The following is a 115,343-nucleotide window of genomic DNA, read 5'->3' as shown; positions in this document are numbered from 1 at the left end:
TCCGGATAGGAGAACGTCGTAAATACTCGTTCGACTTATGCACTGAGCCGACTAATCAGGGCGCATTCCGGCTGCTGAATACTGTAACCAGAGCGGCCAATGACATATTCCGGTTGTTTGCCTGGCTTGAAGAGACGCATGAAGATATATACCCTGAACTGCTTCGGCAATGTTTCGCCCGCACGGTGTATGAGGGTGAAGTCCGTCGTATTAAACAACTAGGCAGACGGTATGAACTATGTGAGACCAACTACGGGGACCTTCTGACGAATGGATTTGGTTTTTTTGAGATTGAGGCAGACCGCAGTCAACTTACCGACCCCGAAGAGGTTACCCTTCAGTACCTCTCTATCAGTAGCAGCCCTGAAGCCATCATTCGCAAACTATGTCGTAACCATTTGGTATTTGGCTTATCGGCAACGGCCCACCTTCGGCGCGTACTACGCAATTTCGATTGGGAAGGCATGCGTCATCCTCTTCGGCCGGCAGAATCGTTTCAGCCACTCCCCCTGAGTACCGACGATATTACCTGCATTCAGACAGCCACCAGCGAAAAAGCAGCCGCACGTAATAATGCGATTCGCTGGGAGTTGGCGCAACCGCTGGACTCATCCTCGGCCCTGGGCCGCCAACTCAAAGCTATCATCCAGCGGAATCCAACGGCCTTTAGTAAGCAGGGAGCCAAACGGGAACAGCGCACCAAACGCGTTCAGCATTTCTTCGGAACGCTCGCCTGGATTGCCGGTCAACCTGCCACCGCATCTCCGCCTACGCACCTGCTGTTTTTCTCGTCGCTCAAACATATTCAGTTTCTGCTGGACACAGCCCGCGAAAACGAAGACAATTGGTTTTCGGCTACCCCCATCGGCCAATCAAAGCACAATGCTGCATTTCGTCTGGTTGATGTACACTACAGGGACGAACGTACTGGTAAAGAACTGGATTGCCATGTGGTGTTTTACGATGCCGATTTAGGCCAGACGCTTCGGCTCGACAACGAACTGGCCCGGCAGTACAACAGCCTTTTTTGGGATAATAAACCCGTGCTGGTTATAACCACCTACCCATCGGCCGGTAATGGCGTCAATTTACAGTACTTCGTACAGGAGGACGACTGGCAGGCAAACCGGCCGGAAGCCCGTCGCGACTTCACACACATCCACTTACTCGATAGCCCCTACTTTTACTTCGGCGGCACCCACCACACCGATGCCGCCGGCAACCCGCTCTCACTAGCGGAAGAACGGGCCGTTATCAAGCGAGATGTGTACGGGATTATGAAACTGCTGAATGCCAAATGTATTTCAGAGCCTCAGGCCAGGGCTCAGTTGAACAGCATTCGTACCATCAACACCTTTAACAATACCTATCTTACTTCTTCAGACGGCGTCATTAATCAGGTCAGTGTATTTGTACAGGCCCTCGGCCGCATAGAACGGGTGTGGCAACCGACAGCCGACCAGGTTATCCGGCTCGACGCCGGTGTGTATAATGCACTGGCCCGCTTTGCCGGCGAGGAGGAATTTGCCGATGATTACGAACAGTTTCTATCGCTGGCCTCCGGCAATATTGTTCGCCTGCTAACGGCCATTCAGAGCCAACTGCCCACCCAACGCCGGAACGTCACCAACCAGGTGCTGGACATCCGCCGGGCAAACGAGCAGGTCCGGGAGCGGATTCACGGGCTGGTGCGGGAGCTTAGCCAATACCGGCAAAACAGACAGCCTTCCGATGCCAGAAGGCGATGGGAGCAACTGCGGGAAGACGTACTACGGCATGACTTCCAAAGCAGGCTGCTGACGGAAATTGGCGGAGTATTTCGCACCAACTACGCCAATGAGGGACGATTGCTCATCAGTCAACGGCTGAAAATTGCGCCTTGGCAAACTGCTTCACCCGAGTTTAGCCCCTGGTCGCTCAACGCGATTTACGAACCAATTCACGCCCTGGAGTACCCAGCCCTGATGAATCATTTCCGTATCAGAGGGTACGAAATGGCCTTTCTGGACCAGGGTCAATACTTTCTGCCGTACGTCTATCAGGCTATCCTGACCGGAGCCATTGGTGAAGAGTTAATTCGGGCGTTGCTTACCCTCAACAAAATCGCTACGTCGGCCGACGAGATACCTGACGAGTTATTTGAGGTAGCCGATTTGAAAATAGTCAACCGACCAATATTGATTGATTGTAAAAATTACGGCCCGCAAACCCTGCGCCATTTTGCTCTGCCCGCCGATGACCCGCTCTACCATCCTAAACTAAACGAAGAGCGCTTCAAAACGAAGATGGTCGCCAAATGGCACACTATTAATGCCCACTATAAAGCTACGGCAGAAGAACCGTGCCGGCTAATTATTATGAACGTCAGGCACGATACCACCGGTGCGCTGCGCTTCTACGACTGCCAGTTCAAGCCCGTTAAAACCTGGGGAGAGGCATCGATTATCGTGCTGACCGGAGCCCTCTCCACCAACCTGCTAACCGAATCGTTTAACCGTTTAACCACTTTATTAAAATGACCCGCTCCAGGCTAAAGGAAAAGCACCTTAACGTAATTACGAACCAACTCTGGATTGAAAACCCCGCCAACTGGACCAAACTTACTGAACGCTACTCCCTCTGGCGGTATCGCCTGACGAAGCGGCAGGATGACTACCGCCGTTTCTCAAAAAGTGACTTCTTTGTGAGGTTTACCAACAATTACAAGGACCAGTTCGACCGCCCTTTCTATTACTTCACCCACGACCGGCCCACCAGCAGCCTGTATACCGTGCTGAAGCCGGGTGAACAACCAAAGCCCTGGCTGTTCACCTTCGATAAGGAAGAAGAGATACTATATGAGCCGGTTGCGTGGGATGAGCTACCATCCAAAATATGGATTAAGTTACTACTGGCGCTTTGTTTTCATGAGGCCAGTACCAATGAGCAGGAACGCCGGGTATGCCAAAGCAAATTTTTCGTCCGGGCCAAAGGAAATGAGGACTGGTTTACGGCGCTTGACCTAAAGCCGTCTGTTGAACAGATGGCAGACAGGAGTTTGTTGCGGTTCGATGTATCTGCCGGCTTCTTTGCGAAGGTAAAAGACAAGCCCAACGCCTGGGCACGGGACAACAAAACCTATTACGAACAACTGGACAGCGGGGAGTTGACCTACCTGCGTCAACTACGGCCATCGAAAATTGAGCCATTTCAGAAGCCTCTGTACAAATCCACAACAAAGGCTGGCGTGAAGCCGGGGGTAGCCTGGTATTCAAATGCGCAGTACGAAGAAACGCGCTCGTACATCATCCATCGGATTCAGCAACGCCTGACGGCTTTTCTGCAATCCTACGGCTTTATTGTCTCAACCGCTTTCGAAACTATGGTCCGGCAACAGGTCAGACCGGTCAACCTGCCGCTTTACCAGCTACCACCGGTTCAGGTGCTGGACAACCGGCTGAACAAAACAGTACCGCTCCAGCCGTATCTGGACTGGCTGACGACCTACGACTTTCCGACTTCGCAGGGTCCGAAACGCCTGAGCGTCGAAGCGATTGATAAAGAGACTGTCGACAAGTCACGCCCGCTACTGATTTTGCAGGATGTGCATAAAGATGCCTTTGCACGGGATAAGGGTACTGACGAGCCGGTCGGATTACTGGCCTGTAGCGGGTATACTGACCCCTATCCCGTGCTATACAGCACACTCGGCGACACGGTAAAGCAATCGCTGAACGTGAACATGAATGCCCTGGAGGGTCTGACTGTCGCGGAGCATTATTTAGACTACTCGTTTCCGCGTGCCCTGGCCCCTTACAAAAGCAACCAGTACAAGGCTCTGTCAAAAGAACATCGCCTGGAAGCCAAAAAACGACGTCAACTGGACTTGAAGCTGGAAGTCAGTATAAACGAGCTTTACCTGAAGTGGGTCATCAGCCGGCATAGCGCAGACTCATCCGTCACCGATAGCCTGCCGTTTTTACACCAGCTTGCCGGCAAATGGGGGTTTATGACCGACAATGTTCTTCTAACGCTTAACGACGGTAGCCTACAGTTCACGGACCTAAGCACACAGGAGGGTAAGCAGGTCCTGGCCGACCAATTCACCGACCTGGGTATGATACAGCAAGCTTTTCTGGAACGGCACCCCTACATTAAATCCGACAAACAGGAAGAGGCCCTTGAACGGGGCCAATTTGTGTTGATTGGCGATGCCGTCATCGAAATTGAACGTACCGAAGTAATGGCCATGCCCGATTACGAGGTGCTGCTTCCTATCAAAGAAAGCGGGTCTGTTGCCGGTTCACGCAGCCTGCCTGCCATCAGTGTGTATGCCGGCGGCATCTGGTTCAGCCCCGCGAGCGGGCGCTACGTCGTCAGCGGAGTAAACAGCACCGCCGGTAAGGAAGAACACGGCCATCACCTGTATCAACTGCACCTTTACTCAGAAGAGGCTCGGGCCTACCTAACGGCCATGCTCTCGCTGCTGTGCGTTACGTTCGTCCGGAAGAACCAGTATACGGTACTGCCTTTCCCGTTCGACCTTATCCGGCTGCATCGGGAGCTAAATCCAGCCTCTTCTTTGCCGGTATAGCCGATATTACCTTTACCAGCCGGTCACCAGTGCGCTGATAGCCCCTGGCGGCCGGCTGGCGTTTTTGCTAATGGGGTTTGGCTAAATTTTTGCAATTTTGGCCATTGTTCTGTGTCTCTGCCTTTACCTATGCCTTCACCGGTAACGCTGTATTCTGCTTCATTTACAACGGGTGCCCTATTGCGGGAGGAAACCCTGGCGGTACTTGCCTTATTGCAGCAGGTGCCGGTTGATGAAGTGGCCGCCGTGGCCAAAAAAGATGCCGGCTCCCTGAAAATCAACTCGGAAGTGGCCCGGCAAAAAATAGCCGCCGAAATTGTAAAACGATACAAAGCCGTCAGTCCGGCCGTGTGGGATTTCTTCCAGACGCTGACCGACGAACAACACCAGCAACTGGTACTGTTTTACGTCTGCCTGAAGACCTACCGGCTGATATACGACTTTATGTTTGCCGTGGTTGTGCCGCGCTGGCAGAGCCGGCTGCTACCGCTGAGCCGGAGCGATTTCGAGCGCTATCTGGATGAGCTTGCCCTGCAACACGCCCCTATTCAGCGGCTGACCGAGAAAACCCGGCGGAAGCTGGCCCAGATTGTCATGCTGATGATGAAGCAGGCGCAATTAATTCAGCACAATCAGCTATCAACCCCGGCTGCTCCTGCGTACATTTGGCGTTTTTTTCAGGAACTGGGCGACGACTGGATGCTGGATGCCGGATTGCTCACCCACGCCGACCGCCAACGCCTGGGCCTATGACTACCATGACGGATACGTTTGAAAAACTATACCAGAAGCTGACCGACGCCACCTTTCAGGACCCGGCTACGGGTAATCTGTTCTTTCCGGTGTATCTGTTTACCTACGACCCTACGCAGGAGTACGCCGTACGGACGCAGATTGATGCACTCGGCGACCGCCTTCTACGCCCGTACGGCCAAAATGAGGTGCTTATTGTCAATCTGTTTGAGCAGTTACTGGCGTATCTGCGAAGCGACCAGTACGGCGATGAAACCCTGCTGGACCTAATCCTTGACAAAGAGCGGGACGAAGGCTTTACCGGCGATGTCGAAGAACTGCTCCGGCAAAAGGCCGGCGAAAGTGCGTTCATTGCGTTTGTCGCCAACCACATCCGGACTTATCTGCAGCTCCCGGCCAAACTACCCCGTGTTTTTGTGCTGTTGCATGGTTTTGGTAGTCTTTACCCCCTGTTGCGGGTTAGCTCGTTTCTGAACAAATTTGAAAAATACGTGGATGGCTATAAACTCCTGGTTTTTTATCCGGGCTCGTATCGCCAGCAACAGTACGTGCTGTTTAACCAACTGCATGACGAACATTTATACCGCGCCGTTCACCTCAATGCTATGTTGTAATGCCAGATATTAAAGACCTTTTCCTCAAACCCGTTGACCGTCGGATTAACCCCGCCGTGGTCGTTGATAATTTAGATGAAGAAACTATCCAGACCGAAATTCGCGAGTATGTCTTCACCGACGGCCTCACTGAACAGCTATTTAAGCTACTGAACACGCTGGCCGGAAAAGCAGCCGTTAAGACCGGTATCTGGATAAACGGCTACTACGGTTCCGGAAAATCGCACTTTCTGAAGTTCATTAACTACTGCCTCAACGACCGCTATCAGGAAGAGGCTTTTGCGCATTTTATTGAACAAGGTATCCGGCCGTTGAGCAAGGGAAAACCGCTCACGGAAGCTACTCCGGCAAACGCACAGAACCTGCTGGCTAAACTGCGCGGCTCCGGCACGGAGGTCATCATGTTCAACGTGGAGGCCATCTCGCCCGATAATGTGCAGAACAAAGACAAGTTTCTGCATATGCTGCTGAAACAGTTGAACAAGCACCGGGGCTTCAACAGTACCAACATTCCGCTGGCACTTTATCTGGAAAAGCACCTGGCCCAAACCGGTACGTTCCAGACATTCAAAGATGCCGTTCTGGACAGGTACAAGAAAAGTTGGCCCGACAAAGCGGCCGATTTGTTTGCGCTGCACGGCCGGAAACTGGTAGAGCTGGCAGCTCAGTTTGACCCGGCGCTGGATGCGGAAACGCTCTTTCAGAAACTCAGACAACCCGACGCCATCACCATTGAGGATACGCTGATTCCGGAATTGCAGGAGTACCTTCGTACCAAACCGGCCAACTACCGGCTGGTGTTTCTGCTCGATGAGGTATCTCAGTATATCGGCTCAGACATTAACCTGCTGCTGAATCTGCAAACCATTGTAGAGGCCCTCGAAAAAAGCTGTAACCGGCAGGTGTGGCTAGCCTGTACGGCCCAGCAAACCCTGGAAGATGTGGCGGGCAGCGTACGGGCCGACACCGACGCTATCGGCAAAATTTTAGGCCGGTTTGAAACCCGCATTGCCCTGGACAGCAAGGATGCCGAACTCATTACCCAGCGACGGGTTCTCGAAAAGAATGATACCGGCAAAGCCGAACTGAAACAGCTTTACCAGCAGCATCACCACGCCATTCAGAACCAGTTTCACTTTGCGGGAGCATCGTCGTACCGGGGGTTTTCCAACGAAGACGAATTCATCCGGGTATATCCGTTTGTGCCGTACCAGTTCCACCTGATTATGAAGGTGTTTGAGTCTTTCAGTCAGATTGGTTACGTGATTAAAGAAGTGAAGGACAACGAACGGTCGGTTTTGGGTATCACCCACGCAACGGTGAAAACGCTGGCCGACCAGCCGGTGGGTGAGTTTGTTCCGTTTGATGCGTTCTTCAACGACCTGTTCGAGACCAACCTCATGCACTCGGCCCGGCAGAGCGTATACCGGGCCCGGTTAATTGTGCAGAACCCGAACAACCGCCTGCCCGATATCCCCTTTGCCGAGCGGGTCCTGAAAGCCCTGTTTATGCTGGCTAACCTCACCAGTACCGAGGCCCGGCACTTCCCGGCTACCCGCGATTACCTGGTAACGCTGCTCATGACCGGTCTGGACGATAACCGGCTCGACCTGGCCAACCGGGCGCAGCAGGTGATTGATGTGCTTATCCGGGAAAACATCATCTACCAGGATGAAAACGGGCAGTTCAAATTCTTCAAGGAAGAAGAAATAGAAGTAGCCAACCAGATAAAGTCGATTACGGTTCTGGAACTCGACCGGCTCGATGCCTGGCATAAGGTGTTTCTGAACGAACTGAACCTGAACCGCGAAACCCGCTATACCTTCGGCAAGAACAATTTCCGGCTCGGGTACGGGGTCGATAAGAAAGACTACGGCCAGGCTGGCGACGTGCTGATTCGCTTTTTTGTGCTGGAAGACGCCGACCCGGCCACCCTGGCGCTGAACCAGCCCGCTCACGAACTGGCCGTTTGCCTGAACGACTGGCTGAAAAACGACCGCGACTTTGCGGTCGACTTCCACCAATATGTGCAAACGCAAAAGTACCTGGGCCTGTACTACAACTCGGCCGCCGGGGCACAGGCCGATACACTCCGGGAGTTTGAAAAACGCAATCAGGCCCGGCAGGCATCGCTGCTGACCCGGCTTAAAGCCGGCTTTGCCCAAACGCCCATTCTGGCTGGTCAGCAGCGCCTGAATCCGGGCGACCTGACGGGCACCCAGCCCGACCAGCGGCTGAAGGCGGCAATTGAGCGCCTGTTTAAGGCGGTATATAAATACCAGACGGAAGTCGGTTCGTACGCGCATGCCAATGATGAGCTACGGGCCGCTGCTCGTACGCTGAACCAACTCAGCACAGATAATACGCTGACCGATGCCGAGCAGCGGGTAGACGACTGGATTAACCAGCGGGGCGGTAAGGCTACCGTGGCTGACATCGTTAAAGCCTTTGAGGAGAAACCCTTTGGCTGGAAAGACCTGGCCACGCTCCATGTGCTGCTGCACCTTTACCGCAAAAAGCGGAAAGAATTTGAGTACCACGGCAACCCCATGACCTCGCCCACCGATTTTGTTGAGAAGGCGCTGAAATCCACCGAGCGGGGAGTTATCCTGATACGCACCACCGAAGCCCTGGACCCCGGCCTGATTCAGGATGCCATCCGGGCGTACGGGCGTATTTTCAACCTGACGGTCAACCTGGCGCCCGATGCCAACGCGGTGCAGGCGGCCATTAAAGAAACCCTGCAGCAGGAAACTGACCGCTGGAGTACCCTGGCTACCCGACATGCTAAACTACCGTTTGCGCCCTCGCTGCAAACTCTGGCCGAAAAAATCCGGACACTCGCCGGCAAACGCAACCCGAAAGACCTGTTTGAGTTGCTGGTGCAACAGGCCGATACCCTGCGGCAGCAATGCGACGAAGCCAAGGAACTGGACGAATTCATAGAGGACCGGCTGGCGGAATACGCCGATATGCGGCAGTTTGTAGAACAGCAGGCGGGTAACTTTGCGGCCCTGGACGCAACCACCCGGCAGTCAGCCCAGGAGCTCCAGCAGGATTTAACCGACAACACCCGTCCTCAGGACACCTTTCCGGCTAACCGAAAGCGGTATCAGGCCTTAAAAAAAGCGCTCGGCGACCAGGTCACCAGCCTTCGGCAGCGGGTGCAGGATGCCTACGAAGCAGCGTTCGCCGAGTTGGAGCAGCAGAAAACCGACTATGGCGTAACCGACCCGCATATCCTGGCCGACCGCGACCAGACGCTCCGCGCCCTGGGTAAACTCGATAGCCTGACCGAACTCGAACTGAAACTGGCCCGCCTTGGCGATTTCAAAGCCGAGCAACTACAGAATTTGATTTCGCACGCGAACCAGCAGGCCACGCCGGGCAGTACCGTTCGGGAGCCGGTGACCTTTGAGTACGGCAAACAGGGACTGCCCAGTCAGATTAGCTCCGAAGCCGAAATGGAGACTTATCTGAAAAAACTGCGGGAGCTCTGGCTGGCGCAGCTAAAAGAAAACAAGGTGATTATTCTGAAATAGCGTAGTGTAAGCCGGTTTGCCTGTAGGCCTGAAGCTGGTTCATGGCAATATTTATGTGTCGTTCCTGGATGATGCGCTTTTTGCGGTCAGACCAGGACTGTATGCGCTCATAAACCTCAGGGACGGATAATGGGCCATGCTCGTTCAGAATATAATCGACGGATGCCAACACCTCTAGCGATAAGGCCGATTGAAAGCCATCAATAAGCCGGGTAAGATTTTGTAGCCGTTGCTGCTGCGCCGGGCTCAAATTATGTCTAATGTACTCAACAACCTCGTCCAACTTATCGTAGTTCAGTACGAGGGGCTCAAAGGCCTTTGCGCTCTTTTGCTCCAGACCCGTCAGGTAAGTACCATTAAGGTAGTACAGCACATGTTCTACCTGATTGGTATACGGGCCGTAATGGTGCGCAACAAATTTTAACTGAAGATTCTCACCCAGTCGCTGTAGAAAGTATGCCAGTTTATTGGCGACGAATAAGCTTGCGGCTTCGTCCATACGCTCATAGGAAAACATAGCGTACAACAGCATAGCCCTGGCCGGAGTCAGCTCCACTTTTTTACGAGTATTTTGCTGTTGTAAAACGGATTTAACGGCCTCGTTAGGCTCATAAATCTGAATATCGGCATTCAGGTCACCCAAATACTGCTCCATCATCGGACGGACCTTATCCCAGTCTAGGCCCCCGTTACCACACCCCAGCGGAGGAAGGGCTATGCTCGTAAGCTGCTCTTCCCGAATAAGGCGCGCCAGTTCCTGCAAGCCGGCTTCAATATAGGCATACGTCGATTTCCGCTTCCAGTCTGTTTTGGTAGGGAAGTTAATAATTACCTTTTCGCCGGTGGTTGTTTGCTCCCGTGTTACGAGCAGTTTGCCGGGTGCCAGTTCTTTATTGTCGCAGGCCTTCTTATAAATTCTGAAATTTGCCGGAAAGTGCTCTTTAAACTGTAACGCAATTCCTTTTCCCATTACCCCCACCGTATTAACAGTGTTGACAAGGGCCTGCGCATCAGCGTCCAGAAGATTACCTGTTACGTATCGAATCATTAGTAATAAAACGCTCCTTTAGTGTCGATATGTACCCGTATATTCAGGCCATACTGCCGTACTAAATCTTCTACAAAGTTAAACTTTTCTTGATTAAATACAACTATTGTATCTATCAACTCAGGGCTAACCTGCTCGTAAACAAGAAACTCCGCCTGTTTTCTTCGCTGACGATCATAGTCATTTTCTGTATTTTTCCAGTGTCTGCTTTTAACGACTTCCCAGTCAACTTTATCTAAATCGTCCAGCGACGTATAGAAACTCGTAAACTGATTTTTGGCGTGACCATCTGTAAAGACAAAACGTAAACCCGCCTTAAGTATACTATCTATTTTGATGCAGAGGTATATTATTTCACTTTGTGGCCGCTTTGTTATTCCCCGGTAACCGGTCTTAATATTCAGTAGCATGGGTGAAAGCTGGCCAAAGTAAAAGGGCACATAATCTCCCAGATTTCCATAACCGGGTAGTGGTATCGAAAAGTCATGCCGGTCAGCAGTTAGCTGACTGTCGCCGATGAAAACATAGTTGGGGTCGTGGGTCGCTGCGTTTCGTGTCAATATGCCCTGTTGCAATATACCTGGCAGATTCTGCTCAGGTATGATACGAAAAATCCAAACAGTTTTCGGAATTTGTCCGGGCATATAACTCACCATTACATCACCAACAGGCAATCTCGTTCAGTCCATACGGCGATGCAGTCAGTGCCGCGAAGATAAAACCGAATTTACAGATGAAGGCAGATTTGTTGACCTGACCATTATAATTTCCCGCCTGTCAGGGTAGTACACCAATAAGCCCAGTGTTAGTCCATTTTTTATTTGTTCCTTGAGCAATGATTATAGTTATTCGCGATTTTCAAGGAACAAAATATGGATACCCGCCGTCTGAAACCCTTTGCTCAACAAGCCCGCCGACTGCTGATGCAGGGCGTCGCCGAACGCCTGCGTTACTGGGGATTTGTGCCCGACAGCCGCCAGCCCATTGAAACGGTCGACAACATCGACGGAGGGTATCTGTTCCGGGGGCAGGTGTTTGACGAGGCCGATGTGCCACGGCGCTGGAAAGCCCTGGCCGAAACCGTCCGCAAACACGGCTTTGCGCACGTGCAGGAGGCCGTTGCCTATACCTGGTTTAACCGCCTGATGGCCCTGCGAATTCTGGCCCGCAACGGCTATCAGCCCGATGTGCTGGCCTTTACCCGGCCCGATACCCCTACGCCCGTGCTGCTCGATGAGGCCCGCCGGAGCCGGCCCCCGTACCTCGCCGAGCCGGCTTACCGCCACCTGCGGCCCCTGCTCACCGACTATACCCGCGAGGCCGAGGCCTTTGCCCGGCTGCTGACCGTGTACTGCGACCAGCACCGCGTGCTGCACCGGCTCTTTGACCAGATGGACGATGCGGCCGCCTTACTGCTCCCGGCCAACATCCTCAGCGACGGCGGTTTCCTGAGCTTCCTAAACAAGACCGACGCCATCGCTGACGACGATTACCGGCAGGTTGAACTCATTGGCTGGCTGTACCAGTTTTATATCTCCGAACGCAAAGACGAGGTATTTGCCGGTTTCAAGAAAGGCCAGAAAGCCGGCCCCGACGACATCCCGGCCGCCACCCAGATATTTACCCCCCGCTGGATTGTGTCCTACCTCGTTGAAAACACGCTCGGCCGCCTTTACCTCGACCAAAACCCCGATTCCCCCCTCGCCGACCAAATGAAGTATTTGGTGAAAGGAGGAGAGGACCATCACGTTTTCCCTGCTTTTGGAGAAGGGGTAGAAGCGCTGCGCCTAATTGACCCTGCCTGCGGTTCCGGCCATATCCTGGTAACGGCCTTTGACCTGCTCATGCTGATTTACGGCGAAGAGGGCTACACCAAACGGCAGGCCGCCGAACGCATCCTGCGCCACCACCTCACTGGCCTCGACCTCGACGAACGGGCCGCCCAACTGAGCCGCTTTGCGCTGCTGCTGAAAGCCGGCCAGTACCACCCCGGCATCTGGGACACCGACATTATTCCGGCCGTATGGGCTATGCCCGACCCGTGGATGCCCACCGATGCCGACCTGCTCGATTTCCTCGGCCCCGACGGCCGCGAGTATTTTGCCGAACTGCACAACGCCCTGCGGCTGATGCAGGACGCCCAGAACCTCGGCTCCGTCATGCGCCCCGACCTCTCAGCCGCCGGCCGCGCTTTTCTGAGCGAACGCACGCGCCAGTATGCCGGCCAGACTGCCAACCCGACTTCGCTCTTTAGCGCGGGCGAACGCCAGCGGCTGCTCCACTACCTGCACGTGCTGCTGACACTCACCGACCGGTATGCGGCCGTTGTGGCGAATCCGCCGTATCTGGGACAAGGCAATATGAATGACGAGTTAAAGCTGTACGTTAACCGACACTTTCCTCGCTCAAAAGCAGACTTATTTGCTGTATTTATGGAAATAAGTGAACGACTCTGCTTACATGGTGGGCGTTGGGGAATGATAAACCAACATTCGTGGATGTTTTTAAGCAGTTATGAAGTTCTACGGGAGCACGTTTTACAGAGCCAAGTAATTGAGAGTATGCTTCATTTGGGTATTGGAACTTTTGAAGAATTGAATAGTAAAGTAATTCAAAGTACTGCATTCACAATTTTTAATAATGCTCCTTCTGCAACTTCTTCAGGTACGTACTATAAATTAACAGAATTAAGTAATAATTCTGGAAAAGAAAAATCATTCCTATCTGGAACAAATAAATTCCTATCTGTAGAGCAGGCTTACTTTCCCAATATACCAAGCTCCCCAATTGCTTATTGGGTATCCACAAAAATGTTAAATACGTACGGTAAAGGCCCCCTTTTGAAATCTGTTAGCTCTCCTTGTAAGGGGATTGATACAGGTAAAAATGAATTATTTGTAAGATATTGGTATGAAGTAGACTCCAATTTTTGCTTATTTAAAAATTTCAATTGGGACAGAATAAACGGTTACAAGTGGTTCCCCTACAACAAAGGCGGTGAGAGAAGAAAATGGTTTGGAAATAGAGAGAATATTGTTAATTGGGAAAATAATGGAGAGTCAATTAAAGCTAGGCTAAGTCGAAAAACAGAGAAGCCATCATTACGGAATTTAGATAAAATATTTCATCCTTCATTTACTTGGACTACTGTTTCAACTGTTGACTTCTCGTGTAGGTACTCACCAGAAGGTGCCTTATTTGATAGTGGAGGAAGTTCAATTTTCTCAAACGAGCAAATATTTTATAGTATAGGTGCTTTCCTTAACTCGAAAGTTGCAGCTACATTTTTCAAGTTTTTATCACCAACGCTAAATTTTCAACCTGGTGATGTTGGTAACTTGCTCTGGTCTGATACTACAACTCTAAAAAATACAATAGTTCAAAAGGCCAAAAACTGCATCTCCATAGCCCGCACCGATTGGGACAGCCGCGAAACAAGTTGGGATTTTACCGAAAACCCGTTAATAGCGGTTTGGCGAAAGCTGGACGAAGGACAGTTGCCGGAAGCGTATGATAGCTGGGCCAATGAAGTTGCCCGGCAGTTTGTGCAGCTCCACCGCCACGAAGAAGAACTCAACCGCATCTTCATTGACCTCTACGGTCTACAGGACGAACTCACCCCCAATGTATCTCCCCGCGACATCACGCTCCTACCCGAAGAACTCGACAAAAACCGGCTTGATGCCACCGTTGCCAACGGCCAATGGGCCACCGATGCCGAAGCCGCCGTTCGGGCCAGTCTCAAACCCGATGCCGTAGTGCGTCAGCTCATCAGCTATGCCGTGGGCCTGCTCATGGGCCGCTACCGCCTGGACAAACCCGGTCTCCACATCGCCCACCCCAACCCCACCGCCGAAGAGTTAGCCAGCTACCCTGTTACCTGGAACACCAGCCATTCCCACGCAGACGTTTTCGCAGCTAACAGCCAAGCCACTGAAACGTCAACGGTAAGCATAACAACCACAGCAGCGCCAGGCATTGGAACACCAACCGCTGGGACGCCAGCCGCTCTTTCACCATATCACTCTTTCATCATTGACCCTGACGGCATCCTGCCGCTGCTCGGCGAAGAAGGCGGATTTGCCGATGATGCGGTGAGGGGCGTACGGCAGGTGCTCGAACTCATCTGGGGAGCCGATAACCTGACCCAAACCATGAGCTTTGTGGAAGACGCCCTCGGCCAGTCGCTGGACAAATACCTGACCACACAGTTCTGGGCCGACCATTGCCGCCGGTACCAGAAGCGGCCCATCTATTGGCTGTTCAGTTCCCCCAAAGGAGCGTTCCGGGCGCTGGTCTACCTGCACCGCATGAACGCCTATACCGTGGCTACGCTGCGCAATAAATACCTACTGCCCTTCATTGACCGGCTCAAGCGGCAAATCGATACTCTCGAAACCGCCCCCGACCGGCTGACCACCGCCGACCTGCGCCGGCTGGACACCCTGCGCCGGCAGTACGAAGAATGCCGCCAGTACGACCTGTTGCTAAAAGATGCCGCCGACCGCAGTTTCACCCCCGACCTCGACGCCGGTGTAACCCGCAACTACGCCGAGTTGGGGAATGTGTTGGCAGTGGTAAAATAAATTTTCCATGAGCGATTTACGCCAGAAAATAGAGCATCATTTCCGGCAGCGGCCTCACCACCGGGTGCTGTTTTTCTTTGACCCGCAGCGCAGCAGTACCGATGAGGTAACCGCCCTGCAAAGCGATGCCTTTGAGGTGCTGACGCTGGGACCGCTACGGCCCTACTTTGGCCTGAAAGTGGCGCTGGAAAGTCGGCCGGCCGCTGCCCCGCCCGTGCTGGTGTATTGCCCCGGCCTGGAAACACCGCGCACCGACGCCGACAAAGCCGCCTTTGCCCTGCTCGACCTGCTGGTCGCCAACGACGAACTCCGGCTCGATAAAGTAGCCGAGTTTATGGCCACCTATACCCTGCAAAGCCACCAGCGCGAACTGGTGGAACGCTACCGCGACGAACTGCTGCGCCGGGATACGCAATCGCTGCTGCAAAATGTCTTAAAGCCCGATGCCTTCGACGAAACGGCCGTTCAGCATGGGCTGGTGGCCCGTCTGATGGGTTTTAAGCAATGGCCCGATAACAATACGCTGCTGGCACGGCTCCTGACCGACCGACGGCACGCCGACGACCAGGAAAAATACCTCACCCGGCTCCGGCAACTGGGACTGGACGAGTACCTGCGCCGGCGGCTGGCCGATGTTTTTTTCGACGGTCCGCTGACCGAACCGATTACCGGCGGGCTGGTGCAGCAGCTTGTGCTGCGGCTCAAATACAACCTGATGGTACAGCCCCTGCCCACCGAAAACGAGCCCTACCCAACCCTGCGCGTACACCGCAGCGACGCCCTCAGCCGGATGCACATCCTGCAGGATAAAATGGGCACAGAGGCTTTGGAGACGCTGTTGACCGAGCTTGGAGACGCGGTACGGGAAGACAACCTGGTAACCCGCTACGGTACCGATGCCTCCTATGGATACTACACACCTCAGCTCCGCGAACGGGTGCTGCAACAGGTGCTGACCGATTACAGCTACCAGCCCGATAAGTCGCTGCAAACGCTGGATAAGCTGCTGGCTACCGTATCGGCTGGGCATACGCAACGGCTCCTGCTGCAAACCGTGCAGTTCGGCATTCAATTGCTGACCGGCATCGGCAACATACCCAGCTACCGGCTCGATACCCCCGAAGACTATATCCGCCAGTACGAACGCACGTTCAGCCGCATCGACACCCTTTACCGCTGGTTCGTACAAACCCGGCGCGACTGGTACGCCCAGGCCTCGTCCGACGCCGAAGGAGCCGATAACGTAGCCGAATGGCTCGAACCCTTTGAGAAACAGGGCCATGACCGCTACGACCGCTTTCTGCTCGAACTCAACCGCGAGTGGTTGGCCTGTCTGCGCGAACGCCGGTATGACCTGCGCAGCCTGAACGTACCCAAGCAGTATGAGTTTTACCGCCGGCACATCCGCGATGCCAACCAGAAGGTAGCCGTGATTATCGCCGATGGTCTGCGATACGAAATAGCCCGCGAACTGCTCGATGAGCTGAACCAGGATACCAAAACCCAGGCATCGCTGGGGCTGATGCTGACGGGCATTCCCTCGACCACCCGGCTGGGCATGGCCAACCTGCTGCCCCACAACGGCTTGCAATTCGACGGTCAGTACGTCAGCATCAGCGGCCAGCGCACCGAAGGGCTGGACGCTCGGGAGGCTATTCTCAAAGCCGCCAATCCCCGCAGCCGGGCCGTCGACTTCCGGCAGTTGGAGGGGATGCGCCGGGAAGACATCCGCGAGTTATTCCGGGAAGAAGTCGTGTACGTCTACCACAACCTCATTGACTACACCGGCGACAAGCGCGATTCGGAGGGTGACACCTTCAAGGCCGTCCGCGAAAGCCTGAACGACCTTAAACGGCTCATCAAGCAGCTTCACAGCCAGTACAATGTCGCCAAAGTGCTGCTCACCGCCGACCACGGCTTTGTGTACCAGCACCTCAGCCCCGACGAGCCCGCCCTGGAAAAGTCGCCCGATGTAGCAGCCCGGCAGGAACACAACCGCTACGTCATTGCCGACGATAGTAAGCCGCTGACGGTAGGCCATACCTTCCCGATGGCCAGTACAACGGCCCTGGCGGGTGTTACGGCGCAAGTGTACACGCCGGAGGGGGTAAACCGCTACCGCCGGCAGGGCAGCGGTATGCGGTACGTACACGGGGGCGGCAGTTTGCAGGAGGTACTCGTGCCGCTGCTCGAAACCAGCCGGAAACGCGGGGAAGGCATCGGTCAGAAAGTATCGGTTCGGCTGGTGCGCGACGATTTGGCTATCTTAGCCAACCAGGTTAAGGTACTGCTGTTGCAGGAGCAACGGGTCAGCGCCAACGAGCGTGCCAAAACCGTAGCCGTGGGTCTGTATGTCGGTAACGAGCTAGCCAGTAACCGGGTCGAACTGCTGTTTGACTCCGTGGCTGAAAACCCATCCGGCCGCATTCGGGAGTGTACCCTGCACCTGACGGGTAACCTGCCCCCGCAGCGGCAGTACACCCTGCGTATTACCGACGTTGCCGACGAGCTAAACCCGCTCCTTGAACGTCCGGTTCAAAACAAAACCATCATCGAGCGCGACTTTTAACGATGGACTATAGCAACAAAGTCAAGACATTTTTTGGCGGCAAAGTCGTCCGCAAAGACCTCACCGCGCAGGTGAAAGGTAGCGCCGTAGTGCCTACCTATGTGCTGGAATACCTGCTGGGCCAGTACTGTGCCTCCGACGATGACGCCACCGTTGCCGAAGGCATCGAGCGCATCCGCGACATTCTGAAATCCAATTTTGTCCACCGCAGCGATGCCGAGTACGTCAAATCGCTGGTGCGCGAACGGGGGCAGCACCGGATTATCGACAAAATCAGCGTCCTGCTCAACGACAAGCAGAACCAGTACGAAGCCGATTTTGCGAACCTCATGATTCGCGATGTTCCCATCGCCGACCGGATTGTCACGCAGCACAGAAAGCTGCTGAGCGGAGCCGGCGTCTGGTGCATCATCGACCTGACCTACGACCACGCCCGCGACGCCAAAGTGCGCTGGGGTATCGAGACGGTCAAGCCCATTCAGGTGTCAGGGATTGATTTGGAAGAGTACATCAATGCGCGAGCCTATTTCTCTACCGAAGAGTGGCTGGATTTGCTGATGCACAGCGTGGGCTACGAGCCGTCGCACTTCAGCCGCCGGGATAAGCTGATTCAACTGTCGCGGCTGATTCCGTTTGTCGAAAACAACTACAACTTTATCGAACTGGGGCCGAAAGGTACCGGCAAATCGCATGTATTCTCGGAGCTGTCCCCGCATGGGGTGCTGGTGTCAGGCGGAGACGTTTCCAAAGCGACCCTCTTTGTTAACAACAGCACCAAACAGTTAGGCCTGCTGGGATTCTGGGACGTAGTGGCCCTGGATGAATTTGAGCAGGAAAAGAACAGCCGGACCACTGACGCCGACCTTGTGAAGATTCTCCAGAACTACATGGCGAACCAGTCTTTCAACCGGGGCAACGAAACCATCATGGCCACGGCCTCGATGGCGTTTGTGGGCAATACCAAGCATACGGTGCCGTACATGCTCAAGAACAGCCACCTGTTTGAGTCCATTCCGCAGACGTATCTGAAAGGGGCCTTTCTGGACCGGATGCACCTGTACATACCAGGCTGGGAGGTACGCATTCTGAAAGAAAACGTATTCAGCCGGGGCCACGGCTTCATTGTCGACTACCTGGCCGAAATTCTCCGCGAACTCCGCCGGTTCGACTACTCCGAACTGCTCACCCCCTACGCCGACCTGGATGCCACCCTGACGCAGCGCGACAAACTGGCCATCCGCAAAACCTTTTCCGGTTTAGCCAAGCTACTCTACCCGCACCGGCAGTTCACGCCCGAAGAAGCCGAAGAGCTGATTGAGTTTGCCGTAGAAGGGCGTCGGCGGGTAAAAGAGCAACTCTACCGCATCGACGAAACCTTTGCCCAGCAACCGGCCCAGTTCCGGTACATCTTCAAACCAACGGGGCAGGAAAAAGACGTCGAGACCCTCGAAAAGCTAAACCTCAACGGGTCCACGCCCGAAGGCGGTGCGGGTGAGAGCGGTTCAGAATCGGGAGCTATCGCTGGGGCAGAGCCGGCGAAACCCACTTTGTTCATCGGCGACCGCGAATTTAAGGAAAACCAGACCGGCGTATCGTACCGGAAGCTGTTCGGCGATTACCTGCGGGGTGCCACCCAAATCACGCTGATTGACCCGTACATCCGCTCACATCACCAGTTCCGGCAACTGATGGAATTCTGCGTACTGCTGCACGAGCTAAAGCCGCTGGAGCAGGAAATTGAGCTGGAGGTGCAAACCTGGATAGATACCGACAAGGAGAAAGACCCGCAAAAAGAATTAGAGAAGACCCAGGCCATTTTTGACCAGATTACCGAGTCCGTCGCCGAGCTTGGCATCCGGTTAACTGTACAATTCGACGCATCCATCCACGACCGGTTCATTTACACCAGCAACGGCTGGAAGATAAGGCTCGGCATGGGCCTCGACATCTACCAAAAGCCCGACCTCTACGACGTCGCCAACGTCCTGCCCGAAAAGCGAAAATGCCGCAAGAAGTTTGAGATCAGTTACGGGCGGCTGTAGCAAAACAGACAAATAGGTTGCGCAAGGGGATATTTTCCCGCCGAAAAGGGGGAATATCCCCTTGTGTCCTGAGGTACAGCTATGTACCTTTAACCTGAATCTTCTATCTTATAACTATATGTCTATGAAAAAATACTACGTATGCGCTTTAGTATTGCTATTTATCCTTCCGGTTTTTGCCCAACGCACCTACAAAACCAAAGAATACCATCTTTCATTCAAAGAGAATGGGAGTCTGGAGGGAAATCAAAAAATGCCGACTGTACTAAAGAAGCTGGATAAACTTATTATTAACTTACCAAATCAAACACCATTAAACCCTTCTGACAAAATAAATAAATTTAAAGACGACCTTCTTTCATTCTACTTTGATCGGAAAAGTCCGTTCTATTGGTATATCACCTATAGTGACTTTCGCTCTTCAAGCGATATAGGTGAGCAGATGATTCAAAAGTATAATGTAATTAACAATATAGATGCAGAGTTCAACGGTATAAGTTATCCTTTAAACGAGTTTTGGCTACCACCAGCAACAACAGACGTAAAAATATCTTTAATAAAAAGGTTTGAGCAAAATAAAGTACTCTTAGAGCATATAAAAAACACCAGTAACCTTTATGATTCTTCTTGGGAAATTTACATCCCCTTTCTTGACACACTCCGGGAAAAGGTATTACCCTCCGCTTTAAGAATACATGACCTTCTCCAGCGGGAGAAGTTAGTAAGCAGCACGCCACAATTTAACCAGGAAATACTCCAAGAGCTAATAAGGGTAGATCCTTACCGAGAGCATATTCATAGCCTTTTTAAGCGGGTAGCCTTACCCAATATGAAATGGATGAATCAATGGTATTGGTATACAAAAGCAGTCCCTAAAATCAACCCTTTCTTTAGAGATCCTCAGAAGTTACTATTAAAAACAGAAGAGCTATTGGTGCTCGCTAAGGAACGCTTAAAACTATTTGATTCATACCTGACAAATAGTTTAAGTTCTGGTATACCAAATGGATTTAAATCTTTTAATGAAGTAAAAAAAGAGCACACAGCACTGATGAATGGGGTAGCTGAGTTGGAAAACCTAAAGAAAAACCTTCAGCTCGAAAAATCCTTGTATGATAAATGGCTTGCGACTCTAAAATTTACCAGTCAGCCACTAAATGAAAGTACCTTATACATATCTGACAAGGAAACTATTCGCTGGATGCACCATTATGATGGTGGGCAAAAATACAAATCACTAAATATCGACAATACCTTACCATCTCAAATTGCAGACCGTGACCAAATAATTGCACTTGTATACAATGTGCCTGACTCAGTAGTACTAGATTTGAACGCCAAAGACTCTACAATTATTCCAAGAACTAAACTTGCTGAAGCTTTAGATCCTTTTGAGAAAGCACTTTTACAAAGCCTAAACGGAGTTGATGCTATGACAACCTTATTTGGCAAATGGTTTCCTGTGTTAAATCCAGGTAGCATAACTTTTCCATCTGGTGGTATTCATTCACTCGCAGGGAGCATAGGAGTTTCAGCAGACAATTTAACTGAACTTGTTACCCTAGATCAGATAGCTTATAACAATTTAATTAAAGAATTTGAGGATACCTATTCAGAATTAAAATGGCTCATGGATCAGACGCCAATTCCAGCCCAAATTTTTCAGCTAAAAGGCGAAGAGAACAAGAAAATGCCGTTGCATACGGAAGTGCACAATGTAGAAGAAACATTACATAAAGAAGGCAACCGATCGGTTACCTATAAGCTTGCCGTAAAGGGTAAAACTGGTGCACCGGTTATTACACAAACGTATACCAAATATGCCCGTACCTACTTCTGGCCGGCATTGGGTGCCGTATACATCCCAAACTCCCGGGACGCATCGGTATTTGATGAAAAAACCGGTCAGTTCAGCACGAGTGCTAAAGTGGACAACTTTGAGGTGATCGCCGGTGTCAAGATTTACCCGTGGGGTACCAACATCAGCCGGGACATGAAAACTTTCAAAAACACGTACTGGAACAATCTACGGGGTAATCAGTTTGTAACGAGCCGCTTGTTTGGCTTTCTTGGGTTGGGGATGCGGCATAAATTCTTAAAGAACTACGTAGGTGGCCTTGGGTTTGATATTGTGCCAGGGTTTAGCGTACAGACGGGTGCTAATCTTCTCTTCCAAAAGCGGTATGAGCTGGAAAATGGAAAGGTGAAAAATGAATACGAGCGCCCCGTATACAACTGGTATATAGGCCTAAGTCTGGATCCAACTATTGTACCTCAAATTGTAAATATTTTTAGATAAGAAAGAGAATGAGAGCGACTATACTATTTCTATATATACTAATTCTGTTTAGTGCCTGCAAAACGGAACCAGGGTTCTTTTATAATCGCAATGAATTTAAAGGAAAGGTTCTGCTAAAAGACGATTACGCTGAGACAGTCTCTATGCCCGCTCCCGACGCTGTTATCTACCTGGCTATGAATGAAAAAGCTGAACCATACCTGTACAAAGCGGATACAACTGACAAAGATGGAAATTTTACCTTTTCATTCGCGCCAAGTAAAACTGAAACTGTATTTTTGATTGCTCGATATATAGATAAGAATGGACAAACGTACCAAAATAGCTATCAAATAGATGCCTTACCCAAGAATTCTGCAACCAATGAAATTGAGCTGATTTTAAGTCCTGTTTACAAGAAAAATGTTATTAAGGTAAAGATTATAGACAGAATCAACCAACGCGAGCCTGTTGCAAAAGCAGAAGTATTACTCTTTCTAAATGAAAATCATGCAAAGACTTACCGAGAATCGGAGCCGCAGGGTGTCATTCAACGCCGAACTACTAACGAGCGGGGAATTGCTTTCTTTTCTGATCTTGAACCGGGTACATATTATGTCCGCGCTAAACTACTCACAGCCGATGGCGTAGCCATTGCGGAAGAAAATTACTCTATCTCTACTCTCTCTGCCGCTATGAGTCCTAACGACATAACGCCTTTTGAACTTCAGGTCAGCTATCCGGCTATAAAGGCAACCTTTCTTTATCAGGACGGTAGTGGTAGTCTTGAACCACTTGCAAAGGTTCAAGCTTATCTATTTACCAGCAACGTTCAGGCAAGTTCTGTCATGTTAACTCCGCCGGCACCAAGTGGATATGTTGATCAGAAAGAAGTGGGTGCCAGCGGAGTAGTTTCTTTTACAGGTCTTACCGGTACCAATTACTATTTGGGCGCTGTAGTTACACTACCTGGCAATGTTACTGTAAACTATGTATCTCCAGTTGTCAGGCCTTCGGCCGATGTTCAACGTTTTAAAGTAAATTAAGCTATACGCTTTGTACACTCAAAGCCCACAGTAATGGTTCGACATTACTGTGGGCTTATTCTATTCGGGTAATATATGCTTTTTTACCGAACCCCCACTGCATCAAACGCATCAACAATAGCCCGGATTTTGACATTAGCCGACGCAGTTAGTTCATGCCGGAACAAAGTGCGGGCAACCAGGACAAGCGCCCGAAGACTGTCCGAGAATAGCGACGTACGGGACAAATACTGCGTTAGCGCTAAATAGAAAAGAGCACCCAGCGTGTCGGGGCTAAACAGAAAAGTGCCCTGTTGATTCCGGGCGGTCATAATCTGGAAGGCAGCAAAATTATGAATCCCACTATTCGTATGAACACCCCCATGATCTCTGGTGGTACGAAGGAAGTTATCCATATGCATCGGCTGATTGCGTGCAGCTGGATTCCGAAAATTGCGAATCGGTACTCCCGAACCGTCCACATCCTCACCCATTTCCCAGTTCCAGTTGGCGATATTAGGTTCGTCCCGGTTGGAAACGAGAATACCGAAAATATCAGAGTATGACTCATTGAGGGCACCGGTTTCAAAGGCATACTCCAATCGGGCTGTTTTATCGGTTACGCCGTGGAATATTTCATGGGCTACAACATCAAGTCCGGCAGCAAAGGATCTAAACCGCCCACCCAAAAGCCGTTGTCCGTATACCATTTGTTTCCTGAGCGGAATCCAGGCTGCATTCTGCCATTGCCGGCCATCGGGGCTCTGCCGTCTATCAATGCAATTGACACTCGATACCAACGGACTTCCTAAATTATCGAAACCGTTGCGTCTGAGAACCTGTTGCAGATAGCTGGCGACGACTACTGCATTAGCATGAGCACTAACGGCCGATGCATTCCAAATAGGTGGATTTAAAAAAATATTGCCGGGCAGGTTTCCTGAGAATATATCCTGAAAACCAAAATCAAACGTATGAACGTTGAACTGGCTGTCGAACAAGCGGAATTGCCCGCTCCCCGGAACATCTTCCATACAGAGTATGGGCCGTGCTAGACCTAGTTCATCAATGCCGGTATCCTGGAAAGCCGCCATACTGGGTGTTCGTGGTCTGATGGCCAGCGGTTCTCCTGTCTCTGCATCAATGAAATAGTCCATCAGAAGAGAAGCATGACCGTGTTCCTCATGATTTTGATGCTCCTCCTGTTTAAACTGCCAGACATCCTCCAAAAGATACACCAATCGCCATGTTTCCGACTTTTCATCAAAGTAGTAACACAGCCGAGGTACCGACTCAAACGGCTGATCGCCGTAACCTGCTAACTTCTGGACAATATCCACTGCTTGTGCCGGTGATAATTGGGCAACAGCCTGCACATCTGATGGTTGAGCCAGCGCGGAGTTAACCGCTACTAACTCATTCCGATTGTCAAGCTCCACCGTCACCAAAGAACCATAAACCGGTATTTTATTAAATGTTTGTCGGAACTTAACGGTTCGGGTATCCGTCAAAGGCTGCGTCTCTGTACTCAAAATCCGAAACTCCGAGGGTATACCCTTAACGTTGGGTGCCAAAAATTGAGGCAGCGACTGACTCGCTAAGGCTAACTGCAGGTGTTGACGAGCCGCCGTTTCCGGGTCCAGGTTCGCCAGGTCGGTGAAGCTTGGGGCAGCCATACCACGGACGTTTCCACGTTCTTCATTCAGTGTTCGGACTGCATCCTGATCAGATTGATTTTCTGAATGTAAGTCAAAGGTCTGAAGGCCGTTCCGGTTTGCCATAGTTTTTTAGAAAAGAGGGTTTATTTATAAATTTATCGGGCTCAATGTAATAGTCTGCCATTGGCAGACTATTACATTGAGCCCGATAAAATAAGAAGGTAAAGAAATAAATATCAACGGGTTATTTCCCGTACCTTTTAGGTATAAACCTCACAATCCTGAATTGTTACCAGACAAGCGCCATTGTCTCTTTGCTTATCCCCTAAATCATACTGTCAAACTCCGAGGTGAGTTGTTTATCCAGTTCGTAAAGGTCTTCTCGGAAGTTGAGCCGGCCTTCTTCGTCCTCAAAAGTGGTGAGGTAGAAGATGTATACGGGTATTTTCTTATCCAGCCGTACGACCTCGTGCCTGTTGTTGTTCATCTTCTCGGTTACCTGCTGCCGGGTAAACTGCGGAAACAGCCAGTCGGCCATCCAGGCGGGGTCCTCTACCCGAATACAGCCGTGGCTGAAAGCCCGCTCGCGCTCGTCGAACAGGTGGTCGGCGGGCGTATCGTGCAGGTAAATGGCATACTCATTGGGAAACATAAACTTTACTTTGCCCAGCGCATTCCAGGGCCCCGGCTTCTGGCGAATGCGGTAACTGCTCAGGTTGTTCCAGTTGACCCGGCTCCGACTGACCACCCTGGCATTGTTCCCCCAGCCATCCAGAATTTCGTAGTGATGACGACGCTGGTAGCCGGTGCTGGCTTTGATTTTTGGCCATAACTCTTTGGTAGCAATGCTGGTCGGTACGTTCCAGTACGGCGAAAACTCCGCGTACTCGATCATATCGCTGAAGATGGGGGTCGCATTCATCTCCTTACCCACCACTACTTTCATTTGCTTAATGGCCTTACCTCCCTCGTACACCCGTAGCCGGTACTCCGGTATGTTCACCAGCACGTAGGTATCGGGCATATCGCCGGAAGCAAACCAGCGAATTCGGTCCAGGTTCAGCATGATCTGCTTCAGCCGGGTTTCTACGGGTACGTTCATCACCGCCACCAGGTTGTCGGTAATAGCCGCTTCCACCGCCAGGCCGTTCCGGGCCTGATAGCGGTTCACCGCCTTAACCAGCAACGAATCGAACAGCGTGGGCTGCTGCCACTGATCCGGAGGAGTTGCCAGATCGCCCGTCAGGTAAAGCCGTTTCCGAATTGTCGCCAGCCGGGAATCGGCATCCCCTGGTTTTAGTTTATCCCCTTTTTCGATGGTGGGCCAGCCGCCTTCGTCCAGGATTTTCTGGTAGGTTTGCAGGTGTTGCCGCAGCTTATTGTACTGAGCAAAGCGCGGCCGGAAGTAATCCAGCGAAGCATCGATCCGGCCATTGACGGCCTTCTGAAGATGGGTGTAGAGGGTATCGGGAGCTTGTGGTTTTATATGCCACGACTTGCCGAACTTATCCGGGTTTACTTTACCGGTGGCAATCATATCGGCCAGTTTCAGATACGAGGCCGACAGCCACACGTCCAGCCGGGCCACCGACTCGGCGGAGGCCCGATCCGTCCGGGCCGTATCCAGCAAACTGCGTAATTCCTGAATCGGATAGGCCTCCGGATTAAGCCCTTCCCGGTCTAGATGTTGCAGCAGATTTAGCAATTCCTGGGCGGTATTGGTGTTCCAGGCCGGACTAAACTCCCGGTTGCTGTAAAAAGCGAAAAGATCCGGCGCTACCTTCTTCTCGTTAATTTTAGGAAAGTCCTTTTTAACGTCCGTCTCGCTAATCCAGGCTTTAATATACTGGCCGGCATCGTCCCCGCTCCCAGTTGCCACGGTACCGCTAAAATCAAATCGCTGGCCCCTTTCATTCCCGCAGGCCAGCAAACCGACCGTCATGAACAGGAGCCACTGTTTTTTTATAACTCGCATAGGTTCATCTGTTTCCATTGGCCAACCACCAATGACCGTTTATTTATGAACCACCGCACAGAGCCGAAGGTTTCCTAGTTTCGGTACCGCCGGTTCCAGATTCTACGGGGAAGCGGTTTTGAGAGCGTGAAGGTATACTGGCGGGGGGCATTGCTATCGGCTACCAATTCCCGGTATTTCTGGTGTTCCAGAATGGGCTCCAGCGCCGAAAGGAGAGCCCAGATCAGGCCGTTCAGGCCGTCTTTGTAGCCGCGCTGAAGGACGAACAAACGGAAGAATATGGCTAGGAAACAAACAACCTGACCGGGCAGGCTTACCTTTTTCCGGACCCGTATCCGTTCCTGAGCGCTGTAGGTGATGCGGGTGTTGAGTTGGTCCAGACACTCCCCTACCGTTGCGCTATTGTAGTGGAGCAATGGCGATTGCAGCGGCAGCAGCTTACCGCCGACGATGACTTCTTCGTTGACCAGCCAGGGCGTAATGCCGCCGTGCTGCCGGTTAAAGATTCGCAGCACCGGCTGCCGGTACTGACCGCCGTACCGGAGCGGCCGGCCCAAAAAAAACTGGTTACGCGGTACCGTAAAGCCCTGGTAGTGGTGGCGCCAGGTGCGAAAGCCCTGCTGCAGTTCATCGGCCAGCGCTCCGGAAACTTCCTCGTCGGCATCCAGCACCAGCACCCAGGGGTTGCGGGCGAGCCGTAAGGCGTGGTTTTTTTGCGGCCCAAACCCATCGAACCGGCGAAACGTGATACGGCAGCCATACTGGCGGGCAATCGTCAGCGTGGTATCCGTGCTGCCCGAATCGACCAGGATGATTTCGTCGACCCAGCCGTGTACCGAGGCCAGCGCACGGGCTAAGGTGCGGGCGGCATTCCGCGCGATGACAATGACGGACAGCGGAAGGACGGCGGGCTTGTTCATGAAGCAGGGTTTTCGCTAACGTAAAGACGACCCGGCCTCCATCATCCTGTTTATCAGGGGGAAACCACCGACGGGGAGAGTTCGTCCGGGTGCCGGGTTATGGTTTGTTTATAGCGCAGGCTATGGCCCACCGGGCTGCCGCGCAGAATAAAAAAAGCTAGTTGACCGTACATGGCGTCCCGGCTCAGCTTGCGAATATTCTTCAAAAAGAAGAACAGCCGCAGCAACTGCCGGGCCGGCCAGCCATGATATTTGCGGTAATAATGAAACAGTGAGATGTAATACTCCTTCTCGATGTTCAAATTCCGCCGGGTACTGCCTCCGCTGTAATGCATGTATCGGGCATCGGGTACCAGCACCGCCGAATAACCCTTCTGGGCTAGCCGTTTACACAAGTCTTCTTCCTCGCAGTACAGAAAATATACCGTATCCAGACCACCGACCTCCGCAAACGCCGACGCCCGCACAAACATGGCGCTGCCCGATACCACCGGCACCTGCACCGGCGCTTCATAAGCCGTTTTCAGCGGAGGGTATGCCGCTGGCCGAAACACCCGCATGATACCGTGACCCAGCAGCTTTACGCCTAGCGTCGGAAAATAGCTGAACGAGTGCTGCCGCTCCCCGGCTTCATTGTACATCTGGGGCACACAAACGCCCACGTTGGGGTGCTGCTCCATATACTCGTACAACCGGCTACCCACGTCGGTCAGCAGCAGGCAGTCGTTGTTCAGAAAAAAGTGATACGCCGAATTCGGACTGGCAGCCTGAACCCCCAGCATATTACCGCCGGCAAAGCCCAGGTTCAGCCGGCTGTGTATCAGCTTCACCACCGGATCACTGGCTAATGGCTGCAGCCGGGCAAAATCGTCCGGCTGCGAATTATTATCGACAATGATCAACTCGTAGTCCGATAGCCGGGTCTGCCCCCGGATGGAAGCTACGCACCGGAGCGTAAAGGCGCTGGAATTGTAGTTGATCAGAATAACGGACAGCTTCATACATCTGGATATGATGCACAAAGATACCCTTTGTTAGACATTGGACGTTAGACGTTAGATGTTAGACAGAGGTCCAACGTCTAATGTCCAACCTCTCCCTCCTTATCCGACTTTAAACTGCCGCAGCGTATAAGTAAACGTCATCATGAAATACCGCTGCAATACCAGCGAGCGGGTATCTTCTACATAGGTATCCGTCAGTGAGCGGTTGATGCTGGTGTTCTGCTTCAGCAAGTCGAAGCCGGTGATCTTGAGTTCACCCCGGTTGTCTTTCAGGAATTTCTTGCCGAAGGACGCATTCCAGAGCGTAAAGTTCTGGTTGAACCCACCCGTCAGCCCCTGATACTGCTGGTTACTCAGATCAGACTGGAGCAGAAAGCCTTTGCCGAACAGCCAGTTTACCCTGGCCGTAGCGACGCCGAAATAAAAATTATTGTCCAACTGCGGCTGTATGGTGTTTTTGATCTGGTTGTAGTTGAACGTGTACGAGAGCGTAAAGTCCAGTTTCTGGCTGATGTTGCTGCTCAGCACCGCCCCCTGCGAGAACAGCGAGCTGTTGGCGTAGTTGATGCGGTTGTTGATCAGACCGGGTGTTCGGCTGTAGTTGACGCCGAAGTTGGCGCTCAGGTTGCTCTTGATGAAACCAAGCGGCATACCGTACGTCACAAATGAGCGCATGTTCCACAGCCCGTCCAGGTTTACCGGCCGCGACAGTTGCACGCCCTGACCGATTAGTGTACCATTTGGCAGTCGGGCCGTGCCGTCGCTAATAAGGGTTGAGTTGCCGATGTAGTTGTTGGTCATGCTGGTGGCCACCAGCACAAACAGCGTACGCGACTGGGTGGGCTTGGTCAGCGAGTAACGGGCCGTAAAGTTGTGGCTATAGGCCTGTTTCAGGTCCGGATTACCGGCCGTCAGGAACAAGGGGTTGGAGTTGTCGATCACGTTCTGCAACTGCGTCACCGAGGGAGCCTGGGTATTGGTGCGGTAGAACAGGCGCAGGCGACTATCCTGGCTGAGCCGGTAGTCCAGCGTCATAAACGGCAGCACGTTGGTAAACGCGGCCCGTACATTGTTTACCCTTGGAAAGGTCTGTTCGCTGATAAGGTCGGCCCGCTGCACATTCACGTTAGCCGTAAAGCCGAGCTTAGGTGTCCGGTAGTTGTAGCCCGCACCAACCTGGTTGGTCACGTAATCGTTCAGAAAGTTGTTCGACAGCAGCGAATCCAGTTGGGTGTATTGCATCAGGATCGGGTTGTAGCGGTAGGTCTCGCGCTCCGATTCGCTGTTACGGTACGATACGTTATAATTCAGTTGTAACTGACTCACCTTCGTCAGCGGTTCATTATAGGAAACGTTGGCCGAAAGCTGATAGGTAGGTGCGATGCCCGTGGTCTGCTGCTGAATCCGGTCGATGCGGTTGTTTTGCGTGAAATACTGGTTCAGCGACAGCAGCGTACTGTAGCTATCGCGGTTCGACAGGTCGGTGCCTACATTGACCGACAGGGTGCGGCCCCGCTTGGCAAACCGGTGCCGGAACAGGATGTTGTTGGTGAAATTATAGCCGGTATTCCGGGCAAAATAATCATTGCTGGTCTGGTTCAGCCGCAGCGTATCCGACAGGTACGTCAGGCCAAATACATCGCTGTTGGAGCGGTTGCTCTGCCACCGCAGCCGGGGCGTAATCAGCAGCGAATTGTTCTGGTTGATGGTATACTCGATACGGGCATCAAACCGGTGATTGAAATTGCTACTGCTGGTATTGGACGTTTCGTCGTAAAACTGAGTCGTATTCTCGCCCAGGAAGTACTGCCGCAGCACCGACTGGGTGTTGCGGTTGTTGCTGTTGTTGAAGAAGTAGCTGCCCCGGAAGGTGACTTTCTTGCCCCAGTCGTCGGAGTAGTTGATACCGAAGGAATTGGTGCTGTTGATACCTTTCTGCTGGCCGACCAGGAAGTTATCGGCTCCGCCACCTCCTCCGCCGAAGTTACCTCCGCCACCACCACCACCGCCACCGGCACCACCGCGGCCGCCACCACCTCCGCCACCGGCACCACCGCGGCCACCACCGCCCCGGCCCCCGAAACCACCACCCCCTCCGCCACTACTGACGCCGAGAAGGTCCTGGCTGGCAAAGTTCTGCTGGTTGATGTTGTTGGACAGGCCCACGACGGATAGCCGCCGGGCACCTTTGAAAAAGTTGACGTTACCACCACCGGAGTATACATCATCGGTACCGTAGCCGCCGTATACCCGGCCAAAAGTGCCCTGCTGCCGGTCGCCCCGCGTGACGATATTGATGGTTTTCTGGGTATTGCCGTCGTTGAAACCGGTAAACTGCGACTGGTCGCTGAGCCGGTCGAATACCTCGATTTTATCGACGATTTCGGCCGGCAGGTTGCGCAGCGCGGCCGAGGGATCGTCACCGAAGAACGGTTTGCCGTCTACCAGTATCTGCTGCACATCTTCCCCCTGGGCCTTTATGGTTCCGTTCTCCACGGTTACGCCCGGCATTTTTTTGACGAGGTCTTCGGTGGTAGCGTCCTGATTGACCTTAAAGGCATTGGCGTTGAACTGGAGCGTATCGCCTTTCTGCTGGGCGGTCGCCTGGCGGCCTACTACCTTCACCTCCTGCAGGGTTTTGGCATCTTCCTGCATCACCACTGTGCCCAGGTTCTGGGTATCCTGCGATAGCCGCACCGGGCGGTTCACTTCCTGAAAGCCCAGGTAGGTAGCCCGCAGCCGGTAGCCACCGGGAGCGAGACCCGTCAGCATAAATACCCCATTGGTGTCGGTGATGGCGTATTTTTTCTGGGTGGTATCCTGCCGGGCCGACAGAATGACGGGCACCCCGATCAGCGGCTCCTGTTTCGCATCCATGATTTTACCGGTCAATTGAAGGCTCTGCGCGTGGGCGGGCAACGCCGTCTGGCAGAAACCCAGAACGAGCAGCCAGCCAGTAAGCCGCATAAACCGGCAATGACACATTCGGGATAGTTGGACCAGGGTATGGAAAGACATCAGTAGAAACGATAAAGTTGAATGAAAAGACGTTGAGTTGATGAAGTGCGTAGAATGGGGGATCGGTTTGTTGGTCCGGACATGGCCCCACCAGATCTGGTGGGGGTCATGCCGGTCTTTTTTCGGTCAATCAGGCTGCCTGTACGGCCTTACTTCTGATTACCGCGCTGACCACGGCCTTGCATGGCCATTTCTTCTTTGAAAGCGCCTTTGGCATCAAAAACGAGCCGCTTACGGGTTGTGTCCGCCATAATCATCACGTGATAATTCTTGTCGGCATCCTGCATGGCCCGCCGGACCTCAGCCTTTGGGTATTTTTCTTTTACGTAGTTTGTTACGGAAGTTGGTAGGGCCGATGCTTCTACGGGGGTCATATCCCGAAAGCGGCCCTGCTGCCCGCCACCACCACGCTGCTCCGTTTGCGGAGCCTGACTCTGCTGGGCATAGCCTTTATACGTGACCGCACCGACCAGCAAAAGGCTTAAAAAAATAACTGATTTCATGGGTATGTCGATTAGATACGTTTCCTTAGGTGTAAGTTGGCGGGGTAAACCTGCGGATGGAGCAGAAAAAAAATCAGTTTTGCCGGTGTTGGGTCGAATCGGCACCGGGCCGGTTGTAGCCCCCCTGGCCGGCACGTCCGCTAAACCACCGGGCCGGAAACCGCGCCAGCACTTCGGTCAGTCTGGCCCGCTGCTCAGGCGTACAAAGTGCCCGCACCTGCTGAAAATGCCGGAACGTCTTCACGTCGATCTGCGCCAGCTTTGTTTCCAGTTGCTCGGCCTGCTGCTGCAACTGGGCATCGGTCAGGGTAGTATCGTTCACCTGCTGAAAAAACCGTTTCCGGCTTTCGTGTATCTCTTCCAGCATGGGCCGGATGATTTTAAAATGCTCGTCCCGGAGTGCCCGGTACTGCTTCCGCTGCTCCTCGGAGAAATTCAGTTCCCGCGACAGAAACAGCCGCCGGTCGGTACGGCGCGTCTGTTGCCGGGGAGCCAGGTACATCCAGACCAGTAACGCCAGATTAAGCAAGGCCAGCCCCACAATAATACCTACCATCAGGCGGTATCGCTTCGTCTCATTCATCGGCATATAATCCCTGGCGGTTTAACTGATATTCGGAGACAAAGCCCTCATAGGTAAACTGGTCTGTCTCGGCCGGGCGGTCTTTCGCCCAGTCGCTGCTCAGCGCTACAGATACATTGAGCCCGATCAGCAGGCCCAGCGCCCCCAGCGCGTAGCCGGGCTTACGGAGCCACCACGGCAGCACCGCCGACGGCTCCTGCCAGGCCTGTAGCCGCGCGTGCAGGCGGGTGTAAAAAAACGGGCGTGGGCGGGCCGGTTCAATCGCTTTTAGCTGCTCAAACAGGCTTTCCCACTTTTCATGCTGGTCAGATGGATTCATGGCTTTTTCAATTCTGTATAATACGCATTCAGTTGTTTACGCAAATTCTGTTTGGCCCGGTGCAGCAGCGACTCCACCGCCGATACCGTGTTCTGCATGATCTCTGCTACCTCCTGGTAGCTGGCCTGGTTGAGGTAGTGAAGCGTAAAAGCTACTTTCTGGGTCGCCGGCAGTTTATCAATGGCCCCAAAAAGCAGTTTCATCTGCTCACTATTCTCCAGCGACACGCCCGGATGAATAAAGTCCGGTGGCTCGTGCAGTACCTCGTTATCAGCCCCAAACAGGCTCGTTATAAAGGCAAACCGCTTTTTGGCTTTCCGCCGGCGGTGGTGCTCCAGGGCTTTGGAGGTGGTAATCCGGTAGATCCAGGTCGACAGGCGCGACTCTCCCCGAAAGCGGTCGATGGTCTGGTATACCTCTATAAATACCTCCTGGGTAACGTCTTCGGCTTCTTCGGCCTGCTGCACGATCACCAATGCCATGTTGTATACCCTATCCTGAAAGGATTCGACAAGGGTACGAAAGGCCGGCTCGCTGCCCGCCTGTAATGCAGCTATTAAGTCCGATTCCTGCAACCAGGTTACTAGATTAAAATCATGTGGATATTTTACGTAGGTGCGTAGTTTGCAAAAAACCTGCGGGTGGGCAAAAAAAATGAAGTATGTACGGATAACCTGTACCCCCAACACGCTATAGATAGATAGCTGCGCCCGATCAGTTGCCTACCAATCAATAAGTGATTGGTAAAAGGTAGCGGCTCCGGCAAACAATTCAGGGGCTGGTCTGTTCCACCTTTAACTCAATCGCAACGTTATGTATTCTAAAATAAATACGCTACGCATTATCCTCATCGCTTTGTTTGCATTCAGCCTGTTTGTGGTTCACCGCCTGCTTTTTCAACCTAAAGGGCTTTTTCCGGATTATTTTACGGGCAGCAGCTCCGTTGTCTCAGCTGCCGCCATCAGCTTTTCCGCCGTTGCCGGCTTTTCGCTGGTTTGTCTGCTGATCCTGACGCCCCCGCAGACAAACGAAAACCAGAAACCGTAACGGCCTGCTAGCGGTTGGTTAGTTTACCCTGTATTCATTACCAGCCCCGGACGTTCGTGTCCCGGACGTTCGTGTCCCGGACGTTCGTGTCCCGGACGTTCGTGTCCCGGACGTTCGGGCGGCTATAGTTGCTGAACCGGAAACCCGTGTATGTTCTGATACGCCGACGGAGCCGGACATTTCCTGGGCTTTAACCAGCTTTTGCGCAGACCGACGTAAAAACCCAGTTGGTCGACGTATAAGCCGCCCCGGTCCAGGGCGGCTGCTACATTAACCTGCCAGCCGCTCCGGGTAACGGGTATCTGCAGCGCCAGGAAGGACGAAAGCTGCCAGGCTGGTCGGCTGAACGGAACATCGTAGATGCCCCAGTTTTCACTGGCCGACCCTTTCAGCAAAACGCTGTACCTCGACCGAATGAGGAGGTTCAGTGCGGCATGAAAAACCATAACACGGTTGTTGTTGGTAAATGCGTTCGGCGGCAGTTCAGGGCGGGTCGTGTACCAGGGTGTGATAAACGGCGTCCCAATGGTTTGGCCCAGATACGACCAGCCGTCGCGGTACTGTCCATGGTTAAAGTAGTTGTCGCGCCCCCGCAACCGGGCCGGCGAATCGCTGAAGACGGCTCCACCCTGACTTCGGGTATACAGGAATTCAGCCAGTACCTGCTGGAGTGAAATCACGCTCCGAAGCCGCCGGCGGTTGGTAAACCGGATGCCGTTGAGGCCATCGACAATATTGGTCAGGTAGAATAGCGAGCCATCTTCGTATATCGACTGGCGATAGACCAGCAGGGAGTACTCCCGCCCAGTGATTTCCATACCGACATCAACGGTGCCCAGGTGATTTCCCAGCCGGTTCCAGCGATCAAACGGGCTGTATCGGGTCGTATCTACCTCCAGGCGGGTACCCAGGCTTTTGGCCGTAACAACATCCCTGTAATCGCCCCAACCCGCAGGAAAACGCCCCCCCCGAATGTATCCGGTTGAGAGTACGTCTGTTTCGGTACCTCCCCACTGCACCTGATGATTGATGCCCCCAATGAGATGAATGGGCCACCTGGGCCGTCCAAACCGGACATATAAGGCTTTCTGATGGAGGTATGAACGCTGCACAAATCCGTTGTTGAACCAGCCGTGCGCCAAAAAGCCCTGCACAGCCAGCAACTGAGCCGTCATCGGTACCGGTACGTAATTGGGCAAGGTAACCTGGATTTTCGGAATGGGCAGTGCATTCCCAGACCAGGCATAAGGGCCTACACCCATGGTCGAGTCGGCCAGGCCAATGACCTCCCGGCGTCGGCCTCCCCAGATTTCAAACGGCCCCAGCCTTAATGTCAGATACGCTTCCGGCACAATAACCTGTTGCGTTTTACCCGCATTCAGCACGGCTTCAACGCCATAAGACAGGCCGAAAAATGGGGCTTTACGGGCTAACACCCGATCTGTATCGGCCAGCATCCGGTGGTACCGCTCGTCGTGCCGGAACCCCAGTCGCAATGCACCATACGGCATCACTACCGGTACCGTTCCGAATTGGTTCGCCCGCAGCCAGAACGGCGTCTGCTGGTTCGGTGCGTAATACCCTCCTGCCTCTCCGAAGATATGCGTTGGGCCAAAAGCTTTAGGGTCGAATTGACCCCAAACCAGTGTTGGAATCAGGAAAATCAATCCAAGAAATCGCATAAAATTACAGGCAGAGAAGGCGGGCCGGCAACTACCCCGACAGGGTTACCCGGCAAATGCTGCACTATCGTACAAAAAATATACCATACGTTATTTCTGCCAGCTACCCACCCACGAATACTGTCGATTCCTAACTGTATATGTGACTTTTATAATCTTTTCTTGAATAAAAGAAAGACCCCGGACTTTAAAACGTATATACCTCAACGTATATATTAGCAACAAACAGGGCCATTCCCTCAAAAACCGAACCAGCTGTCAACATTCCGGTACCGGTTTAGTTAATTGCTCAGGTTGGAAACCAACAATCTGCTTTGATCCTTGATACGAAACAACCACATATGATGCAATGGGGTAACGACGTATCGCTTTCGCATTGTGAAGACGAAGGAGCATATTGTCACCAGCCTGGTTTTGTTGCCAGGCTTTTTTACTCAAATTAGTCAAACTGATTCTCATGAAAATTACAGAACACTCAACGTCGGAAAACCCTCTCGCAACCGAAACACCCAATCAGACTACTCCTGCAAGTCCCCGTCTTACGTTGCCCAGATCGTTTGAAAAAAGTGTACGGCATCTTCTCTGTTTCTCTCACCTCCGCTGGAATTTTGTGTATCAGCGGCCGCAGCATCTGCTGAGCCGGGCCAGCAAGCAGTGGCATATCTGGTTTATTGAGGAACCCATCTGGGGCGATGAGTGGAAGGTAGAATTACGATCTGTTAATGAGCAGCTTACAATTGTTGTTCCGCATCTGAAACACGGGACGCCGGCTCAGGACGTGCTGGTTTATCAACGCCGGATGGTCGACCAGTTACTCGAAAGCGAGCGTATCACCGATTTTGTTGCATGGTATTATACGCCTATGGCCCTGGAATTCAGTGATCATCTGAGCCCTCAGTTGACCATATACGATTGCATGGATGAGCTGTCGGCGTTTCTGGGCGCTCCTCCGCAACTGATTGAGCAGGAGAAACGACTGATGCAGCAGGCCGAGATTGTCTTTACCGGTGGCTACAGCTTATACGAAGCCAAACAAAAGCGGCACCCAAAGGTGTTTGCCTTCCCCAGCAGTATCGATTACAACCATTTTTGCCAGGCCCGACGGCCACTGCCCGACCCGACCGACCAGCGGAACCTGTTAAATCCACGCATCGGTTTCTGCGGGGTTATCGATGAGCGTTTCGACTGTACGTTGTTCTCCGAGCTGGCGCAGCGCCGTCCCGACTGGCAGTTTGTGCTGCTGGGGCCCGTTGTCAAGGTAGATCCGGCCTGTTTGCCTAAAGGCAGCAATATTCATTATCTGGGCATGAAAACGTATCAGGAATTACCGGCCTACTTCAGTAACTGGGATGTGGCCATTCTGCCGTTTGCTCTTAATGAGTCGACGCGGTTTATCAGCCCGACGAAAACACCGGAATACCTGTCGGCCGGCTTGCCCGTGGTGTCTACGCGCATCCGCGATGTAGTCCGGACCTACGGTAGTGCCGGTTATGTGCAGATAGCAGATACAGCCCAGGCGTTTGAACAGGCCATTGACGCGGCTCTGCTCGGTCGCCATCCCTCTGATTGGGTAGCGATTGATACCTTCCTGACCGAAAATTCATGGGATAAGACCTGGAGCGATATGGCACGTATTATGCAGGGCCACCTCCAGTTGGTTACTGATCAATAAATACATTGCACCTGGCCGACAGACAAACGGCCGTCCGGCCAGACCGGTGTTACCGGCTGTATCTACCCTGCCTTACATACCGGGGTAGATACAGCCGGGCGGGCCGGCTGGGCTCATGTTCCACCATTCAGATGCTTACGTGAAGAAATCAACTATTTCTACCTACATAGCTCAGCCACTGGCCCTGTGGGGCGGTATCGAATGCACCGTCCATCGGGTTGGCGATCAGTACTTCGACCAGCTGCAGCGTACCGGGCACCACCACCGCTGCGATGATATTAAACGCCTGGCGGACCTGGGTCTGCAAACGATTCGCTATCCGCTGTTGTGGGAGCGGGCCGCTCCCCACCGCCCCGACCAGATTGACTGGCAGTGGGCCGATGAGCGAATGCAATGTCTGCGGGAACACCAGATTCGCCCTATTGTCGGACTGGTGCATCATGGCTGCGGCCCCCGCTATGCCACCTTCGAGCGAACGGCTTTTGAGCGCGAACTACCCCGCTACGCCCGCCAGGTCGCCGAACGCTTTCCCTGGATCGACGCGTACACCCCCATCAACGAACCCCTCACCACTGCCCGTTTTTCGGGCCTGTACGGGCACTGGTATCCGCACGGCCGGCACGATAAGGTGTTTGCCCAATTGCTGGTGCGGGAATGCCGGACTACAATACGGGTGATGCGGGAAGTCAGACTGGTAAATCCGGCTGCGCAACTGGTGCAGACCGACGATCTGGGTCAAACGCACAGTAGTTCCCGGCTGAGCTATCAGGCCGATTTTGAAAACGAACGTCGCTGGCTGACCTGGGATCTGCTTTGCGGTCGTGTGACTCCGCACCACCCCATGTGGGGCTACCTGCGCTACGCCGGTATCACGGAAGCCGATTTGTGGTATATGGTCGAAAACGCCTGTCCTCCGTCGATCATCGGCATTAATCATTACCTGACCAGTGAGCGGTACCTGGACCATAAACTGGCAACTTATCCGAAACACCTCTGGGGCGGTAACGGCCGGCACACATACGCAGACACAGAGGTAGTTCAGGCAGCTCCCGAGAAGCGGGTAGGATTGGAGGGACTGATCCGGCAGACATGGCAGCGCTACCAGATGCCGATTGTCATTACAGAAGCGCACCTGGGCAGTACAGTTGATGAGCAGTTGCGCTACCTGTGGGAGTTCTGGCAGGCCGCCGAACAGGCTAAAGCCGCCGGGGCCGATGTGCAGGCGGTTACCGTCTGGGCGATGCTGGGTTCCTACGACTGGCATTGCCTGCTTACCCGCTGCGAAAATTACTACGAAGCCGGCACTTTCGACGTCAGCAGCGGCCGGCCCCAACCAACGGAACTGGCCGCGCTCGTGCATCATCTGGCAACGGGCAAGCCCGCCCGGCATCTGATTCCACCCGGTCGTGGGTGGTGGCAAACCGCCAACGCAGATACGCCTATCAACGAACTGGTAGCCTAACCGCCGGGGCTTCACAACCCATGAGGCCCCGGCTGCCTTAGCTCTCTCCCTTTGGTACCACCATTACCACGTCCTCCTTATCAACCACAACCTGGCCCTCAGCCAGACCTTTGGGTTTGCGCACAAACTTTTTGGGTGTAACAATTACCGGGCACAGGCTGTCGGTCCGGCGTTTGGAGTACCAGGCGGCCAGTTCGGCCGCCCGCTCAATCACGGTTTTGGGGAAGGTTTTACCGGCCTGGTGTTTAATAATTACGTGCGAGCCGGACACATCGCGAGCGTGCAGCCATAGGTCATCTTTGTAGGCATAGCGCTGCGTCAGCAGATCGTTGTTCTTAGCGTTCCGGCCAATCAGTATTCGGAAGCCTTCGTGCTCAACTTCTTTAAACAACTGCGCCGGACCTTCCCCTACGGCATCCGACAGCAGATTATGCTGCTTAATGTATTTGCGTAATTCCTTCAGCGATTCAATTGATCCCAGAGCCGCCCGATGCGCCTGTATTTGTGTAATCTCCTCTTCGCGGGCGGTGAGTTGCCGCTGTAGATGTTCTTCTTCAATCTTTTCGTTCTTCGCTTTCCGATAGTAGCCTTCGGCATTTTTCTGGGGAGTCAGATCAGGCTTTAGCTTAATGGTGATGGGCCGATCGTGGTAGAAGTCGTGTAGCGTCACCGACTCAGGCGAACGGGCTCCCGGCGGTTCCGGTATCTGATGCAGATTGGCCATCAGAATATTGGCGATCTGTTCGTTCCGGCTGTTTTCGTCGCGGTTGATGAGTCGCTCCAGATTGGTATCGATATACGCCTGTGCCCGTTTCAGCCGCTTGTCGAACAGCCGTAGCACCTCACCCTTCTCCCGCTCAAAGGTATTCTGACCGTTATAGGCAATATAAAACCGGTTAGCCGCTTCCAGGGGCTCATCAAATTCCCGCCGGATCTCCCCCACCGGCAACAGCGACAGGGCCGGCCGGTGTTCAATCCGCGTCAGATAATACCTCGGCCGCTCCAACTGCGCCAGCACCTCCTGCAAAACTGCCCATTTTTCTCGCCCCTCAGCCTCTTTTTCGGCCTCTCCTATCTCCTTTCCCTCTTTATCCCCTATCCGCTCTGCCAAATACCCATTTACCACCTTCCCAAATGTCGGGAACAGCTTACGATAGTCGTAGCCGGCCCGCACAAAGGCTTCCCACGACTGATCGATAGGCCGGTCGAGGGCATCCAGCACGAGTTGGTTGTCGGTGACCAGTTTCTGGTTGAACAGTTCGATGACGGTATTGTCTGTAAAAGCCAGCAGGTTTGGGCGGTTACCGAAGAACTTGAACAGCAGCGTATACTTGTTGTCCAGCAGAATACCCAGGCAACGCTCGTTCAGGAAGGCCCGTACGCCCAGCACCGGTCGGTCATATAGGGTTTCAAACAAATCGACGCTGTTGGTACGGGCCCGCTGCACTACCTCCGGAAACAGCAGCCCGGAGAAATCCGGCCGCAGGGTTGCTTTGATGTAGAACGGCCGGTAATAGTTGATTTTCCCCCGTGCCTGCGCAAAGACCATCACCAGTTCATCGCGGTCCTGGCTGAAACACGCCATCAGTTTCAGGCCCGCTATCTGCGATTCCAGGGCCGGTGCCAGTTGCCGGAGAAAGTAATAGTTGGTGTGCATGGCGCAAAGGTATAACGAAATGAGCCATTACCCGAAAAGGCAGAATACCGGTAAACAATCGTACAAACCGGTCGGTTAATTCCCTACAACCAAAAATACCTAACGTTATGAGCAACAAACGCACAGACCAGCCCGGTTCGGTCGATAAACAGGCCAACCACGATCGCACCCGCAATACCCAGGCGCGTGATACAGCAAAAAACAAGCCTCATATGGAGCAGATTCGCTCCGATCAGGATAAGAGCGTGCAGGAGCCGGAAGAAAACCACGACCCAAACGCCAAAACCAAATCTGAACTGATGTTTGAGCGCGGAGGCCACGGCCGCTCCGGCCACGCCAGCACCCGCAACGGCAGCGAATCGGGGAGTTAAGAGTGAAGAATTAAAAGTTATGAGTTATGAATTGCTTGCGCCAGCTAACTCTTAACTCTTCACTCCTTCAAGATCCATGTCTTTGGTTGCCAGCTATCGTGAATGGTGGTGAGATCCAGAGTGGGGTCGATCAGCAGGCGGCTGGGACGGGCGTTGAGGGTTACGTATACTTCGGCCCGTACCTGCGGCTTGTGGAGGCCCTGCTTTTTGTAGTAATCGGCCAGGTAGTGGGCAAACTGGAGGATCAGGTCCGGTTGCATGGCCATTTGCTTTTCTTGATGGTCGTTCAGAAAGTCCCGGTTGTCGACTATGCCTTCCCGGCCCGTCCGGCTGTCTTTCACGTAAAACGTAGCCGTACCGGCTTTTTCCATCAGCATCACCCGCCAGCCAAAGCGGTAGCCTTCTTCGGTCCAGAACGAATCGCCCGGATATAAGAGGTAACGCCAGGGGAACAGAAGTTGAAAGGCCAGGAAAATGAACAGTAGAGAACCCAGCATGAAAGCAGGAACGGATGGAGTCCAGATACTCCGTGTCTGCGCAATATTCTGAGCCGGCGGATGATTCATTCGTAACGCCCGTTCATGCCACCGTGCCGAAAAGAAAATGGGTGTACTGGCAATCATGACCAGCGGAAAGACGCCGATCTGGAACAGAATGCCCGTCAGCACGTGAAAAACCACGACGGTGACATACGCCAGCGGGCGACTTCGGGGCCAGATCAGAAAGAAGATGATGAAGGTATCGTACAGCATTCCGGCCCAGCTAAACACATAGGGCATCCAGGGATGGGCAAACAGCGGCCCCAGCACCGGAATGGTGTCGTTGGCCGGTAGCCAGATTTTCAGCGGGAGGGCATTGATCAGCCAGTCGTAACGGATCTTGGCCAGGCCGGCGTAGATGTATACCAGCGTGAGTTGAAACTGAATGATAAAAATTGTCCAGCGCGGCACCTGCGTGCGGAGCAGCGCCGGACTCCTCCGCACATCAACCGACACCGCCCGGTTGGCCGGCAACCAGATGAGCAGGAAGCTGACGACACTGACAAAGTAGTAATGGTTGAGATAATAGGTAATGTCAATCAGTTCGCAATAGGTAAACGTCAGGAAGAACGTAAGGGCCGACAGCCGGTAAAATGCTCCCAGCATAATCCCCAGCGCCCCCACCAGCATCAGGCCGTGAACAAGGTACATACCTACCGGCAAGAGCGGCTCTACCCACGCAAACCCATAGTACTTGAAATGCAGCGCCGGCCGGACAAAATGCTCCTCAATCCAGCCCAAACCAATAAACCGCACCGTACTGATCACCATCATCGCCCCGAACAGGATGCGGAAGGTGATGAGGGGAGCGATGGAAGTCGAAAGCGTGAACGAGCGAATGAGTGAAAGCGTGAACGAGCGGTGACCTGTACCCAGACGCCGATCGGTAGTCAAATCATCACTTTCCCGAGTTATCACGCTTTCACTCATTCGCTCGTTCACGCTTTTTTACCCTAATCCCCATCACCACTCGCAAACGTGATCGCAATGCCCAGCAGGGAAGACATATCACTCTTGAAAAAGCGGGTCAGTTTCTGACATTCGTTCAGGACGTTTTCGACCGCAGCCGGATTCGTCCGGATCTGCTGGCTCAGTGGCACGGTCTCCGGCAGGGCGTTCAATGCCTTCCGGACATTGCCCAGTTGAGCTTCCGTAGACGCCACCAGCGCCTGTCCGCCTTCTACATTCTCCAGGTATTCCTTAAATCCCACACCGGCCTTTCCGTCGCGGGAGCGGCCATACCAGATGTTTTCAATAGCCGTCAGGTGATTCTTTATAAACAGAAGCGACTGACCGCTGTAGTACCCCTCGGCGCGGGCCGGTTCGGCAGCGGTTTGCCCCGGACGCTTACCCAGCGGCAGTGCAACTTTAAAATTCTTAATGCTTTCGTAACTCCGGATAAATTCGTTGTATAGCTCCGAGGTGGCACTGCCGGCATCCGTACCGTTGCGGCTCACAAAAGAATTTGTATAGGTGTTCCAGCCAGCCACCACCTCGTCTACCCGTCGTTTGATGTCGGCCGTAGCTGCCGTCAGAAAATTCCGGCGGTTGGCCAACTGGAAGCTGGTCAGTATTTGAGCATTACTGCCCTCCGAATTAAAGATCAGGTACTCCACTGCCGGCAGGCCACGGGCATCCCGGTTGAAATCGTTGAAATTGGCGTTGTTGGCGGCAATCGTCGCTTCAACTTTGCTGGTCGTTGTCGGAAACGTTCCAATTTCTTCAATCAACCCTTTCCGGATACCCTCCTCCCCGGCCGGTCCGAAGTTGTAGGCATTGGCATACTGCCAGGCGGTGTAGGCGTCTGTCCAGGTAGTCTGCACCGCCGTCAGGTTAGCAGCCGTGGGGGCTCCGGCAAAGATAGTTGCGGCCGTATTCAGGGCGTTCACCTTTGCCTGCAGGTCAGCATACGCCGGGCGGATCAGGTTGTCGGCATACTGCTGAAGCATCGCCTTTCGGTCGAAGTTCCGACCCGTATTTACGGTTTCCCCTGGCTGCGAACAGGCACTGATGCCGCCCGATAAAACGAGCAGCATCAGCCATTTCTTACGTTGTTGAGTCAGCAATTGGGTCATTAGCGGCCTTGTTCGTTGATCCAGTTCTTCTTAAAGTCTTCAATTTCCTGGGTGCTGAACCCGTAAATATCTTTCAGTTTAGCGATAGCCTGCGTCAGTTTCGGCAACTGATTCACCGGATCGGTCAGGAACAGATACGACGTAGGGGTACCGCTGGCCGGCACGTTCATCAGCGTCAGCAGTTCGTCAATCTGCGCGTCGGTAATTTTCTTATGCTGTAAAGGCAGGGTCCGCCAGCCGTGCAGGAAACTCACCGCTTCGTTGTAGGCGTGCAGCGCCGATCCTTTCTGCGCATCCGTCAGCGTCGTGCTGCTTAGTGTCGAGATTGTCGTGTGCAGGTAGTTGATGGCAGTAGCGGCCATGGCTTTCTCCCAATATTGCTTAATCTCGGCAAAAGCAGCATTACGGTCGGCCGTATAGCGGCTACCCCCTTTGAGAGCCGCCTGGTAGCGGATAAAGGCATCGCGCAGTTTGGTGTAAATACCCGTACCATCGTTTTTGTCGCGACGGGCAGCATAGAGGGCCAGCAGCCGATCAGGCGTTGGATATTTGGCATTGTTGCTGTTCGGGAAGGCCGGGCTGGCACCAAACAAGGCAACCAACTGGTCGGCCGTAGCAGGTGTTGGGTTCTCGGCCGTGGCTAGTTGAACCGCGTAATTATATAAGGTAGCGCCGTACATGGCGTTCTCAAAGGCTTCCACCAGTCCAAACCCATTTTCGTCGAAAACATGACCACCGTACAAGCCTCCGCTACCTGTGCGAACGTTCGGATCAAATGTATTGCCGCCGGCTTTGGCCATTTTGGCAATCCAGCCGTTTGTCCCTTCAATTTTGCCGACATAATACGGTGTAGTGATACTTTTGAGCGAGGGTGTTCCGGTAGTAAACAGGTTGATCAATGTCTGCGCATCAATCTTAGTACCGGCCGTTCGAGCCTTTTTTGTTTCATTGACCAGGTTCGTGTATTGCTGAGTTACCGCTGTAGCGGTAGTAACATTGGTAGCGTAAGCAGCACCGTCATATTGTTGGGGAATTACCAGCGGATCAACGGTCTCTGTCTCTTTGCAAGCAGTGAAAGACAGCATAGTGATTACAACGAAGGCGGAAATTATACGTTTGCGCATAACAGGTAAAGCATGAAAGGATACTTAATTGGGTTGACGGCACAAACCTATTGCTTGTTTAGATTTATTCCAAATAAAAAATAATCTATTTAGAAAATTTCTAAACTACGGTCGGGTATATCAAATTCTGTTGTAATTTTGTCTAAACTGATAAAAAGCTGTGAGTACTGCTGCAACCTGGAAAGAACTATACCGTAACGACAAAGGCGCCGTTTACCAATGTGATGTTACCAGCCGGCTGATCCTGGAGTTCTGGGACACTCATACGGCGTTTTCGGCCCGTGACTTCCTGCAGTTCAAGCGCCTGGTTGAGACCGTCGACCTGCGCAGGATGGCGTTACAAACCGACGATGCCTACGACATAGAAATCCTTACGCCCCCCCGCACTGAGCGCTGTTATGTGCTGACGCTCTGCGAAATTGTGCAGTTGCGCGATCTGCTGAACGGTGCCCGGCTGATGCTGGAACTCAACAGCTTACTGCGCGAACGGGGCTGCTGCCTGGCCTAACCGACTGATTCTGTTTGGTTTTAGAACATTTCTAAATTTCATAAATACAGCCGGCCCGGTAACCCAGGCCGGCTTTTTGGTGTTATATTGGCATCGGTAATGATCTGAAAACCGAATTTGGTATGAGAGATTTAGTAAGACTTCGTACATCGCTCAAGGATGGTATTGAGCAGATTTTGAACGAACAGATAAAAATGGAGATGGAGTCGTCGTCGAAGTATCTGGCCATGGCCGGCTGGTGCGACCGCAACGGCTTCGATTATAGTGCGGGATTCTTTTACAAGCAATCCGACGAAGAACGGCAGCACGCCCTTAAAATTTTTCACTACATCAGCGATCAGGGCGGCACGGCTCTATCGCCCGAAGTAGTACCGGTTCAGCAGGATTTCGACTCACTGCGGTCGGTATTTGAAGGTGCTCTCGATCAGGAGATCGCCGTCACCGACTCGATCAACCGCGTGATAACCGCCTGCCGCCGGGAAAATGATTTCGCGACCGAGCAGTTTATGAACTGGTATGTGAAGGAGCAGATGGAAGAAGAGTACATTGCCCGGCGCTGCCTCGACCTGTTCGACCAGATTCCGGCCGACCAGTTGTTCTACCTCGACAAGCAGTTGTCTCGGGTTACGTACGACGGTAACGTGTTTGAGTAATTCTATTACAGCCTTAAAAAAAGGTCCTCCGCTTTTGTGTGGAGGACCTTTTTTGGTAGTAGCGCACCCACTATTCCGCGGAAGGCTTACAAAAGCAAAAGCCACTCAGTTGTGAGTGGCTTCTGTTAATTTTTTTGCTGCTAATTAGCGAGCAGTAGTGTCAACAGCCATAGTGGTGTCAGCCGCCATAGTGGTGTCAGTTGACATCATAGAAGTCGTGTCAGTTGTTGTCGTAGTCTCAGTAGACTCAGACTTGTTTGACTGGCAGGCAGTAGCCAGAGCTATCATTGACAGAACGAAGAAAGCTGATTTTACGATGCTTTTCATGATCGGGGGTGATTAAAAGTTACGCTTGAAATTTGTTTCACCCTTAATACAATGTTCGAAAAAAGGTAACCCAAAAAATTTAACTTTTTTTGACATTATTTTCTGGAGCGCCCACCGCTCCCGGCACTCTTTATCTTTTTGATCCTGCCCCAGATTACAATTCCCTATCAGTCAGCAGCTTAATATCCCAAAAAAGCAAAGACTGTCCATACAGGATTACAATTAGTTTTTTATGCACCTCCATAAATATAACAATTCCAATATATTATTTAAATGTGGTGAATTGGCGTGACAGTTGCGCAACCTGATTAAAACTGGTACTGACTATACTAAAAAAAAGCCACTCGTTGGGAGTGGCTTTTTGAGTTTTATTGTTTCCGTAATCAACGGGTTGTGCTCTGCGTTCCGGTGGTACCTGTGCCCATGGTACCTGTGCCACCCATTTCATCCGTTGCCATAGTGGTGTCCGTTGACATGGTAGCGTCGCCTGCACCTGTTGTTTCGGTGCCGGCTCCTTCATTGTTGTTTTTGGACTGACAACCAGTTGCCAGGGCGATCATCGATAAGACGAAGAAGGCCGATTTTGCCAAGTTTTTCATAAGTTTGAGAAGTAATTAAAATAAAATTTAAAGTCAAAATTTCTCCCTTTATAACTAAATAAAGGGAAAGGTAACCCGAAGATTTTTAATTTTTTTTGGGTTACCATAAGGCCTGATTACGTATTAATACATGCTAGTATCAAATGAAACATTCCGGGCGCCTGCAACTTTCTGACGACGAACTGCTTGTCGGCGTTGCAACTGGTTCGGATGAGGCCTTGACGCAGTTATACCGCCGGTACTTCCCGATGGTGCTTCATCTGGTAATTAGTAACAGCGGCAATGAAGACGACGCCAAAGACATTTACCAGGAAGCCCTTGTGGTGGTGTATGAGAAGGTAACCACCGGTACCCTGGATCTTAACTGTCAGTTGAAAACATATTTGTATTCGGTGAGTCGTAGGCTCTGGCTTAAGCAGTTGGCACTGCGCAGCCGCGATAACCGGGGCCTGGTTGATACGGAATCGGCCGTTTCGGTCGATGACGATATGGCGGAGCATGAGGTTCGCGACCGTCAGTTTGATTTGATGGCTGATTCGCTGGAACGGCTGGGCGAGCCCTGCCGGACCCTGCTGGAAGACTTTTACATTCGTCATCTGTCGATGCAGGACATTACGGAAAAGTTTGGGTATACCAATTCCGATAATGCCAAGACTCAGAAATATAAATGCCTGATGCGTTTGAAAAAACTATTCTTTTCGGTGTATAAGGAGGAACCGTAACATGGAAGCAGAAGAAGATAAGCAAGTTGAAGATGCGATCCGGTTGTATGGCAACCGGATTGCCTTCCGTAAAAAACTTAATACGATTCATACCGGTCTGGATATGGAGGTTATCCGGGAAGAGTCTGTCCCGAAAACGCCAATCCGACTGATCTGGCACACCTACCGCACAACACTGGCTGTAGCGGCCTCAGTGGCGGTATTTACTACGTTTGTTACGCTGATGCTGTATAAGTCGTACCAGACCAGCCATAAGCAGGAGGAGCAGTACAGTATGCTGCGCCGGGACCTACAGGCGATCAAGCGTTCGCAGAGTGCCATTCTGAACGATCTTGACGGCCGACGCCGGGTATTACAGCAGAATCCGGGGCAGGTAGCCGGCACCGGCTTTTTGCTGACGTCGGACGGGTATATGGTCACTAACAAGCACATCATTAACGGCGCAGACTCGGTGTATGTCCAAAGCCGGAAGGGAGAGGTCTATAAAGCCAAAATAGTCTACACTGATCCGCTTTACGACCTGGCGGTCCTGCAACTTCGTGACGATACGGCGTTTCGGGCTATGCCATCTCTACCATACAGTTTTGAGGGCCATCCGGCCGATTTGGGCGAGCGCGTATTTACCCTGGGCTATCCCCGGGAAGAGATCGTATATGGTGAGGGCTATCTGAGTTCTGGAACCGGCTACCGGGGCGATTCGACAGCGTATCAGGTGGCCATCAGCGTGAATCCGGGCAACAGTGGCGGTCCGCTGCTCGACGAAAAAGGCAATGTCATCGGCATTATTGCCGGTAAGCAGGTAAGTTCCGACGGGGCTTCGTTTGCCATTAAGTCCAACTACCTGTACAAAGTTCTGGAGGCTATTCCCGGCGATTCGTTAAAAGGTGCCCCGGTATACCTGAACCGAAAAAATACGCTGGTAAAACTCTCCCGCAAGCAGCAGATCAAGAAAATGCAGGACTATGTATACATGGTTAAAGTGTTTAAACATACGCCATAGACAGCTTTAGGTAAACAAAAAAGGCAGCCGCGTGGCTGCCTTTTTTGTTTACCTAAAGCACAAGTCTGCCTTATAGATTAACAGCCCTTTTCTTAACCTTTAGGCCAATTTCCGGTTACATCTTTAAGAAAACACAATTTCTTACCAAAAGAAAAACGTTATGGACAACAAACTGCAGGGCAAGAAAGTGGCCATTCTGCTGACGGATGGCTTTGAGCAGATTGAGATGACCGAGCCTCGCAAGGCGTTAGAAGAACAGGGTATCCAAACGCATCTGATTGCGCCGAAGGATGACGAAGTAAAAGGCTGGGACGAAACCGACTGGGGTGATGTATTCCCGGTTGATGTTCCGTTGAACCAGGCCAATCCGGAAGACTATGATGCGCTGCTGCTGCCCGGTGGGGTAATGAACCCCGACCATCTGCGAATGGAGAAAAAAGCGGTGGCGTTTGTCAGGCACTTTTTTGAAGCCCGCAAACCGGTAGCGGCCATATGTCATGCTCCTACGATGCTGATCGAGGCCGATGTGGTGCGCGGCCGCAAACTGACCTCCTATCCTTCTATTCAGACCGACCTCCGAAATGCTGGAGCCAACTGGGTAGATCAGGAAGTAGTAACGGATCAGGGGTTGGTCACCAGCCGAAAGCCGGATGACATTCCGGCTTTCAACCGCAAAATGATCGAAGAAATTAAGGAGGGCATTCACGAACGGCAACACGCCTGATCAGAAGCCCTGAATACACTCAACCCCGGCCCAACAGGTCGGGGTTATTTGCTGACAACTACCGTTATGAGACACTTAATGATAATCCTTTCGCTGGTCATCCTGGCTGCCTGCGCCCGCACCAAACCCGCAGCAACTGTGTCGGGCGGCCCGGTCATCTCCACCGATACCGGAGCACCACCCGTTAATAGAGTTGTGTACGAGGGTTTACTCCCCTGTCCGAAATGCAAGGGTATTCAGACGGAGCTAACGTTAAACATCAATCCGAACAATTCCCGGCAGTTGTACCAGTTAAAGCAGGTCTACCTGGGCACCAGTAAAGGCGACCGGACCTATACCAAACAGGGTACCTATATTACCCTGCGCGGCACCGCCACTGATAACGACGCCATGGTGGTGCAGCTGGACCCGAACAAACCCAGAGAAATAAAAAATTACCTCCGCATCAACGACGATACGCTGCGGCTGCTCGACCGGCAGAAGCGGCTGGTAAGCACCTCAGAACCTGCCTGGCTGGTCAGAAAGCAGCCAGAATCGGGTAATTAGCTAAGCCTGACCATTTTTCCTTTTTAGCTGGGTGCGTAAATCTCATTCTTATTTACTACCTTCATTAACCTAAATGGGAAATTTCACTTAAAACCTTGTACGTCATGGTTAAGCTTACGGTCCTTTACCCACAGAATACCAATAGCCATTTTGATATGCGTTATTACCTGGACAAGCACATTCCAATGGTTAAAGAGCGGCTCGCCCCGCTGGGATTGGTTCGGGTTGAGGTAGAAGAAGGCATGGCTGGTGTAACCCCCGATTCACCAACCACCTACAGCATGATCGGACGACTGAACTTTAACAGCCTCGAAGAACTACATATTGCCCTGGAAGTGTACGGGGAAGAATTTATCCGGGACATGTCGAATTTCACAGATGTTCAGCCCCAGATGCAAATCAGCCAGGAGCTTATATCAACACCCTGTTAAAAATAAACCTACCCCGGCCCGGCGGCCGGGGCTTTTCTTAGCCAATCTGCGGCCATACTGCGTAGATAGCGTAGCCCAGCATCACCAGGCAGAGGATTACTTTCATCACAATACCAGCCAGGAAGCCGACAAAGGAGCCAAAAGCGGCTTTCAGTGCGTAATTTATGTTGGCTCCTCCCAGTAGCTCCCCAACCAGAGCGCCCAGAAACGCGCCCACAAAGACGCCAATCACCGGAATAAATAGAAAGCCGACCACTACGCCGATCATAGCCCCCCAGGTTCCGGCTTTGGTACCGCCAAACCGTTTAGTGCCCCAGATCGGCACATAATAATCCAGCACGGCAACCACGGCTGTAATCACCCCTAAACCAACCAGCACAGGCAGACTAAAATCAGCGTACCGGGAGAAGTGCAGGCAAAGCAAGCCAGCGTAGCTCAACGGTGGCCCCGGCAAAGGCAGCACCGCGCCGGCCAGTCCAATCAATAAGCCCGCAAAACCAAGTATCAGCAGGAGAATATCCATTGAATGTCCCGGCCAGCATCCTTGCTGGCCATGTTAGATTTTCAACAATTTGGCTGATTTAAAAGGCCAGCAAGGATGCTGGCCGGAACCTCAGCCTCCAATTGTCGACATAGACTCCGTCACTGGGCTGCGATGCTGCTCGGCTTCAAAGCCGTTTTTTGGCCGGTGGGCAAAGGCTTTCAGAAAAGCGGCTTTCAACTCGTCGTCGGTAGCTCCGGAGCGCAGCAAGGCCCGAATGTCCAATACACCACTATCGTACAGGCAGGTTTTCAGGGTCCCCTGAGCCGTCAGACGGATGCGGTTGCAGGTGCCGCAGAACGTCCGGCTAAAGGCGGCAATGATGCCTATGGTGCCGGCATGACCCGGTACCTGATAGGTGTAGGATGTTGAGTTGGCCGGGTCGGGTAGTTTGGCAATGTCGGGATACAGTGTACGCAGTTCGTCCAGAATACGCCGGTGGGTCCAGTTTAGGACCGGGTAGTGGCTTCCCTCCCCGTTAAAGGGCATTTCTTCGATAAACCGCACCTCAATCGGGTGCTCGCGGGTGAGTTCGGCCAGCAGCGGGATGTCTGCGATGTTTTTGCCTTCCATGACCACGGCATTCAGCTTCACCGGCACATTATGCGCCAGTAGGGCGTCGAGCGTATGCTGCACGGCAGGCAGTTCGTCCCGGCGGGTAATCTGCCGGAAGCGTTCCCGATCCATCGTATCCAGGCTTAGATTGACGGAGCCCACACCCAGCCGCACCAGATCCGGCACCTGCGGGGCCGTCAGTACGCCGTTGGTGGTGATGTGCCAGTCGGTGATGCCGTCGGTATGGGCTAGTTTCTCCAGAAATCCCATCAGGCCGTTCCGCACAAAAGGCTCACCACCGGTTATCCGTATCTTCGAGACACCAAGTTGCGCCAGCACACGTACCAGCCGCTCCATTTCCTCGTACGTCAGCAGCTGCGCTTTGGGCAGGTACTTTATTCCCTCCTCCGGCATGCAGTAAAAGCACCGCAGGTTGCAGCGGTCCGTTACGGCCAGCCTCAGGTAGGTTATAGGGCGGTTATGGTTATCGAAAATCATGCGAAGGCAGTGTATGTCAATGACCTTTGACTCAGTCCTAACACAAAAATAGCATATTTGGTCGCATTCCCTATGCTTTATTGTAGGCTTTCAGCACTGGCTCACGCAGCATTTGACCCGGCCCGAAGGTAACAAAGGCAATCAGTTCGGCCAGTTCATCGGGGCTCACCCAATTATGCGGGTCTGCATCCGGCATAGCCTCCCGGTTGGCAGGGGTATCGAGCGTGCTGGGTACAATAACCGTCGAAATGATATTTTTGTCGTTACCGGCGGCATTAATAATCTCTGAAAGTTTAATAATCAGCGATTTTGACAGCGAGTACGCTACCATATGCTGAGCTACTTCGGGTACCAGCGCCGGCCGGGCACCAATCAGCACAATACGCCCGCCCTGCTCCTGTCGGCTCATCTGCTCAAACACCGGCCGGACCATGTGGTAAGCCGTCTGGAAGTTAAGCCGGTACATTTGGTCGATGGCCGCAAAATCAGTTTCTGCCAGTGAGCCCATCGCAAAGCCCCCAACCAGCAGCACAGCAGCATCAATGGTACCATACTCACTCGTCACTTGCTGCACCAGTTTCTGGCAGCCGACCTCGTCGGTGAGGTCGAGTTCATGGGTAACCAGGTTTTCCTGAGAGGGCAGCGACGTTCCGGGTTGCAGGGTAGCCACAATGTGATGACCGTGGCTGAGCAGATTTTTCGTGACCGAACGGCCGAGCCCCCCGGCCCCACCAGTGAGTAAAACAGTTGACATAGGCGTTATCAGAGCAGATAAGTATAGGATGCAAAGAAACAATTCTATCCGGAAAAAGCGACCGGGTTTATAACCCGTTCGGGAGCCGTATAGATATTAAAGCGTCCTTCCCGCACAAAGCCCAGCAGCGTCATGCCGGCTTCTTTGGCCAGATCAACGGCCAGACTCGACGGGGCACCCACAGCCGCCAGCAGCGGAATGCCGGCCCGCCAGGCTTTCTGCACCAGCTCGAAACCGATGCGGCCGCTCACCAGTACGCCATATTGCTGCAAGGGCAACCAGCCCTGCCAGAACGAAGCGCCAATAAGCTTGTCGAGTGCGTTGTGCCGGCCAATATCTTCCCGGACCAGGTGAATGGAGCCAGTAGCGTCAAATAAGGCCGCGGCATGAAGTCCACCGGTATAGGTAAAGGTACGCTGACGTTGCCGCAGGGTATCCGGCAGGCTGTTCACAATACCCGCATCGAGCCGAAACTCGTCCGTCAGTTTTGCCGAACAAACAGCCTGCACAGCCTCAATGGATGTTTTGCCGCAGATCCCACAGCTCGATGCCGTATAGCTGTTGCGCTCCAGCGCCTGCCAATCGACTATTACCTCGGGCTGCAACTCCACCCTGATCACATTGCCGGTCTTGTCGGCGTCAGACACGCAGTGCCGAACCGATACCACATCGCCGGCCTGCTGAATAATATTTTCGGTGTACAAAAAGCCCAGCGCCAGTTCAGGGTCATGGCCGGGCGTGCGCATGGTTACGGCGAGGCTGCGCTGCCGGCGGTCATCGCGAGATCCGTAACCCAGGCGAATTTCCAGGGGTTCTTCCACCGCCAGCAGATCGGGCTGCTCCGTTGCAGCGTCGGCGGAGACTTTAACAATTATGACGGGGGAAACAGATGACATAAAAACGCTTTTCTGCTAAACGTCCCGACTATCGGAATGGTTGCGCAGAAAAGCGTTTGAGTGACTCTCTTAAGCGTAATTAGTCTTGCCGCACTTTGCTGGCACCTGACACCTGCGAGCGAACTACGGGTGTACCCCGGTAGCGTACATCGCTGGCACCGCTGGCTTTCACCGTCAGGTTCTTATCAACTCGCACGTAAGCGTTGCTGGCCCCGGACAAATCCAGGTCGGCTTCGTCAACCGGGAAGTCGTAGGCTTCTACCTTGCTGGCACCTGACAATTCACCGCGAATTACTCCGCCGTTGCCTTTCAGGAACAGGTCAGAAGCCCCCGACAGGTCGATGTTCAGCCGGCCGGCAGTTACCTCAACGGTTGATTTAGAAGCGCCCGACAACTTAACATCCAGTTCGCGGACATTGGTAAAGCCCGTTACCGTCGATTTGGAGGCTCCGGAGAAATCGACGCCCCGCAGTTCCGGCATGGTAATGTCGATATTCATGCTGTAACGACGTGAGCGCAGCGGATTCCGGTACTTGGCGTAGAGTGTACCATTACGGGTGTAGATGTCCAGGTCTTCGATATCGCGCTGGTTGCCTTTGGCTTCAATGGCGAAGGTGCTGCCCCTGGTAACGGTGATACGGAAGGCGCTGCCCATGTCGAGCCGGTCGAAACCGGTAAGCCCGTAAGTCTGCCGGGTCTCTTCGTAGGGGCCAATAAAGGTGTTTTCGCAGGCGGTTAAACCAGCCAGTAAAAGAGCAAAAATGGTGTGGATAAATTGACGTTTCATGGGTGTGAATACTGTAAATGTTTGAACTTCAGACACCCAAATTTCCGACAAACCTGCCCCAGGAAAAAATTGCTTTTGCTGAATCGGTTGTTTCTCGGGATGAACCTGCCTTTTCGGCGGACAAACCTCGTCGGATTTCCGGGTTTTGAGGCTAAGACATCCATCCAACCCTTCACCCCTACACCAGTTGAAAATTTTTTATTCCATCATCCAGATGCGGTCGGTTTCGGCCCCCTGCTCGGTCCACTCGACCAGCACCCGCTGCGACTCCAGGGTATTGACTCGCTGGCCGATATATCCCGGTTTAATGGGTAATTCCCGGTTGTAGCGCCGGTCAATCAACACCAGCAATTCTATTTTGCTGGGTCGTCCAAAAGCCGTCATAGCATCCAGCGCGGCCCGCACCATCCGGCCGGTGGAGATGACATCGTCAATCAGGATTACCTTTTTCTTCTCCAGCAGGAAAGGGACATGGGTAGTATTGGGCCTCAGGGGCGTATCGCGACGCCGGAAATCATCGCGGTAGAAGGTTGCATCCAGATATCCCAGCGGAATATCCTTGCCGAGGGTGCGGCCCAGTTCGCGCACGATCCGCTCGGCCAGGTAAATGCCACGCGGCTGCAGGCCGAGCACGACGGAATCGTCAAACTGCTGGTGGTTTTCGATTAACTCCTGGCAAAGCCGGCTAATGACAATTTCCAGCAGCGGACTGCTCAGGATTAGGCGTTTCTGATTCATGCCTTAAATATACGGAGACCGGCGGCAGTGGGCCGTGAGCAGCGGCAGATTTTTAGCGGGTGTCCGGCAACAAAGAACGGCTCAGCAGGACAGTATTCGTGGGCGGTCAGGGCGACAATGGTACAGGCATCAGCGGTTTTGGACTGGGCTTTGATTTTTGGTAATGTATTCTATCGTCGCTTTACTTAGTCGCTCCAGTGTTTCGATGTTCAGGTCGGATAATTTTTGGACATAAATACAGGCTTTACCCATTTTATACTTCCCCAATTCACTAAGCAGATTTTTATTGTCGTGGCCAAGTACTGATACATATAACGAAAACGCTGCTTTTCGCGGTGAAAACCCGATAAGTGGGGCGTCCCCTTCGTGTCCACTTGTATATTTATAATGATAACTGCCAAACCCAATAATTGCCGGTCCCCACATTCTGGGTTCAAAGCCTGACCATTGTGACATTAATTCTATCAGTTGATAACTGTCAGCCCTTTTTTGTTCATTGTCAACAAATGAGTTTACGAACGGGTGCATTTCAGAAATACCAACAAAAGGTACTCATTTTATCATTTAAGCCATACAAGACTCTACTTTCAACATAAATAGACACTATTCAGTCTCAAAAAACACTATGAACCCAGCGATTTTAAACGGATTGGGTTATAAATGAATGCATGCAAGAGTGTTGTTGGTAGTTTTGAAATGCACCCTTTACGAACTCCCTTATGTCAACCTCAGTTTCTAGTGTCTTATTTTTTGTTGCCATACTGATAAAAGGAGCTATCCAAAATTAATCAGCGCAATAATAAAAAAAGCCGGTGGCTTCCCAAAGGTTGCCACCGGCTGGTCTTTCGGGCGAGCTTAGCTGTTGGGTGTTACTACTCGGTCGGCTTTTTTAGTTCTGCGTTTAGCTTTCGCTTTCAGATCTTTAGCGTCGCTTTTTATTTCCTTTTTAATAGCCTTTTCGCGCTTCTTTTCCGCTTTTGCTATCTTCGTTTCAGGACTGGTAATACCCACAATCCCCTTATCTTCCTTAGCGTTCTTCAACTTTTTCTGAGCTTTGGCCACTTTCTTCTCGGCCTTCATCTCCTTTTTGGCTTCTTTAGCCTCCTGCACGGCCTGGGCAAACGCACCTCCTGACCACAATAGAGCGGCACTTACAGCGGCCGCGATCATTACCTTTTTCATTTTCATAACGTTTTAGTCTGCCTCTTCGGCAGGTTTTGTTTGAAGACAATAACATAGTAGCTCATAGGATTGTTTGCCGAAAGATGTTATGAGCGTTCAGAAGCTCAATTCTTTTCCCTGAAAAAGGCTAAAATTTTCCTGGGCACCGAGTTACGGCGTTGGGCTTCTCCTCTGTGTCTGTCATAATCCAGGTCATAGGCTTTCTCATTAGAAAGAATAAAGGCTCCATCGCCAAACGACAGCCGTTGTAAGCGCTTTACAGGGTTGAGGTGCCCTCTGCTGATCAAACGTGAAAGCCGTCGGGAGTAGGGAAAAGAACCAGTAACGCGAGCGGTAAACAATCAGTGCGAACAGGAGAAGGAGCAGAGGGAGCGTTCGTGAGAACGCAAAATGGACCGGGTCAAAGCTATAAGCGAGATAGAGACCGTGGGCAGTCAACAGATTCCGGTAGGGTTTACAAATAACTGCTCAATTCGGTATTCAGGCGTTTCAGCGCCCGGCTGGAAAGGTTGGCAACGGTTTGATACCGGATGTTCATCGTCTGCTCGATAAACGGAAGCGGTTGTTCTTCATAGAACTTCATCCGGATCACCTCCCGCTGCCGGCTGGGCAGATTATTTACCGCTTCCGCTAATTTATGGTGCAGCGCTCCGCACCGTTCCGCATCAATGAGCCGGTCTTCGGCTGATACGTCTACGGGAGCGTCCAGGTGCAGTAGTCCCTGGCAGGTTTCTTCATTCCGTTTCGCTTGCCGGAAGTAGCCCTGTAGCTTGTGCCGGAGCGAACCCATCAGGTAAAATTTGACGGAGGTCACCGGCTTCAGACCGGAGCGGTACTGGTGCAGGTTGATAAACAAATCCTGAATAGCGTCTTTTATGAGTTCCTCGTCGGCCTCCAGTGTCTTCCCGTACCGGTACAAATCCTTATAATAACGCTGGTATAACTGGCCAAAAGCCGCTTCATTACCGTCCAGAAAATCCATCCAAAGCTGGTATTCAACTGCCGTCATAAAGATTCTGCTGCTTGCTGGGGGGTGGGTACAGTAATGCAAAGCAACAGCCGGTCAGGCTCTATATCTGTTAGCAAATTGGCATATTTTTGATATATTTTGGCATAATTAGCGTACATAGGTCAATAACCCTGACAATTAGATGGTATGAAGCCGCAATTACTAAAAGTGCCGATTGGGTTTGAGTACTCGTTTAGCGTCCGCCAGGACAAGGTACCCTATTTCTACAACCGGTGGCACTATCACCCTGAAATAGAACTACTTCACATAGAATCCGGCACCGGAACGCAGCTTATCGGCGACAGTATTCAGAACTTTCAGGATGGCGATGTCCTGCTGGTTGGCCCCAATCTACCCCATTACTGGCGGAGTGAAGACCGGTATTTTGCCGGCGAGAGTGATTTGTGGTCAATTGCCACGGTAGTCCACTTTCAGGAAAACTTCTGGGGCGAACGGTTTCTGCAATTACCGGAAAACAGGCCCATCAAAGCGCTGCTCGACAAAGCGAGGGCCGGTATCCGGGTTACTGGTGCTACGCAGCAGCGGGTACAGGATCTGCTGACTAAACTGCGGATCGCCCCCAGTCCTGAGCGTATTTTGCTGCTTCTCACTACCCTGCAGACCATTGCGATCTCCAATGATACAACGGTACTCTCCAGCAGCAGCCAGTTTGCACGCATCTCCGAAGCCGAAGCCGACCAGATTAACCGCATCTATGCTTACTCTATTGCCAATTTTCAGCAGAAAATTTCGTTGGAAGAGATTGCCGAAGTAGCCAGCGTAAGCCCGAACTCCTTCTGCCGCTACTTTAAATCCCGTACCCGTAAAACGTATTCCCAGTTTCTGCTCGAACTCCGGATCGGTCATGCCTGCCGGTTACTGCTGGAAGGTAAACTCAGTATTGCTCAGGTTTGCTACGAGAGCGGTTTCAATAACTTCTCGAACTTCAACAAATATTTCAAAGCGCATACCGGGCTAAGTCCGTTAAAATATCAGCAGCAGCATATAGCCTGAGGCTGCCGCTGTTTTGAAGCAGCCTATAGCGATTGCCCGCATAAATTCTCAACTTTGCGGCCTGATTGCAGAACAATTCATAGGTTACACGGAATGAGTTCAAAGTTTCTGGTTGTCGGCCTCGGCAACATTGGTCCCGAATACGCCCTCACCCGCCATAATGCCGGCTTTATGGTTCTTGACCGGCTAGCCGCTCAAAACGATTTTCGGTTTTCGATGCAACGGCTCGCCTACACTGCCGAGTGGCGGCACAAAGGCAGGCAGATTGTGCTGATAAAGCCAACTACCTACATGAACCTCAGCGGCCGGGCAGTTTCGTATTATATGAAGCAGGAGAACATTCCGGTTGATAACCTTCTGGTGATCACTGACGATAAGGATTTACCATTCGGTAAACTCAGGCTACGGTCCAAAGGCTCACCAGGTGGCCATAATGGGTTACGGAATATTGATGAGGTGCTGAACTCACAGGAATACGCCCGATTACGCTTCGGCATCGGCAGTCAATTCAGCAAAGGACGGCAGGTAGATTTCGTGCTGGGGCAGTTTCCTGACGAAGAAGTTGAGCAGTTACCGGAGGTTCTGGACCGGGCGGGTGATGCAGTTATTAGTTTTTGCACTATCGGCATACAACAAACAATGAATATTTTTAACCAATAATAGGATATTTTAAAGAACTTTCAAGTAGAGCAATAATATTTTTTATACAAATCAACACCTGTTCGTACAAAATAAAATTATGCATATTGACCGAAATCAGCAAAATATATAGACCTATACCGTTCAATCAGAAGAATATAAAAAATAAAATTTCAAAGCAGCCCTATAAAGAGAGAAACAAAAATAAACTTATTACCAGCGTGGTACGTTCTATCATTGTAAACAAAATAGAACAAAACTATGAAAACGCGTGTTATCTTTGCATCACTGGTTCTTGGATTAGGATTGGTGACCAGTAAGGCAAACGCGGCTACCACCACACTTGATGATAGCCCGGCAGCCAACAAGCCGGCAAGCGCATTGCTGATCAACGGTTCAGAAAAGCAATTAGCTACCTACGTTGAGCAGCGAATCGGCCGGTCGGTCCGGAAAAGCGACTGGCAAAACTTTTACAGTGTTGTCATGTTATATAATCAAAACCCGGCAGCGCTACTTAACCTGACGACAGAAGCTCGTGACCAATTCAATGCAGCTGCGTCTCAATTAAGCAAGCAACTGGCAAAGCAAAAAGGTACAGAGGCCGGTCGCTGGCAAAATCAGGCAGATTACACAACCCGGATCATAAATTTCCTGTGGAGTGTTGAAGCCGGCCAGCAAGAACAAATAGAGCTTTAAGAGAAGGTAAAATTCTTAAAAAAAGCTAAGTTCTCAGGAACAGAAAAGGGTTAAAGTTAGTTTTTCATGTAGAAAAGGTTAAGGGTTTAGGAATAGTCAGTATAAAGCCTCTCGCAACGATCGGGAGGCTTTATCTTTTTTATAGGTAGCTACACCAATTCCTAGATTAGTATAAAAAAGCCGTATCACAAAATAAACTGCGATACGGCTTTCTTTTTGCTCCCAGGTTTTACGCCTGCTCTTCTTCCAGGACCGTAATATCCAGAATTTTGTCACCCTGCCGGATCTGGTCAATTACGTCGATTCCTTCTACCACTTTCCCAAAGCAAGTATGATTCCGGTCGAGGTGCTTGGTGTTCTCCCGGCTCAGGCAGATGAAAAACTGCGAACCGCCGGTGTTTCGGCCCCGATGCGCCATCGACAATACGCCCCGGTCGTGGTACTGATTGTCTCCGTCCAGTTCGCACGGAATGGTATAGCCTGGTCCGCCGGCACCCGTTCCGGTCGGGTCACCACCCTGCACCACAAAATTGGGTATTACCCGGTGGAATGTCACACCATTGTAATAGCCTGATTTGGCAAGGTTCAGAAAATTGTCGACGGTTTTGGGCGCGTCCTGATCGTAAAACTCAATGGTCATTGTACCTTTCTCGGTACGCATTTGTGCTTTCATAGGAAAAATTAAAGAGTGAACGAGCGAATGAGTGAAAGAGTGGCCGGCAAAAGAACGTTTCTTCGGGCTACGCGCCCCACGCTTTCACTTTTTAGAAATTAGCTCACCGTCCCGCCGTTCCAGACCTGCTTATCAGGCATGATGAGGGAGAGACTGCCGTCGCGGTCTTCGGCCATCAGAATCATGCCCTGAGATTCCAGGCCCATCATCTTGCGGGGGGCGAGGTTGGCCAGGAAGGTTACCTGCTTACCAATAATAGCTTCCGGCGCAAAATGTTTGGCGATACCGCTCAGAATCTGCCGCTGTCCGTGGCCGTCATCAACTTTCAGCTTCAGCAGTTTGTCGCTTTTTGGTACCCGCTCCGCTTCTATAATGGTGCCGATGCGGATGTCCATTTTGGCAAAATCATCGTAGTTAATTTCAGATTTGAGGGCCGGTACGGTTTTGGTGGCCAGTTCGTTCATACGTTTGGCGTCGTGTAGTTTTTGAATTTGCTGGTTGATAACGTCGTCTTCCAGTTTGGCGAACAGCAGTTCGCCCTTGCCCAGTTCATGTCCATCCGGCAGCAGGTCGGCCCGGCCGGCATTAATCCAGGTCATTTTCTCCATGTTCAGTTGCTGCCGCAGCTTCTCGGCCGTAAACGGCAGGAAGGGCTCACAAACAATGGCCAGGTTGGCCGTAATCTGTAGGGCAATGTTCATGATGGTATTTACGCGCAGCGGGTCGGTCTTAACCACCTGCCAGGGTTGCGTATCCGCCAGGTACTTGTTGCCCAGCCGCGCCAAATCCATTAGTTGCGACAGAGCCTCACGGAAGCGGTACTGCTCAATGGCCTGCCCGATGCGGTCGGGAAACAGGGCCAGTTCGTCCAGTGCCTGCTGGTCGTATTCATTGGGTTCGCACAAAGCAGGTACTTTACCGTCGCAGAACTTCTGGGTCAGCACCACCGCCCGGTTAACAAAGTTGCCGAAAACGGCGACCAGTTCGTTGTTGTTACGGGCCTGAAAATCTTTCCAGGTAAATTCGCTGTCTTTGGTTTCGGGCGCATTGGCGGCCAGTACATACCGGAGTACATCCTGCTTACCGGGCAACTCCTCCAGGTACTCGTGCAGCCAGACGGCCCAGTTGCGGGAGGTCGAAATCTTGTCGCCTTCGAGGTTCATGAACTCGTTGGCGGGCACGTTTTCGGCCAGGATATAGCTGCCCTCCGCCATCAGCATGGCCGGGAAGATGATACAGTGGAAGACAATATTATCCTTCCCAATAAAATGCACCAGTTTGGTGTGCTGGTCGCGCCAGTACAGTTCCCAGTCGCGACCCTGCTCAGCGGCCCATTCTTTGGTCATGGAAATGTAGCCGATGGGGGCATCAAACCAGACGTATAGCACTTTGCCTTCGGTATCCGGCAGCGGCACTTTTACCCCCCATTCCAGGTCGCGGGTCATGGCGCGGGGGCGCAGGCCTTCTTTCAGCCATGACTGGCACTGACCAAAAACGTTGGTTTTCCATTCGGGATGGCTGTTGACGTAGGCCTCAATCTCCGGCTGCATCCGGTCGAGGGGCAGGTACCAGTTTTTGGTTGGCCGTAGCACCGGCTGCGAACCTGACAGGGTGGAGCGGGGATTTTTCAGTTCGGTGGGGCTGAGAGCCGAGCCGCAACGCTCACACTGATCCCCGTAGGCGTTTTCGTTGCCGCAAACCGGGCAGGTACCGATAATGTAGCGGTCGGCCAGAAACTGCTGGGCCACTTCATCAAAATACTGCTCCGATACCTCCTCCACGAAATTGCCGTCGTTGTAAAGTTTCAGAAAAAACTCCTGTGACGTTTCGTGGTGAACCGGGCTCGTGGTTCGGGAATAGGTATCGAAGGATATCCCGAAATCCTCGAACGCCTGTTTAATCTGGACGTAGTATTTATCGACGATCTGCTGCGGGGTTACGCCATCTTTTTTGGCTTTGATGGTAATGGGCACACCGTGCTCGTCGGTACCGCTGATAAAGGCCACATCTCTGCCGGTACTGCGGAGGTAGCGCACGTAGATGTCAGCCGGCAGGTAGCACCCGGCCAGGTGACCGATATGGATAGGGCCGTTGGCGTAGATGAGGGCCGCCGTGACCGTATAACGCTGTGGATTTTCTAAGGACATGCCGTCAGTGAATTTTGCGCAAAATTAGCAATTCAAGCCTGAACGTTGTTATGTTTACGCAAACAGGCTGTACGGGTCGCACACCCGTTGGTTCTTACATAACATGGAAAGCACCAATAATTTCCTTCAGTGGGTTGATATAAAAAACTTCAAGTCCATTAAAGACCTCCGCTTCGACTGCAAGCGGGTCAATGTCTTCATCGGCAAGCCGAACGTGGGGAAGTCGAATATTTTGGAGGGGCTGGGGTTGTTGGGTCCTGAGTATGCCGGTGATAGCTTTCTAAAGAATACAATCAGGTATTCAAAGACCTCAGAATTGTTCTACGACAATAATACGTCACCTAATATTGAGGTCACCACAGATAAAGGAAAGTGTCTGATTAGATCGCGAGCCCATTTACTAGAGCAGATGTATGAGGCATTTACAGGATCTAGTCTGTTCGTTGAACAAATGCTAAAATTATATCCCCCAGAAGTAGTTATAACTTATGATGATGCAGATGAACTATTAGCCTTTTACCTACAGAAGATCAAAGAAGATAATTCAGGTTTTGATGTGGTTAGTCCCTCTTATCATACATTTATGGCAGAGGGACGTATTACCGATCGAGTACTTGACGCACGCAAAATAAGCTATACGGTTAAAAAATTTGATTATCGCGGGCTCACTATATTTCCTAATCAACACTCCGTCTCGCTTATTCCACCTGACGGGTCTAATCTATTCGCAGTTCTTAGAAGGCACAAAGAGCTTCTCAAAGAGTTTTCTCTTCTTTTTGAAGGTAATCAGCAGGAGTTGGTTCTTGATCTCGAGAATAGTCTTTTTGAACTACAAAGACGGGAAAGCTTCTACGCTATAAAGTACCCATATGCCAATATTTCAGATACATTCAAACGATTCATCTTCTATTTGGCAGCAATAGATACAAATACAAATGCTATTCTTCTGTTTGAAGAGCCGGAAGTTCACTCTTTCCCTCCTTATGTACAGACACTTGCGTTCCGGATGATCGAGAACGATACTAATCAATACTTCATCGCCACCCACAGTCCTTATCTGCTGCAAACTCTAATCGAACATCTTAATGATGACCAACTCAATGTATTTATCACCTACTATCAGGATTATCAGACAAAGGTGCGGCTGTTAACGACGGAAGAACTCAGCGAAGTCCAGCGCTTCAGCATTGACTTGTTCTACAACTTGCGCCGATTTGAACCACCCGTAAATGCCTGACCTTCCATTCCGCGTGATTGCTGAATGTTACGCAGACACAATCATGATGAGCTTTCTGCTTAATTCCTTATCCGTCGAACACGCTTTCGGCATACCGGAAGTTGCCAAGCTATTATCCAACGCACCATCAGGCGAGGTGATAATCGGTGTGGTCGATAACGATAAAGAAAAGCGAGTACCTATTTACCTGACTCAGTTTACCATTCAGTCTTCAACTAACCGTGTCCTTGTCAAGCAAAAGCCGGGCAGTAATCAATACCTCATTGTCATTGACAAAGCGCTTGAGAGTTTTCTGCTCTGGAATGCGGAGCAGGTAAACCTAGACGTTACCTCGTTCGGCTTTCCCGACTCGCCCAAACTGCTGGGCAGGCGTTTAAAATACGCCCTCATCGACCATGACCGAGCATATATTGACTTACTGGCAGCCTTACGCAACCGTCAAGCCCCCGGCTTAATCACTCTTGAACGTATTCTGAATGACTTCATCACTACCTAAACCGGTTCTCATCACCGGCGCCACCGGCTTTATCGGCAGCCACATCGCCCGGCGATACCTGGCGGCTGGTCAGGCGGTCGAAGCGCTGTACCGGCCGGGCAGTGGTCACGGCTTGCTGACCGATGTGGCCGACCGCATCACCTGGCATGAGGGGGATATAACAGATGTTCCTTCCCTACAGGCCGCTATCGGGCCGGATATGGATGTGATTCACGCGGCTGCCATTGTGTCGTTTGTGCCGAAGGACCGGCCGGGCATGGAAAAAATAAATGTAGAGGGCACCGCCAACGTGGTCAATGTATGCCTGCAGGCCGGTATTCATAAATTAGGCTACATTAGTTCGGTGGCCGCGCTGGGCAGGCCTAATACGAAGGGAATTATACCAGGGCAATCCATTGTTATTAATGAGAAACAGAAATGGGAGGATTCGCCGAACAACTCGTTTTATGCCCAGACCAAATACCGCGCCGAACTGGAAGTCTGGCGGGGTGTGGCCGAGGGGCTGAACACGGTGATGGTGAATCCTTCTGTTGTATTGGGCGAAGGCGACTGGACCCGCAGCAGCGTGCAACTCTTTAAATACGTATACGACGAGAAGCCTTTTTACACGGATGGCACGGTTAATTTCGTTGATGTTAAAGACGTAGCTGAGGCCGTTTACAAATTGATGCAAACGGAAATCGTGAACGAACGGTTTATCCTGAACGCCGACACGCTGCCGTATAAAGAATTACTGGAACGGATGGCCAGGGCCATGGGCAAACGCCCGCCAGGGGTGCGGGTGTCGCCGGCGGTGGCCAATATACTTTGGAGAATAGAGGCTGTACGGTCGTGGCTCACGGGCAAAGCTCCGCTTATTACAAAGGAGACTGCCCGTTCGGCCAGCCAGTCGTACCGCTTCGACAACCGGAAGCTCATGCAAATGCTTGACTTTCATTACCGACCACTCGACGAGACGCTCCGGCGGGTGGCGACTGCCTTAAAAGGGTCGTAAAAAAACGGGTTGGGCGTTTGCGTTTTCGGTTTTTATCAGTATTTTTCTTGTGACAAGATAGCCCGCGCCCATGGTGCGGCCCCTATCCGAAGGCACTACTTAACCCGTTGAGGTACTCACATGGAGCAAGAGTTTGAGGAAAGAGAAGGCGATATCAAAGATTCGCTTCGGCGTTTTGAGCAGATGCTCGCCCGGAAAGAAAATCAGTTTTTTGACCTGGATGTCTATGAGCAGATAGTGGAACACTATCTCGGCGAAGGTGACCTCGACAAGGCGCTGAAAGCTTGTGAGGCCGGACTCGACAACTTCCCGTACTCACTGGAACTAATGCTCGACAAGGCTCAGATTCTGGCCAACAACAGCAAGTTTGACGAAGCCCTTGAACTGCTTGACCGCGCCAACCTGTTCAGTCCCACCGACCTGGATATTCAGTATATGCAGGGAACCATTCTGAACATGGCGGGCCGGTTTGAAGAATCAGTGCAGGTGCTGGAGGAAATGCTCGACCGCACCGAGGATAAAGACGACATCTATTTTCAGCTTGGCCAGAGCTACCAGAACTGGGGAAAATTTGACGAGGCCATCGATAGCTATAAAAAGTCGATTCAGCTCAACATCAACAACGAGAATGCCCTGTATGAACTGGCGTTCTGCCTGGATATAACCGGCGAACTGGAGAACAGCTTATCATACTACCAGCAGTTGATCGACCGTGACCCGTATTCGTACAATGCCTGGTATAACATCGGCATTGCATACAGCAAGCTGGCCCGCTTTGCCGAAGCTGCCGAGGCTTATGATTATGCCACCATTATCAAAGACGATTTTGCGTCGGCGTATTTCAACCTGGGAAATACATACATGAATTTAGGCCAGTTTGAAAAAGCGGAGCAGGCCTATATCGATACGCTTAAGCATGAAGAACCGACCGCCGAAACGCTATGCCACCTCGGGGCCAGCCTCGAAAAACAGGATAAGCTGCAGGAGGCCATTGTACGGTATCGGGAAGCGATTCGGGTAGATGGATTGTGGGACGAAGCCTGGTATGGTCTGGGCGTTTGCCTAAGTGAGTTGGGAAAATGGTACGAAGCACTGCCGTTTCTGCGGAAGGCCGTTAAGCTGAACGAACAGAACGGCGAATACTGGCTGGCCATTGCCGAAACGGAATACAAAATCGGCAATGTGATGTCGAGTGTCGAAGCGTTTGAGAAAGCGGCTGAGGTAGACCCGGCGAATCCGGATTCGTACCTGATCTGGTCGCTGGTGCCGTTTGACCAGGGCAATTACCTGCGGGCCAATGAGGTTATCCAGATGGGTATCGATGAGCTGCCTAAAGAGGCCGACCTATACTACCGGGCTGCGATTTATCTCATCCACGCCGGTTATTACCGCGAGGCCCTGCTAAACCTGGAAGCGGCCCTGACGCTGAACTACGATGCTCACGTGCAGTTGTTTGAGTTCTTCCCCGAACTGGAGAAGCAGAAGGCGCTGTACAAAATTATCCAGCAATACCGTAAACCTGAATCTGAATAGTTTAGTACCACGTCAAAAAAGCCACCTTCTGCAAACGAGGGTGGCTTTTTGTTTGTATATTTGATAGTTAAACCAACTCCTTATTAGCTCCGGAATTTTATTTCATCAACTCATGCGCAGACTCTGTATCCGCCTGCTCCTTTGTTCTTTGTTCTTGGTTTCGCTCCCGCTTTTGGCGCAGACCCCCACCTGGCTCCGCTATCCGGCCGTGTCGCCGGATGGCAAAACCATCGTTTTTACTTACAAAGGTGACCTCTGGAAAGTCTCCGCCACCGGCGGCAGTGCCATACCGCTGACCTTCCACGAAGCGCACGATTTTATGCCGGTCTGGTCACGCGATGGTAAATCCATTGCCTTTGCCTCCGACCGCTACGGCAACTTCGACCTGTTTGTCATTCCGGTGGATGGTGGCGAAGCCCGGCGCTTAACGTTTCACTCAACCAACGAATACCCCTACGATTTTACGCCCGACGGCAAGAGTGTTGTCTTTGGCGCAGCCCGCCAGGACTTAGCCACGAACCGGCAGTTCCCGACCGGTTCGCAGCCTGAGCTGTACAAGGTGTCGGTGACTGGCGGTAAGGTCGAGCAGCTACTGACGACGCCCGCCGAAGATGTGAAGTTCAACCGCGACGGCTCCCGGCTGGTGTACCACGACAAAAAGGGCGGTGAAAACCCCTGGCGCAAGCATCATACTTCCTCCATTGCCCGCGACATCTGGACCTACGACGTAAAAACCGGTAAGCATACCAAAATCACGACGTTCAACGGCGAAGATCGCAACCCGATTTTCACTGACAACGACAAAAGTCTCGTCTACCTGAGCGAAACCAACGGCTCGTTTAACGTGCATAAGCTATCGCTGGGTAACCCGGCAAAGCCGGAAGCGCTCACTTCGTTTAAGAAACACCCGGTGCGGTTTCTGAGCCAGGCCAACGACGGTACGCTCTGTTTCAGCTACGACGGTGACCTATACACCCTGAAGCCGAACGCTAAACCGCAGAAAGTAGCCGTTACCATTGCCGCCGATGCCCGCACCAACAACGAACGGGTGCTGCCCATTGCCGGTGGGGTTCGCGACATGGCCGTTTCGCCCAATGGAAAAGAAGTAGCCTATATTTTCCGGGGCGAAGTATTTGTCAGTTCCGTAGAAGGGGGCCTGACCAAGCGCATTACCAATACCCCTGAACAGGAACGCAGCGTGAGCTTTTCGCCCGATGGCAAAGCACTGCTGTATTCATCTGAGCGGGGGAATTCGTGGAAGATTTACGAAACCCGCATGAGTCGTTCTGAGGAGCCGTATTTCTATGCCTCAACGGTACTGAAAGAAACTCCGCTCATCACCAACGAGAAGGAGAACTACCAGCCGGCCTATTCACCCGACGGTAAAGAAGTGGCCTTTATTGAAGACCGCATGACGCTGAAGATCCTGAACCTGGCCTCAAAGCAGACCCGCACCCTGCTGACCGATAAAGAACTGTTCTCGATGGGCGACAACGACCAGTATTTCCAGTGGAGCCCGGACGGTAAGTGGATTCTGTTCGACTACAGTGTACCGGGTATTGCCGCCGGTGAAATTGGTCTGGTGCCGGCCGACGGCAAAGGCAAGGTAACCAACCTGAGCGAAAGCGGCTTCCAGGACTTCCGGCCGAAATGGGTCATGGGCGGCAAAGCCATGCTGTGGTTCAGCAACCGGGATGGGTTGAAGGCTGTTGCGCAAAGTGGCGGTTCACAGGCCGATGTATACGCCCTGTTCTTCACCCAGGCTGCCTGGGATAAGTTTAAGCTGAGCAAGGAAGAAGCGGCCCTCGCCAAAGAACTGGAAGAGAAAGCCACCAAAGCCGACACCACAAAGGGCAAAACGGCTACGGCGAAGAAAGATACCGCCGTGGCTATTGACTGGGATGGGCTGACTACCCGCCGGGCCAAACTGACGATTCACTCCTCGTCGCTGGCCGATGCGCTCATCAGCAAAGATGGTGAGAACCTGTATTACCTCGCCCGTTTTGAGAAAGGCTACAACCTGTGGACTACCAACCTGCGCACCAAAGAAACCAAAATGCTGGTGACGCTGAACGGTGCGACCGGTAGCCTGGTATGGGATAAAGAGCAGAAGTCGATTTTCCTGAACGCCGACGGTCGCATTCAGAAAATCGATCCCAGCAGCGGCAAGCAAGAGAGCATCAGCATCAACGGCGACATGAACCTCAACGTAGCCGCCGAACGGCAGTTTATGTTCGAGCATGTCTGGCGACGCACCAAAAAGACGTTCTACACCGCCACCATGCACGGCGTCAACTGGGACAGCTACAAACCCGATTACGAAAAGTACCTGCCGCATATCGGCACCAATTACGAATTTTCGGAAATGCTGTCTGAATTGCTGGGCGAGCTGAACGTCAGCCACAGCGGCTCCAGCTATAACCCAACGGTCACCAACCAGGATGCTACCGCGTCGCTGGGCGCTTTTTACGACATCGCCTACACCGGCAACGGTGTTCAGATAGCCGAAGTGGTGAAAGACGGACCGCTGGACAAAGCCGGCCTGAACGTGCGGGCGGGTATGGTGATTGAGTCTATCGACGGCGAAATCATTGCACCGGAACGTGACCTGGCGCAGTACCTGAACCGCAAAGCCGGTAAGAACACGCTGCTGACAGTAGTAGACGGCAACACGCGCCGGGAGATCATTGTGAAGCCGATTTCCGTTGGCGATGAAAGCCAGTTGCTCTACAAGCGCTGGGTGAAACGCAACCAGGACGAGGTAGACAAACTGTCGAACGGAACGCTGGGCTACGTGCATATTCCGGGCATGAACGATGGTGCGTACCGGAACACCTATGAGGAGATTATGGGCAAGTTCGCCAATAAGAAGGGCGTGGTAATTGACACCCGCTTCAACGGCGGGGGCGACCTGGTAGCCGACCTGGCTATGTTCCTGTCGGGCAAGAAGTTCATGGACTACACTACGGATACCCGCTCCAACGGCTACGAACCAAACTTCCGCTGGACCAGACCCAGCATCTCGCTGGCCAACGAAGCCAACTACTCCGACGGCCATTGCTATGCCTTTACGGTGCAGGAGGTGAAACTGGGTAAATTGGTGGGTCAGCCGGTGCCGGGCACCTGCACGTTTGCCGGCTGGGAAGCCCTGCAGGACAACAGCATCCGCTGGGGTGTGCCGCCCTTGGGCGTAAAAGCCATGAACGGCAAATACCTGGAGAACTGGCAGACCGAACCCGACATCAAAATCTGGAACGAATACGAAGTGGTCAGCAAAGGCAAAGACCAGCAGCTGGAAGAAGCCGTTCGGGTGCTGATGGCAGAAATACAGGGGCTGGTGGCGGAGAAAAAGTAAGCGCTACACACAAACAGAAACGGGAAGCCAAACGTGCTTCCCGTTTCTGTTATCTTATCCTTACTAGTTTCTCCGCCAGTCCCAGACCACGACACTCCACCGGTCGGTTTCGTCTTCATATTCGGCGATGGACTGGAAACCGACCCGCTGGTGTGCCCGCATGGAACGGGTGTTGCGGGTGGCCACTTCGGTAATGCACATGGCGTAATCACCTGATAAGCGCTCGCGGTGGTACTGGTACAACCCGTCGAAAAGTCCCTGCCCCCGGTACTTCTCAGCCACACATATTTGTCCCATCACGTAATATGGGTAGCAGCCTACCTGCTGGCCATCATACACCAGCGTATCCAGCAGGTCGAACATGGGCTGCAGCACGGGAATCATGGAGCGGAAAGAAGTCGGCATTACCAGGGCATAGCCCGCCAGTTGATCGCCGTCTTTGGCAATAATTTGTGGAGCGGCTGCATTCATCTGCTGCAGTAAAGGCAGTGTATGTATTACCGTGACAAAGCCCTGCTCTTTCTGCTGCTCGGGGCTGACGGTTTTTGACAGATTCTGCTGCTGAAGGTCCAGAATCTGCTGTAAATCAGCCTCGGTAGTTACGGTGGTGTAGCGAATCATTTGGGTACCCAAAGCGTTAATTTTGTATAAATATCGCACAACTTTCGATGCACCGCCAAACAGCCTGACCTGCCGGTTATTACGTTTCTCCAATGCAACTGATTATCTTTGTGGGCTATGCAACGTGTATATCTTGATAATGCCGCCACCACCCGGCTCGATCCGGAGGTGCTGGAGGCCATGCTTCCCTGGATGACCGATAACTTCGGCAATCCTTCCTCCATTCACGGCCACGGCCGGATTGTCCGTTCGGCCATTGAAAAAGCCCGCAAAACGGTGGCGACGTTATTGAATACGTCGCCTTCTGAGATCTTCTTTACCTCCGGCGGCACCGAAGCGGATAATACTGCCATCCGATCCGCCATTGAAACCTACGGGCTCACGCACGCTATCACCTCGCCCCTGGAACACCATGCCGTGCTGCATACGCTCCAGCATCTGGCCCAGCAGGATACCATCAGGCTGAGCCTGGTCCGCATCGACGCAAAAGGCAACGTAGACCTTACGCATCTGGAAGAACTGCTGCGTACCCATCCGCGTTCGCTGGTATCGCTGATGCACGGCAACAACGAAATTGGGAACCTGCTCGACCTGGATGCCGTAGGTGCGCTGTGTAACCAGTATGACGCCATCTTCCACTGTGATACCGTGCAGACGATGGGCCATTTCCGGCATAATCTGCAGGCGCTTAAAACGGATTTTATCGTCGGTGCTGCGCATAAGTTTCACGGACCCAAAGGCGTGGGTTTTCTGTACGTCAACGCCAACAACCGCATCCACCCGTTTATCTACGGTGGGGCGCAGGAGCGCAACATGCGGGGCGGGACCGAGAACGTCTACGGTATTATCGGCCTGGCCAAAGCGCTGGAAATTGCTTACCGCGATATGGACGAGCACCGGCGGCATATCGAGAGCCTCAAGCAGCGCATGATTGACCGGCTGCATGAAAAAATTGAGGATGTTCGCTTCAACGGCAACTCCGCCGACCTGTCGAACAGCCTGTATACCGTGTTAAGTGTGAGTCTGCCGCCATCAGACATCAGCGACATGCTGTTGTTCAACCTCGATATTGCCGGTATCTCAGCCTCGGGCGGTAGTGCCTGTTCGAGTGGCACGAATGTGGGGTCGCACGTACTCTCCGCCCTGCCCGGCATTGACCCCGACCGGGGTAATATCCGCTTCTCTTTCGGCAAGTACAATACGGCCGAGGAAATCGACTTTGCCGTGGATACCCTGGCAGGTATTTATCAGAAGGAAGCAAAACTAGCGTGAGTATCTGGTAAGGACTCCCGGAACGGGGGTTCTTACCAGACATTACGTATCCAGCATCCTGATCCGCTGAATATGCCGGCCACCCTCAAACGGTGTATCCAGCCAGGTACGAATGATTTCCAGCGCAGTCTTTTCATCCACCATCCGCTGACCGAGGGAGATGACATTGGCATCGTTGTGCTCGCGGGCCAGTCGCGCCGATTCAACATTCCAACAGAGGGCACAGCGGACACCTTTTACCCGGTTGGCGGTCATGGCTTCGCCGTTGCCGGATCCCCCGAGTACGACGCCCCGCTCGGCTCCCCCCCGCGCCACGGCTTCGGCAACCGGGCGGATAAATACGGGATAATCTACAGACTCTTCAGAATAGGCACCATAGTCGGTAACGTCGTGGCCTAAGCCGGTCAGGAACAATTTGATCTTTTCTTTATACTGGTATCCGGCATGGTCGGAGCCGATGGCGATTTTCATAGGCGTTGGCAGTTTAGTGTTTGAACGGGCAGGATATGGTGCGGCCAAAAGTAGGTTATTCCCTAACGAAAGAGAAGCCATAGCCTCAATGACTTGCACCAGACAGAGTGCATCGGTATATTTCGTGGCCTAAGGGCACCATCACCAGACTTCTTCCACCATGGCATCATCATCCAAACCAATCCCACCCACCCTTTTGTTTATCTTCGGCGGCAGTGGTGACCTGAATTTCCGGAAACTCTCCCCGGCTCTCTATAACCTTTTTCTCGATAATTATCTGCCCAACCGCTTTGCCATTGTAGGCATTGGCCGCAGCGACTACTCCGACGAAACCTACCGGGAGCGGCTCCTGGAGGGTATTCAGCAGTTTTCCCGACGTAAGGATCAGGCCAACGGCGACTGGCAAAAATTTGCCGAACACGTTTTTTACCTGCAAATGGACGCCGGCGATGCGGCAGCCTACCAGAAAATACCGGACTACGTTCAGCAGAAAGAAGCTGAATGGGACCTCAGCGCCAACGTTATTTTTTACCTGGCCGTTGCCCCACAACTCTTTCCCGAAATTGCTACCAAACTGGGAGCCTTGCCCATGTGCGCCAATCGGCAGTGTGTGCGTATTGTAATTGAAAAACCGTTCGGCCATGACCTCAAAAGTGCGCAGGCACTCAATCAACTCCTGGGCCAGTTATTTACCGAAGAGCAGATTTACCGCATCGACCATTACCTCGGCAAAGAGACCGTGCAGAACATTCTGGCCCTGCGATTCGCCAATGCCTTGTTTGAGCCACTTTGGAATCGAAACTACATCGAACATGTGCAGATTACAGCGGCCGAGACCGTCGGCGTCGAAGGCCGGGGTGGTTATTACGAACATGCCGGTGCCCTGCGCGATATGGTCCAAAACCATATTTTACAATTGCTCTGCATGGTGGCTATGGAAGCGCCGGTTTCGTTCGATGCCAACGAGATCCGTAACAAAAAGGTCGATGTGCTAAAAGCTATACGCCGGATACCCAAAGACGAAGTACGCGATTATGCCGTACGGGGCCAGTACAGCGAGGGCTGGATGAAAGGCAAAGAGGTAAAGGGGTACCGGCAGGAAGAAGGTGTTAAACCAAACTCCCCCGTTGATACCTTCGCGGCCGTGAAGTTCTTTATCGACAACTGGCGCTGGCAGCATGTGCCGTTCTATGTACGCTCCGGTAAGTACCTGCACGAAAAGACCACCGTGATTACGATTCAGTTCAGGCAGGCCCCGCACTATGCGTTTCCGGCGGAAGCCGCCGAAACCTGGCGACCAAATCGGCTCATCATCAGCATTCAGCCGGATATGGATATCCGGCTGCGGTTTCAGGCCAAACGGCCGGGGCAGTCGATGACGCTGAACCCCGTCGATATGGTCTTCAGCTACAAGGATGCCTACGACGGACAGGAGCCGGAAGCCTACGAAACCCTGTTGCTGGATGTCATGGCCGGTAACGCCACCCTGTTTATGCGGGCCGACCAGGTTGAAGCGGCCTGGGATGTAATTATGCCCATTCTGGAAGCCTGGGAGAAGCGACCACCCATCGACTTCCCCAACTACGCCCCCGACTCCTGGGGACCCGAAGATGCCGAAGCGCTCATTGCCCAGGACGGCCACCATTGGGTGACGCTGCCGAAATGAAATAAACAGGTTTAATTGTTTCAGCGGGGCCGCCCGGCGGTTTCAAGTTTCATGCTCCCACTGAAACATAGAACCAGGACCCTGGAACATGAAACTACATACCTACAAAGACCTCTCCACCCTCAGCCATGCAGTAGCCGAGTGGCTGGTCAGCTATGTTGAGGAAGTTCTGCAACGGCAGGACCGCTTTACCATCGCTTTGTCGGGTGGCAGTACTCCCCAGAAGCTGTTTGCGCTGCTGGCAACCGAGCCCTATCGAAACCGCATTGCCTGGAATCAGCTGCATGTTTTCTGGGGTGATGAACGCTATGTGCCTGTTGCCGACGAGCGCAACAACGCCCGCATGGCCTCCGAAGCCCTGCTGAACCATGTCTCCATTCCGCCCTCGCAAATCCATAGCTGGCGCACCGACATAGCACCAGACGCTTCCGCTGCGGAATACGATCTACTGCTTCACCAGTATTTCGACAGCCAGCAAACCACTTTCGACCTTGTGCTGCTCGGCATGGGCGACGATGGTCATACGCTGTCGCTGTTTCCGGGCACGGATGTAGTTTTCGAGGATAAGGCCTGGACAGCCGCGTATTACCTGAAAGCCCAGGACATGTACCGCCTGACGCTCACCGCGCCGGTCGTTAACCGGGCCGCCTGCGTGGCGTTTCTGGTAACCGGCAACGGCAAAGCCGATGTGCTGAAAGAAGTCTTGCAGGGTGATTATCAACCCGCCGTTTACCCTTCACAACGGGTTAAGCCGGTGAGTGGAGAGTTGATCTGGTTTGTGGATGAAGCGGCTGCGGGCTGGTTAGGGTAGGCAGTCGGCGGGGAAACTGCCGACTGCCTACTACAGCCTGCCTACTGAAGAATTTCCTTTTTCTCAAAACCCGCTGCCCGGCCTGCTGGTTAAGCGTTAGGACTTTTGATGAGACGATATGCAGCGACCCCCATTGTGCCTGATCACCGGCGCCAACTCCGGCCTTGGTAAAGTGACAGCGATTGAACTGGCCCGGAATGGATTTGATATTATTATGCTCTGCCGGGACGAAATAAAGGCCCAGCGCGTACAGCAGGAAGTACAGGCAGCCAGCAAAACCCGCAATGTGTACCTGGTGCAGTGCGACCTGGGCGATATGCAGTCGGTCAGACGGGCGGCCGGAGAGATTAACCGGCGTTTCGACCACCTCGATGTGCTGATTAACAACGCCGGACGGGTCGTTAACGACCTGCAATACTCACCCGGCGGGATCGAGCTGACGTTTGCCACCAACTACCTCAGTCACTTTCTGCTGACGCACCTGTTGCTGGACTTGCTCAAGAAAAGCAACGAAGGCCGCATTATCAATGTAGCCTCCGAGCTGCACTACGCGGCCCCATTTGATCTGGATAATATCGTTAAGCGGGACAAGAGTGACTACAGTGCCATTGGTGCCTACAGCGATTCCAAGCTGGCCAAGCTTCTGTTTAGTTTCGAATTGGCCGACCGGCTGATGGACTACGGCATCACCGTAAACGCCCTACACCCCTGGCTGGTAGATAGTAACTTTGCCGAAGATGGCGACGCCAAAGGAGTATTGCATCTGGCCTTTTCCGTCGCTAAACTGTTTGCGCCGGAACCAGAAACCATGGCGAAAACCCACATCTACCTGGCCTCTTCGCCGGAGATACATAATGTAACCGGATTGTATTTCGCCCGCTGCAAACCACTGGAGCCCAGCGATAAAGCCAGAAATCAGAAGCTTGGCCTACAGCTATGGCAGTTGAGCGAGCAGTTGGTCGGTATTGAATACCCCATTCCACAGCCTCCCCTTTTAGCACCTAATTAACCAGTAAACGAATCAACCATTTAACGAATCAACCACCCAACATGGATTCACGTCTATGCCTGATTACCGGAGCCAATTCCGGCATCGGAAAAGTTACGGCTATGGAAATGGCCCGAAAAGGGTTTGATATACTCATGCTGTGCCGGAACCTGGATACCTCCCGACCCGTCCGTAAAGAAATAAAAGCCGTCAGCAAAACCGGCCGGGCCGATCTGATCTGGTGCGATCTGGCCAGTCAGCAGTCTGTCACCCAGGCGGCCCGCGAAGTAGCCGACCGCTACCACAAACTCGACATACTGATAAACAATGCCGGCCTTTTCCTGGACCGGGAGCAGTACTCACCCGAAGACATTGAACTCACCTTCGCCACGAACCACCTGGGGCCATTTCTGCTGACCAACTTGCTGCTGGACATGCTGAAGAAAGGTACCAACCCGCGGGTAGTCACGGTATCGTCGGAGGCCCATCGCTGGAGCAAAGCCTTTAAACTGGACCAGTTGGCCAAGCCGAAGTCGTACTCCGGCATGGGGGCCTACGGCGCGTCTAAACTCTGCAATATTTTGTTTGCCAAGGAACTGTCCGACCGGGTCATGGATTTCGGCATCACGTCGAACAGCCTGCATCCGGGAGCCATCAACTCCAATTTTGGCAATGGGGCCTCCAGCCTGTCGGGATTGGTGTTTAAGCTGATGAAGCCGTTTTTTATATCGCCGGAGAAGGGGGCCGAAACGAGTATTTATCTGGCTTCGTCGCCCGAGGTACAGAAAGTAACCGGGCTTTATTTCGATAAGTGCAAACCTAAAACGCCCAGTCAGGATGCCCGCAGCGATTACAACGCCCGGGAGCTTTGGAAACTCAGTGAGCAACTGACTCATCTGAATCCCCGTTCCGTGGCGGTTTAATTTCTATAAAGTTGCAACGGTTTATGTAAATTTTGGCTCTTTACCTTCAAAGAGGTACCTGAACCGTTGCAACACTATGAAAGCAATTTTTTTCACCCTCATCGGCCTACTGGTGGCTTGTCTGACAAGTCAGGCCCAATCGGTTGTGCCTGTACCCAAACCAGAAACCTTTCCCGACTCTTTGTTAAAGCTGGGGATTCCTCAGCCCAAAGCGTCTGGCGGAGTACTCTCGATGGGTACCGGATTTTACCGCGATCCTAAGGATGCACCAAATGTGGTCAAAGCGACGCTTGACAACATGGCTGTTCGTAAACCGGACCCGGACCAGCAATATCATATCCTGAATTCAGTACCACTCCAGTCAGCTACCGAAGAGGTGATACCTGATAGGAAGCTACCAAACAAGAAACGCTAAGCGTTAGCCAACGCCTGCCTAAAGTCCTCGATCAGATCGTCGGCATGTTCAAGGCCGATGGAGATGCGGAGCAGGTTTGGCGGAGTAGCAGTATTGGGGCCTTCTACCGACGCCCGGTGTTCAATGAGGCTCTCTACTCCGCCCAGGCTGGTGGCGCGGGTAATTAGTTGTAGCCGACCCGCCAGTTGAGTAGCCTCTTCGGCCCCGCCTTTCACCTGAATGGATAGCATAGCCCCCGGCAAACTCATCTGCTGGTTGGCAACGGCGTAACCCGGATGATTCTCCAGACCGGGGTAATGCACCTGCTCAATCGCCGGGTGCTTTGCCAGGAATTCGGCCACCTGCCGGGCCGTTGCTGCCTGCGCCCGTACCCGCGTGGTCATGGTTTTAATCCCCCGCACCACCATCCAGCAATCGAACGGCGACGGTACCGCTCCGCCGATGGATTGCAGCCGCCGGGCACGCTGGTACATTTCGCCTTCCTCCTTAAACACTAACGCACCACTCAGCACGTCACTATGGCCGCCGAAGTATTTGGTGGTGGAGTGCATCACCACATCGCAACCCAGCTCCAGGGGGCGTTGCAGCACGGGCGTGGCCCAGGTATTATCGCATATGCAGATAGCGCCGGCTTCGTGCGCCATACCCGCTACCGCCTGAATATCGGTGATTTTCAACAGCGGGTTCGAGGGGGTTTCAATCCAGACAATACGGGTGTTTTCGTGAATGGAGGCCCGTAACGCATCCAGGTCGTTCATGTCTACGCGGGTGTAGGTGAGCCCCCAGGGGTGGAACAACTCTTCCAGCAGTGCCGGTGTACCATAATACGAGTCCTGCGTGACTACTACGTGGTCGCCGGGGCGCAGGGTTTGAAACACCGTCATGGTAGCCGCCTGACCGGAGCTGAACGCAATGGCCTGCGCCCCGCCTTCCAGGGCGGCAATACTTTTTTCCAGCGCATCGCGATTCGGATTGTTGTTGCGGGAATATAGGTAGCCATAGGCAAAGGAGCCGTCGGCTTCGCGCTCAAAGGTGGTAGTCAGGTAGAGCGGTGGCGTGACCGCTCCGGCGTTGAGGTCAGCCATGCGGCTGCTGTGAATGGCAAGTGTTTCGGGTTTCATGCCCCTAAGCTAAGTATAGATGGCGTTCCAGAAAAAACTTGGCCGAATAGTTCGCAAAAAACCGGTTACTTTCTACATTTAACCCAACCCGTATGCAAACATACCAGTCACTATGGCTTCTTACCAATCCTTAACGTTTGAACTGACGGAGGGCGTTCTTACCCTAACCCTGCTGGGTCCCGGCAAAGGCAACGCAATGGGTCCGGAGTTTTGGGATGAACTACCCCGTGCCGTCGACGAAATAAACACAATGGCGAATGTCCGTTGTATCCTGTTGCGGGGCAGCGGTAATCACTTTAGCTATGGCCTCGACCTCAACACCATGCTGCCCAAGCTAAAGACTATCCTTGGCGGGGCTATATCGGCCGAGAGCCGCCTGGAATTAATGAACATGATCCGGCAGATGCAGTCCGGCTTTCAAAAGCTCTACGAATCGCCGAAGCCGGTGATTGCGGCCGTTCACGGCTGGTGCATTGGGGGCGGGCTGAACCTAATCTCGGCGGCCGACATCCGGCTCTGCTCGTCTAATGCCAATTTCAGCCTGCGTGAAGCTAAGCTGGGTATCATTCCCGACCTGGGTGGCCTGCAATGGTTGCCGAAGATAATTGGGGAAAGCTACACGCGGGAGTTAGCCTTTACGGCTAAAGATTTCGATGCCGCTTTTGCCGAAAAAATCAGGCTGGTGAACCATGTCTATGCCTCACCCGATGAGTTGTTCGACAAAGCGACCGAGATGGCCCGCCAGATTGCCGACCTGCCGCAAACGACCATACAAGGCATAAAACAGGTTTTGAATTACAGTGCCGGCAAATCTGTTGAGGATGGCCTACAGTACGTAGCCGTCTGGAACTCCTCACAGCTCCAGTTTCAGGAATCCACCGAAAACCTGGACGACACGCTGGAGAAGCGCAAAGCCGAATTCGATAAGAAAATCAGTCGGGGATATTGACGGATGCCTTGTAAAGCCTGCCGAAAAAAAAGAGCCGTACCCCGCCTGGCGTACGGCTCCTGTATAGGTATTTAGGTTTAATTCACTCCTCCGGGATGGTACACAAAGTTCACTATGGAAACAATGTAGTCTTTGCTCTGGCTGTCGTACCGGATCGAGTACTGAGTGGGGTAGTTACCCGCTTTGGCAAAATCCGTCGGTTGTTTAATCTGGAAGGTGCCTTTGGCCCCATTCAGCAGATAATCAAGGGTAATCATTGGTTCAAGGAAAATTACTTCATAGTTGTAGCTGCCGTAAATCATGGTACGCGTAAAGCCCCCTGGTGTCTGAAACTCCGGTGAAGATGGATCGACCCAGTGGGTACCCATGGCCGGTACGCGTCCGGGTGTCGGCACATACCCGACCGGCAGATATTGGGGGGCTGGGAGTGTGGGATCCATCATGTTTCCCGGCAGGCCTGGTATAGCCTCACGGGCTTGGCTGGAGATCATGTAAAAATGAAAGTCAAAATGAGGTACCCCATAAAGGAACTCAGGCTCGTGTCCGTGTGCATTCCAGTCCATTAACACATGCTGGAAAGGTGCGATGTCGAATTGGCTGGGGAATCGCAGTACTTTCTGGTAACTTTCTCCTCCATCTTTCAGGAGAGCTATCAGCACTTTTTCCGATATAGCAATACCAATCTCCATCAATTCGCCGGATTTGGTGGCACTGACAAATGTCCGGGCTACGCCACCGCCTAGTGGTACGGCCGGTCCATAATGCGTAACTACCTTATCGGCTCCGGCACGGGCGTTTTGGTCGCCGGATGAAGGAGCGACCGGGTTCAGGCTCGATTCGTTCGGCTCACAACCTGCAATCAGAATAACGGCAAGAATGGAAGCCACCAGGCTCGCCATCCGGAACGGTCTACGTTGTGCTCTCATTTTTCTGGCTGATTTTGGTTTAGAATAAGGCTTTGGTAATGAGCTAAATGTAAGAATAAATTGTCGTGTACCATAAACCAAAATCCCTATACGTAAGCAGATGTATTCAGAGAACCTGTAAAGCCCTATCTTTTTAGTAAACGGTCGTCCTCAGTATAGCGCAGCGCATTCATCACCTGTAAACCTGTTAGGCGCATTTACTATAAACCCGTAAATCCGTACCACAAATACTCACAACGCTATTACCAGTGCATTAAAAGCAAGGACATTCGAAAACGTAAAGATTTTGGCTATATTACCCACGCTACTTTATCAATAATCAGCATTTTATGAACCAGGGCATGCTCCGCGACGGAGCTTTACAGGGAAAGACCATTATTGTTACCGGCGGAGGCACAGGCCTCGGTAAATCCATGAGCCGGTATTTTCTGCAACTCGGTGCCAACGTGACCATTTGCAGCCGTCGGCAGAACGTGCTGGACGAAACCGCGAAGGAATTGGCTGAGGAGACTGGTGGTCAGGTATTAGCGCTGGCCTGCGATGTGCGCAACCCGCAGGAGATCGAAAACGTCATTACCGAAACCGTCAACCGATTCGGCCGGATTGACGGCCTGCTGAATAACTCGGCAGGCAATTTCATCAGCCCCACCGAGCGGCTGTCGTACAAGGCATTTGATGTAATTGTGGATATTGTCTTGCGGGGCACGTACTACTTTACACTGGCCGTCGGTAAATACTGGATCGAGAACCAGATTAAAGGGACGGTACTCAATATCTCCACGACCTACGCCCAAACAGGTTCGGGCTATGTTGTTCCCTCGGCCGTAGCCAAAGGTGGAGCGCTGATCATGACCAAATCGCTGGCCGCCGAGTGGGGCAAATACGGCATCCGGCTCAACGCCATTGCCCCCGGCCCTTTCCCGACCAAAGGTGCCTGGGACCGGCTGTTTCCCGAACCGCTCATGAAGCTGATGGACCCGACCAGCCGCATTCCGCTGAAACGTGTCGGCGAACATCAGGAACTGGCCAATCTGGCAGCCTACCTCCTCTCCGACTACTCCGGTTTCGTTACGGGTGAGTGTATCACCATCGACGGCGGGGAAGTCCTGATGGCCGGCGAGTTCAACCACCTGGAGCAGGTTAGCTCCGAGATGTGGGATGTAATCGAGCAGACCATCAAGCAGGCGAATCGGGCGGGCAAATCGTAGTTTCAGGTTTATGCCCATGGGTCCTGGCCCGGACCTTGAAATAAATTAAAACTTGTACCCGTATCCGACCCGGAACACCTGCGTTTCGTAGTAGTCGGTGCTGACATAGCTAAAACCGGCACCCTGCACCTCCCGGCGGATGCGCAGGGTGTTGGCTATATCGGTGGCGTTCAGGAACCACTCGCCTTTGCCTTTCTGAATGGCTTTTTTCAGACCGGCATCGATGGCGAAGCGGGAGTCGATGCGGCCCTGCGGCACCAGATCGGGGGCCAGGTAAATGGCCGTGATCTGCGCGTCTAACTGACCGGGCAGACGGAAGTTGCCGTTGAGCTTTACGTTACCCGAAATCAACTGCTGCCGCTCCGCCGAAAAGGTGCTGGGTACCGGGTATTGATTCACGACCGTAAACGCATCGATGGTGTTCCGGTAGCCGTTCAGGTTCAGGTTGAAGCTGCCCCAGGTACCTGCCTTCTGCGACAGCACCACCTCAAACCCGGTATTGTAGCTGCGCCCGGCATTCTGAAAGACGTTGTAGATTAAGGTACTGCCGGGAACAATGGTGCCGATTCGGGTAATGGTCGCGTCGATGGTCTTGTGGTACGCGGCCGAATACAGTGACCCATCGTTCCAGTTGGTTTTGTAGCCCAGTTCAAATGAGCTGGTAAACTGGGGCTGCAGGCCCGGATTCCCTACTTTGATGATTTCGGCATCATCGTACTTGGGAAAGATGCGGATGTCGACTTCGTTGGGACGATCTACCCGGCGGTTGTAGAAGAACGAGAGCCGGTTACCGTCGTTCAGCTTATACGACACCCGCACGTTCGGAAACGGCTGGGAATACGTGTACCCATCGCTCTTATACGTATTGTGGTTCGGATTTACCTCGTACCGTAAATCTACGTACTCGACCCGCACACCGGCTTCCACCTCAAAATGTTGGTTTTCGAAGATGTAGTTGCCGTATACTGCCGGTATCACTTCGCTATAATTGGCCCAGCCGCCGGCATTCACATCCAAAGGTGAATTCAGGCCCGGAAAGAACTGCATGTTGGTCGGGATGTACCGCCGGCGGAATTTTAGTCCACCCTCGACGCGGCCGTATCGGAGCGGCTGCACATAGTCGACGGTGAGGTCACCCACGTGCTCATCCGACAACAGTTTGAACGAATCGTTACCGGTATAGTCCGGCAGGATGTTGGTGAAAAAGTACTTCTCGTCTTCCCGGTGGAAGGTGTAGTTAAAACCTACGTTGAACAGCCGCCCCGGTTGTTTGAACTTATGCTGCCAGTTGGCCGATGCCGTAACCGTTGTTTTCAGCTCATCCTCCAGAAACTGCCACAGCCGCAGCCGCTTCGTCAGGTCGCCGTTGAAAAAAGGTTCGTCACCCCGATCAATGATTTTCTCGCTGCTGAACAGCCCCGAAACACTGATGGTATTGTTGGCGTCGGGTGTCCAGTCGACACCCGTTTTTCCGGTGATGATATTGGTATTCCGGTTGCGCTTGGTCTGCTGCCGGATCACTTCGCCGGAATCGTAAAACCGGTCGGCAAATTCATTTTTGTTCAGCGTCTGGGTGTACAGATTATCGCCTTGAAAAAACAGATTGACCTTGTTCTTGCGGTAGTTGAGCGACAGCGACGGATTTATTTTGGGTGTACCCTGATACTGCGGCCGGATGGTCGGGTAATTCTCCCGCTTGATCCACAAAGCACCCAGCGCCGTAGCCATCCCGACTTTCCCGTTGAAGCCTTCCTTCTTTTCTTTTTTGTAGATGATGTTGATGATGCCGGCATTGCCGTTGGCGTCGTACTTCGCTGAAGGATTGTTAATGATCTCGATCTTGTCGATGGCCGAGGCCGGTATATTCTCCAGGCCGGACTGACTGCCAAAACCAGTGAGGGCAGTCTGCTTCCCATCGAGCAGCACCATCACGCGGTCGTTGCCGCGCAACTGCACCTTACCACCCTCTCCGACCGTAACCCCCGGCAGGTTTTTCATGGCCTCCAGTACCGAGCCACCAGACTGACTGATGTTGTCGGCCAGGGTAAAGGTCTTCTTGTCCAGGGCCGGGGCTATAGCCTCCTGCCGGGCCGTCACGGTTACCTCTCCGAGTTGGGCTACCTCCTCCGACAGGTCAATCGTGCCCAGGTTCAGGTATTCGCTCAGTTTACCCACCAGCACGGGCAGCACTCTGGGCTGATAGCCGATGGAGGTAACCCGCAACAGGTAAGACCCACTTTTAACGCCGGACAAAGCAAACAGGCCTTCTTCGTTGGTGATGGCCCCGGTCACAAACCCGCTGTCCTTCGGCATCAGCAGGGTTGCATTGACAAACGGCAGTGGCGCCTTCGTGTGTACGTCTTTGACGGTTCCGGAAAGCGTTACCTGACCTACCTGCGCCAGGCCGATCCCAGCCCAACAACCAAAAAAGAGAAGAAAAAGAAGCCGTTTTATCATTACCAAAAAGTTGAACGGGACCAGCCGGCGGTTTCAGATTCCATCCGGCCGGCCCCGTTTCCGGTTATTCGCGGTGAATATAACTTGAAACCTGGCGCGGGAAAGGGCTATTTCGTCGCGATGTAAAAGAAATCCAGACTGCCGGCCGGGTCGTTGCTCATGAGGTAGTCGGTGTATTGAATTTCGGCCGCAATGCCGTCCTGCTGCAACAATCGGTTGCGGTTGACGCGGTTCATGATGTCGTATGGCACCTGGAGCATCCAGCGAGGCAGTCGGTATTGCAGGTTAAAAACATCATAGCGGGTGATACGCTCCACCGATTTCTTATTCTGCTCATAGTAAGTCATCACCCTCTCGTTGCCATGGATACCCTTCGTTTCGACGGTCGGGAAGTACCGCTGCATCAATTGCTTCAGTTCGTCGGCCACGTACTCCCGCACGTGCCAGGGGTTGCGCGTCAGGGAGAAGATGCGGTTGACCGTTGTCAATAATAGTTTGCCGCCGGGTTTCAGCACCCGGTGAGCTTCCTTTATAAACAGGTCGTCGTTTTCGATATGCTCGATAACCTGAAACGTAACAATATAGTCGAAGCTATTGTCGGCCAGGCCCTGCAGGGGGGGTATATTGGCCTGGATAAAGGTGGATTGAGGATACTCCTGACGCAGAGACGCAATCAGGTCTGTGTTTTTATCGATGCCGGTATAGTGGTCGGCGGCCTGCGTCAGCAGTTGCAAGCCTCTCCCCCAGCCGCAGCCGATCTCCAGCACATTGCCGCTCACCATTTTGGCCGCTTCGACATAGGGAAACAACAGCCGCTGGTGAACCGGGTTATCCGACGCAATCTCGGCCGAGGTAATTTCTGTGGTTTTATACATTTGGTTAATATAATCGGGCGGGGAATTGACCAACTTTTCGATCTATCAAGTGAAAAACGCCCTGTTTTAGAATCTGTCAGTAAAAATAACAAGAAGACTGCAAAGATGTGCATACCAGGCACTGCTCACATCTCCGGTGGGCATAAAGTACTCTATTACTCATCCGACACCAACTCAAGTGGAAACGGCGGTTGATGCAGTAAATGAGTTAGACACTTTGGCCTAAGTCTTGTCCACCATTAGTTGTTATCTGTACTGACCGACCATATTGCCTGTGAGCAGGAAGAAGAGTTGTGGGCGGGGCTGTCGTTTGAAGAATTTTTTCAACAAGTTGTCCATGACGTCTTACTGGACTCGTTTATTCAATTGCAAAATAATATTGCCCCATGCCTGAGTTAGTGTCAGATCCGGAACCTGCCACCTTACGCGTGTTACAGGCTCGCACGAAGGTCTTGAACGAGCAGTGGGAGGTCAGCTTCCGAGAACGCTTCCCCGGCTTCGGCCTCCGGCTATATTGCCGGTTCCAATAGCGGCTTAATCTACTTGCCCGCACGGCGACGCGTCCACGCTTTCTGAGGCTCTCCCAGAGGTAATGATTTTAAAAACACATTCACTCCAGAAGATAGGATAGTTGCTGGGAAGATCGTTATCTGCTGCCGAGAACACTAAGCCTACCCTGATAAGAAAACAACAGATAAACCTAATAACGATTGTGTTTCCAGCCCAATCCCGGTCGGGCTGGAAACACAATCGTTTACTTTTTAAGTACTTTGAGGGTTCGCACCACTTTTGCCGCATCAGTCAACCGAACAATGTACAGACCCGAGGCCAGCTGACCTGTTTCCAGGACAACCTTGTTTGCCCCCTCCACCAGGAGTTGTTGCTTACTCACAACAGAGCGGCCAGCCAGATCGACCAGCACGATATCGGCGGTGCCTGCGATGGTGGTCTGTAGTTGTAGTGTCAGCGTTTGCTCAAACGGGTTGGGATAAGCGAGCCAGCCATCAGTCAGCGGTTCGCTGTTAGTCTCGATAGTGGCCAGACGGGTACCTGTCGTATTACAGGGCAATACCGTATTGCAACTGCCCAGTTTATCACCATGGGCCAGGTGATCGGCTACCCCATTTTTTCCCGTTTTAGCTACACACAGCGTTTGGCCATTGTGACAGATCATTACTTTGTTTTTATCGCAGGCTACGTTGATGACGTTCACCGTCACGGCAGCTATTGCCGAACAGCCCGATTTGCTGACGGTGACCGAATAGATGGTGGTTGTGGCGGGGCTCACCGTGATGCTGGCCGACGTGGCACCGTTACTCCACAGGTACGTGTAGCCGCTGCCGCCCTGACCCGTGGCCGTAGCCGTCAGCACGGTGGTATTACTAGCCGCATCGTAGCCCGCATATACCTGCCGACATGCCAATCCCAAACTCACCGACAACGTACACTGGCAACCCGTAATGACGTTGCCGTTCATGACCGGGGTGAACCCAGTAGCACAGCCGCAGGCAGCCGGGTCGAAATTGGCAATGCCGTTGACCGCCAGCGGACAGGGATCGTTGCAGTCGGCAATACCGTCACTGTCTGTATCAGTATCGACCACCCCGCAGCCACACGCGCCAGGGGCAATCTTTTTGGGATCGTTGGGGCACTGATCCGTATTATTGGTGGCGTAACCTGCCGGAGCTGTCGACGAGCAAACCATTGCTGTTTGGGTTGAGCCGTAACCATCCCCGTCAGCGTCGACGTAGTAAAGCTGGGCTTCATGCACACTGCCGTCGTTATCGTTGCAGTCAGTGTTGTTGGTGGCGTAACCGACCGGAGCTGTCGACGAGCAAACCATTGCTGTTTGGGTTGAGCCGTAACCATCCCTGTCAGCATCGACGTAGTAAAGCTGAGCTTCATGCACACTGCCGTCGTTATCGTTGCAGTCAGTGTTGTTGGTGGCGTAACCGACCGGAGCTGTGGCATCGCATAATACGGCAGTAGTAGTTGAGCCGTAGCCATCCCGATCGGCATCGACGTAGTAGGTGATGTTGCTGCACGCCTGATACTCGTACGCACCCTGGTCGGGATTACCTGTCCGGGTAAAGCCCCGGATGTCGGTAGCAGGTGCTCCGGAAGGGGTACCGGCGTTGATAGCAGGAGAAGTGCTTTGGATAGCCATCCCGTCATCTGCAGTCATCCAGCGGTTATCGGGCCCGTCGGGGTCAGCAGCGTTGACAAACAGGGGATCGGTACCTGTCAGGGTCGTCGTCCCGGTAAACGAATCGTAGGGCCCGGGGAAAGGGGAGCCCGAGGCCCTATAGTTAAAGACGCCGTTGTAGGCCGTATTGCCGTTGTTGGTGTTGTTGTAGTAAATGCCGTTCTTATCAGTCACCGTCGCTCCGTTCACGCTGTACATCGTACCGCCCGTACCCGGAGCGGTGTTCCCGAAAAAGGTGCAGTTGATCAGGGTCATCACACAGCCATTGTTGATCATGGCTCCCCCAAACGCGGAAGGAGAGGTACGCGTGGCCGCATTGTTGGCAAAAACCACGTTGGTGAGTGTGGACGATCCGCTGCTGACGATCATGCCTCCACCGCCCGAATTGACGGTATTCCCGGAAAAAACGCAGTTAGTCATCACAAACGAGGTGCTCGATGTTTCTAGTCCACCCCCACTATAAGCTGAGTTTCCGACGAAGGCCACATTCGTGAAGATGGAATTCCCTCCATACATCGCCATTCCACCTCCCGAGCCACCCCCATTATCGGTGGAGAAGCAACTGTTCCCCGAAATAAGCAGGTTACTCAGGGTTACCGAACTTCCATTCAGAGCCGCTCCTGCCCCCCGATTACCATAGAAATAAAGTCCTTCTACGGTAATCAGGGTATTGCCATCGGCACGCCCCCCCGTAATTGTGAAGCCATCGAGCCGGGTGGTGAGGCCGTCGTTGGCCGAGGTCACCACGTGGTTGCGGGCGTTGGTGCCGCTCAGGATGGTGGGGTTGAGCACCCAGTTACGCTGGCTCAGCAGGGTTTCGGTGCCCGTGCCGCTAAAGCCCCCATAAATGGCAACGCCATTCACCAGGTGAAAGCTGAAATCCGCGCTGGTGAGTACCCCACCGGACCGCGTGGTGGCTGCTCCAATCGGATAATTCGTCGGTACGTACGTGCCTTGGGCCACCCAGATTTGGGTTACGCTACAGGTGCGGGCTGCATCGAGGGCATCCTGGAGCGTCAGGAAGGCCCTGGCCCAGGTGGTGCCGTCGTTGGTGCCTACTGCAGCTGCTCCGTTGACGTAGGCGATATTGCCCGCGTAAGTCGAACAAGAGCCGGGGTTATCAATGGTCTGGACAACCGAACCCTTACTGGTCGAGAAATTGGCCGTTCCGTTATACGTGGCCACAATCGTGTGGGTACCCACTGTCAGAGTGGAGGTAGTAAACGAGGCCACGCCTGTCACCACAGGCACGTCGGCAGCTAGCACCGTGGCCCCTTCCGAAAACGTCACCGTGCCTTCGGTGACGTTTTCGTCTAAATGGTTGGCTGGATATCTTGTAGTCGATGTAAACGTGATCGGCGCCCCCACCGTGGAGGGGTTCAAACTGGAGGCAATCGTGGTGTAGGTGGGCTGGCCAGCCGCCAGCCGGGCGGCCCCCTGGCGGGTGGTCGGGGGCGTTGCCGCGAAGGTGTGAGCCGCTACTAGTAGTAGGCCACCTAAAGATAGTATTCGTATGTTCATATGAAAAATTTGTTTTTATCAGACAGTAATATTGTCCGGCCAGACGCTTGAAGAATCTGGTTCTGAACAGGAAGAGATGTATAAAATGGTCAAGTATACGTTGTTTGTTAGTTATTGAAGAATAGGGCCGGGTCTCCGTCCAATGGTGCTGCCGACAGAGATTACAATTAGCAAAAAATCGGTATTTGGGAAAGAATGACAGCACCAGCCCCCATGAGTCACGCCAGGGCGCCCCAAGCTAATGGCAAAACTAGAAATTGCCCGGAGGGATGGCTGCGCTTATTGTTTCAAAAGCGTAGTCTATTGTTGCATGAACAAAAAAAGCGTAGTCTATTGTTGCATTTATAGTCAAGGATTACGGGAAAGTATACTAAATTCTAAATTCAGTCAGGTACGTCTGTAACCCCCGCCGGCGCATCAACCGTAGCTACGGGTTGGCTGGTAAGCGATATTGGCGTAGAATAGCCTGAAATACCGGCTCCGTGCGGTAGTCCCGGAACAGGGGCACCACCTTCATGTCTTTGTATATATACCCCCTATCGGCAGCAGTTTTCAGGTAATACAGGCAGCTATCTTTCTGAGATAGGCCCGCAAACACTACGGCCTTGTCATAGTAAGTCCGGGGTGTTTTGGCGGTTAGTGTTCGGAGATAAGCAACGGCTTTAGCTCGATTGCCGCGTTTGGCTTCGCAATACATCAACGTAGGGATAATCACGGTGTATTGCGGATTTAGGGTAAGTCCGTGCGAAAAGCTGGTTGATGCGGCCTGGTAATTTTCCTTGGCGAGGTAAAAATAGCCATGGCCCACGTGGAAAATAAACAAATCACCGAATAACGCTCGCCCGCTGTTAAGACTCGCCTGGGCCAGATCATATCGATTGGCATAGACATAATTAACAGCGTGGCCGGTAAGAATAACGGGGTAAAGCGGGTCAAGGGCCACTGCCTTGGTGCTATACCGAATAGCCTCGTCCAGCCGACCCGTTGACCGTAGCAGTAAACTGTACCAATAGTTGATCTGGGCATCGTTGGGGTTGTGCTGGAGCGCAATGAGAAACGACGCTTCGGCGGCCTTCCACTGATAAGTATCGGCATATATGGTACCCAGGACCCCGTAGGCCGTACTGTTGGTGGGCGAGAAATGAATAGCCTTCAGGGCATGCTGCTGGGCTAGTTCATACGCTTTGGCCGGGTTGGCGATGTAGTTTGAGTTGGCTAGAAGCGAGTAAGCCAGGCCTTTAAAGGCCTGGGCTTCAGCAAAAGTCGAGTCTAAGGCCAGGGCCTGATCGATCTTCGCCATACCTTCCAGAACCTTATCTTTGTTGCGGGTTATGACCAACTGGCGTCCCTGCAAAAAATTGTTGTAGGCTACTATATTTCTGGTGCGGGCCAGGGTTAATTTTTCCGGAGCTATACGGTTGTTTTCCAGACCCAGTTCCCTGGCCACGTCCTGCGTAACCTGCTCAGTAAGCTGAAACATGTCCCGGTAGGCCACAGTATAGATTTTGGTCCAGATCGGCCTGTTTTCTTTGGCGTTGATGAGTTCGATCTTCATTTGAATCTGCTCACCGATTTTCAGCATCTTACCCCGCAGAATATTAGCAACCTGTAGGTCTTCGCTAATCTGCCAGATGCTCTTTTGCGTACTTCGATACTGGTCCGACGAGGACCGGGCCGTAACACGCAGGTGCGGGATAAGCGAGACCCCGGTGTGGATATCATCCATCAACCCTTCGCAAACGGGGTTGGTATTGGGCGGCCCTATGTTTATCAAAGGCAATACGGCGAGCGAGTTTTGTATGCTGTCGACAGGTCGTGTAGCCGGCAGAATATAGGTACGCAGGTAAATGCTCAAAATTAGTAGTATTCCGAGAAGCAGAACGCCATATAACGTCCAGCGATTGATATTCTTTGGGAAGATAGCGGTACGCTTGCCAGGGAGAATTAAAGGGGCCTGATCTGTTGTTAACGGGGGCGGTAGCGAAACAGGGGGTTCAGGGTTTGCCTGGGGCACTGGAAACTTCGCTTCTGCCGGCAGAGCCTGGTGCAGCCGCCGATACTCTGTTGGGCTGATGGCAAACTCAGTGATAAAATATTTGCTGAAATTTTGTGGATGGTTTATACCGACCCGGTCGGCAACTTCCGAGATCCTAAGCGCCGTATTGGCTAATAGATATTTTGCTTTTTCCAGTCGAACCTTTCGTACATACAGTGTAATGGACACATTAGATTGTTCTTTCACAATCCGGTGCAATTGCGACCGGCTAATGCCTAGTTCGGCACAAATGGTATCCACCGAAAATGTGGAATCATCTATGTTTGCTTCAATCAGCGATTTTAGTTTTGGGATAAAATCGTCTTCAGAATTTATCATGTACGTTCCGGCTACATCATGTGGTAGAGAGTACAAAGCCGCCTTTCAACCGTATGTTGAGTGCCGTAGCAGTAAATGACTTTATAACCAGCAATATAAAGAAAAATCAGACCTTTTTGATGCTCTCGCAGGAACGCAGCAAGTCTACCCCAACAAGTATACATTCAACCAACCTACCTGTTACCCTTCGAGGCTATACCCGTAAAGGCACAACCTTCATTTCCTCCAGTACTTTACCGGTCACCATCGGAACCGCTTCTACATAGGGAAACAACAACCGCTGGTGAACCGGGTTATCCGACGCAATCTCGGCCGAGGTAATTTCTGTGGTTTTGTACATTCGTTACGTAAAATCTAGTGCAGAGCCTTCTGATAAATTTTTTCTTCTGCCTTATGGAAAGCTCTTCCCTGTTGAATCACTAGGTAAAGTTAGCAATTAGCCGGCAAATAAGTGCATGACTCCAGATTGCCGCCTATAGCCTCTTTTTAACCACTTGTCCATCGTAACCGCCTAAAGAAGCATCTCAGTCGTAATTTTCACCGGTTGACAGCGTATTTCCCCCTACCGTAAACTAAAGAGTTAGTTAATTTTTGTTAAAAGCTGTTGGCCTCTGTGCAACATTTTGTTATTTGTTTCATCTTTAGCAAAATCCAACCATTCCTCCCTTTATGCGCCTACTTCTTCTTTTGTTGCTGGTAGTTATCTGCCTGGGCTCTGCCTTCGCCCAAACCACACCCCGTTTCTCCGTCAAAGGAACTGTCGTTGACTCCGGCAATACCGCGCTGGTGGGCGCAACCGTGATGCTGCTGACCCCTAAAGATTCGTCGCTGGTTAACTTCGGCCGCTCAACGGACAAAGGAACGTTTGAACTGAAAGGTAACAAGCGAATGCCTTACCTGCTGAAAATCTCCTATGTCGGCTACCTGCCTTATCAGAAAGAATTTACCCCCAGCGACGATGCCGTTACCGACCTGGGCAATATCGAGCTGAAGCCCATTACCAAAGAACTGTTCGAGGTGGTGGTTAGAACGGCCAAAGCTCCTCTGAGTATCCGGGGCGATACCATTGAGTATAACGCCAGTTCGTTTAAAGTACCACCCGGCTCTACGGTGGAAGAACTCTTGCGGAAACTGCCCGGTGTGCAGGTCGATCAGGAAGGCAACATCAAAGCGCAGGGGGAAGACGTAAAACGGGTTACGGTCGACGGTAAAACGTTCTTCGGCACCGACCCGAAACTAGCGACCAAAAACCTGCCCGCCGAGGCTATCTCCAAAGTGCAGGTGTTCAACGACAAGACCGAAAAAGCAAAAATCACTGGTGTGGACGATGGCGTAAAAGAAAAAACGGTAAACCTGGAGCTGAAGGAAAGCCATAAAAAAGGCGGCTTCGGTAAAGTTACCGCCGGAGTGGGTACCGATGCACGGGCTCAGATCCGGGGTAACTACAACAAATTTAATTCTAAAGAACAGTTCTCCGTCATCGGCTTCGGTAACAATACGAACCAGACCGGCCTGTCGTGGGACGATTACCAGGATTTCCGGGGCAGCCAGTCGTTCAATTGGTCAGACCAGGGCGATTTTGGGTTTAGCAACGGGGGCTATATCTATTTCGGGGACGATAACGACAGCTTCGGCGTACCCGTCAACGGCGGAGGCCGCGACAACCGGGGTTTCTCCAAAAACTACGCCGGTGGGGCCAATTATAATTACGATACCAAAAAAACAAAGCTCAGCAGCAACTACTTCTATAACCAGACGCAACAGACCCTCGACGCCGTATCGAGCCGCGAGAACTTCCTGCCCAACGGCTCGCTCCGAACCGACATCGGCAGCAGCCGCATCACCTTCAACGGTATCCATCGCGGCAGCCTTCGCTTTGAGCAAAAACTGGACTCCACCAATACGCTGATTGTGATTGGTAATGGCCGGTTCAACAAGGGCGACGAACGCTTTAACAGCCTGGAGCAGTTCCGGCGTACGGCCAGTGCGCAAAGCGGTCAGTCCCGAATCAACAACAGCACCAACTACGATGCCTTTGCGCTACAGACTACGGCCATTTTCAGCCACCGGTTCCAGAAAAAGGGTCGTAACTTTTCGTTAAGTGCCGCCTATAACCGCAACAATACCAACGGCGATGGGGATCAACGCTCAGAAAATACGCTGGTTACCGACGGTACCAATCCGGTAAATCCGATTCGGACCATCAACCAGCTTAATCAGACCAATAGCCTCCGCAGTGAAATCAAGGCCAGCGCCCTGTATACGGAGCCTATTTCGAAAAAAGTGTTCTGGGAGACGTTCTATAATTTTTCCTTCCGTCGGGATGAGGTAGATCGTGATGTGTTTGACCGCACCGATCCGGGCCGGGTGTTCAACGACAGCCTGAGCCGGTATTACACCAACAATTTTACCTACAACCGCTTAGGCTCCAGCTTCCGGTATACCAACAAAGGGTTTAACGTCTCCCTGGGCGGGGCCGCGCTGAATTTCCACCAGGAAGGCCAGTTTACCCGCGATCAGACATCCTCGGCCGCTCCTACTACGGTTGGTCGCACGTTCTTTACGGTAGTGCCGAATGCCTCCATGAACTACGACCTGAAGAACAACCGGTACCTGCGGGCCAACTACAGCGTTAATATCCGTCAGCCATCGACCCGCGATTTGCAGCCGGTAGTCGACAACAGCAATCCCCGGTACATTCAGGAGGGTAACCCCAATCTGCTGCCGCAGCTTACCCACAGCCTGAACGGCGGCTACAATATGTTCAACCCGGCCACATTTACCAACGTTTTCATCAACGTTAACTACAATTACAACATCAACCAGATTGTGTACAACCAGACGGTCGATTCGCTGCTGATTACCCGCACCAAGCCGATCAACATCGACGGCGGGCAATCCATTGGCTCATACGTCAGCTTTGGCTTTCCGCTGAAAAAGACGAAGAGTAACCTGAACATCTGGTCGAACGTTAACGTTGGCAACAATCCGATCTACATCAACAACGTGCTGAACCGGACACGGACCAACAACTACAACCTGGGGCTGCGGCTCGATTATACGCCGAGTGAGAAATTCACCCTGTACACCAACGGCAACTGGAGCGTTACCAATACCAGCTACTCCATTAATACGTTGCAGAACCAGCAGATTTACAGCTACAACTACAATGCCGACATGAACGTTTTGTTCCCGGCGGGTATCTATTTCAACGGCAATTTCAACTACCGGATCTACCAGAACGAACGGTTCGGTCTTGATCAGAAGGTCCCCATCCTGAACCTGTCGGTGTACAAGGTTATCTTCAAGAACAAGCGGGGTGAAGTCCGGTTCACGGCCTACGATGTGTTCAAGCGCAACCTGGGTATCTCCCAGTCGGCGACCCAGAACTTTGTATCGCAGGAGCGGGTGCAGACCTTATCCCGGTACTTTATGCTCAACTTCACCTACAACATGCGCGGGGTGAAAGCCACCACGCGCCGGCAGGGGGGTATGATTATTTTTTAAAGAGTGAAAGAGTGAAAAGGCGAAAGAATGAACAGCTCCGCCACTTTTCGCTCATTCACTCATTCACTCTTTCACTCTTTCTTTATGAAATCAATAGCACTTCTCATAGTTTTAACAATCCTGCACATATCCGCCCACGCACAGGAAGCGGGCATTGTCACCTACGAACGGTCGCAGAGCTGGGTGAAGATTTATTCGCGGATGACGTTTCTGAGCCAGGAAGAAAAAGACCGAATGAAGATGACCTGGGGCAGCCGCGAGGACTGGAAGGTAAAAATGAAGCTGTACTTCAGCCCGGCCCAGAGCCTATACACCTACGAAAGCGAGCAGGCGCAGTCGGACGACGGCCGGTACTCCTGGCGTAATGATGAATACGTGATTCAGCGAAATTTTGATAAGGAAAAGAAGATCGAGATCATGGAAATGCTCGGCAAGACCTACGTGATCGATGATTCGCTGCGTACACCCCGGTGGAAAGTTACCAACAAGATCAAAGAAGTAGCCGGCCACATCTGCATGAGCGCCGAGACGATGGATTCGGTAAAAAACCAGAAAGTAACCGCCTGGTTTGCGCAGGATATTCCGGTGCAGGCCGGTCCGGAGCAGTATTTCGGCCTGCCCGGTCTCATTCTGGAGCTGGACATCAACGACGGCGACGCCCTGATTACCGCCACCAAAGTGGAGTTCAAGCCAATCGACAAAGAAATTCCGAAGCCGAAAGCGAAGGGCAAAAAGATTACCGAAAAAGAATACAATAAGCTGATTGCCGATCATATCGCCGACAGCATCAAAGCCCAGCGGAATCCTTACTGGGCCATTCGGTATTAGGGGGTTGACCGTTAGACGCAGGACGCTGGACGTTAGATAGTAGACGTTGGACGCTGGACATTGTCAACTAACGCCTAAGTCTAACGTCTAACGTCTAACCTCCAACGTCTAAAGTCTAAAGTCCAACGTCTACTATCTAACGTCCAAAGTCCTGCGTCTACCCTTCTGCATAAAAATATCCCCACCGGTCGACTAATCGACCGGCTTTTTTCGTTTAATTTTGATACATACCAGTGCCTGATTACCCCCCTATGCTATGTTGGCTATGCGCTTTTTACCCTTATTATCTATATTCCTGATGTTTTCGGCCTGCGCATCGAACAAAAAGACGCAGCAAACGCAAACAGCGAAGAACGCTCCACGCCCCACGGTATCTACCCCCATGATGCCGGCGGCTCCTTCGGGTGAGTACACGATTACGGCAATTAAAGGCAAGTTTCTGAGCATCGACTCCACTAGTGCCCGCGTTTTCCTGAACATCTACGGCCGGCAACCCAGTGGGCAGCCCTTGACCGTTGACGATTTAAGCTCGCACTTCCTGGTCAACTACGTGATGTATGCCGACTACAACAACCGCGAACGGCTTGGCTACGGCAATGTACCGCTGAGTGCGCAGGTGGCAGTAGCGGACGGTGACCACCTGACGCTGACGTTTGATGTAAAAAAGCCGGCAAATGCCACTAACGCAGTGCTGCTTACCGAAATTTCGGAAACCAGCAACGGCAAAAAAGCCCTGAACGACCTGCCCATCCGCTTCAAGTCGACCAAACTGAGCGACCGGTTTTCCCTGTACACCCCGAACGGTCAACTGCCGCAACTGAAAAATTACGTCAATGTGAACGATACCCTCGTAATTCGGGACGTAGCCGGAACCAGCCGCCAGCTTTACCTGTTCCGCTACAAGCATGATTTCGACCCGGCCCAGTCGCCGATGAACACCTCTTCCCGGCCGGCTCCGAAGTCGCTGGCGGTGGATACGGCCGTGATGATAATGACTAACCAACCCCTTCAGCTAGCAGAAGAGGGCCTTTACTTTTTTGTGGAAGATACTACCGACGCAGCGGGTATAGGACTGGTGGCGGTCGATAAGCGATTTCCGCGCATAACCCGGCCGGAGAAGCTGATCAGGCCGGTGCTGTATATGAGCACCAGCCAGGAAATAAACGAACTCAACAACGCCCCCGATGCCAAAAAAGCCCTGGATCGATACTGGCTGAGCCTGATGTCGGGTAATGAAGAAGTGGCCCGCCGGGCTATCCGGGCGTATTATAATCGTGTGGAGGAAGCCAATAAGCTGTTTACCAGCTATAAGGAAGGCTGGAAGACCGACAAGGGTATGATCTACATCATCCTCGGCCCGCCCGACCGCGTGCAGCGCAGCCGCGACCGCGAGGTGTGGGTGTACACCAAGCGGGCCAATGTGTCAGAAATTAATTTTACATTCAACAAAAGACCTAATCAATTTGTCGAGGACCATTATGAACTGGTGCGGTATGTGGAGTACCAGCCCATCTGGTACCCGATAGTAGAAGCATGGAGAACCGGCGCAATTCGCGAATAAATCGTTCGGAGGGGAACCGCTCCCGTCCAGCCTTTCGTCCGGAACCGGATGAAATGGTATTTGGTATACAATCGGTGATGGAAACCCTGAAATCGGGAAAGGAGATCGACCGGCTTTTGATGGAGAAAGGCCTCAGTCACCCGGAAATCCAGCAACTGGCCTACGAGCGCCGGGTGACCATTCAGCGGGTGCCGGTGGAGAAGCTGAACCGCCTGACGCGCAAGAACCACCAGGGTGTGATCTGTTTCATTTCGGCCATTAATTATGTCAAACTCTCCAACGTCATCGCCGATGTCTACGAAAAAGGCGTAACGCCCTTCTTCCTGCTGCTCGACCGCATCACCGACGTGCGCAACTTTGGGGCCATTGCCCGCACGGCTGAATGCGCTGGGGTGCAGACCATTGTGATTCCCGGCCGGGGATCGGCTATGATCAACGCCGATGCGATGAAGACCTCATCGGGTGCCCTGAACCATATCGCCGTCTGCCGGGAGTATGATCTGGTAGGCACCATCAATTACCTGAAGGATTCTGGGATTCAGGTGGTAGCCTGTACCGAAAAGAGCTACCGCGACATCTATGATGCTGACCTCTCAGGACCGATTGCCATTGTGATGGGGTCCGAAGAAGACGGTATCTCGCCCGAATTGCTGAAGCTGGTAGACACCCACGTTCGTATTCCTATGTTCGGCGAAGTGGGCTCGCTCAATGTATCTGTAGCAACCGGCGTTGTGCTGTACGAAGTGGTCCGGCAGCGCAGCCTGACGGGGCAAACGGGAGAATAGACGGCAGTAATTAGTCGTTAGTCGATAATGGCTTTGGGGCTAGCCGACAAAAAGAGAGCCGACCTCTATTCACAGGTCGGCTCTTTTATGCAAAATAAAATAGGCCTCAGTCTGTCTCCTGGAGACTATTGACTAGCGACTAAATTAAGACTTCTTGGAAGCCGGTTTCTTGGCCGGTGCTTTAGACGCACCACCCGCCAGAGAGTTAATCCAGCCGGCAATCTTCAGGGCATCTTCCTTCGGCACCTGCTTCATCGGAGCCATCGGCGGATAACCCGGCCAGTGTTCCGGCTTAGGCTCATAAATCAACTCAACAATCTGTGCGTTTGTATATTTCTTCTTCGCTACATCCTTGTAAGCAGGACCGACCAGACGGGTATCCGCATTGTGGCAGGCCAGACAGGTATGCTTGCTCAGCAGTGCATTAATATCATCCGGCACTTTGGTCTGCGCCTTAGCGGAAAAAGATAACACGGCCAGCAGAGCCGCAGCCAGAAGGGTTCCAAGCGTTTTTTTCATTAGAAAACTAAGTTAAAAGGCACTAGAGTGAAACAAAAGCGTTCAAGTCGGCTGAATTAGACTAACAAAATTAAACTGAATACGTGTATCAGCCAATTTTATAACAACTTTTTGCAGCCTCAGCCTTTTATTGGACCGAACAAAAGCCGGAAGGTTTAATCTGTGTAAAAACTTTTTCAGATTTTTAACAACTTACCCCCACGCAACGCTATGCCATCTATCGACCGCTTTTCCGGCCACGCCGATCTCTACCGGCAATACCGCATCGACTATCCCGCTGAGGTGTATGACTATTTGCTGTCCTTTGCCGGTGACAGACAGCGGGCCTGGGACTGTGCCACCGGCAACGGGCAGGTAGCTGGTGTACTGGCTGATTATTTTAGCGAGGTAGAAGCCACCGACATTAGTGAAGCGCAATTGAGCAAAGCCGTTCAGCGTCCCAACATCCGCTACCAGGTATCTCCGGCCGAGCAGACACCGTTTCCAGACCAGCATTTTGACCTGATTACGGTGGCGCAGGCCCTGCACTGGTTTGATGTGGAAGCGTTCAATCGCGAAGTCAGGCGCGTAGCCAGACCAGGCGCCATTATTGCCGAATGGATGTACGGTGTCTCTTTCGTAGACGACACCCTTGACCCTTTAATTCAGGATTTTTACCGCAACCGCGTCGGTCCCTACTGGGACCCGCATCGCCGGCATATTGACGAAAAATATGTTAATCTCTCCTTTCCCTTCGCAGACGTTCAGCAGCGCCAGTTCATCATTCACCGCTACTGGACCGCCGACCGCTTCCTCAACTATCTCCGCACCTGGTCTGCCGTGCAGAACTACATCCGCCAGCACGAAACCGACCCCGTCGAATACCTGGCTGAAGCGTTTGCCGGTATTTGGGGAGAGGAAGAAAAGGATGTTAAGTTTCCGGTAATGCTGAGGGTGGGGCGGGTGTAATGTACAGGTTAGCCGAAACGTCGGACCGCTCCGGCTGACCCGTACATTACACCTCCCAAATCACCCGCACAACCTTTCCCTTCACCCCAATAGACTGGAAATACTGGAGCCAGTGCAGTTGTTGCGCACCCAAATGGTCGGTGGGGGATTTGACCTCGACGAATTCGTACTGGCCGTCTTCGTTCCAGATGAGCAGATCCGGGAAGCCACGGGTGTTTTCGCGGAGGCTGCGGGCTATCTCCAGTAGAATCAGCCGAAGCTGCGCCGGTTCGAGCAGGTCGATAAGCCGGTGAACCAGCGAGAGCAGTTCTTCATTCCAGTCGACCAGTACGTTGGTGATGCCGTTCTTCTCCTTGTACATCCGCTCAGTATGCGCCCGCCAGTCGTCGGTGGTGGTTAGTTCGCTGAGCCGCTTTTTAATCAGGTCTTCACGCTTCAGGTAGAAGTCGGGCAGGTAGAAGTCAGAAGGCGTGCGCTGCAGCGGGTGGTGAATGGCCTGCACGTTGGCATCGTAAATAATATCCCAGAACACCAGCCCGAAGAGTCCGCGCCAGGGATAGTTCTCGGTAAAGGCGGCATCGTAGCCTTCCTCCAGGTAATACGCCATCACGCCCGCTTCGACATGGTGCCGGTATGCTGCCGGTATCGATACGCTCTCGGCATCGGACAAAAAGCGGGTGGTCGATTTCCTGCTGCGCTTCTTCTCCCCCGCGCTCATGATCTTCTCGCGGAAATCATTGGCGAAGAACTTTTCCTCGGCGTTCTGTGGGGTAACGGCGATTTCGTCGCACAGCGCCAGGGCTTCGTCAACCAGGCCGTAGCGGAACAGCAGCCGCACGCGCCGTTCGCGGGCCGGTACGCGGTCCGACAGTTCGTAGACCGCCAATGCCTGTTCCGGCAGCTTCTGCTTTTCCAGAAACGCCCCTACCCTGACAACCAGCTTCTGGTAGCCGGGTATCGCTATTTCGGTCAGTTCCGGGCGGGTTTCGTTCCAGTTCAGAAACCAGTTGTAAATATCCTCAGCCGGCATTTCGGCATCCTTTAACTCGCGAAACTCTTCGTTGGTGAGCGAAATCAGGAGTTTATCTTCCACCTCCTTGCGGGTACGAAACCGGGCCGTCAGCTTCGACTCATCGTAGCGCTCAAAATTGACCATCCCCAGATCCCGGATCACAAACTCCGACATATCCGACGAGCGGTTACCAAAGAACAGGTACTTCAGCATCATCACCTCGGCTTCAAAATTCATCTGCACCACCGTTTCGCGGGTGGTCAGGCTGGTAACAATCTCACCGAAGTCCAGCTCGTGCAGGGCGTAGCGGACCACCTCCTCTTTCTTCTGCTTCGAGAGGGGTTTTAGCTCCTCCGGCTCCAGCGGCAACAGCTCCAGCAGCTCGGGCTTGGTAAACGTATTGAGCACCTCGGCACCCATGATTTCGTGGTGCGCCGAGAGCCGCTCGGCAAAGCCGCCCAGCAGCAGTTCGCCCAGAGCAGCCGGCAGCTCCTCGATTTCTTTATAATTCAGCTTGTTAACCCGAAAAAAAAGCCCCTTCCGGTTGCTGAATCGCACAAACAGGCATTGGGCATCTTCGGTCAGGGCATCAAAGCGCCGAACAAAATCCCACTCCGCTTCGTTCATCAGGCCGCCGTAAAGCCGCTGCACAAAGTCGAGCAGATAGCGGAAATTATCGAGGTAATATTTAGACGGTAATTCTATTTTCTGACGCCCAACCATAAACCTATTGCGTTCTACAGCGTTCCTTATAGGAATATAACAAAAATATGTCGGTATATGTCCCCGTGGGCTATCCACAGGTAACAGGACGTATATTAAAATTCGGCAGGAGGCAAACAGCCCGTCCAGACCGTTTTGACCAAGCGTTATGAGTCCCAAAACCATACTTGACGAACTGGCTCAACAGGGGCTGTTATCCAAAGAACAGCAGACGACCATTGCCGACATCGAGGACCGGCGACCGTTTTCGGTTCACTTTGAGCTACGGTCTATTCTGTACGTAGGCATCCTGCTCTTTGCGATGGGGCTTGGTCTGCTGATCTATGACAATATCGATCGCATTAGCCACACCGCCGTGGTGGTTACCATGAGTGTGCTGTGTCTGCTCTGTTTCGCCTTTGCCTGGCTTTACCGACCCCCCATGAGCAACCGGCACGTCAAAAGCCGGTCTCCATTTAGTGATTACGCCCTTATTCTGGGCTGTCTGCTGTTTCTGACGCTGGAGGGTTATCTGCAATACCAGTACAACCTGTTCGGCGAACGCTACGGCCTGGTGACCATTATTCCAGCGGTCCTGTTTCTGATCCTGGCCTACCGCTTCGACCACCGGGGGGTACTCAGTATGGCGCTGGTCGCCCTGATATCCTGGATCGGCGTGACCATTCAGCCGCTGAACCTGTATTTTAAAGGCAACTTTTTTGACCTGAAGATTACCTTCTCGGCCATTATTCTCAGCCTGGTGCTGATTGGTGCCGGTATGTTCCTGGAACGGCAGCTTATCAAGCGGCACTTTACGTTTACATACCTGACCATTGCCGGTAACCTGTTACTTTTAGCCTTAGTGGCAGGGGTGTTTAACTTTGACGACCTCCGGATAATGTTTGCGCTCGGTTTGGCAGCCGCCTGTTTCCTGTTCGACCGCTACGCCCGGTACAATTATGCCCGGCGCGGCCGCTCCCGGCGCGAACGGGCGTTTCTGTATGCCCTGATGAGTTCCGTTTATGGCTATATCGGGTTTACCTATCTGCTGTTCCATTATCTGGAGCCTAACAACTATGTGGGCACCCTGTATTTTCTGCTGACAGGCATTGGACTGGTCATGTACCTGCTCCACTACCGCCGAACCCTGGTAACGACATGAAAGCGTACAACGAAGCATGGATTTACAACCGGGAAATTACCAACCAGGCCCAGCGCTGGCACCGCGAGGGACTAGTCAACGACGCGCAGTTGGCGGCCATCAAAGAGACATTCCCGGTCAGGTTCAGAGATACCAGCGCCTTTGTGGAAATTGGGCTGTTTCTCTTTTCGATCGTGGCCGCCAGTGGTGGCTATGCGCTGCTGGGGCTCATTCTGTCGGATGTGCTGCAGGAGTCCTTTGCCACCGGCTTATTTAATATCCTGCTGGGCATCGGCATCGGCTTTCTGGTCGAATTCCTGATTCGTAAACAGGGAATGTTCCGCAACGGGGTCGATAATGCCCTGATCGCCTTTATGACGGCCCTGCTGGTGATTGGCCTGAACGTCTGGCTGCCGGATAACACGTCGGTATGGGCGCGGTGCCTGGTATCGCTGCCGGTACTGTTTGCCGTGGTCTGGTACTATGGCGACCTCATAGTGATGGTTGGTTTGGTCAGTGCCGTGTATGCGCTGGTGTTCGATCTGCTCAACGATACGGCTGCCGCGCACGTTATCATTCCGTTTGTTATGATGGCGCTGTCGGCAGGCCTTTACTGGCTGGCGTTGCAGCTGGACCTGTCGCTGCGGTCGCAGAAAAATGTATACTGGTCCGATACGCTGAATCTGGCGCAGTGGATGACGCTCAGTCTGTTGCTGATCAACGGCAACTATTTCTTTGTCCGGGAGGTAGTATCCTTCCTGCTCAAGCCCGACCTGAATCTGCGGGGTGCATTCAGCGGTGCGCCCCAGATTGCGCTGTCGTGGCTTTTCTGGCTGTTTACGTTTGGCATTCCGCTGCTGTACGGGTACCTCGGCACCACGCACAGGAACCGCATGTTTATCATTCTGGCCTGTTTAGGTACCGCCGGCGCAGTAGCCACCGCCCGTGAGTACATTGGCGTACTGCCCTGGTCGGTTCACCTGACGGTAAGCGGCTTGCTGCTGGTGCTGGTCAGCATACCCCTTATCCGTTACCTGCGGGAGCCCCGCTACGGCTTCACCGACGTACCCGACGAAGATTCACCCAAAGAGTTTTTCCTCGATGCCGAAACCATCGGTGCCATTCAGGCGGCATCCTCCACCCAGCAACCAAAAGGCTTCAGCTACGGGGGTGGTGACTTCGGCGGTGGTGGCGCGGGGAAAGAGTATTAAATGTTGCGTACCTACGGCACGCACGAATCGCTTTTGAGGCATTGTGCTACAAACAGTATGCCCCGAATTGATTTCAAAAAAATAATCGTGCAAAAATAGGCTTGCCCTTACAGAGCAGTTTGCCAGGTGAACGCGTTTTCGTTTCTATAAACCGCTGACCCCTCCGGGGTAATTTATGAGATTTTACCCCGGAGGGGTCAGCGGTTTATAGCACCAGCCGATTCTTTTGCCGCTTTCTGCCCTGTAAGGGCAAGCTAATATGGCTCATTTATTTCTTTAAAATTAATCGCGGCCGAGCAGAGGTTCTACCGGATGGTTTTGTCGCGTTGCCGGCTACACGCTCACAAAAACAGCTACTCGCGAAGGCAGCGGGTAAGTAATAATTCCAAAAATCGGCTTTCTAAAGAAAATACTCGCTAACCTCCTATTTCCTGGATATGAAGCATACTCCTGTATCCCAACGCCTTTATGTCTTTTTGCTCCTCATCGCCCTGCTGCCGCAGGCCATCGCCCAGCCCGTTGAACGGTACATCAAGGTACTGGTGTCGCCCGACCGGGCCAACTGGGAGTACAAAGTGGGTGAGCCCGTCCGTTTTACGGTGCAGGTAACCCAGGCCAATGTGGGTCTCGCCAATGCCGAAGTCCGGTACGCGGTAATGCCGGAGAAGATGAAGCCGGTCAAATCGGGCACGCTGAAACTGAAAGATGGCAAAGCGACCATCGACGGCGGCACTATGTCTACACCCGGCTTTTTGCGTTGCGAAGTGTACGCGCAGGTGGACGGCAAGGAGTACAAAGGTTTAGCCACGGCGGCTTACGACGCCAACGCTATTCAACCCGCCACCGACCAACCTGAGGACTTTACCGCCTTCTGGGACAAAGCCAAAGCGGAAGCCGCTAAAATTCCGCTCGATGCCCGCATGGTGCTGCTGCCGGAGCGCTGCACCGAGAAGGTGAACGTCTACCATGTCAATTTCAACACCATGCGCGAAGGAGCCCGCTACTACGGCATCCTATGCGTACCGAAAGCCCCTGGCAAATACCCCGCTATTCTGCAAGTACCGGGAGCCGGGGTGCGGCCGTACTCGGGGGATGTAGCCCGCGCCGAAAAGGGCGCTATTACCCTCCAGGTGGGTATCCACGGCGTACCCGTGACCATGCCCGCTGAGGTGTACGACAATTTAGGAAAAGGCCCCTTAGCCGGTTACTGGACCCAGAACCTCGACGACCGCGACAATTACTACTATAAGCGGGTATACCTGGGCTGCGTCCGGGCCGTTGACCTCATCAGCAGCCTTCCGGAGTACGACGGCAGCAATCTGGCCGTGGTGGGCGGCAGCCAGGGTGGTGCGTTGTCCATCGTCACGGCGGCCCTCGATAGCCGCATCAAGTGGCTGGTGGCCTATTATCCCGCCCTCTCCGACCTGACCGGCTACCTGAAAAGCCGGGCCGGCGGCTGGCCCCATATGTTTTCGGAAGCCAATGCGGCCTTCAACAACAAGCCGGATCGGGTGAAGACCTCCAAATACTACGATGTGGTCAACTTTGCCCGGCAGCTAAAAATCCCCGGCTTCTACTCCTGGGGCTACAACGACGAGACCTGCCCGCCTACGTCTATGCACGCGGCCTACAACGTCATCAATGCCCCTAAAACGCTGTTCATCGCCCAGGATACCGGTCACTGGACTTATCCGGAGCAATGGGAAAAATCGGATGCGTGGCTGTTCTCGCAGTTTAAGGCAGTGGCGCAGAAGTAAAATAACCCCGAAGGGGTTAACAAATGAACTGGGGTACAACGGCATCGGCGGGCCGTCCCAGAAGCGATGGTCCGCCGATGCGTTGGAGTAAAAGCATAAATTTATTTCCAGTGTCCCTCCTATTACGTTGATTTTCCCCATTTTTGCCGCGCAAACAGATTTGTTTTCGCTAAACATTGGCTGATTCTTCGGCTGTATCTACCCTATGAAAACGGTTGACTCTTACAATTTTGCCGGCAAAAAGGCCCTCGTTCGGGTGGACTTTAACGTGCCCCTCGATGAGAACTATACCATCACCGACGACACACGCATTAAAGCGACCATTCCTACCATCACCAAAATCCTGAACGACGGCGGTTCGGCGATCCTGATGTCGCACCTGGGCCGGCCGAAAGGCGGTCCCGAAGAAAAATACTCGCTGAAGCACCTGCTGCCGGCCTTAACGGAAGCATTTGGCCGGGAGGTAAAGTTTGCCGATGACTGCATCGGGCAGTCGGCCAAAGACCAGGCGGCCTCGCTGCAACCGGGTGAAATTCTGCTGCTGGAGAACCTGCGCTTTTACAAGCAGGAGGAGAAAGGCGACGAAGAGTTCGCCCAAAAGCTGGCCGAACTGGGCGATGTCTGGGTAAACGATGCCTTCGGAACGGCGCACCGGGCGCATGCCTCTACGGCCGTGATGGGTAAGTTCTTCGACGACCGGGTCTGCGGCTACGTGATGCAGGCCGAACTGGATAACGCCAAGAAAATACTGGAAGAAGCCGAGCGGCCATTCACCGCTATCATGGGTGGGGCTAAGATTTCGGACAAGATTCTGATTATTGAACGCCTGCTCGATACAGTAGACAACCTTATCATCGGTGGTGGTATGACCTATACCTTCACCAAAGCACAGGGCGGCCAGATCGGCAAGTCGCTGCTCGAAGCCGACAAGCAGGACCTGGCGCTGCAACTCCTCGACAAAGCCAAGGAAAAAGGCGTAACCATCATTATGCCGGTCGATAACGTCATCGCCGATGACTTCTCCAACGACGCGAACCGGCAGGTTGTGCAAACGGGTCAAATCCCCGATGGCTGGGAAGGTCTCGACATCGGCCCGGAAACAATAAAGCTCTTTACCGAAGTCGTCGAAAAATCAAAGACCATTCTGTGGAACGGCCCGATGGGTGTTTTTGAGTTCGAGAACTTCGCCACCGGCACCAACGCCATTGCCGCAGCGGTAGTCAAAGCCACGGAGGAAAACGGAGCTTTTTCGCTCATTGGTGGAGGAGATTCGGCTTCCGCCATTAATCAGGCCGGCTACGGCGACCGCGTGAGCTACGTCTCCACCGGTGGCGGTGCCCTGCTGGAGTATATGGAAGGCAAGACCCTGCCGGGCGTAGCGGCATTGGAATAAAGGTTAAGAGCCGCCGGGGTGCCCGGCGGCTCTTAATGTTATTGATTTCCCGACTGCACCCGGCCCTGCTCATCGGCCGTAGCGGAACGGCGCTGGCGGGCGGCTTTCACGTTCTGGTTACCGAAGCGGTAGGTGAACGTGACACGGGCCTGACGGCTTTCAAACAATGACTGCACTTTCATGCTAATGTCCTGGTAGTTGGTTTCGCCCCGGAACTTGTTCAGCCAGAAGGGGTCGTTTACGTTCACCCGCACCGTACCTTTCTTGTTCATCACCTGCTTTTGCACACCCAGGCTGAACGCGCCCATCGGCCGATAGCGGAAGAAGCCATCCACACCGGCTGAGTTGTACCAGGCAGCCAGTTCGCCCGTGAAACCTTTACCCAGGACAAAGTTGCTGGATGAATAGAGGTTGTAGCCGACGAAGCTCACGTTGTACTGCCCACCCCGGTACGGCGTGTTGATGCGGTTGTAAAAAGCCGTTATGTTATTCTGCATAGTCCACCACTTACGCACCGGCACCGGAAAGCTCAGGGTCAGGTTGGCGTTATCCCGCACCGCCAGGTTCTCGGTGGTGACGTAGGCGATGTTCTGCTCGGCAATCTGGCCCGGCACCTGGCGCATAATAAAGTCGTTGGTGCGGCTGAAGCCTACCGAAGTGGAGATAGCGCCTTTGTACGTATGCGTCAGTTGGAGCGAGTGCGTCATCTGGGGCTTAATGTTTGGGTTACCTACCTGGTAGGTGTACGGGTCCAGAAAAAACATGAACGGGTTCAGATCCTGGTAGTTCGGGCGGTCGATCCGGCGACTGTACGAAACGTTCAGCACGTTGTTGGTATCCAGTTGCCGCGACACAAACAGCGTCGGGAACAGGTTCACATAATTCCGGTCGATCACCCTGTTCAGCGTCACCGAGTTACCTCTTGAGTGCGTCTGCTCCAGCCGCAGACCGGCCTGTATACTGGTCTTTTTGTTGAGCTTGCTGGAGAAACTGGCGTAAGCCGCGTTTACGTTCTCCAGATACTTGAAGCGGTTGGTGCGGTTAGCGTCAATGATCCATCGACTATCAATCTGGTTCTCAAACACCATATTGTTATCCGACTGCACATAACTGCTCTTTACACCCGCTTCAAACTTCCCTTTTTTTGTCGGGTGCGTGTAGTCGGCTTTGAACGCCCAAATGTCAATTACCGACGGCATCTTGTTGCGTACGTATTCGGTTGGGCGGTCGGTGGTGTTGTCGGCTTTCAGGTAGGTGGTCGTCAGGTTGTTGTTACCCTCCGCATCGTATTTAGAGTAGTCAACATCGGCGGTCAGTTCGCGGCCTTTGCCATTGAAGTCGTATTTATAGTTCAGGTTACCCGTTAGGTTCATCCACTTGTTTCTGGCGAGGGCGTTGGTAGTGGGCCGGAGTGTTACCTCGCGGTTTGCGTTGCTCAGTACCGAATGGTTAATGCCATCGGCTTCAAAGCCGTTCATGAAGCCCGTCGCCAGGACCCCAATCGTGCTCTTCTTGTTGATGAAGTAATCAATACCTCCCCGGAGATTATGACCCTGAAAATTGATCGGCCGGTACGATACCTGGTCGAAGTAGGTAATCTGGCCGTTAAACGGAATCGCCCGGTTGATGGTCGTTTCGTTGAATGACCGGCGGCCGTTGTAGCTGTAGCTACCGAAAGCGTTGATTTTGCCTTCGCGGTGGTTCAGGTTCAGCGTCGTGTTGTATTTTTCGAAGCGACCGTAGCCCAGTCCACCAATCCAGGTGCCGTTGGTACCAAAGTTCTTATTTTTCTTCATCTTGATATTGATGATCCCCGAGTTACCGGCGGCATCGTATCTGGATGAAGGGTTAGTGATAATCTCTATCTTTTCGATATTGTCGCTGGGTGTATTCTTCAGCAGGTTGGCAACCTCCTGCGAGGACAGATAGGTTTGTTTACCGTCGATCATGACGATCACGCCCGATTTACCTTTCAGCGAAATTTCTTCGCTCTGACGATCTACGGTCACGCCCGGTGCTTTTTCCAGTACCTCCAGCGCCGTGTTGCCGCTGGCCACAATGCTATTTTCGACGTTCACCACCGTCCGGTCAATCTGCTGCTCGATAAACGGCTTTTTCGCCGTTACCTTCACCTCCGCCAGGTTCCTTGAGGCTTCCATCATCTGAAGCGCCGGAAGCTGAATGGCGGTATGCTCGGCATCAATGGCAAACGCGTCGCTGAAGGTTTTGGCATAGCCCATCTGCTGAGCCGCCACGCGGTACTGACCAGCGGCAATGTTCTCAAACTCGTAGGCCCCATTCACATCGGTAATGCCACCTTTCACCAGGGTAGAATCGTTGGCTTTCACCAGCATCATGGTTACAAACTCCAGCGACTTGCCCGTTGCATCGGCGACTTTACCGTTGATTTTACCCTTGACCGGTGCCTGGGCAAATGCAGTAGAGAGTGCCAGACATAAAAAGAGAGCAGCGGTGATAAACGTTTTCATGCTGATTTAGAAGTATGGTGTGGATAGAAAGAAGTTGTGTGTCAATCAGTTTAATAGGTCAAATTTACGGTACTTTGCATGACCCAGTACCTGTTCTTACATAAACGGTCGAAGCGAACGGATGAATGGTTTGAGCGGGGAACAAACAAAAAAGCCATTCCTCAAGACGGGAATGGCTTTTTGCGTTTTCTTAACCTAAACTAAACTAGCTCTTATATAGCGTTGCTATGAATGCCTGTTAATTGTTGCCGCCACCGGCGCGGTTCCGCTCGGCTTCGGTACTGGTGCTGCGCTGACGGGCCGCTTTAACATTTTGATTACCAAAGCGGTACGTAAACGTTGCGCGGACGATGCGGCTTTCCCAGCGGGCGTTAACCCCGAAATTGATGTCCTGGTAATTGGCCCGACCCTTAAACTGATTCAGCCAGAACGGATCGTTGATATTCAGCTTCAGCGTCCCTTTTTTGTCCAGCACAGTCTTTTGTACACCGATGCTGAAGGCCCCCTGCGGCTGGTAGCGATAGAAACCATACACGCCTGCAGAGTTATACCATCCGGACAGTTCGGCCGAGAACCCTTTACCCAGCACAAAGTTGTTTGATGAATACAGGTTAAAGGCTACAAAATCGACATTATACTGTGCACCCAGGTACGGTGATTGAAATTTATTATAATAACCGGTTACATTGTTCTGCATGGTCCACCACTTGCTTACCCGCACCGGAAAACTCAGCGTCAGGCTTACGTTATCCTGCGTAGCGAGGTTGTCCGACGTTACGTAGGTGATGTTCTTCTCGGCAATCTGGCCCGGCACCTCACTTACGATCACGTCGTTGGTGCGGCTGTAGCTCAGTGATGTCGAGAACGCTCCCTTATACACGTGCGTCAACTGGACTGAATTCGTAAACTGTGGCTTCAGGTACGGATTACCCTGCTGATACGTATATGGGTCAAGATAAAAAACAAACGGATTCAGGTTCTGATAATTCGGACGGTCGATCCGTCTGCTGTATGAAAGGTTCAAAACGTTGTTGGTATCAATTTGTCGCGATACGAAGAAAGTTGGAAACAGGTTCGTGTAACTTCTATCGACAATTTTATTCAGCGTTACCGAATTCCCTTTCGAGTGTGTTTGCTCCACCCGCAGCCCGGCCTGAATACTCGTTTTCTGGTCAATCTTTCCGGCAAATGACGCATAAGCCGCGTTTACGTTTTCGAGGTACTTGAACCGGTTACTCTTGGTTTCGTCCACGATCCAGCGGCTGTCGATCAGGTTCTGATACACCAGGTCATTGTCCGACTGCACATAGCTGCTCTTCACCCCGGCTTCAAACTTGCCGCTTTTACCCATCGGGTGTACATAATCGGCTTTGAACGCCCAGATATCGATGGTCGACGGCATGTCGTTTCTTACGTTCTCCGTCGGCTTCACAGTCTGGTTGCTCGCATCGGTGTACCGGGTTACCAGGTTGTTATACGAATCACCGTTGAACCGCGAGTAATCCATATCGGCGGTCAGCTCGCGCCCTTTGCCGTTAAAATCGTACTTATAATTCAGATTGCCGGTCAGGTTCGTCCACTTGTTCCTGACCGATACATTGGTGGTCGGCATCATCGTAATCTCCCGGTCAGCGTTGCGAATTACCGTATGGTTAACCCCGTTAGGCTGCTGCCAGTCGTTGATAAAGCCGGTGGCGAGTACGCCAAAGGTGCTTTTTTTGCTGATGAAGTAGTCGATACCGCCCCGGAAATTATGCCCGTTGATATTGTTGGGCCGGTATGAATTCTGATTAAAGTAGGTAACGGTACCATTATACGGTATCACCCGGTCGATCTCATTACTCTGGAACCGCCGGTTGTGGAAGTAGCTGTAGTTACCGAAGGCGTTGATCTTACCCTCGCGGTGGTTCAGGCTCAGCGCCGAGTTGTATTTTTCAAATCGCCCGTAGCCTACACCCGCCGTCAGTGTGCCGTTAGTACCGAAATTCTGCGGTCCGCCGTCGCGGTTTTTCTTCATCTTGATGTTGATGATACCAACGTTACCGGCCGCATCGTATTTGGCTGAAGGATTGGTGATAATCTCAATCTTTTCAATATTGTCGCTGGGGGTGTTTTTCAGCAGGTTGGCCACTTCCTGCGATGACAGGTAGGTTTGTTTCCCATCAATCATCACCAGTACGCCCGACTTACCTTTCAGCTGCAACTGATCGTTCTGGCGGTCGATGGTGACACCCGGTGCCTTTTCCAGCACTTCCAGGGCGTTGCTGCCGCTGGCTACGATGCTGTTTTCAACATTCACCACCGTCCGGTCAATCTGCTGCTCAATGAACGGTTTCTTCGCCGTTACCTTTACCTCCGCCAGGTTCTTCGACTCTTCGGCCATCTGGATCGCCGGCAACTGGATACTGGTATGCTCGGCATCGACGGCAAACGGCGTGGTAAAGTTCTTGCGGTAGCCCAGTTGCTGAGCCGCTACCCTGTACTGACCGGCGGCAATGCCGTCGAACTCGTAGTTGCCGTTTACGTCGCTGATAGCGCCTTTGACCAGGGTAGAGTCGTTGGCTTTCACCAGCATCATCGTCACAAATTCCAATGATTTACCCGCAGCGTCGGCCACTTTTCCGCTGATTCTCCCCTTTACCGGAGACTGGGCGAACGTTGCTGACAAGGTAAGGCAAATCATCAGGGCAGAGGTTATAAAAGTTCTCATGGTGTGGACAGAAGTAATTCCGTTTGTTAGTTTAGACACCCAAAGTTTCACCTGTTTTACCGCTTCCGAAATTTTTGTTTGCCGAAAGGCCGATTCTCAGAGACGAGCCCTGTAAATCGTCGGATGAGCGTGCAGGCAGGTTTTGTTGATCGTTAAGATGTACGTCTTTATTTTAGGATCGATGCAAAGTTGCGGTAGTATGCATTGCAAAGTACCTTTTCTTACATAAGCGGTCTGATCGACTGGATGAGCGGTTTTGGCTTATGTCGGGGCCGCTTTTGACTGGATACAAACGGAATTACAGCGCCAATTCTCCCTAAAGAGCAGGAGCTGTAGCGTTCCGTTGCATCCGGTTGTCATTATTTTTCAGAAAATTTTTACAGCCGTACCCCCACCGCCCAGACATTCAGATCCGGTCCTTCATTAGGGCGGAACAGCGTGGTGGGTTCGTAGCGGAAGAATAATTTGGACCGGCCGCTCCAGCCCAGTTCGGTCATCAGGCCCCAGCGTACATTGTTCAGGTTATACGAACCTTTTGTCCGTTCTGCATTTCCACCCACCGGCTTCACACTGGTGTAGCTGTCGACGCGGATACCGGCATACCCTCCTACGCCAATGGATAGCCGCGACGGCTTGAGAGAAAGATTTAGCAGCACCGGCAGGTTCAGTTGCGCTACGGTCAGCTTCGACTTTCGAACAGCGATGGAAGCCGGCTCGACAATGAGCTGATTATTGCGCTCGGTCAGCACCGATTTGTTCTCGATCATGAAGTTGTTCCAGGCAATTTCGGGCCCAATACCCAGCCGCAGGGCAGCTCCTGTACCGTTGACCAGTCGCAGATTCCGGCGCCAGCCAAGCGCCACAAAGCGCGAGCCGCCGGTGCTCAGCTCGTAATTAGCCGGAGCCGAGCCGTTGTAATTGTTGAAGCCGAGGTAGATGCCAAAATCGGAACGGGACGAGTGGCCGCACTGGGCGTTGGACAGGATGGGCAAAGCGATAGCTGCCACCATCAGAATGGTACGAAGATTAAACATTGGTGTGGATAGATTTAAGGTTGTCTTGTGACTTTCTGACCGGTAGATGCAGCCGGTGCGCGGCAGGTTGCAGGAGATTGAAAAAATTTTTTGCGGGAGTTCCTTACCTTTGCCCCACCAAAACCAAGCGTCTACTGTCTGGAATGAGTTATTTACCGATAAAGCAGCTACTCCAATCCACCGAAACGGGCCACGAGGTCACCGTAAAAGGCTGGGTCCGTACCAAGCGCGAAAGCAAAAACGCCATTTTCATTGCCCTCAACGACGGCTCTACCATTCATAACATTCAGGCGGTAGCCGAACCCGGTCAGTTCAGCGAAGATCTGATCAAACTGGTCACCACCGGTGCCTGTATAGCCATCACCGGGCAGTTGGTAGAGTCGCTGGGGTCTGGGCAGAGCGTGGAAGTGAAAGCGACCAACATCCACCTCTACGGCCCCGCCGACCCGGAGAAGTATCCGTTGCAGCCCAAGCGTCACTCGCTGGAGTTCCTGCGGGAGATCGCTCACCTGCGCCCACGTACCAACACCTTCAGCGCCATTCTGCGCATCCGGCATGCGCTGGCGTTTGCGGTCAACAAATATTTCAACGACAACGGCTTTTTCTACCTCCATACGCCCATCATTACTGCGTCGGATGCCGAAGGTGCCGGTGAGATGTTCCGCGTCACCACGCTGGATCTTGATAACCTGCCGCACACGGAAGAAGGCAAAATCGATTTCTCGGAAGATTTCTTCGGCCGCGAAGCTAACCTGACCGTATCGGGCCAGTTGGAAGGTGAACTGGGTGCCCTGGCGCTCGGAAAAATTTACACCTTCGGTCCTACGTTCCGCGCCGAAAACTCGAATACCACGCGTCACCTTGCCGAGTTCTGGATGATTGAGCCCGAAATGGCCTTCTACGAACTGGAAGACAACATGAACCTGGCCGAGGACTTTGTGAAATACGTTATCCGCTACGCCCTCGACAACTGCACCGACGACCTGGCTTTTCTCGAAAATCGTTTAAAAGAAGAAGAGAAGACCAGGAAGAAGGAAGAGCAAAGCGACATGAGCCTGCTCGAAAAACTTCGCTTTGTGGTCGACAACGATTTTCAGCGGCTCACCTATACCGAAGCCATCGATATTCTGATGAACTCAAAGCCCGCCAAAAAGGGACAGTTCCAGTTTGAGGTGAAGTGGGGCATCGACCTGCAATCGGAGCACGAGCGCTACCTGGTGGAGAAGCACTTCAAAAAGCCCGTTATCCTGACCAACTACCCCCGCGAGATCAAAGCCTTCTACATGAAGCAGGACGCCGACGGGAAGACGGTAAGAGCGATGGACGTCCTGTTCCCCGGCATCGGCGAAATCATCGGCGGCTCCCAACGCGAAGACGATCTCGACAAACTGATGACGCGCATCCACGAGGTCGGCATTGAACCCGAAGGCCTGTGGTGGTACCTGGAAACCCGCAAGTTCGGGTCGGCCCCGCACGCCGGCTTCGGCCTCGGCTTCGAGCGCCTGGTGCTGTTCGTCACCGGCATGGGTAACATCCGCGATGTCATTCCTTTCCCCAGAACGCCAAAATCCGCAGACTTCTAATAAAGGTTAAGAGTTATGAGTTAAGAATTAGTGCTGGCGCAGCCTTTTAATTCTTAACTCATAACTCTTAACTCCCCCTATGCTCGCTCTCCTCATCTTTCTCGCCATGGTGACCGGTAATGTGGTGGTCGGGGTATACCTCGAACGCAAGGTATCGGCCTTTATCCAGGACCGGCTCGGCCCGATGGAGGTGGGAAAGTATGGCCTGCTACAGTTGATTGCCGACCTGCTGAAGCTGCTGCAAAAGGAGGACATTGTACCGGCGGCCGCCGACCGCAGGCTGTTTCTGCTGGCTCCGGCCATCATCTTTGCGTCCATCTTTGCCGGTTATGCCGTTATTCCGCTGACGCCCGATTTGCAGGGCTCCGCTACCGCCGTGGGCGTGTTTTATCTGATGGCGATTATCTCCATTGATGTGGTGGGTATTCTGATGGCGGGCTGGAGTTCCAACAACAAGTACTCACTGTTTGGCGCGATGCGGGCAGTGGCGCAGATTGTCTCATACGAGATACCGCTTGGGCTGACCATTCTGTGCGTTGTGATGATTTGTCAGACGCTGAATTTGCAGGAAATCAGCTTTCAGCAGGGCATCTATACGTACGAAGCCAATTATCTGTTCGGCATCAGAGCGCTGGGCGTCAACGTCACCGAATGGGGCGGCATTTTCTGCTGGAACATCCTGCGCAACCCCTTTCTGCTGATCGCCTACGTCATTTTCTTCATCGCCACCCTGGCCGAATCGAACCGCGCGCCGTTTGACCTTCCCGAAGGCGAATCTGAGATTGTCGCCGGTTATCATACCGAATATTCCGGCATGCGTTGGGCGCTGCTGTTTCTGTCGGAGTACGGCATGATGCTGCTGGTATCCTTTCTGGGCGCTATTCTGTTCCTGGGTAGCTGGAATACGCCCCTGCCCAATATTGGTCCTCTTCGCCTGGCCGACTGGACCAGTGGCGTACCCGGTTCAGTCTGGGGCAATATCACCGGCGCGTTCTGGCTGCTATCAAAAGCCGGTTTTGCCATTCTGGTGCAGATGTGGGTACGCTGGACCCTCCCCCGCCTGCGCGTCGATCAGCTCATGTTTCTCTGCTGGAAAGTCCTGACACCCATCAGCATCGTGCTGCTGCTAATTTCCGGTGTCTGGCGACTATTGATGGTCGGATAAAATATGGTGCTTTGTTTAAATTTGCAGAATGCACCTGCCTCATTACGAATTTAGCGACTCCGGTGACTCACTAAATTTTCAATTCGAAAGTATCAGCGATAATCGTCGTATTGTGAAGCTTATCCAGTACGAGCAAATTGATGAAGACGGTGACTTATATAACCTTGCGTTAGTAGTAACCACCCGACGAACCCCGTCTTTTCTGCTGCCTACGGGGCCGCTACTTTTGGCTAAAAAACACCCATGCCTACTTTAGCTACTGACCAGACTCAGCAACTCTTCAGCCTGATTGAGGCTTTCC

At 52.6% G+C, this 115,343-nt stretch carries 91 protein-coding genes and 1 pseudogene (1 of these 92 running past the window's edge); 50 read left to right on the top strand and 42 right to left on the bottom strand.

The features are described 5' to 3' along the window. The 5 genes from ABD931_RS05165 to brxC all read left to right on the top strand — a co-directional run. Positions 1 to 2,519, top strand: the 3' portion of a protein-coding gene (locus ABD931_RS05165) for a hypothetical protein (protein ID WP_345264637.1). 1,054 nt of this gene lie to the left of the window's left edge; the window shows 2,519 of its 3,573 coding nt (coding positions 1,055-3,573); the start codon falls outside the window, past its left edge; the stop codon is at positions 2,517 to 2,519. Next, positions 2,516 to 4,573: a hypothetical protein gene (locus ABD931_RS05160; RefSeq protein WP_345264635.1), complete on the top strand. Its 2,058-nt coding sequence runs from the start codon at positions 2,516 to 2,518 to the stop codon at positions 4,571 to 4,573. Before ABD931_RS05165 ends, ABD931_RS05160 begins: the two co-directional genes overlap by 4 nt. 129 nt (positions 4,574 to 4,702) lie before the next feature. Continuing rightward, entirely contained in the window at positions 4,703 to 5,326 is a 624-nt protein-coding gene (locus ABD931_RS05155; protein WP_345264633.1) for a BrxA family protein, read from the top strand. Beyond that, complete coding sequence (locus tag ABD931_RS05150) at positions 5,323 to 5,940, top strand: BREX protein BrxB domain-containing protein (protein ID WP_345264631.1); 618 nt, start codon at positions 5,323 to 5,325, stop codon at positions 5,938 to 5,940. The genes ABD931_RS05155 and ABD931_RS05150 overlap by 4 nt, the downstream gene beginning before the upstream one ends. Continuing rightward, the gene (brxC, locus tag ABD931_RS05145; protein WP_345264629.1) at positions 5,940 to 9,482 is read left to right on the top strand and encodes a BREX system P-loop protein BrxC; all 3,543 of its coding nucleotides are present in this window, start codon (positions 5,940 to 5,942) and stop codon (positions 9,480 to 9,482) included. Before ABD931_RS05150 ends, brxC begins: the two co-directional genes overlap by 1 nt. On the opposite strand, the gene darG is transcribed toward brxC, so the two are convergent. Together darG and darT are read right to left on the bottom strand one after the other, a co-directional pair. Beyond that, positions 9,469 to 10,530 carry a type II toxin-antitoxin system antitoxin DNA ADP-ribosyl glycohydrolase DarG gene (gene darG, locus ABD931_RS05140; RefSeq protein ID WP_345264627.1) on the bottom strand — a complete coding sequence of 354 codons (1,062 nt, stop codon included), beginning with the start codon at positions 10,528 to 10,530 and terminating at the stop codon, positions 9,469 to 9,471. The two genes, brxC and darG, sit on opposite strands and share 14 nt — an antisense overlap. Further along, positions 10,530 to 11,174: a type II toxin-antitoxin system toxin DNA ADP-ribosyl transferase DarT gene (gene darT, locus ABD931_RS05135; protein WP_345264625.1), complete on the bottom strand. Its 645-nt coding sequence runs from the start codon at positions 11,172 to 11,174 to the stop codon at positions 10,530 to 10,532. The genes darG and darT overlap by 1 nt, the downstream gene beginning before the upstream one ends. 228 nt (positions 11,175 to 11,402) lie before the next feature. Between darT and pglX the strand changes: the two genes are divergently transcribed. The 5 genes from pglX (at position 11,403) to ABD931_RS05110 (ending at position 23,051) form a co-directional block, all read left to right on the top strand. Next, the gene (gene pglX / locus ABD931_RS05130; RefSeq protein ID WP_345264623.1) at positions 11,403 to 15,116 is read left to right on the top strand and encodes a BREX-1 system adenine-specific DNA-methyltransferase PglX; all 3,714 of its coding nucleotides are present in this window, start codon (positions 11,403 to 11,405) and stop codon (positions 15,114 to 15,116) included. A gap of 7 nt (positions 15,117 to 15,123) precedes the next feature. Further along, a complete protein-coding gene (pglZ, locus tag ABD931_RS05125; RefSeq protein ID WP_345264621.1) occupies positions 15,124 to 17,685 on the top strand; it encodes a BREX-1 system phosphatase PglZ type A in 2,562 nt (853 codons plus the stop codon). A gap of 2 nt (positions 17,686 to 17,687) precedes the next feature. After that, positions 17,688 to 19,727 carry a BREX system Lon protease-like protein BrxL gene (gene brxL / locus ABD931_RS05120; protein WP_345264619.1) on the top strand — a complete coding sequence of 680 codons (2,040 nt, stop codon included), beginning with the start codon at positions 17,688 to 17,690 and terminating at the stop codon, positions 19,725 to 19,727. 124 nt (positions 19,728 to 19,851) lie between these two features. Further along, the gene (locus ABD931_RS05115; protein WP_345264617.1) at positions 19,852 to 22,026 is read left to right on the top strand and encodes a hypothetical protein; all 2,175 of its coding nucleotides are present in this window, start codon (positions 19,852 to 19,854) and stop codon (positions 22,024 to 22,026) included. Positions 22,027 to 22,202: 176 nt separating this feature from the next. Beyond that, on the top strand, positions 22,203 to 23,051 hold the full coding sequence (locus ABD931_RS05110; RefSeq protein ID WP_345264616.1) for a hypothetical protein: 849 nt from the start codon (positions 22,203 to 22,205) through the stop codon (positions 23,049 to 23,051). An 83-nt stretch (positions 23,052 to 23,134) separates the two neighbouring features. On the opposite strand, the gene ABD931_RS05105 is transcribed toward ABD931_RS05110, so the two are convergent. The 9 genes from ABD931_RS05105 to ABD931_RS05065 all read right to left on the bottom strand — a co-directional run bounded on the left by ABD931_RS05105 (position 23,135) and on the right by ABD931_RS05065 (position 33,585). Further along, a complete protein-coding gene (locus tag ABD931_RS05105; protein ID WP_345264614.1) occupies positions 23,135 to 24,811 on the bottom strand; it encodes a M4 family metallopeptidase in 1,677 nt (558 codons plus the stop codon). Between the two features lie 202 nt (positions 24,812 to 25,013). Beyond that, a complete protein-coding gene (locus ABD931_RS05100) occupies positions 25,014 to 26,663 on the bottom strand; it encodes a L,D-transpeptidase family protein (protein WP_345264612.1) in 1,650 nt (549 codons plus the stop codon). A 74-nt stretch (positions 26,664 to 26,737) separates the two neighbouring features. Further along, positions 26,738 to 27,583, bottom strand: a complete 846-nt coding sequence (locus ABD931_RS05095; RefSeq protein ID WP_345264610.1) for a glycosyltransferase family 2 protein — start codon at positions 27,581 to 27,583, stop codon at positions 26,738 to 26,740. A gap of 53 nt (positions 27,584 to 27,636) precedes the next feature. Next, entirely contained in the window at positions 27,637 to 28,584 is a 948-nt protein-coding gene (locus ABD931_RS05090) for a glycosyltransferase family 2 protein (RefSeq protein WP_345264608.1), read from the bottom strand. A 102-nt stretch (positions 28,585 to 28,686) separates the two neighbouring features. After that, on the bottom strand, positions 28,687 to 31,605 hold the full coding sequence (locus ABD931_RS05085; protein ID WP_345264605.1) for an outer membrane beta-barrel protein: 2,919 nt from the start codon (positions 31,603 to 31,605) through the stop codon (positions 28,687 to 28,689). Positions 31,606 to 31,754: 149 nt separating this feature from the next. Continuing rightward, positions 31,755 to 32,108 (bottom strand): hypothetical protein, encoded by a 354-nt coding sequence (locus ABD931_RS05080; protein WP_345264603.1) that lies wholly within the window; start codon positions 32,106 to 32,108, stop codon positions 31,755 to 31,757. Positions 32,109 to 32,181: 73 nt separating this feature from the next. Then, positions 32,182 to 32,697, bottom strand: coding sequence for a Spy/CpxP family protein refolding chaperone (locus ABD931_RS05075; protein WP_345264601.1), 516 nt, complete (start codon positions 32,695 to 32,697; stop codon positions 32,182 to 32,184). Then, a complete protein-coding gene (locus ABD931_RS05070) occupies positions 32,684 to 33,010 on the bottom strand; it encodes a hypothetical protein (protein ID WP_345264599.1) in 327 nt (108 codons plus the stop codon). The genes ABD931_RS05075 and ABD931_RS05070 overlap by 14 nt, the downstream gene beginning before the upstream one ends. Further along, a complete protein-coding gene (locus ABD931_RS05065; RefSeq protein WP_345264597.1) occupies positions 33,007 to 33,585 on the bottom strand; it encodes an RNA polymerase sigma factor in 579 nt (192 codons plus the stop codon). Before ABD931_RS05065 ends, ABD931_RS05070 begins: the two co-directional genes overlap by 4 nt. Before the next feature lie 238 nt (positions 33,586 to 33,823). Between ABD931_RS05065 and ABD931_RS05060 the strand changes: the two genes are divergently transcribed. Further along, the gene (locus ABD931_RS05060; protein WP_345264595.1) at positions 33,824 to 34,057 is read left to right on the top strand and encodes a hypothetical protein; all 234 of its coding nucleotides are present in this window, start codon (positions 33,824 to 33,826) and stop codon (positions 34,055 to 34,057) included. 122 nt (positions 34,058 to 34,179) lie between these two features. On the opposite strand, the gene ABD931_RS05055 is transcribed toward ABD931_RS05060, so the two are convergent. Further along, positions 34,180 to 35,739, bottom strand: coding sequence for a capsule assembly Wzi family protein (locus ABD931_RS05055; protein WP_345264593.1), 1,560 nt, complete (start codon positions 35,737 to 35,739; stop codon positions 34,180 to 34,182). Between the two features lie 457 nt (positions 35,740 to 36,196). Here ABD931_RS05055 and ABD931_RS05050 point away from each other — a divergent pair, with 457 nt between their 5' ends. Both ABD931_RS05050 and ABD931_RS05045 read left to right on the top strand, forming a co-directional pair. Further along, positions 36,197 to 37,411 (top strand): glycosyltransferase family 1 protein, encoded by a 1,215-nt coding sequence (locus ABD931_RS05050; protein WP_345264592.1) that lies wholly within the window; start codon positions 36,197 to 36,199, stop codon positions 37,409 to 37,411. A 139-nt stretch (positions 37,412 to 37,550) separates the two neighbouring features. Beyond that, positions 37,551 to 38,873 (top strand): family 1 glycosylhydrolase, encoded by a 1,323-nt coding sequence (locus ABD931_RS05045; protein WP_345264590.1) that lies wholly within the window; start codon positions 37,551 to 37,553, stop codon positions 38,871 to 38,873. Positions 38,874 to 38,910: 37 nt separating this feature from the next. Here the strand turns inward: ABD931_RS05045 and ABD931_RS05040 are convergent, their stop codons facing one another. Then, positions 38,911 to 40,530, bottom strand: a complete 1,620-nt coding sequence (locus ABD931_RS05040; RefSeq protein ID WP_345264588.1) for an NFACT RNA binding domain-containing protein — start codon at positions 40,528 to 40,530, stop codon at positions 38,911 to 38,913. Between the two features lie 107 nt (positions 40,531 to 40,637). Between ABD931_RS05040 and ABD931_RS05035 the strand changes: the two genes are divergently transcribed. After that, complete coding sequence (locus ABD931_RS05035; protein ID WP_345264586.1) at positions 40,638 to 40,901, top strand: hypothetical protein; 264 nt, start codon at positions 40,638 to 40,640, stop codon at positions 40,899 to 40,901. Between the two features lie 59 nt (positions 40,902 to 40,960). Here the strand turns inward: ABD931_RS05035 and ABD931_RS05030 are convergent, their stop codons facing one another. Genes ABD931_RS05030 through ABD931_RS05020 form a run of 3 tightly spaced genes read right to left on the bottom strand, consistent with a single transcriptional unit; the run spans position 40,961 to position 44,600 of the window. Then, the gene (locus ABD931_RS05030; RefSeq protein WP_345264584.1) at positions 40,961 to 42,334 is read right to left on the bottom strand and encodes an HTTM domain-containing protein; all 1,374 of its coding nucleotides are present in this window, start codon (positions 42,332 to 42,334) and stop codon (positions 40,961 to 40,963) included. 59 nt (positions 42,335 to 42,393) lie between these two features. Continuing rightward, on the bottom strand, positions 42,394 to 43,515 hold the full coding sequence (locus ABD931_RS05025) for an imelysin family protein (protein ID WP_345264582.1): 1,122 nt from the start codon (positions 43,513 to 43,515) through the stop codon (positions 42,394 to 42,396). Next, a complete protein-coding gene (locus tag ABD931_RS05020) occupies positions 43,515 to 44,600 on the bottom strand; it encodes a hypothetical protein (RefSeq protein WP_345264580.1) in 1,086 nt (361 codons plus the stop codon). Before ABD931_RS05020 ends, ABD931_RS05025 begins: the two co-directional genes overlap by 1 nt. Positions 44,601 to 44,799: 199 nt before the next feature. On the opposite strand from ABD931_RS05020, the gene ABD931_RS05015 reads away from it, so the two are divergent. Together ABD931_RS05015 and ABD931_RS05010 are read left to right on the top strand one after the other, a co-directional pair. Continuing rightward, a complete protein-coding gene (locus tag ABD931_RS05015; RefSeq protein WP_345264578.1) occupies positions 44,800 to 45,147 on the top strand; it encodes a hypothetical protein in 348 nt (115 codons plus the stop codon). Positions 45,148 to 45,269: 122 nt separating this feature from the next. After that, a complete protein-coding gene (locus ABD931_RS05010) occupies positions 45,270 to 45,800 on the top strand; it encodes a ferritin (protein WP_345264576.1) in 531 nt (176 codons plus the stop codon). A 710-nt stretch (positions 45,801 to 46,510) separates the two neighbouring features. Here the strand turns inward: ABD931_RS05010 and ABD931_RS05005 are convergent. Then, positions 46,511 to 46,726, bottom strand: coding sequence for a hypothetical protein (locus tag ABD931_RS05005; RefSeq protein ID WP_345264574.1), 216 nt, complete (start codon positions 46,724 to 46,726; stop codon positions 46,511 to 46,513). Positions 46,727 to 46,869: 143 nt separating this feature from the next. On the opposite strand from ABD931_RS05005, the gene ABD931_RS05000 reads away from it, so the two are divergent. The 5 genes from ABD931_RS05000 to ABD931_RS04980 all read left to right on the top strand — a co-directional run bounded on the left by ABD931_RS05000 (position 46,870) and on the right by ABD931_RS04980 (position 50,149). Beyond that, entirely contained in the window at positions 46,870 to 47,448 is a 579-nt protein-coding gene (locus tag ABD931_RS05000; RefSeq protein WP_345264572.1) for an RNA polymerase sigma factor, read from the top strand. 1 nt (position 47,449) lies between these two features. Then, a complete protein-coding gene (locus ABD931_RS04995) occupies positions 47,450 to 48,448 on the top strand; it encodes a S1C family serine protease (RefSeq protein WP_345264570.1) in 999 nt (332 codons plus the stop codon). A gap of 160 nt (positions 48,449 to 48,608) precedes the next feature. Beyond that, complete coding sequence (locus ABD931_RS04990) at positions 48,609 to 49,172, top strand: type 1 glutamine amidotransferase domain-containing protein (protein WP_345264568.1); 564 nt, start codon at positions 48,609 to 48,611, stop codon at positions 49,170 to 49,172. Positions 49,173 to 49,238: 66 nt separating this feature from the next. Next, positions 49,239 to 49,718: a copper resistance protein NlpE N-terminal domain-containing protein gene (locus tag ABD931_RS04985; RefSeq protein ID WP_345264566.1), complete on the top strand. Its 480-nt coding sequence runs from the start codon at positions 49,239 to 49,241 to the stop codon at positions 49,716 to 49,718. Positions 49,719 to 49,822: 104 nt separating this feature from the next. Continuing rightward, positions 49,823 to 50,149 carry an EthD family reductase gene (locus ABD931_RS04980; protein ID WP_345264564.1) on the top strand — a complete coding sequence of 109 codons (327 nt, stop codon included), beginning with the start codon at positions 49,823 to 49,825 and terminating at the stop codon, positions 50,147 to 50,149. A gap of 37 nt (positions 50,150 to 50,186) precedes the next feature. On the opposite strand, the gene ABD931_RS04975 is transcribed toward ABD931_RS04980, so the two are convergent. The 9 genes from ABD931_RS04975 to ABD931_RS04935 form a co-directional block, all read right to left on the bottom strand. Further along, the gene (locus ABD931_RS04975) at positions 50,187 to 50,672 is read right to left on the bottom strand and encodes a DUF456 domain-containing protein (RefSeq protein ID WP_345264562.1); all 486 of its coding nucleotides are present in this window, start codon (positions 50,670 to 50,672) and stop codon (positions 50,187 to 50,189) included. Positions 50,673 to 50,762: 90 nt separating this feature from the next. Then, entirely contained in the window at positions 50,763 to 51,743 is a 981-nt protein-coding gene (moaA, locus tag ABD931_RS04970) for a GTP 3',8-cyclase MoaA (protein WP_345264560.1), read from the bottom strand. Positions 51,744 to 51,813: 70 nt separating this feature from the next. Further along, positions 51,814 to 52,497 carry an SDR family NAD(P)-dependent oxidoreductase gene (locus tag ABD931_RS04965; protein ID WP_345264558.1) on the bottom strand — a complete coding sequence of 228 codons (684 nt, stop codon included), beginning with the start codon at positions 52,495 to 52,497 and terminating at the stop codon, positions 51,814 to 51,816. Between the two features lie 44 nt (positions 52,498 to 52,541). Further along, positions 52,542 to 53,393 carry a formate dehydrogenase accessory sulfurtransferase FdhD gene (gene fdhD / locus ABD931_RS04960; RefSeq protein ID WP_345264556.1) on the bottom strand — a complete coding sequence of 284 codons (852 nt, stop codon included), beginning with the start codon at positions 53,391 to 53,393 and terminating at the stop codon, positions 52,542 to 52,544. Positions 53,394 to 53,472: 79 nt separating this feature from the next. Further along, entirely contained in the window at positions 53,473 to 54,180 is a 708-nt protein-coding gene (locus tag ABD931_RS04955; protein WP_345264554.1) for a head GIN domain-containing protein, read from the bottom strand. Between the two features lie 198 nt (positions 54,181 to 54,378). Beyond that, a complete protein-coding gene (pyrR, locus tag ABD931_RS04950) occupies positions 54,379 to 54,918 on the bottom strand; it encodes a bifunctional pyr operon transcriptional regulator/uracil phosphoribosyltransferase PyrR (protein ID WP_345264552.1) in 540 nt (179 codons plus the stop codon). A gap of 129 nt (positions 54,919 to 55,047) precedes the next feature. After that, positions 55,048 to 55,446: a DUF1801 domain-containing protein gene (locus ABD931_RS04945; protein WP_345264550.1), complete on the bottom strand. Its 399-nt coding sequence runs from the start codon at positions 55,444 to 55,446 to the stop codon at positions 55,048 to 55,050. 327 nt (positions 55,447 to 55,773) lie between these two features. After that, a complete protein-coding gene (locus ABD931_RS04940) occupies positions 55,774 to 56,106 on the bottom strand; it encodes a hypothetical protein (protein ID WP_345264548.1) in 333 nt (110 codons plus the stop codon). 448 nt (positions 56,107 to 56,554) lie between these two features. After that, positions 56,555 to 57,109 (bottom strand): RNA polymerase sigma factor, encoded by a 555-nt coding sequence (locus ABD931_RS04935; protein WP_345264546.1) that lies wholly within the window; start codon positions 57,107 to 57,109, stop codon positions 56,555 to 56,557. A gap of 147 nt (positions 57,110 to 57,256) precedes the next feature. On the opposite strand from ABD931_RS04935, the gene ABD931_RS04930 reads away from it, so the two are divergent. The 3 genes from ABD931_RS04930 (at position 57,257) to ABD931_RS04920 (ending at position 59,458) form a co-directional block, all read left to right on the top strand. Beyond that, positions 57,257 to 58,123, top strand: a complete 867-nt coding sequence (locus ABD931_RS04930) for an AraC family transcriptional regulator (protein WP_345264544.1) — start codon at positions 57,257 to 57,259, stop codon at positions 58,121 to 58,123. 93 nt (positions 58,124 to 58,216) lie between these two features. Next, positions 58,217 to 58,783, top strand: coding sequence for an aminoacyl-tRNA hydrolase (gene pth, locus ABD931_RS04925; RefSeq protein WP_345264543.1), 567 nt, complete (start codon positions 58,217 to 58,219; stop codon positions 58,781 to 58,783). A 240-nt stretch (positions 58,784 to 59,023) separates the two neighbouring features. Beyond that, positions 59,024 to 59,458 carry a hypothetical protein gene (locus ABD931_RS04920; RefSeq protein ID WP_345264541.1) on the top strand — a complete coding sequence of 145 codons (435 nt, stop codon included), beginning with the start codon at positions 59,024 to 59,026 and terminating at the stop codon, positions 59,456 to 59,458. Between the two features lie 229 nt (positions 59,459 to 59,687). Here the strand turns inward: ABD931_RS04920 and ABD931_RS04915 are convergent, their stop codons facing one another. Next, positions 59,688 to 60,131, bottom strand: coding sequence for a peptidylprolyl isomerase (locus ABD931_RS04915; protein WP_345264540.1), 444 nt, complete (start codon positions 60,129 to 60,131; stop codon positions 59,688 to 59,690). Between the two features lie 98 nt (positions 60,132 to 60,229). Then, entirely contained in the window at positions 60,230 to 62,278 is a 2,049-nt protein-coding gene (gene metG / locus ABD931_RS04910; RefSeq protein WP_345264538.1) for a methionine--tRNA ligase, read from the bottom strand. A 103-nt stretch (positions 62,279 to 62,381) separates the two neighbouring features. Here metG and ABD931_RS04905 point away from each other — a divergent pair, with 103 nt between their 5' ends. The 5 genes from ABD931_RS04905 (at position 62,382) to ABD931_RS04885 (ending at position 69,893) form a co-directional block, all read left to right on the top strand. Further along, positions 62,382 to 63,515: an AAA family ATPase gene (locus tag ABD931_RS04905; RefSeq protein ID WP_345264536.1), complete on the top strand. Its 1,134-nt coding sequence runs from the start codon at positions 62,382 to 62,384 to the stop codon at positions 63,513 to 63,515. Between the two features lie 43 nt (positions 63,516 to 63,558). Then, positions 63,559 to 64,011: a hypothetical protein gene (locus tag ABD931_RS04900; protein WP_345264534.1), complete on the top strand. Its 453-nt coding sequence runs from the start codon at positions 63,559 to 63,561 to the stop codon at positions 64,009 to 64,011. After that, positions 63,992 to 65,005 carry an NAD-dependent epimerase/dehydratase family protein gene (locus ABD931_RS04895; RefSeq protein WP_345264532.1) on the top strand — a complete coding sequence of 338 codons (1,014 nt, stop codon included), beginning with the start codon at positions 63,992 to 63,994 and terminating at the stop codon, positions 65,003 to 65,005. The genes ABD931_RS04900 and ABD931_RS04895 overlap by 20 nt, the downstream gene beginning before the upstream one ends. Positions 65,006 to 65,125: 120 nt before the next feature. Next, positions 65,126 to 66,538, top strand: a complete 1,413-nt coding sequence (locus tag ABD931_RS04890; RefSeq protein ID WP_345264530.1) for a tetratricopeptide repeat protein — start codon at positions 65,126 to 65,128, stop codon at positions 66,536 to 66,538. 112 nt (positions 66,539 to 66,650) lie between these two features. Further along, complete coding sequence (locus tag ABD931_RS04885) at positions 66,651 to 69,893, top strand: S41 family peptidase (protein ID WP_345264528.1); 3,243 nt, start codon at positions 66,651 to 66,653, stop codon at positions 69,891 to 69,893. A 63-nt stretch (positions 69,894 to 69,956) separates the two neighbouring features. Here ABD931_RS04885 and ABD931_RS04880 read toward each other — a convergent pair whose 3' ends face one another. Continuing rightward, complete coding sequence (locus ABD931_RS04880; protein WP_345264526.1) at positions 69,957 to 70,514, bottom strand: GNAT family N-acetyltransferase; 558 nt, start codon at positions 70,512 to 70,514, stop codon at positions 69,957 to 69,959. Positions 70,515 to 70,631: 117 nt separating this feature from the next. Here ABD931_RS04880 and ABD931_RS04875 point away from each other — a divergent pair, with 117 nt between their 5' ends. Continuing rightward, positions 70,632 to 71,786 (top strand): cysteine desulfurase family protein, encoded by a 1,155-nt coding sequence (locus tag ABD931_RS04875; protein ID WP_345264524.1) that lies wholly within the window; start codon positions 70,632 to 70,634, stop codon positions 71,784 to 71,786. A gap of 42 nt (positions 71,787 to 71,828) precedes the next feature. Here the strand turns inward: ABD931_RS04875 and rpiB are convergent, their stop codons facing one another. Beyond that, on the bottom strand, positions 71,829 to 72,257 hold the full coding sequence (rpiB, locus tag ABD931_RS04870; RefSeq protein WP_345264522.1) for a ribose 5-phosphate isomerase B: 429 nt from the start codon (positions 72,255 to 72,257) through the stop codon (positions 71,829 to 71,831). 160 nt (positions 72,258 to 72,417) lie between these two features. Here rpiB and zwf point away from each other — a divergent pair, with 160 nt between their 5' ends. The 5 genes from zwf (at position 72,418) to ABD931_RS04845 (ending at position 77,060) form a co-directional block, all read left to right on the top strand. Then, positions 72,418 to 73,923, top strand: a complete 1,506-nt coding sequence (zwf, locus tag ABD931_RS04865; protein ID WP_345264520.1) for a glucose-6-phosphate dehydrogenase — start codon at positions 72,418 to 72,420, stop codon at positions 73,921 to 73,923. Positions 73,924 to 74,011: 88 nt separating this feature from the next. After that, positions 74,012 to 74,734, top strand: a complete 723-nt coding sequence (pgl, locus tag ABD931_RS04860) for a 6-phosphogluconolactonase (protein WP_345264518.1) — start codon at positions 74,012 to 74,014, stop codon at positions 74,732 to 74,734. A gap of 118 nt (positions 74,735 to 74,852) precedes the next feature. Continuing rightward, positions 74,853 to 75,743 carry an SDR family NAD(P)-dependent oxidoreductase gene (locus tag ABD931_RS04855; RefSeq protein WP_345264517.1) on the top strand — a complete coding sequence of 297 codons (891 nt, stop codon included), beginning with the start codon at positions 74,853 to 74,855 and terminating at the stop codon, positions 75,741 to 75,743. 41 nt (positions 75,744 to 75,784) lie between these two features. After that, positions 75,785 to 76,645 carry an SDR family oxidoreductase gene (locus ABD931_RS04850; protein WP_345264516.1) on the top strand — a complete coding sequence of 287 codons (861 nt, stop codon included), beginning with the start codon at positions 75,785 to 75,787 and terminating at the stop codon, positions 76,643 to 76,645. Positions 76,646 to 76,721: 76 nt separating this feature from the next. Beyond that, complete coding sequence (locus ABD931_RS04845; protein WP_345264515.1) at positions 76,722 to 77,060, top strand: hypothetical protein; 339 nt, start codon at positions 76,722 to 76,724, stop codon at positions 77,058 to 77,060. Here ABD931_RS04845 and ABD931_RS04840 read toward each other — a convergent pair. Further along, positions 77,057 to 78,181, bottom strand: a complete 1,125-nt coding sequence (locus ABD931_RS04840) for a trans-sulfuration enzyme family protein (RefSeq protein ID WP_345264514.1) — start codon at positions 78,179 to 78,181, stop codon at positions 77,057 to 77,059. The two genes, ABD931_RS04845 and ABD931_RS04840, sit on opposite strands and share 4 nt — an antisense overlap. A gap of 112 nt (positions 78,182 to 78,293) precedes the next feature. On the opposite strand from ABD931_RS04840, the gene ABD931_RS04835 reads away from it, so the two are divergent. Continuing rightward, entirely contained in the window at positions 78,294 to 79,130 is an 837-nt protein-coding gene (locus ABD931_RS04835) for a crotonase/enoyl-CoA hydratase family protein (RefSeq protein WP_345264513.1), read from the top strand. A 77-nt stretch (positions 79,131 to 79,207) separates the two neighbouring features. Here the strand turns inward: ABD931_RS04835 and ABD931_RS04830 are convergent, their stop codons facing one another. After that, the gene (locus ABD931_RS04830; protein WP_345264512.1) at positions 79,208 to 80,056 is read right to left on the bottom strand and encodes a hypothetical protein; all 849 of its coding nucleotides are present in this window, start codon (positions 80,054 to 80,056) and stop codon (positions 79,208 to 79,210) included. 329 nt (positions 80,057 to 80,385) lie between these two features. On the opposite strand from ABD931_RS04830, the gene ABD931_RS04825 reads away from it, so the two are divergent. Continuing rightward, complete coding sequence (locus ABD931_RS04825) at positions 80,386 to 81,264, top strand: SDR family oxidoreductase (protein ID WP_345264511.1); 879 nt, start codon at positions 80,386 to 80,388, stop codon at positions 81,262 to 81,264. Positions 81,265 to 81,309: 45 nt separating this feature from the next. Here ABD931_RS04825 and ABD931_RS04820 read toward each other — a convergent pair whose 3' ends face one another. Continuing rightward, positions 81,310 to 83,721, bottom strand: a complete 2,412-nt coding sequence (locus ABD931_RS04820; protein ID WP_345264510.1) for a TonB-dependent receptor — start codon at positions 83,719 to 83,721, stop codon at positions 81,310 to 81,312. Between ABD931_RS04820 and ABD931_RS04815 the strand changes: the two genes are divergently transcribed. Then, positions 83,617 to 83,847, top strand: a complete 231-nt coding sequence (locus tag ABD931_RS04815; RefSeq protein WP_345265992.1) for a hypothetical protein — start codon at positions 83,617 to 83,619, stop codon at positions 83,845 to 83,847. The two genes, ABD931_RS04820 and ABD931_RS04815, sit on opposite strands and share 105 nt — an antisense overlap. On the opposite strand, the gene ABD931_RS04810 is transcribed toward ABD931_RS04815, so the two are convergent. From ABD931_RS04810 to ABD931_RS04795, 4 genes and pseudogenes are all read right to left on the bottom strand, one after another. Beyond that, positions 83,829 to 84,596, bottom strand: a complete 768-nt coding sequence (locus ABD931_RS04810) for a class I SAM-dependent methyltransferase (protein ID WP_345264509.1) — start codon at positions 84,594 to 84,596, stop codon at positions 83,829 to 83,831. The two genes, ABD931_RS04815 and ABD931_RS04810, sit on opposite strands and share 19 nt — an antisense overlap. A gap of 754 nt (positions 84,597 to 85,350) precedes the next feature. Next, on the bottom strand, positions 85,351 to 88,323 hold the full coding sequence (locus ABD931_RS04805; RefSeq protein ID WP_345264508.1) for an Ig-like domain repeat protein: 2,973 nt from the start codon (positions 88,321 to 88,323) through the stop codon (positions 85,351 to 85,353). Between the two features lie 427 nt (positions 88,324 to 88,750). Next, the gene (locus ABD931_RS04800) at positions 88,751 to 90,697 is read right to left on the bottom strand and encodes a helix-turn-helix domain-containing protein (protein WP_345264507.1); all 1,947 of its coding nucleotides are present in this window, start codon (positions 90,695 to 90,697) and stop codon (positions 88,751 to 88,753) included. A gap of 223 nt (positions 90,698 to 90,920) precedes the next feature. Further along, positions 90,921 to 91,037, bottom strand: a pseudogene (locus ABD931_RS04795) (class I SAM-dependent methyltransferase); the annotation flags it as partial. Between the two features lie 329 nt (positions 91,038 to 91,366). Between ABD931_RS04795 and ABD931_RS04790 the strand changes: the two are divergent. The 4 genes from ABD931_RS04790 to rlmB all read left to right on the top strand — a co-directional run bounded on the left by ABD931_RS04790 (position 91,367) and on the right by rlmB (position 97,378). Then, positions 91,367 to 94,204: an outer membrane beta-barrel protein gene (locus ABD931_RS04790; RefSeq protein WP_345264506.1), complete on the top strand. Its 2,838-nt coding sequence runs from the start codon at positions 91,367 to 91,369 to the stop codon at positions 94,202 to 94,204. An 84-nt stretch (positions 94,205 to 94,288) separates the two neighbouring features. Beyond that, entirely contained in the window at positions 94,289 to 95,032 is a 744-nt protein-coding gene (locus tag ABD931_RS04785) for a GLPGLI family protein (protein ID WP_345264505.1), read from the top strand. A gap of 265 nt (positions 95,033 to 95,297) precedes the next feature. Continuing rightward, positions 95,298 to 96,593: a GWxTD domain-containing protein gene (locus ABD931_RS04780; RefSeq protein ID WP_345265965.1), complete on the top strand. Its 1,296-nt coding sequence runs from the start codon at positions 95,298 to 95,300 to the stop codon at positions 96,591 to 96,593. Next, complete coding sequence (gene rlmB / locus ABD931_RS04775; RefSeq protein WP_345264504.1) at positions 96,566 to 97,378, top strand: 23S rRNA (guanosine(2251)-2'-O)-methyltransferase RlmB; 813 nt, start codon at positions 96,566 to 96,568, stop codon at positions 97,376 to 97,378. The genes ABD931_RS04780 and rlmB overlap by 28 nt, the downstream gene beginning before the upstream one ends. A 144-nt stretch (positions 97,379 to 97,522) precedes the next feature. Here the strand turns inward: rlmB and ABD931_RS04770 are convergent, their stop codons facing one another. Further along, a complete protein-coding gene (locus ABD931_RS04770) occupies positions 97,523 to 97,897 on the bottom strand; it encodes a c-type cytochrome (protein WP_345264503.1) in 375 nt (124 codons plus the stop codon). A 210-nt stretch (positions 97,898 to 98,107) separates the two neighbouring features. Between ABD931_RS04770 and ABD931_RS04765 the strand changes: the two genes are divergently transcribed. Then, the gene (locus tag ABD931_RS04765; protein ID WP_345264502.1) at positions 98,108 to 98,845 is read left to right on the top strand and encodes a class I SAM-dependent methyltransferase; all 738 of its coding nucleotides are present in this window, start codon (positions 98,108 to 98,110) and stop codon (positions 98,843 to 98,845) included. 46 nt (positions 98,846 to 98,891) lie between these two features. On the opposite strand, the gene ABD931_RS04760 is transcribed toward ABD931_RS04765, so the two are convergent. Then, positions 98,892 to 100,580, bottom strand: a complete 1,689-nt coding sequence (locus ABD931_RS04760; RefSeq protein WP_345264501.1) for a VRR-NUC domain-containing protein — start codon at positions 100,578 to 100,580, stop codon at positions 98,892 to 98,894. 148 nt (positions 100,581 to 100,728) lie between these two features. On the opposite strand from ABD931_RS04760, the gene ABD931_RS04755 reads away from it, so the two are divergent. From ABD931_RS04755 to ABD931_RS04740, 4 genes are all read left to right on the top strand, one after another. Then, on the top strand, positions 100,729 to 101,721 hold the full coding sequence (locus ABD931_RS04755; RefSeq protein WP_345264500.1) for a DUF2157 domain-containing protein: 993 nt from the start codon (positions 100,729 to 100,731) through the stop codon (positions 101,719 to 101,721). After that, positions 101,718 to 102,911 (top strand): hypothetical protein, encoded by a 1,194-nt coding sequence (locus tag ABD931_RS04750; RefSeq protein ID WP_345264499.1) that lies wholly within the window; start codon positions 101,718 to 101,720, stop codon positions 102,909 to 102,911. The genes ABD931_RS04755 and ABD931_RS04750 overlap by 4 nt, the downstream gene beginning before the upstream one ends. A 437-nt stretch (positions 102,912 to 103,348) precedes the next feature. Next, on the top strand, positions 103,349 to 104,668 hold the full coding sequence (locus tag ABD931_RS04745) for an acetylxylan esterase (protein ID WP_345264498.1): 1,320 nt from the start codon (positions 103,349 to 103,351) through the stop codon (positions 104,666 to 104,668). A 205-nt stretch (positions 104,669 to 104,873) separates the two neighbouring features. Then, positions 104,874 to 106,061 (top strand): phosphoglycerate kinase, encoded by a 1,188-nt coding sequence (locus tag ABD931_RS04740; protein ID WP_345264497.1) that lies wholly within the window; start codon positions 104,874 to 104,876, stop codon positions 106,059 to 106,061. A gap of 38 nt (positions 106,062 to 106,099) precedes the next feature. On the opposite strand, the gene ABD931_RS04735 is transcribed toward ABD931_RS04740, so the two are convergent. The 3 genes from ABD931_RS04735 to ABD931_RS04725 all read right to left on the bottom strand — a co-directional run bounded on the left by ABD931_RS04735 (position 106,100) and on the right by ABD931_RS04725 (position 112,294). Then, complete coding sequence (locus ABD931_RS04735; protein WP_345264496.1) at positions 106,100 to 108,550, bottom strand: outer membrane beta-barrel protein; 2,451 nt, start codon at positions 108,548 to 108,550, stop codon at positions 106,100 to 106,102. 238 nt (positions 108,551 to 108,788) lie between these two features. After that, positions 108,789 to 111,260, bottom strand: coding sequence for an outer membrane beta-barrel protein (locus ABD931_RS04730; RefSeq protein ID WP_345264495.1), 2,472 nt, complete (start codon positions 111,258 to 111,260; stop codon positions 108,789 to 108,791). Positions 111,261 to 111,637: 377 nt separating this feature from the next. Then, positions 111,638 to 112,294 carry an outer membrane beta-barrel protein gene (locus ABD931_RS04725; protein WP_345264494.1) on the bottom strand — a complete coding sequence of 219 codons (657 nt, stop codon included), beginning with the start codon at positions 112,292 to 112,294 and terminating at the stop codon, positions 111,638 to 111,640. 143 nt (positions 112,295 to 112,437) lie between these two features. Here ABD931_RS04725 and asnS point away from each other — a divergent pair, with 143 nt between their 5' ends. The 3 genes from asnS to ABD931_RS29365 all read left to right on the top strand — a co-directional run bounded on the left by asnS (position 112,438) and on the right by ABD931_RS29365 (position 115,298). Continuing rightward, positions 112,438 to 113,877, top strand: a complete 1,440-nt coding sequence (gene asnS, locus ABD931_RS04720; RefSeq protein WP_345264493.1) for an asparagine--tRNA ligase — start codon at positions 112,438 to 112,440, stop codon at positions 113,875 to 113,877. Between the two features lie 79 nt (positions 113,878 to 113,956). After that, complete coding sequence (gene nuoH / locus ABD931_RS04715; protein ID WP_345264492.1) at positions 113,957 to 115,042, top strand: NADH-quinone oxidoreductase subunit NuoH; 1,086 nt, start codon at positions 113,957 to 113,959, stop codon at positions 115,040 to 115,042. 28 nt (positions 115,043 to 115,070) lie between these two features. Then, entirely contained in the window at positions 115,071 to 115,298 is a 228-nt protein-coding gene (locus ABD931_RS29365; protein WP_440590441.1) for a DUF6934 family protein, read from the top strand. Positions 115,299 to 115,343: the final 45 nt, after the last annotated feature.

This window comes from Nibrella viscosa (genome assembly GCF_039541875.1).
GTDB classification, from domain to species: Bacteria; Bacteroidota; Bacteroidia; order Cytophagales; family Spirosomataceae; genus Nibrella; species Nibrella viscosa.
The sequence above is the reverse complement of the archived record's forward strand: the minus strand, read 5'-3'. Positions and strand labels throughout refer to the sequence as shown.

Coding starts and splice junctions, on each gene's coding strand:
- ABD931_RS05160 (WP_345264635.1), top strand. CDS start 2,516: ATGACCCGCTCCAGGCTAAAGGAAAAGCACCTTAACGTAATTACGAAC.
- ABD931_RS05155 (WP_345264633.1), top strand. CDS start 4,703: ATGCCTTCACCGGTAACGCTGTATTCTGCTTCATTTACAACGGGTGCC.
- ABD931_RS05150 (WP_345264631.1), top strand. CDS start 5,323: ATGACTACCATGACGGATACGTTTGAAAAACTATACCAGAAGCTGACC.
- brxC (WP_345264629.1), top strand. CDS start 5,940: ATGCCAGATATTAAAGACCTTTTCCTCAAACCCGTTGACCGTCGGATT.
- darG (WP_345264627.1), bottom strand. CDS start 10,530: ATGATTCGATACGTAACAGGTAATCTTCTGGACGCTGATGCGCAGGCC.
- darT (WP_345264625.1), bottom strand. CDS start 11,174: ATGCCCGGACAAATTCCGAAAACTGTTTGGATTTTTCGTATCATACCT.
- pglX (WP_345264623.1), top strand. CDS start 11,403: ATGGATACCCGCCGTCTGAAACCCTTTGCTCAACAAGCCCGCCGACTG.
- pglZ (WP_345264621.1), top strand. CDS start 15,124: ATGAGCGATTTACGCCAGAAAATAGAGCATCATTTCCGGCAGCGGCCT.
- brxL (WP_345264619.1), top strand. CDS start 17,688: ATGGACTATAGCAACAAAGTCAAGACATTTTTTGGCGGCAAAGTCGTC.
- ABD931_RS05115 (WP_345264617.1), top strand. CDS start 19,852: ATGAAAAAATACTACGTATGCGCTTTAGTATTGCTATTTATCCTTCCG.
- ABD931_RS05110 (WP_345264616.1), top strand. CDS start 22,203: ATGAATGAAAAAGCTGAACCATACCTGTACAAAGCGGATACAACTGAC.
- ABD931_RS05105 (WP_345264614.1), bottom strand. CDS start 24,811: ATGGCAAACCGGAACGGCCTTCAGACCTTTGACTTACATTCAGAAAAT.
- ABD931_RS05100 (WP_345264612.1), bottom strand. CDS start 26,663: ATGCGAGTTATAAAAAAACAGTGGCTCCTGTTCATGACGGTCGGTTTG.
- ABD931_RS05095 (WP_345264610.1), bottom strand. CDS start 27,583: ATGAACAAGCCCGCCGTCCTTCCGCTGTCCGTCATTGTCATCGCGCGG.
- ABD931_RS05090 (WP_345264608.1), bottom strand. CDS start 28,584: ATGAAGCTGTCCGTTATTCTGATCAACTACAATTCCAGCGCCTTTACG.
- ABD931_RS05085 (WP_345264605.1), bottom strand. CDS start 31,605: ATGTCTTTCCATACCCTGGTCCAACTATCCCGAATGTGTCATTGCCGG.
- ABD931_RS05080 (WP_345264603.1), bottom strand. CDS start 32,108: ATGAAATCAGTTATTTTTTTAAGCCTTTTGCTGGTCGGTGCGGTCACG.
- ABD931_RS05075 (WP_345264601.1), bottom strand. CDS start 32,697: ATGCCGATGAATGAGACGAAGCGATACCGCCTGATGGTAGGTATTATT.
- ABD931_RS05070 (WP_345264599.1), bottom strand. CDS start 33,010: ATGAATCCATCTGACCAGCATGAAAAGTGGGAAAGCCTGTTTGAGCAG.
- ABD931_RS05060 (WP_345264595.1), top strand. CDS start 33,824: ATGTATTCTAAAATAAATACGCTACGCATTATCCTCATCGCTTTGTTT.
- ABD931_RS05055 (WP_345264593.1), bottom strand. CDS start 35,739: ATGCGATTTCTTGGATTGATTTTCCTGATTCCAACACTGGTTTGGGGT.
- ABD931_RS05050 (WP_345264592.1), top strand. CDS start 36,197: ATGAAAATTACAGAACACTCAACGTCGGAAAACCCTCTCGCAACCGAA.
- ABD931_RS05040 (WP_345264588.1), bottom strand. CDS start 40,530: ATGCACACCAACTATTACTTTCTCCGGCAACTGGCACCGGCCCTGGAA.
- ABD931_RS05035 (WP_345264586.1), top strand. CDS start 40,638: ATGAGCAACAAACGCACAGACCAGCCCGGTTCGGTCGATAAACAGGCC.
- ABD931_RS05025 (WP_345264582.1), bottom strand. CDS start 43,515: ATGACCCAATTGCTGACTCAACAACGTAAGAAATGGCTGATGCTGCTC.
- ABD931_RS05020 (WP_345264580.1), bottom strand. CDS start 44,600: ATGCTGTCTTTCACTGCTTGCAAAGAGACAGAGACCGTTGATCCGCTG.
- ABD931_RS05010 (WP_345264576.1), top strand. CDS start 45,270: ATGAGAGATTTAGTAAGACTTCGTACATCGCTCAAGGATGGTATTGAG.
- ABD931_RS05005 (WP_345264574.1), bottom strand. CDS start 46,726: ATGAAAAACTTGGCAAAATCGGCCTTCTTCGTCTTATCGATGATCGCC.
- ABD931_RS05000 (WP_345264572.1), top strand. CDS start 46,870: ATGAAACATTCCGGGCGCCTGCAACTTTCTGACGACGAACTGCTTGTC.
- ABD931_RS04995 (WP_345264570.1), top strand. CDS start 47,450: ATGGAAGCAGAAGAAGATAAGCAAGTTGAAGATGCGATCCGGTTGTAT.
- ABD931_RS04990 (WP_345264568.1), top strand. CDS start 48,609: ATGGACAACAAACTGCAGGGCAAGAAAGTGGCCATTCTGCTGACGGAT.
- ABD931_RS04985 (WP_345264566.1), top strand. CDS start 49,239: ATGAGACACTTAATGATAATCCTTTCGCTGGTCATCCTGGCTGCCTGC.
- ABD931_RS04980 (WP_345264564.1), top strand. CDS start 49,823: ATGGTTAAGCTTACGGTCCTTTACCCACAGAATACCAATAGCCATTTT.
- ABD931_RS04975 (WP_345264562.1), bottom strand. CDS start 50,672: ATGGATATTCTCCTGCTGATACTTGGTTTTGCGGGCTTATTGATTGGA.
- moaA (WP_345264560.1), bottom strand. CDS start 51,743: ATGATTTTCGATAACCATAACCGCCCTATAACCTACCTGAGGCTGGCC.
- ABD931_RS04965 (WP_345264558.1), bottom strand. CDS start 52,497: ATGTCAACTGTTTTACTCACTGGTGGGGCCGGGGGGCTCGGCCGTTCG.
- fdhD (WP_345264556.1), bottom strand. CDS start 53,393: ATGTCATCTGTTTCCCCCGTCATAATTGTTAAAGTCTCCGCCGACGCT.
- ABD931_RS04955 (WP_345264554.1), bottom strand. CDS start 54,180: ATGAAACGTCAATTTATCCACACCATTTTTGCTCTTTTACTGGCTGGT.
- pyrR (WP_345264552.1), bottom strand. CDS start 54,918: ATGAATCAGAAACGCCTAATCCTGAGCAGTCCGCTGCTGGAAATTGTC.
- ABD931_RS04945 (WP_345264550.1), bottom strand. CDS start 55,446: ATGCACCCGTTCGTAAACTCATTTGTTGACAATGAACAAAAAAGGGCT.
- ABD931_RS04940 (WP_345264548.1), bottom strand. CDS start 56,106: ATGAAAATGAAAAAGGTAATGATCGCGGCCGCTGTAAGTGCCGCTCTA.
- ABD931_RS04935 (WP_345264546.1), bottom strand. CDS start 57,109: ATGACGGCAGTTGAATACCAGCTTTGGATGGATTTTCTGGACGGTAAT.
- ABD931_RS04930 (WP_345264544.1), top strand. CDS start 57,257: ATGAAGCCGCAATTACTAAAAGTGCCGATTGGGTTTGAGTACTCGTTT.
- pth (WP_345264543.1), top strand. CDS start 58,217: ATGAGTTCAAAGTTTCTGGTTGTCGGCCTCGGCAACATTGGTCCCGAA.
- ABD931_RS04920 (WP_345264541.1), top strand. CDS start 59,024: ATGAAAACGCGTGTTATCTTTGCATCACTGGTTCTTGGATTAGGATTG.
- ABD931_RS04915 (WP_345264540.1), bottom strand. CDS start 60,131: ATGAAAGCACAAATGCGTACCGAGAAAGGTACAATGACCATTGAGTTT.
- metG (WP_345264538.1), bottom strand. CDS start 62,278: ATGTCCTTAGAAAATCCACAGCGTTATACGGTCACGGCGGCCCTCATC.
- ABD931_RS04905 (WP_345264536.1), top strand. CDS start 62,382: ATGGAAAGCACCAATAATTTCCTTCAGTGGGTTGATATAAAAAACTTC.
- ABD931_RS04900 (WP_345264534.1), top strand. CDS start 63,559: ATGATGAGCTTTCTGCTTAATTCCTTATCCGTCGAACACGCTTTCGGC.
- ABD931_RS04895 (WP_345264532.1), top strand. CDS start 63,992: ATGACTTCATCACTACCTAAACCGGTTCTCATCACCGGCGCCACCGGC.
- ABD931_RS04890 (WP_345264530.1), top strand. CDS start 65,126: ATGGAGCAAGAGTTTGAGGAAAGAGAAGGCGATATCAAAGATTCGCTT.
- ABD931_RS04885 (WP_345264528.1), top strand. CDS start 66,651: ATGCGCAGACTCTGTATCCGCCTGCTCCTTTGTTCTTTGTTCTTGGTT.
- ABD931_RS04880 (WP_345264526.1), bottom strand. CDS start 70,514: ATGATTCGCTACACCACCGTAACTACCGAGGCTGATTTACAGCAGATT.
- ABD931_RS04875 (WP_345264524.1), top strand. CDS start 70,632: ATGCAACGTGTATATCTTGATAATGCCGCCACCACCCGGCTCGATCCG.
- rpiB (WP_345264522.1), bottom strand. CDS start 72,257: ATGAAAATCGCCATCGGCTCCGACCATGCCGGATACCAGTATAAAGAA.
- zwf (WP_345264520.1), top strand. CDS start 72,418: ATGGCATCATCATCCAAACCAATCCCACCCACCCTTTTGTTTATCTTC.
- pgl (WP_345264518.1), top strand. CDS start 74,012: ATGAAACTACATACCTACAAAGACCTCTCCACCCTCAGCCATGCAGTA.
- ABD931_RS04855 (WP_345264517.1), top strand. CDS start 74,853: ATGCAGCGACCCCCATTGTGCCTGATCACCGGCGCCAACTCCGGCCTT.
- ABD931_RS04850 (WP_345264516.1), top strand. CDS start 75,785: ATGGATTCACGTCTATGCCTGATTACCGGAGCCAATTCCGGCATCGGA.
- ABD931_RS04845 (WP_345264515.1), top strand. CDS start 76,722: ATGAAAGCAATTTTTTTCACCCTCATCGGCCTACTGGTGGCTTGTCTG.
- ABD931_RS04840 (WP_345264514.1), bottom strand. CDS start 78,181: ATGAAACCCGAAACACTTGCCATTCACAGCAGCCGCATGGCTGACCTC.
- ABD931_RS04835 (WP_345264513.1), top strand. CDS start 78,294: ATGGCTTCTTACCAATCCTTAACGTTTGAACTGACGGAGGGCGTTCTT.
- ABD931_RS04830 (WP_345264512.1), bottom strand. CDS start 80,056: ATGAGAGCACAACGTAGACCGTTCCGGATGGCGAGCCTGGTGGCTTCC.
- ABD931_RS04825 (WP_345264511.1), top strand. CDS start 80,386: ATGAACCAGGGCATGCTCCGCGACGGAGCTTTACAGGGAAAGACCATT.
- ABD931_RS04820 (WP_345264510.1), bottom strand. CDS start 83,721: ATGATAAAACGGCTTCTTTTTCTTCTCTTTTTTGGTTGTTGGGCTGGG.
- ABD931_RS04810 (WP_345264509.1), bottom strand. CDS start 84,596: ATGTATAAAACCACAGAAATTACCTCGGCCGAGATTGCGTCGGATAAC.
- ABD931_RS04805 (WP_345264508.1), bottom strand. CDS start 88,323: ATGAACATACGAATACTATCTTTAGGTGGCCTACTACTAGTAGCGGCT.
- ABD931_RS04800 (WP_345264507.1), bottom strand. CDS start 90,697: ATGATAAATTCTGAAGACGATTTTATCCCAAAACTAAAATCGCTGATT.
- ABD931_RS04790 (WP_345264506.1), top strand. CDS start 91,367: ATGCGCCTACTTCTTCTTTTGTTGCTGGTAGTTATCTGCCTGGGCTCT.
- ABD931_RS04785 (WP_345264505.1), top strand. CDS start 94,289: ATGAAATCAATAGCACTTCTCATAGTTTTAACAATCCTGCACATATCC.
- ABD931_RS04780 (WP_345265965.1), top strand. CDS start 95,298: ATGCGCTTTTTACCCTTATTATCTATATTCCTGATGTTTTCGGCCTGC.
- rlmB (WP_345264504.1), top strand. CDS start 96,566: ATGGAGAACCGGCGCAATTCGCGAATAAATCGTTCGGAGGGGAACCGC.
- ABD931_RS04770 (WP_345264503.1), bottom strand. CDS start 97,897: ATGAAAAAAACGCTTGGAACCCTTCTGGCTGCGGCTCTGCTGGCCGTG.
- ABD931_RS04765 (WP_345264502.1), top strand. CDS start 98,108: ATGCCATCTATCGACCGCTTTTCCGGCCACGCCGATCTCTACCGGCAA.
- ABD931_RS04760 (WP_345264501.1), bottom strand. CDS start 100,580: ATGGTTGGGCGTCAGAAAATAGAATTACCGTCTAAATATTACCTCGAT.
- ABD931_RS04755 (WP_345264500.1), top strand. CDS start 100,729: ATGAGTCCCAAAACCATACTTGACGAACTGGCTCAACAGGGGCTGTTA.
- ABD931_RS04750 (WP_345264499.1), top strand. CDS start 101,718: ATGAAAGCGTACAACGAAGCATGGATTTACAACCGGGAAATTACCAAC.
- ABD931_RS04745 (WP_345264498.1), top strand. CDS start 103,349: ATGAAGCATACTCCTGTATCCCAACGCCTTTATGTCTTTTTGCTCCTC.
- ABD931_RS04740 (WP_345264497.1), top strand. CDS start 104,874: ATGAAAACGGTTGACTCTTACAATTTTGCCGGCAAAAAGGCCCTCGTT.
- ABD931_RS04735 (WP_345264496.1), bottom strand. CDS start 108,550: ATGAAAACGTTTATCACCGCTGCTCTCTTTTTATGTCTGGCACTCTCT.
- ABD931_RS04730 (WP_345264495.1), bottom strand. CDS start 111,260: ATGAGAACTTTTATAACCTCTGCCCTGATGATTTGCCTTACCTTGTCA.
- ABD931_RS04725 (WP_345264494.1), bottom strand. CDS start 112,294: ATGTTTAATCTTCGTACCATTCTGATGGTGGCAGCTATCGCTTTGCCC.
- asnS (WP_345264493.1), top strand. CDS start 112,438: ATGAGTTATTTACCGATAAAGCAGCTACTCCAATCCACCGAAACGGGC.
- nuoH (WP_345264492.1), top strand. CDS start 113,957: ATGCTCGCTCTCCTCATCTTTCTCGCCATGGTGACCGGTAATGTGGTG.
- ABD931_RS29365 (WP_440590441.1), top strand. CDS start 115,071: ATGCACCTGCCTCATTACGAATTTAGCGACTCCGGTGACTCACTAAAT.